Here is a 108808-nt window from a genome sequence, read left to right on the forward strand (position 1 = left end):
ACCCTGCTCGCCCTCTACGGCGAGGTGCCGTGGAGCGCCGTGCCGGTGATGCCGGTCGAAGTGATGCTGCTGCCGCGGTGGTTCCCGTTCCACCTCGACAAGGTGTCGTACTGGGCCCGCACCGTGATGGTGCCGCTCTTCGTGCTCCAGGTGAAGAAGCCCCGGGCGAAGAACCCGCGCGGGATCGGCGTGCGCGAGCTGTTCACCCAGGATCCGGAGCGGATCCGGCGCTGGCCCTCCGGCGCCCAGGAATCCTCGCCCTGGCGCCCGGTCTTCGCCGCCATCGACGACATCCTGCGGGTGGTCGAGCCGTACTTCCCGAAGAAGCCGCGGGCGCGGGCCATCGACAAGGCGGTGGCCTTCGTCAGCGAGCGCCTGAACGGCGAGGACGGCTTGGGCGCCATCTTCCCGGCGATCGCCAACTCGGTGCTGATGTACGAGGCGCTGGATTACCCCGAGGACCATCCCCTGGTGGTCACGGCGCGCTCGGCGGTGGAGAAGCTCGTCACCGTCAAGGAGCACGAGGCCTACGTCCAGCCCTGCCTGTCGCCGGTCTGGGATACCGCGCTCGCCGCCCACGCCCTGATGGAGGCCGGCGGGCCGGAGAACGAGCGCCAGGCCCGCGCCGCCCTCGAATGGCTGAAGCCCCTCCAGGTCCTCGACATCAAGGGCGACTGGGCGGCCCGCAAGCCGGACGTGCGCCCGGGCGGCTGGGCGTTCCAGTACAACAACCCGCACTATCCCGACCTCGACGACACCGCCGTGGTGGCGATGGCGATGGACCGGGCGCAGACCCGCCTCGGCCCCGGCGAGGGCGGCTCCGACTACACCCACTCGATCGCGCGTGCCCGCGAGTGGATCGAGGGCCTGCAGAGCCGCGACGGCGGCTTTGCGGCGTTCGACGCCGACAACACCTACCACTACCTGAACTACATCCCGTTCTCCGACCACGGCGCGCTGCTCGACCCGCCGACCGCCGACGTCACCGCCCGCTGCATCTCGATGCTGGCGCAGCTCGGCGAGACCAAGCAGACGAGCCCGGTCCTGGCGCGGGCCGTCGACTATCTCCTGGCTGACCAGGAGGAGGACGGCAGCTGGTACGGCCGCTGGGGCATGAACTACATCTACGGGACGTGGTCGGCCCTCTGCGCGCTCAACGCCGCCGGCCAGGACCCGGCCTCGGCGCCGATGCGCAAGGCTGTGGAATGGCTGGTCGCGATCCAGAACCCCGACGGCGGCTGGGGCGAGGACGCGGCGAGCTACAAGCTCGAGTATCGCGGCTACGAGCGCGCCGGCAGCACCGCCTCGCAGACCGCCTGGGCGCTGATCGCCCTGATGGCGGCCGGCGAGGCCGACCACCCGGCGGTGGCCCGCGGCATCAACTACCTTGCCCGCACGCAAGGCGCCGACGGGCTGTGGGGCGAGGAGTTCTACACCGGCACCGGTTTCCCGCGGGTGTTCTACCTGCGCTATCACGGCTACGCAAAGTTCTTCCCGCTCTGGGCGCTGGCGCGCTACCGCAACCTTCAGCGGGGCAACAGCCGCCGGGTCGCGGTGGGGATGTAGAGCGTTTTCGGGCGAAGCGGATGCCGGTTCGTCTGAAAATGCGGCACAATCGAAGACCTAGAGCAGCACCCAATCGCAGCGTGATCGAGTGCTGCTCTAGAGCGCTTCACGATCGCGCTGCAATCGCGAAGCTCTCTAGGTCATTGATTTTGCCGCATTTTCTGCGACGAACCGGTATCCACTTCGTCGGAAGATGCTCTAGCTGAGGAGCGGTCGGGCCCGCGGCGCAACCGCGCCGACCCGGAACGACCGCCCCAGCTCGGGCATTCCCCGTGGGCGGGAGCCGCGCGATGACCCTGTACAGCTACCACATCTCCCACGAGCAATGCCCGCCGAGGGCGCTGCTCGCGCTGGCCCAGCGGGCCGAGCAGGCCGGGTTCGACGGGGCCTTCTCCTCGGACCACCTCCAGCCCTGGTCGCCGAGCCAGGGGGAATCCGGCTTCGCCTGGGCCTGGCTCGGTGCCGCCCTACAGGCGACCGAGCGGCTGACCTTCGGGATCATCTCGGTGCCGGGGGGCTGGCGCTACCATCCGGTCGTGCTGGCCCAGGCCGTGGCGACCCTCGGGCAGATGTTTCCCGGCCGGGTGCCGTGGGTGGCGCTCGGCAGCGGCCAGGCGATGAACGAGCGCGCCACCGGTGGGCCCTGGCCCGACAAGGCCGAGCGCAACGCCCGCCTGCGCGAGGGCGCCGAAATCATGCGGGCGCTGCTCGCCGGCGAGACCGTGACGCAGCGCGGCCGGCTGACCGCGGTCGACGCCAAAGTGTGGTCGCTGCCCGAGACCCCGACCCGCCTCGTGGGGGCGGCCACCAGCGTCGAGACCGCCGCCTGGCTCGGCACCTGGGCCGACGGGCTCCTCACCGTCGGGACGAGCCCCGAGGCTCTGGGCCCGATCGTCGACGCGTTCCGCGAGAGCGGCGGCGCCGACAAGCCGGTCTTCCTCAAGATGGACCTGAGCTACGCCCCCGACCCGGCCGAGGCCCTGCGTCAGGCCCATGCCGAGTGGCGCTTCAATGCGCTCCCGGCCTCGGTCGCCTGGGAGCTGCCCCGCCCGGCCGATTTCGAAGCCGCGGCCCGCTACCTGCGGCCGGAGGACATGCACGAGGCGGTGCTGATCTCGCACGACCTGCCGGCGCTCACCGAGCGCATCGCGGCTTGCGCGGCGCTCGGCTTCGACTCGATCGACCTGCACCAGGTCGGCGGCAACCAGGCCGCCTTCATCGACGCCTTCGGCGAGCGGGTGCTGCCGACGCTCCACGGCCGCAAGGCCCCGGTGATCGAGTTCGACCCGTTCGGCCGCAAGCCGGCGGCGCGGGCGGGATAGATCCGTCGGGCCCGGAACGCGAAAAGGCGCCCGACCGGCCGGTCGGGCGCCTCGCTCACGTGTTGCGGATCAGTAGCCGTAGTAGAAGCGGCGCGGGCCGTAATACGGGCGCCGCCAGTACGGCCGCGGGCCATAATAATAGGGGCGCGGGCCGTAGAACGGCCTCGGCCCGTAGAACGGGCGGCAGATGCCGAAGCGGTTCGGGAAGAAGCCCGGGCCGCAGCCGCCGGCCACCCTCGTCACGCCGGTCTCCGGCGCGAGCGTGCCCGCCGCGCTCAGGCCGATCGGGGCGGCCTGGGCGGTCGACGCAAGACCCAGGCTGCCCGCGACGAGGGCGGCCATCCCGAGCACCTTGACGTGCATCATCGTGGGATCTCTCCTTCGGGAGTGAGGGGCGGCCGCGTGGACCGCCCTGCCCCCTCAAGAAAGGACTAACGACCTGAATGCACGATGAGCGCGCCGGGCTCTGCCCGCGCTCCCCGCGGTTGGCTCAGCGACGCTTTCCGGCGGCCTTGCCAGAAGTCTTGGGCTTCTCCGGCGCCGGCTCGGAGACCACCGGGTCGGAAGCGGCCCGCATGGCCGCGCCGCGCCCGCGGCCGCGGCGGCTCTGGCCGAGGCCGGAATTCTTGGCGAGTTCGGAGCGCTGGGCGGCGTAGTTGGCGGCGACCATCGGGTAGTCCGGCGGCAGGCCCCATTTCTGGCGGTAGGCCTCGGGGGTGAGCCCGCGCCCGGCCAGGTGACGCTTGAGCGTCTTGTAGGGCTTGCCGTCCTCCAGGGAGATGATGTGGTCGGGGGTGACCGTCTTACGGATCGGGACCGGAGGCGTCGCCCGCTCGGGCTCCGGCACCGGCGCGGCGCCGAGCTGGCTCAGGGATGTGTGGACCGCCGCGATCAGCCCCGGCACGTCCGCCGCCGGAACGGAGTTGTTCGCAACGTAAGCCGACACGACGTCGGCGGCGAGCTCGATCAGATCGAGCGACCGGGTGGAGTCATCGTTGGTCATGGCGCACCAGATCGAAGTGACCGGCTCAAGAGGGCACGTGTTGTCACGAGCGTCAACCACAAGTGATATGCGTAACAACAGATTTCGTCAGTCGCGATACGAAATAGAAAAAGTATCGCACACGACCGGTCGGACGACCCCGCCGAGCGCCGGTGGCCGTCGGGCCCGGGCGGCAGCGGTGCCACACCCGCCGGGATATCGTGCTAGCCCGTTGGTCCTGACGGTTTTTCCATGAACCGTGGTTTCCCCTCGGAGGGGAAATGCCCTAGCTGTTGCTGCATTGCGCCATCCGGCGTCCCGTTCCTGTCAGCACGATCCTCAAGACCTCCCATGACCGACAAGAACCGCCGCTTCCTGGTCGCCGGCACCGCCGCCGGCCTCGCCTCGACGCTGCTGGCGGGCGCGCGCCCCGCCCTCGCCTGGACGGACCAGGACATCGCCCCCGTCCGGCGCCGGCGCTCCCGCGATCCCGTCCCGGCGGAGGACGGCACGTTCTACGACACCCGGGGCCAGGCCACGGACCCGTATTACCGTACCGAGCCCGTCCCGGCCGAGGCGCCGGAGGAGGATTCGTTCTGGGGCGGCGGCCGGCGCACCGTAGCGCCCCAGCCGCAGCCGGGCACGGCCGATCCGAGCCCGACCGTCGTCGTCGATGACGGACCGATCGACTACGCCCGCGCCTACGCGGCGCTCGACACCGAGCCGTTCCCGGTCCAGGCCTTCCGCTGGCGCCGGGCCAACCCGTCCTTCCTGCGCCAGGAGGTCGCCTATGGCGGCCGCTACGCGCCCGGCACGATCGTGGTCGATCCGCGGGCGCACCACCTCTACCTGATCCAGGAGGGCGGCCGGGCCCGCCGCTACGGCGTCGGCGTCGGCCGCCAGGGCTTCGCCTGGAACGGGGCGGCCACCATCAACTCCAAGCAGGCTTGGCCGGACTGGTACCCGCCCAAGGAGATGATCGCCCGCCAGCCGGCCCTCGCCCGCAGCGTGTCCAAGCTGCAGAGCGGTCTCGGCGTGCCGGGCGGTCCCCGCAACCCGCTCGGCGCCCGCGCCCTCTACCTGTGGCAGAACAACAAGGACACGCTCTACCGCATCCACGGCACCACCGAGCCGGAGAGCATCGGCCGCAGCGTCTCCTCGGGCTGCATCCGGATGATCAACCAGGATGCGATCGACCTCTACGCCCGGGTGCCGGTGGGCGCGCAGGTGGTGGTGCTGGGCTGATATCACGGGCGAGTCGGGGATCACGGCCGCCGCAGGAGCGGGATTCCCCCTGGGACTCCCGGCGGCGGGCCGGCCCCTTCCTCGGCGCAGTCGATTGCCCGCAGCACCAGCCGGCGCAGGGCCTCGGCGTCGCGTGCGGATTCCGCGACGAGGGCCCGCACCTCCGGCTCGGGCGCCGACAGGATCTCGGCCTCGAGCGCCTCGGTCAGGCGGTCGAGCGCGAGATCGGGTCGCCACTGGGTCATCGCGGCCCTCCCTCGGAATCGCGCCGCAGCAGCGCGCGACGCAGGCGCTTGCGGGCGGTGTCGTAGTCGGTCTGGGACAGGCCGTGCCGGGCGCGGATCTCGGCGGCCGAGCGGCCCTGGCCCAGCCCCTCGATGATCCGCAAAACCGTCTCGTCGCCGGAGAACAGCGCCACGATCGCGCCGAGCGCCTGCGAGGCGGCGATCGCCCGCTCGGGATCGGTTCCGTCGCGATCCGCCGGGTCGTGCTCGCGAAAGGCCCGCTCCTGCGCCTGGCGGCGCCGGAGGTCGTGCTCGATCGAGCGCATGCAGCCGGCGAGGAAGACCAGGACCGGGAGCCCGGGCGGCCAGCGCCGCGTGCCGTCGAGCGCCCGCACGATCGCCTCGTGCAGGATGTCCGACCAGTCGGTGCCGGGAAGCCGGCGCGCCCGCAGCCGGGCGAGCGCCCGCAGGCGCGCGAGATCGACGGCCGACAGGCCGCCGATCGCTCCCGCGACGTCGCGCTGGTCCGCCTCGTCCGTCTCCATCGTCGCCCTGCCCGCAACGCCTCCCCCGCCATGCGCATGGCGGCGCCCGCGGCGGACGGACGGACACGAAAAATTTCGGCCGGTCCGCGCCCGGCCCGCTCGTGTGCCTCCTCTCCTGGCCGCGCATCGGCGGCCCGGGATCGGGAGCAAGCAACCATGACACGGGACGCGAGGACCGCCATCGCACGGCTCATCTACGCCCGCCACATCGCCCACGCGGCGGCGGCGGACGATGCAGGGCTGAGGAGCGCCCTGGAGGCGGCCCTGAAGACGATTCCCCGCGAGCGCTTCCTGCCGCCCGGTCCCTGGCATCTCGCCCGGCTGTCCGGCGGCTATGCGCGGACGCCCGACGACGATCCGGTCTACCTCTACCAGGACGTGCCGGTGGCGATCCGACCCGACCGGCACCTCAACAACGGGCAGCCCTCCTTCATCGCCGGCCTGATCGCCCGGGGGCGGCCGGAGCGCGGCATGAGGGTGGTCCATGTCGGCACGGGGACCGGGTACTACACCGCCCTGCTGGCCCGCCTCGCCGGCGAGCAGGGCGAGGTGCTCGGCATCGAGCACGACCCCGACCTCGCGACCTTCGCGGCCGATGCCCTGGACGGGCTGGCGCAGGTCCGCATCGTCGAGGGCGACGGTGCCGCCATGAGGCTGCCCCCGTCCGACCTCGTCCTCGTCAATGCCGGTGCGGCGCGCCCGGCTGAATCCTGGCTCGACGCGCTGGCGCCCGGCGGACGGTTGATCCTGCCCCTCACGGCCGGAATGCGGCTCGGCACGCCGATCACCCGGGGAGCCGTTTTCCTGATCGAGCGTCGCGAGGAGAGATCCTATGCGGCGCGCTGCCTCTCGCCGACCCTGATCTACCCTTGCGCCGGCGCCCGCGATCCGGAGGCCGAGCAGGCGCTGGCGCGCGCGCTGGCGACCGGCGGCCAGCAGGCCGTCCGGATGCTCCACCGTGCGGCCGACGTCCCGGACGACAGGTGCTGGCTGCGAGGTCCGGGCTGGTGCCTCGCCTACGGGTGAGGACGGGCGTGCGAGGCGTCGGAGCGCCGCCGGTCACGGTGTCCCGACGACGCTCCGGGGGGCCGGGCGCCGCGCTACGCCGGCGGCCGGACCTTGGGGCTGGGGACCGCGTCGGCGGTCGCCGGATCGGCCAGGATCGCCCTGACGCTCGGCACCGCCGCCGCGGAGGCGACGAGGCCGGCATTGCGCCGTGCGTAGAGCCCCCAGATGGTGACGAGGAGCGTGACGAGCGCCCCGGTCAAGGTCGTCGCGGTGTCGGCGTCGATCCAGCCGAGCCCGACGGCGATCCCGCCGCCGAACTGCAACAGGGTGCGCAGCAGCGTGGTGATCTGGTCCTGGTTCATGGCGTTCTCCTGCTGAGAGCTTCGTCGCCTGGGTGAGTCAGGCCGCGATGGTCCAGCCGCAGGCGGGACAGCGGGATGGCGCTGCGGGTCGATCCGGCGCTGCGTGGAGCGCGAGCGCGGCCGCCCGCACCTCCTCGACCCGCCGGCCCCAGCCGCGGCCGAAGCGCGGCCAGGTCGACAGCGCCCGCAGGAACGTCAGCCGCCCGTCGCACAGGGCGTTCACCAGCCCCGGCACGTCCCGGCCGGCGAGCGCCGCCAGCGTCACCGGCCCGAGCCGCCCGTCATCGGCGAGGCTCAAGCCCCGTTGCAGCCCGATCACCGCCCGCTTCGTCCCGCTGTTCACCGCGAAGTCGAACAGCGCGTAATCGAGCCCGGCCGGCAGCGCGTCGCCCTCGATCGCGTCCCAAAAGCGACGCCGGTAGATCGGCGCCACGCTCGCGACGGTGAGGGCCCGCACCTCCGCCTTTGTCGCCGGCCGGCCGAGCCACAGGCTCAAGGTGCCGATCGTCACCCCGAGGTTGGTCGCCCCGCCCGGGTCGGCCGGATCGTCCGACCACCCGCCCTCGTGTGTCAGGACGCGCGAAAGCGCCCGCTCGAACGTCGTCGCGCTCATCTTATTTGTTTCTCCGATGTTTCTATTCGCTTGCGATCGGCGCGCATTTGCCCCAATGATCGCTCATGGGCTGGTGGGGGAATGGCTACCCGGTCGCGCCGCAAGCGCTTCACAGGCACGGTTCAAGTCCGCGCCCAGCCCTCCAAACACTCGCCGCTGGATCTCAGCGACGGTCATTGCGATCTCCGGATCGTCGGGGTCGCGTGGCTCGGGCCGGGTGGCGCTAGGGTCGGGTCAGGATCACAGGGCCGCGTCGTAGCCGATACGTCATGCGCCCCGGCCGGCGATCAGGCGCCGGGCGCGGCGAGCGGCGGCAGGCGTGCCTCGAGCGCCGCGAGCCGCTGCTCCTGGCCCGCGGTGACGAACAGCGCGAGCTGGTCGGTCCGGAAGCTGTAGCGGTCCCCGGCCTCGCGCCCCGCCTGCGCCGGGGTCACCGTCCGAACCTCGCCGGTCGGCGCGCCGTCGGGGTCCAGAACCGTCTCCGTCACCGCATCCACCGCCGGCGTCGCGTCCCAGGCATCGTGGCAGATGAAGGCGTACCGGAACGGGTCGAGGCCGTGCGCCCGCCCCATCGCAATCGCGCCCTGCACGGTGAGCCCAACGTGGTGGCGCGCCGCCTCGGCTCCCTTCTCGGCGATCGAGGCCAGGAACTGGAACGTGCCGAGGCCCGCCGCGAGATCCTTCGCCCAGGCGAGTTCGGCCGCCGTCAGCACGGCAAGGCCGGTCTTCTCGCGCGCATCCGAGGTGTTGATCGTGCCCGACGCCGCGTAGACGACGCTCCAGCGGTTGCTCCCCAGGCCGCACGAATACGCGTTGTCGGCCGTCGGATAGCAGTTCGCCCCGATCAAGACGGTGCCGTTGAAGGTTCCGCCGCCCCAGGTCGGCGCGAGACTGGCGCTGACACCCTCGTGGAAAATCTTGTAGGCGTTGGATCCGGCAGACCAGCCGCCGACCTTCCATTGACTGTCGGCATCGAGGCCGAAGTAACTTGCAAATATCCCCGGCCGGTGAAACGTCATGTAGGCCGCATCACTGACAGCCTGGCCGCCTTTGACCTCAAGACGGGCCAGGCCGCCCGATGAGGTCCCCAAGCCGCCGGTCGTGCCCTCGATGACGGCCCTGCCGCCGCCCGTGAAGGTCACCCAGCCCGCGACCGTGCCGCCGCCCAAGCGGTTCAAGTAGTCGCCCGGATTGAGGTTGCCGCTGTCCCACGGGGTATTCCCGGCGAAAACCGGGCGCTGGCCGGTGGACAGGGTCGTGACGCTCAAGCCGGCGAACGTGACAGAGCTGCCCGTGCCGAGCCCCAGCGCCGTCGCGCCCGAGGCCGCCGTGCCGGTGAGGACGGAACGGCCGGAGGCGCTGGCGTCGGTGATGTCGGCCGAGCCCGGGCCGGTGACCGGCTTGCCGGAGGCGCGCGCGACATCGAGCACCCGCCAGTTGCCCGAGGCGTCCGACACCGCCAGCGCCGTATCGCCGGCGGCGGTGACGAGGTTGGCCCCGCCCGGCAGCACCAGGCTCGCGGCGTTGTGGGTCAGCGTCGCGGCGCCGGTGAAGCGCAGGAACCGCACCCGGTTCGGGCCGGTGCCGAACCCCGTCACCGTGCCGGTGCCGGTGAGCGCCACCCGCAGGCATCCGAGCGCGCCGAGGTCGACGGTCGCGGCGACCGGAACGGAGGCCTCCGCCGCCGCGAGGTCGAGCCCGCCGGTCGCGCGGTCGACCCGCAGGGCCTCGCGCCAGGTGCCGCCATCGGCCGAGACCTTGAGCCGGAGGTCGTCGTCGCCGGTGAGCCCGAGTTCCGCCCGGCCGGAGAACCCGGACTGGAACAGCAGCGACAGCACGTTGCCGGCGGCTTGCTTGTTGAGGGTGTAGCGCAGGTCCCCGGTCCCGCCCTCGGCCGTGGCGAGAGCGGTCCACAGCGCCTTGTTCAGCTTGGCGGCAAAGGGGTTGGTCGCGTCCGCGCTCGTGCCGATCCCGAGCCGGGTGAGGTTCTGGAACGCCGTGAGGGTGGAGCGGAACGAGGCCCAGGCCGCACCTGTATAGGTGTAGAGGTCTGCCTCGTCCGCCACGAAGGCGAGCCAGCCGGAGCGCGGCACGAAGCTGCGCCACGCCCCGTCCTGGTAGCGCACCACCCGGCCGGCCCAGCCCGTCCACGCCCCCGTGGGCGAGGCGCCGGCGATCAGGTAGCGGTCGCCCTCGGCCGGGCTCGCGGGCGGCGCGGTCAGATCCTTGTCGAGGACCGCGAGTTGCACCAGCGTATCGAGGGCGACCAGCGCCTCGTTGTGGGTGACATGCTTTTGCGCCTGCGCCGCTTGCAGCAGCGGCAGGGCGAGGTTTGCGGTGGTGGCGTCAGGCATACAGGGTCGCCCTCAAGGCCGCGCCGCGGCCGTAGGTTGCCGAGACTTGGTGGATAGCGACGGACAAGCTCGTGACCGGCCCGCCGAAATCGGCCGCCTGGTGGGCGGCCTTGTAGGTGACGGTGGGCGCCGTCACCTCGAACGTGCGGACCACGGTGGCGCCCGCAGAGGACCCGGAGAGCACGTCGAGGCTGTAGGCCTCGGCTTCCTCGGCGAGCGGCACCTCGACCTGTTCCCACGGGTCGCCGTCGATCCGGGTGCGCCGGATCCACGACAGCACCAGGTCGCCGGACTCCGCCCGCAGCAGCCGGCCTTGCGCCGGCGCGTAGGGCCGCAGGCCCACGCCCCGGCACGACAGGGTGGCGCCGGTGAAGCTCGGATCGTCCTGCGGTCGGCCGAGCGGGCCCCAGCGCCAGGCGAGCGGCAGGGTGCGCAGGGACAGCGGCATCCCGGATTGCATCAGCGCGTCCGTCAGCACCACGAACGGGGCGCCTGCCGGCGTCGGGCTCCCCAGCGCGAACTCCGTCCCGAGCTGGCCGCGCAGCAGCGTGCGGAGCTGGTAGCGGCCGGGCGCGAGCAACGTCGCCTGCGCCCATTGCAGCACCTCCCACTCGCCCGACGGCGTCAGCAGGGCCGCGACGTTGGCCCCGTTCAGCACGTCGATCTCGGGGGCGGAGGTCAGCTCCACCCCGCGCGGCACCTCGACGTAGAGGCTGTTCACCCGGTCCCACCGGGCGACCGGGCCCGGGTAGAGCTCCGCCGTCAGCCGCCCGATGATCGACCGGGCGCCCACCGTGGCATCGTCCACGAACGCCCCGCCGGCGGTCGAGCGCAGCACCGCCACCGGCGACCACGGCGCCGTGTAGGCGGCGAGGTAGGGCGCATGGGGCACCGCGTCCGAGCGCAGGAGCGGCAGGTCGAGGAACTGGAACAACGCCACGCCCGCCGTCGCCGGCGGCTCGGCCGGCCGCGGCGTCGCGGTGCCGTCCCGGTAGGCGAAGACGGACAGGTCGGTGCGGATGCCGCTCGCCGGCCGGCCCGCTTCCAGGCCGAGGCGGGTGAGCCGGTAGTCGGTGCTGCTCCCGGCGAGGGAGAGGGTGACGACGTCGCCGGCGTCCAAGGCCAGGCACGACGGCGGCAGGGTCGCCCCGACCTGCTCGCGCTCGACCACGCCCTGATAGAGCAAGGCCTGCGCGATGCCCCGCGCCGCCCCCTCGTCCAGGCAGAGCGGCACAGACACCCGCTGCACCGCGTTGGCCCGGCCGTTGGTGCGCCGCGCCTCGACCGAAGCCGACTGGTAGCCGCGCTGCGGATCGATGTAGGTCAGCGCCACCACCCCGGGCAGCGCCGTCTCCTCGCCCCGGGTGCGCCGGTAATCCCCGCCGGTGCCCTCCCGCGCCACCAGGTCGTCGGCGGTGAGGGCCGCCGCCGGCGCCCGGGCGAGCGGCGCGAAGACCAGCCGCCCGGCCGACTCCGCCGCGTCGAAGAAGAAGCACGTGCGCAGCGGTTCGAGCGAGGCCCGCGGCGTCTGGACTTCGGTGACGGCGTAGCCCTCCACCAGGCCGTAGAGCTGGCCGACATCGATCGGAACCCCGAGCCCCCCGCACAGCTCGGCCACCACGTCGGCGATCGGCGACAGGCCGAGCCGCCCGTTGATCCAGTGCCCGAGCCGGTAGTTGGGCCCGTCGCTCCACACGGCCGCCTGGCGCGGGAAGTCCGGATAGGGCCGTGCGTCCCACGTCCAGACGAACAGCCGCTCCGGATCGACCATCCGGCCGCCGTAGACGGTCGAGACCGGGTTGCCGGCCGTCCCCTGCCAGTAGGCGAGCGTCGCTTCGAGGTAGGCGCGCTGCGCCGCCGGATCGCGCCGGCCGTTCGAGTAGTACGGCAGGAACGACTCCGACGACTTCGGGTCCACGAAGACGTTCGGTTGGTTCATGCCCTTGTCGACGGCCGGGCAGCCCACTTCGATGAAGCGGACCGGCTTGCCCTGTGCAACCCATCCGGTCGCCTGCGCCTGGCGCACCCCGCCCGGCCGGTCGCGATGCGCGTTGGCCCACCAGCTCCGCAGGTCCTTGAGGCGAAAGACCCAGTGCTCGCCATACGCCGTGTCGGCGATCGGCGCCCGGGCCTGCGCGTCGCGATCGGCCGGCGTCGGATAGTACCAGTCGAACAGCTCGCCGGCCGCGACGTTGCCGGCGAGGTATCCGGGATCGTACGGCGAGGGCGCGCCGGACGTGAAGGTGCCCGCCCTGGCGTCGAGGTGGTCGAAGCCGTCGCGCCAGTCGGCGAGCGGCATGTAATTGTCGATCCCGACGAAGTCGACATTGGCGTTCGACCACAGCGGGTCGAGGTGGAAGTACACGTCGCCCGACCCATCGGCCGGGCGATGACTGGCGTATTCCGTCCAGTCGGCCGAGTAGCCGAGTTTCGTGGCGCTCCCGAGGATCGCCCGCGCATCCGCCGCGAGGCTCACGAGCTGCGCCACCGCCGGATACGTCGAGGCGCTGGAGCGCACGGTGGTGAGGCCGATCATCTCCGAGCCGATCAGGAAGGTATCCACCCCGCCGGCGGCCTCGGCCAGGCGCGCGCAGTGCAGGATGAAGCGGCGGAAGGAGAACTCCGCCTTTGCACAGGTCACCGTGCGGCCGTTCCACGCGAGATCCGCCGGCGCCACGGTGCCGAAGAACGCCGCGACCTGACTGCCTGCGGCCGAGGTCTTGTCGACCGTGCCGGGCCGGCCGGGGGCCGGATGGCAGGTCACGCGCCCGCGCCAGGGGAACGCCGCCTGCTCCGCCCCGCCATAGGGATCGGGCAGGCCGTTGCCGGGGGCGATGTCCATCATCACGAACGGGTAGAGCGTGACGGCGTAGCCCCGGCCCTTCAGCGCCTGGATGAGCTGCACCACCGACAGGTCGGACGGCGCGCCGCCGAGGAGCGGCGCCCCGGTCGCGTCCAGGCTGACGATCCCCGCCGAGGCCCGGTCGACCCCGCCGGCGATCCATTCCGGCGACGTGGTCTTGGTCGGCGTCTCGGCCTTCGGGACGATGCGGCAGGACCCGAGCCGCAGGTCCGTGCCGTGCCAGGCGACCACCAGCGAGACGTGCCGGCAGCGCGGCGCCTCGACGGCGAGCTGATCGAGCGCCTTCAGCGCGTCGACCCCGCCCGAGACCGTGTTCTGTCCGGCGATCCCGCCGAAGGTCGAGGCGTTGACCGGCGCGGTGGCGTAGGTGAACTCGCCCATGCTCGGGATCATCGTGACCGCGGTCACCAGGTCCTCGAGAGCCGGCCGGCCCGACGCGTTGGGCGCGCGCCGGATCACCTCGGCGGTGATGACCGGCACGCGGTTGCCGAAGCCCGCGAGCGGCAGATCCTCGAACACGATGTAGGCGAGGCCGCGATAGGCCGGGGCGCTGTCGGCGCCTTCGATCGCGGCAATCTTCGGGTCGGGCCCCTGCGCCTCGTCGCCGAGATAGACCCGGGCGCCATAGGCCGCGAGGTTGATCGGCTTGCCGTCCGCGTAGACCTGCCCCACGGCGACGATCGGGCCCTCGCACAGGGCAATCGCGACGCTGACGCTGTAGGCATACGTCACGTTGAATTGCTTCTGCGTAGCCCCGCCCTTGCCGCCGGATGACTTCACCTTCTCGACCTTCTGGACTTCCTTGATCTTGGTCGCCCAGATGATCTGCCCGCCGATCCGGACGCGGCCGAATGCGCGCGCGACGGCCGCGCCTTCGGTCGAGGCGGTGACGTGGAGGTCGGACAGGCGCGGGCCGATGTTGATCTGCGGCTTGGGCCGGGACCCGAACATGGCGCGGTCGAGGGCGCTGCCGCCGGCGGCGCCGAGCATCTGGCCGATGGCCCCGCCGATCGGGCCGCCGAGCGCGCTGCCGACCGCCTGGCCGGCATAGGACAGGACGAGCGTGCTCACGTCGAGATCTCCGGCGAGGGGGCTGGCGATGGGGCGGGAAACCGGAAGGCGTAGGCGATGCGCCGGGACCAGGCCGGCGGGATCCAGGTTTCCATGACGGCGTGGCCGTCATAGGCGTGGATCATGCGCGAGGGGCCGACCACGATCCCGCAATGCTTGGCCGGCAGGCCGTCGCGCCAGCGAAACAGCAGCACGTCGCCGGGCTCGGCCGCTTCGGGCGCGAGCGCAACCAGGTGGCGGGCGGCGGCGTCCCGCAACGTCTCCTGACCCAAGTCCTCGGCCCAGCTCGGGGTATAGGGCGGCGGCAGCTCCGGCTCAGCGCCGTACAGCTCGGCGTAGACGCCGCGCAGCAGGCCGAGGCAATCGGCGCCGGCGCCCCGGAGGCTGGCCTGGTGGTGGTAGGGCGTGCCGAGCCACGTGCGCGCCAGCGCGACGACGCGCGCGCGAGTGTCAGCCGAGGCGGCCTCCGTCATTGTCTGCCCCCTGAACAGCATAGGCCACGGCGTAGTCGTTGCCCGGAAGATCCGGGAAGCCGCGGAAGTTGACGACGTTGGCGAACTTGTCCCGGCAGCTCGCCAGGGACTTGTCGCAGCCGGCGGTGACCTGGAACGCGTCGCCGGGTGCGATCGGGGCCGGCATCGGCTCCCACAGGTCGAGGGCGGCGAGCGCCCCGGCGCGAGAGTGCGCCCGCACCTCGACCACCGCGCCGGCATTCGCCCCAGAGGTCCAGACCAGTCGGCCGGCCTCGAACCACCGGGAGGCGTACCCGGCGAGGCCGGAGGCGGTGAGCGTGCGGGCGCTCCCCACCGTCGCGACCGTGCCGGCGCCCCGGATCGCGGCGGCGGTGGCGTCGACCCGGCAGCGGGCATCCCCCAGCAGCGCGTCGCAGGTGCGCTGGTAGACCCGGCCGCGGGGTTGGTTGAGGCGATCGGCGAGGCCGCGCACCTCGGCGGTAAAGGCGGAGGGCCCGCGCGAGACTTCGCCCACGGTGCCGGAGAGGACGAGGACGCGATCGGCCGGGCTCGACCAGTCGACCCGCCAGACCGCGACCGTGGCACCGTCGAACAGGCCGCGCGCCAGCTCGGCCTCTGCCAGGCGCCCGGAGGTGAGGGCGCCAACGATCTCCAGGGAGTCGGCCGAGAGGCCGGTGCCCTGTTCGAGCGCCGTGCCGGTGGCGCCGCTCTCGGCCGAGCACGCGACGCCGTCGACCACGAGGTCGTTGTCGTGATCGGTGAAGCCGAGGCGCAGTCCGTCGGTGCGGTTGACGATCCAGCAGTGGCACAGGGTGGTGACCCCGCTCGCGAGGCTGGCAGTGAGGGTGGGCGGCAGGGGCTTCATCTGCGGATCTCGAGGATCGGGATGCCGGCGACCAGCCCGGCGCGCAGGGCCTGGTGGTCGATCTCGATGCGGTCGGTGGCAAAGCGCACCGGCACGTCGAAGGTGAAGCCCGCGGTCACGGCGGCCCCGGCCGCCGGGGCGCGGGCCAGGGTGAGGCGGCCGGTCGTGGCATCGAGGGCGAACCCTGCGGCCGGCAGCTCGACGCCCGCCACCGCGACCCGGACCGAGGCCGCGACCGGCTTGGTGATCGGGCGGGCGTAGGGCGCGAAGGCGGCGCCGTAGGTCTTCGCGAGCTGGAACACCCGCGCCGCGCCGTCGCCGGTGCCGAGGGGCTGGTCGGTCGGCGCGGGGGTCTGCCCGGGCGCGGCGGAGGAATGGTCGAAGGTGTCGCGCCAGCGAAAGCCGTAGAGCGGCCCGCGCCGCTCCTCGAAGAAGGCGACCAGCACGGCCACGTCCTCGGCCGAGCGCAGGGCCGGACCGGCATCGTAGTGGCGGCGGGAGTGGCGCCAGAGGCCGTTGCGCTCCTCGTCGCCGGAGCCGAGCGTGACGATCTCGGTGCGCCGCTCCGGCCCGCCGCGGGAGCCGTAGGACAGGGCGAGGGGGAAGCGCACCTCGTGGAAAGGGCTCGGCATGGTTCTTCGGGCTCCTGGTGCTCGATAGGCCCGGTTCTCACATGCCCCTGAGACCGCGCTGCACCGCCCGGGCCAGGGCGGCGCTGACCTGCGACTCCGCGCGGTGGAAGCTCGGGGCGTCCGCGGTGGCGATCGAGACCGAGACCTGGACGGTCGGGGCGGGGGCCGGGGTCGCGACGCCGTGCGTCGCCGGCAGGATGCGGCCGGGCTGGAGCGGCACGAAGGTCTCGCGGCCGCTCTCGCCCACCGTGTAGGCGACGCCCGGGGTGACGGGGCCCCCGGCGGCGCGGCCGGTCGGGTTCCGGGTCAGGCCGAGCGAACCGAGGGCGTCGCCGACGAGGTCGGAGCCGGGGCTGCCGCGGCCGAACAGGCCGTCGAAGGCCCGGTCGATGCCCCGGCTCGCCAGCGTGGTGGCGAGCCGCGCGACGATGGTCGTCAGGCGCTCGCCATGCAGGATCGCGCCCTTGAAGCTGTCGGCGAGCGCCGAGCCGAGTTCGCGCGAGGCGGATTGGGCGGCGCGCTGCGCGGCCTCGGCCCGCTCCACCTGCGCGGTCGCCGCGCCGTAGGCCTCCGCCACCCGGTCGACCTCCTCGCGCAAAGCCGGCGTCACCGCGAGGTCGGCCTTCTTCGCCGCCTCGAGCAGTCGGAACGCCGCCTCGGCCTTCGCGGCGGCGCCCTCCTCCCGACCGACCGCGTCGGCCTCGATCTTGAGAAGGCCGGTGCGCCGGGTCAGGCGGGCGACCTCGTCGCGGAAGCCGTCGTCCTCCCGCTCCGTGGCCTTCGCTGCCCTTGCGGGCCTTGCCGCCGCGCGGGCGGGCGCCGGCGCGGGCTCGGGCGCGCCCGGGGCGGCGGTCGCGGTGCCGGCGAGGCTGCCGCGGGGCGCGGCGTCGCTGATCGCGAAGGCGTCGGCGATGCGGGCGCGGATCGCCGCCCCCTCCGTGGAGGCCGCCTTTACCCGCCGGCCGAGATCCGCCACGAGATCGGCGGCGGCCGGGATCCTGTCGGCGATCCCCCCGACCGCGCCCGCCACCGCCTCGAACCCCGCCACCGCCTCGCGGGAGGCGGACCCCGCCTCGGCGAGGCGGGCGGTCAGGCCGCCGACCGCGTCGTCGACCCGCCGGAAGGCGACGCCGTCGCCAGCCGGGACGGCGGTCGCCTGCTCCATCGCCCGCTGGAGCCTCCCCAAGGCCTCCGGCGCGGCCATGCGGGCGAGCTCGTCGCGCACCTCGGCGCCGGCCCGCGCCATCGCGGCACCGAGGCGCGAAGCTCCGGCCTCGACCGCGCGCTCGGCCTGCCCCATCGCTCGCTCGGCGAGCGGTCCGGCCCGGGCGAGCTCGCGCTCGTAGGTGGCGACATCGGCCTCGAGCGAGACCACCAGGCGCTCGATCTCGGTCGTCATGCGGGCGCTCCGTCGTCGGGCAAGCCTTCCGGCGCGCCCTGGAGCCAGGCCCAGAGCGCGTCCTCCTCTTCCGGCGTCGGGGCGTCGGCGGCCTCCGGATCGCGGGCGCGGTTGAAGCCGTCGATGTAGGCGGCGAGCTGCCACAGGCTCATCGCCCGCAGGTCGGCGGCGGACAGGCCCATGGCCGCGGCGGCGCCGTAGAAGGCTGCGAAGGCGATCCGCCCCTCGGGGCCGGTAGCCCCGGCCGGGCGGCCGACCCGCTCGTCCTCCGCGCCCTCCAGCGCGGCGGCGAGCACCAGGGCGGCCTTGGCGATCAGCGGGATGCAGGGCAGCCCGTCGAGGCGGCGGGCGAGCGCGTGGGCCTGCGGCACCGGAGTGCCGCCGCCGATCAGGCCGAGGCGCAGGACGTCGCGCACGTCCCGGAACCGGTACGTCCGGCCGGCATGGAACCGGTGCAGCAGGGCGGCGGGGCCGGCGCCGGTGGCCTCCTGCAGCGCCTCCAGGTCGCCGATGGCGAGGCGGAAGCGGTGGGTGACGTCCTCGAGGGCGAGGTCGATGTGGCCGTCGCGGCTCATGAATGCCTCACGGAATTCCCGGGGTGCCTCACGCGGCGGCGGTGAAGGCCACCGCCCCGCTCGATTGCAGCGCCACCGAGACGGTGCAGCGCTCGCCGCGCACGGCGCCGACCTCGAAGCTCGTGAGGTGGAACGATCCCTCCCAGGCGCCGCCGCCCTCGGCCCCGGTGCCGCTCACCTCGACCCGGGCCTTGACCGGCGCGTCGGATTCGAAGGCGGCGCGCCAGCGGGCGATGCTCTGGCGCGCCATCACGCCCTTGCCGGAGACCGCGACCGACTTCGAGACCGCGAATCGGTCGACAAAGGGCGCGGCGTCCTCGTTGGCGCAGTCGGGCACGACCGCGCTGTTGGTCTCCTTGGTGAACTGCGCCGCGCGCTCGGTCAGGCCGCAGGGCGCCTCGAAGGTGCCGGCCTTCGACAGGCTCTCGAGCTTCACGGCAATCGCCGAGAACGGCAGGGTGGTGGGCTGGGCCATGGGGTGACTCCCTGGGAAATCAGATGGATTCGGCGGCGACGGCGCCGAAGCGGGCGACGCCGTGCCAGGAGCCGGGCCCGAGGGGCTCCGGCAGCACCAGGCTGCGCTCGTGGGACAGCCACAGCAGCTCGCCGCGGGCGAGCGTCAGGTCGGCCTCGTCGAGGGCGGCGGCGACCGCGGCGAGCAGGTCCTGCACCGGCCCGAGGCCCCGGGCCCCGCGCAGGAAGGCGTGGACGGTCAGTCGGCAGGCGCAGCCGCGCCAGCCCTGCGCCTCGTAGGAGCTGACCTCCGGCGGATCGACGCGCAGGAACGGCCATTCCTCGCGGGCGCTCACCGCCTCGCGCACCCGGTCGCCGACGAGCAGATGCAGGGAGGAATCGGCCAGCAGGCGGGCGCGCACCGCCCGCAGGAGCTGGGGCGAGAGGTCGAGGCCGGCCATCACCCCCTCCCCGCCAGGCGCGCGACTGCCGGCCCGATCACCGGCCGGGCCGGCCGGGTCGCGGTGCCGAACTCCCGTGCGATGAGGCCCGGCGCCTCGACCGTCACGGCGGCACCGATGGGTGTCTCCGCCGTCTCGGCGCGGCCGTCGGGCATCGCCTGCTGGATGTCGGCCGCGAGCGCGTGCGCGGCCTCCCGCGCCCGGGCCCGGGCGGCGTCGCTGCCGGCACGGGCGAGGCGCGCGAGCCGCGCCTGGAGCAGGCCGGTCTCGGCTCTCTGGGTCACAACGGTCGTCCCTGGATGATGGCGTGGCTGCCGGCGGGGTCGGTCTCCACCGCGACGATGCGGTGGCGGATCCCCGCCAGGGTGATCTCGTCGTCGGGGTTCGGGGGCGGGCCCGGCGTCAGCACGATCAGGCGCACCAGGCGGCCGGGGAGGCCCGGCTCGTCGGAGGCCTCCCGGGCGCCGTCGAACCGGGCCCGGGCGGGCTCGTCCGCGACGCCGCCCCGGTGCAGGGTCGCAGGCTCGAAGAGGGGGGCGAAGGCCCCCCCGAGATGGCGGCCGATTCCCTCGAGGAGGCCCATCACACCACCGCCACGCCGACGCTGTTGCGGCGCATCACCTCGTGGAAGCGCCGCCCGTAGGAGGTGAGCCCGAGCGTGCCCGGCAGGGCCTCGGCGGGCGGGTCGCGGCGCTCCAGGTGGAGCGCGCCGCTGCGCAGCGCCTTGAGGTCGAGGGCGCCCGCCCGGGCGAGCTCGGCTTCCGCGCCGCCCTGCCCGTCGAGGGTGAGGGTGTGGGCGGCATGCAGCATCCGCCCGAGCGCCGCGTCCGCCGCCGGCCAGGCCGCCCCGACCCGGGGGCCGGCTTCCGCCAGCGCCCCCGCGATGGCCCCGTCGGGGACGCCTGCGAAGTCCGGGAAGCGCGCCCGGAAGCCGTCCGGGGTGATCGCGTCGGCCATTCTCACGCCTCCCCGCCGGAGGGCGGCCGCTCGCGGCCGCGGCGGCGCTCGGGGCGCGGATCGGGGAGCCCTGGCTCCGGCTCGACCCGCACCTCGCCCGAGGCCTCCCAGGCGGACAGGCACGGGTCCGGCCGCTCGGGCAGCACCAGCACCGCGCTCTCGCCGGGCAGGAGGAGCCGGGGCGCCCGCGCTCCCTTGGGCCAGACCAGCCGGGGGCCGGCCGCGTGGTTCGTCACCCGCATCATGGCGTGGACCTCCCCTAGATGCCGTCGAGGTAGCGGCAGGCGGCCGGGCGGCGGATGTCGAGGCCGCCGAGCCGGAAGGCGCCCGGCACCTCGAAGCGCCACGGGCCGGTCTGCCAGGCCGGGAAGAACCGGAACGGCATCGGCAGCCACAGCTTCAGCACCGAGGGATCGCGGCGGTAGGCGACCAAGCGGGCGCTGCCGCCGGTGCCGGCGGTCTCGAGCGCCCGCACGCCGTAGACCGTCAGCTCCTGGCCGGTCTCCAGGGTGTAGACGTTGTGGCGCCGGATCCAGTCGAGCAGGGTGAGCGGGCTCATCCCGTCGAGGCGACGCAGGCCGATGCCGAGCATCTGCTCGTAGGGCAGCAGCAGGGTGTCGGCCATCTCGACGGTGTTCGAGCCGGTGAAGATGCCGATGAGCTGGCCGTTGACGTCGGCGAGGATCTGCTCCGGGCTCTTCTGCGCCCAGGCGGTGCTGCCGTTGGCGCCGGTCGCCGCGGCGCTGCCGACCGTGACGCCCGGATGATTGAGGAGGCCGGAGAAGCCCTTGGCCGGATCGCCCGTCAGCGCGACCTGGTCGATGAACTCCTCGGAGGCGAGCCGCGCCGCGTCGGCCTTGTCGGCGTCGAGGTTCATGCCCAGCAGCTGGGCCTTGCCGAGCTCCTCCAGGTCGTAGCCGTAGCCGATCCCCGCCATCGCGACGGCGGTCTCGTGCTGGCGGCGCGTCAGCTCGACCTTCGGCACGTCGGCGGCGGCGCCGTGGACCCAGGTCGCCTGCCCGACCCGGTCGACCGAGAAGTAGGTCACGGTCGGGACCCATTCGGGCGCCGCGGTGTCGACCGGCACGAGCCGCGGGTAGCGGATCGCCGGGTACTGGGCGCGGTAGACGGTCGGCTCGATGAAGGCCTGCTGGCTGACCAGGAAGGCGAGCGCCCGGGGGGCGTCGGTGAGGAGGGTGCGGGTCATCGGGGGCCTCGTTCAGTTCAGGCGCAGGCGGACGAGGCCGCCGGCGGGTGCGGAGGTGTCGAACAGGGCGTTCGGGATCGGGGCGTTGCCGGAAGCCGTCGCGGTGATCGCGCCGGCGGGCGTGACGTAGGCCTGGGCGCCGGCGCTCGCGGCCGAGGCCGCGACGACCCAGACGGCGCCGCGCACCATGACCGGCGCGGTCTCGCCCCTGGCGAAGAGGTCGGCGCCGGTCGGGCTCGGCCGAGCGTTGCGGTCGGCGAGCACGATGCCGCGGAACACCGCGCCCGAGGCGGCGACGCCCTCGTCGCGGGCGCCCTGGAAGGCGGCGCGGCCGAAGCCGATCCCCTCCGGGGTCTCGACCGTCCGGCTGAGGATCGTCGCGGGGGTCTGGTCGGCGGCCATGCCCTCGTAGGCGGCGGCGGGCCGGGCGGGATAGCTGGTCTGGACGGGGGGCATCAGCGGGCTCCTGCGGGTTTCCAGGCGGTGCGGAGGGTCTCGACCATGGCGGCGTGGGCCGCCTCGGGCGTCGAGTGAGCGGGGCGGTGGTCGCGCAGGGCGTCGCGCAGCGGGTCGGCGGGCCGCGGCGCCGGCGAGTGGTGCGGAGAGTTCCGGTGCGGGGCTGCGGCGAGCACCCGGAAGGCGCCCTCGATCGCGGCGGGGCCCATCGCCGCCGCCTCCGCCTCGCCGAGGATCCGGGCCACCGCCTGCCGCCGGATCGCCCCGGGATCGAGGCCGGCGGGATCGAAGGCGTCGCCGAGGATGCGCCGGGCCTGCCCCACCAGGGCGCCGCGCTCGGCCGCGAGTGCGTCGAGGGCGGCCTCGTCCGGCACCCGGGCGCGGAGCGCCGCGACCTCGCCGTCGCGCGCGGCGAGCGCGGTCTCGGCGGCCTCGGCCCTCGCCTCGGCCTCGGCGAGGCGCCGGGTCAGGTCGGCGTCGCCGATGCGGCATTCCGGCCCGGCGCGCCCCTGGGCGACGATGGCGACGTGGTCGACGACGATGCGGGTCTGGCGGGCGTCGTAGGGCTCGCCGTCCGGGGCGGTGCCGGGGGTCCAGTCGAGGTCGCAGGTATAGCCGACCGAGACCTCGCGCCGCCCGGCCTGCACCGCCGCGATGGCCGAGGAATCGGCGAGCAGCATCGGGATGCGGACATACGCGCCGTCGCGCACCACCTCGTCGCCGACATGGCCGCGGGCGACGCCGCGCCAGGTCCGCGGCGTCACCGCCTCCGGCGGATGGTCGAGGGTGACGGGCTTGTGGCCGAAGCTGCGCAGGGAGTCTTCGCGAAAGATCTCGTCCGGGTCGCGGTAGATCCGGACCGTTGCGAGGTCGGGACGGGCGACCTCGTCGCCGCGATAGACCTGGACGTTGCCGGCGCGCGCGGCGCGCGCCTGCACCACCAGGGCGCCGTTGCCGAGCGGGCGCGCGCCCGCGATCTCGGCCGCGGGGCCGAGGCTGAACCGGTCGAAGAGGTGCATGGGTGGGGTCTCGCGTGGGGAGGGAAAACCTCGTTCCCGCTCGGGCTCGTCAGGTCGCAACGCCGGGTCGCGCGCACCCCTCCTCTCCCCGCCCGCGGGGAGAGGAGGGAACCCGTGCCTTGTCCGGCGGTGTGACCGTGTCGGCCCGCTCGGGAGCGGGGTGGAACGCGGCTCAGCCCGCCGGCCGGCCGAAGGCCGCGGCGATGCCGGGGAAGAGGTCGGCGGCCGATAGCCAGCCCTCGACGCCGCGGGCGAGGACGCCGTCGGGCACCACGCCCTCGCGGGCGAGCATCGCGGCGGTCTCGGCCTTGAGGCGTCCGATCTCCGCCTTCTCGCGCTCGCTCGCCTGGGCGAGCGGCCGCCAGGTGTAGCGCAAGGAGGGGTCGTCCCGGCCGAGCGCGTCGCGGATCAAGAGCCGGTCGAGGCGGGCGATGGCCGGCGTGAGCTCGACGGTCTGACGGGCCGCGACGTGGTCGTGGTAGTTGCGGATGTCGGATTCGCCGGTGGCGTTGAGGCCGGCCGGCGACTGGCCCAGCAGCCGCGTCACCGGGATGTCGGCGGCTCCCGCCGCGACCTGGAGGAAGAGGCGCGCCACCTCCGGCAGGCCCGAGAAGTCGAGCTGCTTCTGCTGGTAGCGCTCGCCCTCCGGCGAGCGGCCGTCGCCTTCGAGCAGCAGCATGCCGAACAGGCCCTTCATCCTGGCCGCATAGGCGAAGCGCTCGGTGAGAAGGCGGGTACCGTCCTCGGTCGATAGGGCCTGCGACAGACCCGGCACCGAGATCACGTCCTGCTTGGCCTCGGGCAGCATCGCGGCGATGTGGGCGGAGGCCGCCGTCGCCTGGTCGATCGCCTCCAGCAGCGCCTGGAGCACGCTGTCGCCCCAACCGTCGCCGACCTCGTCGTCGGGCAGGGCCGCCCCGAGGAGGCGGATGACCCGGGAGGGATGCACCGCCTGCCCGCCCGCCACGGCGTAGCCCTTCGGCTCCCCGAACCAGGGCGAGAGCGGATCGCGCTCGATGGCGCCGGCCTGGATCCGGCCGCGGGGCAGAACGTGGAGGTAGCGCAGGTCCCCCTGTCCGACCGTCTCGGGATCGAGCGGCAGGCTCGGATCGGGCGCCCCGTCGCCGATCAGGATCGCGGCGCCGCCGTGCAGGCGCGCCAGGCGCAAGCCCCGCAGCAGGCGGTCGCGCAGGGCGAGGCGCTCCTCGCTCGCGGCGAGCGCCGCTGCGACCTCGGGCGGAGCCTGCCAGGCGCGCCACTCGCGCAGCATGTCGAAGGGCACGATGTCGACGACCTTGCGGGCGAGCCAGTTGTCCCGGTAGGCGGCGTCGAGTTCCGCGCGGGCGCGGGGCACGTGGACGTGCAGGTTGCCGGTGCTCTTGTCCCGCGGGCCGCCGAGGCCGGAGACGAGGTTGGCGAGGCGGTCGGCGAGCCACATCACAGGACTCCGAGCAGGCCGTATCCCGGCCGGGCGAGCGCCGAGAAGGCGCGCGAGAGGGCGTCGACCTGGTCGAGGAAGGCGCCGTTGGGGAAGGTGCAGAGCTCGTCGAGGAAGGCCTCGTTCCAGGGACCGGCGACGAGGTGCAGGTTGCCGGCCTCGGCCTGGGCCGAGACCGGGGCGGCGCGGGTCGCCTTGTCGCCGCTCTCCGGCGACGCCCGCACGTCGTAGCCGGCGAGGCGCGAGACGAGGTACTGCGCCTGCGCCTTGCCGGCCTGGCCGGGATCCTGCGGCAGCGAGATCCGGCAGGACGGCCCGTCCTCGGCGGCCGTCGCCAGGATCAGCCGCTCGACGCCCCCGGCCGAGAGCCGGTCGCGGCGCACGTCCACGACGTAGAGGTGACCGTCGGGGGCTCGCGCGAGCTTGACCCCGGCGGTGTAGTCCGGCCCGCGCCCGCCCGTCCCCTGCCCACCCTTGGGCACGCTCGCCGCGAGGTCCCAGGCCCGGACGGTGGCGCAGCCGGCGGGCACCGCCCGCACGCGGGTGAACCAGCCGCGCTTGAACATCCCGCCGTCCCGGGGCGCGGGCCGCTGCTGGTACTGGCCGGCGGCCGCGTACTCGCCCATCGCGGCCTTGTCGCGCTCCACCGCCGCCCTCGGAAAGCGGGCGGGAAACAGCAGCTCGCCCGCCTCCCGGCGCGGATCGGTGAAGCCGATGCGGGTGGCGCAGGCGCGCTCCGGCTCGAACTCCATCGGCAGCATCAGGTGCTCGTAGCCGAGGTTCCGCGCCAGGATCACGCCCGACAGGTCGCGCTCGTGCAGCCTCTGCATGACGACGACGATCGCCGAGCGGACGGGGTCGTTGAGGCGGGTCGGCACCGCCTCCAGGAACCACTGCGCGATCCCCTCGCGCACCCGCTCCGAGTTGGCGCCGTCGACCGAGATCGGGTCGTCGAGGATCACCCGGTCGCCGCGCGAGCCGGTGATCGAACCGGCCGAGACCGCCTCGCGCAAACCCGTCGCCGTGGTCTCGAACCGGCCCTTGCGGTTCTGGTCGCGGGTGAGCCGCACCCGCCCGCCCCACAAGCCCCGGTACCAGGGCGAGGTGACGAGGCGCCGGGTGCGCAGGTTGTCCCGGAGCGCCAGCCGCTCGGTGTGCGAGACCGCGACGGTGCGTAACGCAGGGCGGTTCTTCGGCCCCCACTCCCAGGCCGGCCAGAACACCCCGGCGAGCAGGCTCTTCATCGTGCCGGGCGGCACGTTGATGAGGAGCCGGGTGATCTCGCCGGCGGTCACCGCCTCGAGATGGGCGCAGACCGCGTCGATGTGCCAGCCGTGGATGTAGGGTGCGCCCGGCTCGATCACCGGCCAGGCCCGGCGCACGAAGCCCGCCAGGCTCTCCTCGCTATCGAGCCGGTCGAGGGCCCGGATCAGGGCCGGCGGGTCCTTGAGCCAAATGCCCGGAATCGAAGTGCCCGGAATCGAGGTGCCGGGCACCAAGGTGTTAAGCTTGGGCGAGGCGCTCGGCGATGGCCCGGAGCTGGGCCCGCTGCCCCTCGTCGAGGAGGCGGAAGGCGGCGTCCGGGTCGGAGGTCGCGGTGTCGTCACGGTTCCTCGCATCCCCCTTGTCGAGATCCCAGGCCTGCCGCTCCAGGGCGATCCACAGCCGCGCCGCGGCGGCGAGGTCGCGCAACGCCGCGACGCGCTTCTGGAGGATGGCCGCGCGGGCGAGCCCGCCCTCCTCCGTGCCGTCGTCCGGCACGGCCTCGGCCGCGGCGGCCTGGAGGTCGTCGAGGAGACGCAGGGTGAGGGCGGCGCCCTGCGCCACCACGATGCGGTGGCCGCCGAGCACGCCGCCGGGACGGGCCTCATCGAGGCAGGCCGTGCCGGCGGCAGCGCCACGCGGCGGAGCGGGGTCCTGGGGGGCGTCGCGCTCCCACCCTTCCGCCCGCGCCCGGCGCCGCAGCGTCGCCGGGCTGATGCCGAAGCGGCGCGCGATCGCGGGCCCGGCCGCCGGCTCGGCCCGGAAGGCCGCCGCGATGCCCGCCCAGTCGATGACCCGCCGCGCCGGGAGTCCTTCGGTCGCGCGCGTCCGGGTCGGGAGCCTTGTGGCCATGTCGCCTCGTCGGGAGATGAGAGGCGCGAGGCCGGCCGGTGGCCGCCGGCAACCGGGGCCGGCGGGCACGAGCCGCCCTTCGCCTCGGTGATGCCGTGGGCCGGGTCCGGGGACACATCCCCGCATGGCGGGGCAGTCGAGCAGCCACCTCCCTCGTGGGGCAGGCCGCAGACCCGGATAACCTGAGACCTTTGTACCCGCCCCGCCGATGTTCGTCAAATGTTCTCTTCGGCGGGACGCGATTTTTTCGTGGGGTCAGTCGCGCGCGATCTGGTCCTCGTCGAGCACCGCCGGGGTCTCGCGCCCGAACAGCGACAGGGCGACCCGGTAGCGCCGGCGGGCCGGGTCGATCCCCTCGACCGTGCCGCGCAAGGCCGCGAGCGGTCCGGCCGTCACCCGCACGTCGTCGCCCAGCGCGAAGAGGAGCGCCGTCACCGCCTCCGCATCGTCGTCCTCCGTCCCGCTGCCGTGCCCGGTGACCGCGTCGGCGAAGGCCTGGAGCACGGACGGCGCGATGACGACGGCGCGGCCGTCGCGAAACAGCACGCGGGCGATGCCCGGATGGCCCTCGACCCGCGCGAGGTCGTCGTCGTCGCGCAAGCCGACGAACAGCGTCCGGTGCAGCAGCGGCACCCGGGCGGTGCGGCGGCGGCCCGAGGGGGAGGTCAGCTCGACCTCCTCGCGCGGCTCGAAGGTGGGGATGCCGGCGGCCTCGCAGTCGCGGGCCGCGCGGGCGGCCCAGCGCGGCCGCGTCTCGGCGACGAGCCAGACCCGATCGGCCGCGAGCACGATCCGGACGTGCCGGACCCGTCGCCTGCGCCGGCGCCGGATCTCGGCGGCGCGGTCGGCCGGCGGACGGTCATGCGCCAGGGCCTCGCGGCGGCGGCGGGCGATGCGGCGCTTCTTCCCGCTCACGCCGCCCTCCCCGGCTGCCGAAGACCGATCAGGCTCCGCCGGGGCGATCCGACGGCGCGTCGGGCGGGGCGATCCGCTCGCGGGCGGCCTCCCGCGTCAGCGTCTCGGTCGCGCGCACGATCCGGGCGCGCACCATCAGGAACAGGCCGACCCCCAGGGCGAGGGTCCAGAGCACGATCAGGGCAACCTTCATGCGCCTCTCCTGCACCGGCACGGCGCGCGGCGCGACGGCCCGTCGGGGTGATGCCAGGCCGTTGCGGCGATTCGCCGCCCGGGGAGCCGGTGCCGCATCGACCCGGATCGTCCGCCGTCACCCCGCCGTTGCGCCATCGGAGGGCAGCGCCGTCGGGTGGTCCGCTGCGGGCTGCGAGGAAACGGTGGACCATCGGCAAGACTCCCGCAACGAGGGATACGGCACCACGCTGCCGTTGAGGTAGGATGCAGGACGGGACGGAGGCGAACAGCGATGCTTGCACGATCCTGACCACGGTCCTTGCGGCCAAAGTAGCTACATGATGTAATGATTTTGCTCAATACCTCAAGTGACAAGGGTTTTCGCTGAGGTGATTCAATCGGGAGAGAACCGCGTCCGTGCCGCGCAGGGCGAGCGGCTGCGCCAAGCGCGCATCGCCGCCGGCTACCGTTCGGCGCGGGACGCCGCTTTGCAGAACGCCTGGCCGGAGAGCACCTATCGGGCGCACGAGGCCGGGACCCGGACCATCGGCCAGGACGACGCCGAGCGCTACGCCGCGCGCTTGCGCCGCGACGGCGTCGAGGTCACCGCCAAGGGTCTCCTGTTCGGCGACGACGACGCGCCGGAGCCGCTCGCCGAGGGCGGCCAGGATAGCGGCCAAGACGGCGGCCATGTGGTGGGGGTGAAGGGATTGATCAGCGCCGGCGGCTTGATCGACACCGGGAACGAGCAGCCCGGACCGGGGGGCGACCTCTTCCGGATCGCCGTGCCGTTCCCCGTGCCGCACGGCACGATCGCGTTCCGGGTCGCCGGCCTGTCGATGTATCCGAAATACGAGCCGGACGACGTGGTGCTCTGCGCCGAGGCGGGCGAGAGCCCGGAGCGCCTGCTCGACCTCTACGCCGCGGTGGCGACGGCGGAGGGAAACCGTTTCCTGAAGAAGATCCTGCGCGGCTCGCAGCGCGGCACCTACCACCTGGAGAGCCACAACGCCCCGCTGATGCCGGACCAGCGCCTGGTCTGGGCCTCGGGCATCATCAGCACCGTGCACGCGCAGCACTGGAGCCGGTTCTGCGCCGGCTCCAAATCGGCTGGCGTCAAGCCGCCCGGGTAGAGAGATCGCTGCGTCGTGCAGCGATCCGGTCAGTCCGCCTGCGCGACCCGGGCAGTGCGGCGCTGCGCGGTCCAGCGGCCGGAGCAGAGGGCCGACACGTTCCAGGTGCCGGAGCCGGAATTGGCCTGGAGCCGGCCCGAGGCCGCGCCGCTGGTCGAGCCGTGGCGGACGGTGAGGCCGACCTGGCCGTCCGACCCGATGCGCCCGCTCACCGTCGCGCCGCCCTCGCCCGCCGAGGCCACCCGCACGTCGCCGTCGGCGATGGCGAGCGAGACGGTGTAGCGGCTGTCGCACATCCCCGATTCTGTGACGAGCTGCACCGACCAGGTACCGTTGAATCCCCGCCCGTCCGCGGCCGCCGGCTTCAGGCCGGCCGGCAGGGCGGCGCACAGGACGAGGGCGGCGACGGACGACTTGAGCATGGGACCCCCTTCGGTCGAGCCTGGACGCGGCCGGCTCGCTTCTTGAAAGCTTGGCGGAAAGGATGCGCGTGGATCGCGATCGCCCGTTGCGCGATCACGAGCGGCCGCGCGCTGGACGAGAAGCGGTATGGATGACGCATCCTTAACACAGGCAGAACGGCAGCAATATGGCAGGGCGCGGCTGTCGACGGATCGACTGGGCTATGGCCGCGCTTGTTCGCAGGTGTGCTCCGCGAAGACTTGCGATTTCGAAGACTTGGCCGTTCCTTGCCGTCGCGGGTTCAGCCCGGCATCGCTGCGGCCATGCGGCGGCGCAGGGCCTCGTCCGGCAGCGGGCCGGTTCCGGCGCGCAGGTTCGCCGCCATGTGACCGGGATCGGCGGTACCCGGGATGGCGCAGGTCACGGCCGGATGGGAGATCACGAATTTCAGCAGGATCTCGGCCCAGGAAGCGCAGTCGATCTCCGCCGCGTAGTCCGGCAGCGGCGTGCGGGCGAGGCGGCGCAGGAGCCCGCCGCCGCCGAAGGGCCGGTTGACCAGCACCGCGACGCCGCGCTCGGCAGCGAGCGGCAGCAGGCGGTTCTCCGCCGCCCGGTCGTCGAGGGCGTAGTTGATCTGGAGGACGTCCAGCCGCTCGGCCCGCAGCACCGCCTCGACGGCGTCGTAGGCGCTCTCGGTGTAGTGCGAGATGCCGAGGTAGCGGATCCGTCCTTCCTCCTTCCAGGCGCGCAGGGTCGGCAGGTGGGTGCGCCAGTCGAGCAGATTGTGAATCTGCATCAGGTCGAGGCGCTCGGTGCGCAGGAGCTGGAACGAGCGCTGCATCTGCGCGATGCCCGCCTCGCGGCCGCTGGTCCAGACCTTGGTGGCGAGGAAGGTCCTGTCCCGGGCCTTGAGGTCCGCGACGAGGTCGCCGGTGACGCCCTCGGCGTGGCCGTACATCGGCGAGGAATCGATCACCCGGCCGCCCCGGCCGAGCAGGGTCGCCACCACCTCGCGCAACGGCGCTCGCTCGGCGGGCTTCGTCCCGACGTCGAAACCGCGCCAGGTTCCGAGCCCGACCACCGGCAGCGTCTCGCCGCTCGCCGGGATCGGCCGCCGGTGCAGCTCCACCGCTTGCGCGGCGGCTCCGCCGCCGGCCGCCGCCGCCAGCGCCGCGCCGAGGAACCCCTGCCGGGTCAGTCCGTGCCCGCTCGTCATCGCGTCTCTCCCCTGTCGGCGCCGCGCCTGTCGCGAAACGCCCGCGGGCACTCGCCGGTGCCCTTGGCGAAGAAGCGCGAGAAATAGGCCGGGTCGGTGAAGCCGAGGCCGTAGGCGATCTCGGCGATGCCGAGGTCGGAATAGAGCAGGCTGCGCTTGGCCTCGAGCAGGCGGCGCTCGCGGATGATCCGGCCCGGGCTCACCCCCGTCACCGCCCGGCAGGCGGCGCGCAGCCGCGCCTCGGTCACCCCGAGATCGTCGGCGTAAGCCGCGAGCGGCCGCTCGCGGCGGTGATGCGCCTCGACGAGTTCGCGGAAGCGCGCGGTGAGCAGCGCCTGCGGCCCCGGCGGCGCCGTCGGCTCGCGGGCGGCGGCGAGCCGGCGCAGGCCGGCGACGAGGAGCAGCATCAGGTGGGCCTCGATCGCGCCGCGCCGGCCCGGCGCCGCCCAGGCGAGCTCCCGGGCGAGCTCGGCCACCGCTTCCTCGACCGGGCCGGGCTCCGGCAGGGCGAGGGCCGCGGGGCCGGCAAACAGCGCCGACAATTCCGGCTCGCGCCCGCACAGGTCGCGCAGGTAGCGCGCCGAGAGCGTCAGCACGGCCCCCACCGTGCCGTCGGCGAAGCGGAAGCCGTGGGCGGTGCCGGCCGGCACCGCCAGGAGGCACGGTGCCGCGAAGGCGAGCCGCTCGGCCTCGGCCCGCATCTCCCCGCCGCCGTCGGCGATCAGCAGCAGCTGGTGCAGGCTCGAATGGACGTGCGGACGGATGGTCCAGCGGTTCGGGCGGCTGCGATCGTCCAAGGCTTCGAGATGCAGGAAGCGATCGTCCGCGTCCCGCGGCGCCTCTCCGTAGAGGAAGAAGTGCGGTACCGCAGGGGCTTGGACGGGATCGAGGCGCATCGCGGGCGGGTCCTGGCAGGACGACGGAGCTTGCGAAAAATCCAACTTTTCCCTCGCCCCGTCCATCGTCAACCGGGCCGCAGCGGTTCACCTTCGCGTCACGAAGAGCAGCCACCGAAGAATGGTGGCGCCACGGTTCCAGGAAACGCTCAGGGAAACGCCCATGCGCACGAAGGTCGCCATCATCGGCGCCGGCCCGGCCGGCCTCTTCCTCGCCCACCTCATGGCCCGTGCCGGGATCGACGCGGTGGTGCTGGAGCGGCGCACCCGCGACTACGTCGAGGGCCGGGTGCGGGCAGGCGTCCTGGAGCAGGGCACCGTCGCGCTGATGGAAGAGCTCGGCCTCGACGCGCGGCTCAAGGCCGAGGGCCTGCCGCATACCGGCACCAACCTCGCCTATGACGGCGAGATCTTCCGCATCGACATGGCGGCGCTGACCGGCGCGGCGGTGACGGTCTACGGCCAGCAGGAGGTGATGCGCGACCTGTTCGACGCCGCCGAGCCCCGCGGCGTGCAGATCGTGTTCGAGGCCGAGGACCTGCGGCTCGACGGCCTCACCGGACACAGCCCGAGCGTGTCCTACCGCAAGGCCGGTGTCGCCCACACCCTCGCCTGCGATTACGTTGCCGCCTGCGACGGCTTCCACGGCGTCGGGCGGGCGTCGATTCCCGACGACGTGCTCAAGGTCTACGAGCGGGTCTACCCCTTCGGCTGGCTCGGCATCCTGGCCGAGGTGCCGCCGGTCAACCACGAGCTGATCTACGCCAACCACGCCCGCGGCTTCGCCCTCGCCAGCATGCGTTCGCCGACCCGCAGCCGCTACTACGTCCAGGTCGGCCTCGACGAGCGGATCGAGGACTGGTCCGACGAGCGGTTCTGGGACGAGGTCGAGACCCGCCTCGGGCCGACGGCGTCGGCCGGGCTGGTGCGCGGCCCCTCCTTCGAGAAGAGCATCGCGCCCTTGCGCAGCTTCGTCGCCGAGCCGATGCGCTACGGCCGCCTGTTCCTCGCCGGCGACGCCGCCCACATCGTCCCGCCGACGGGGGCGAAGGGCATGAACCTCGCGGTCTCCGACGTCGCGATGCTCGCCGAGGCCCTGACCCTGCACTACGCCGAGCGCGATTCGTCGGGGCTCGATGGCTACTCCGCCCGGGCGCTCGCCCGGGTGTGGAAGGCCGAGCGCTTCAGCTGGTGGTTCACCGGCCTCACCCACCGCTTCCCCGACATGGACGCGTTCGCCCGTCGGATGCAGGTGGCGGAGCTCGCCTATATCCGCGGGTCGCGGGCGGCGCAGACGGCGATCGCGGAGAACTATGTCGGGCTGCCGATGGGGTTCGGGCGCGAGGCGCTGGCGGCGTGACCGTTGCGAAGCCGCTTCGATTGGTTCCGCCAGCCGCTTCGGCCCAGGGCGAGAACCCGGGATCCATACCCGCCGACGGCGCAGATCTGAGCGGATCGCGTCCCGACTGATCCTGTGCCGTCAGCGTTCATGGGTCCCGGGTTCCGCTGCGCGGCCCCGGGATGACGGCGAGGGTTTCAGCGTGGTCGGCTCACCCGGACAAGGTCTCACCGGGACGGCGCCGCCGCGACCTCGCCCCAGCTCTTCAGCGGGAAGGCCCGATCGTAGGCCAGATTGAAGACGAAAGCGTAAGCGACGTAGAACAGCGCGATCGCGATATCCATCACGAAGGCCTGCACGAGGCCGATCCCGAGATACCAGGCGATCGGCGGCAGCAGGATGACCAGCAAGCCCGCCTCGAACAGCACGGCGTGAGCCAGCCGAAGCGGTAGGCTCTTGCGCGTGTGTCCGACAAGCCGCTGCATCGCGCGATCGAAGCCCGAATTGTAGACGTAGTTCCACACCGTCGCGGCCACGGCGCTGCCCGCTCCGATCACGCCCATCGCGGAGGCGTGCAGCCCAAACAGGACGGTCCCGAGCGGGATGATGAGGGCGAGGCCGACGACCTCAAACAGGAGGGCGTGGCGGATGCGGTCGCGTGTGCTGCGCATGGGCTGAACTCTCGAAAGATCCAGTTGGTCCGCCGCCTTCTATCGGCGATACCCCGCGCAGCAAGTTGGGACGTATCGGGAAATCAGATCGATGGCCGTCTCGCTCGATCAGCTTCAGGCCTTCGTGGCGGCGGCCGAGGCCGGGTCGTTCTCCGGCGCGGCCCGTGCGCTCCGCAAGGCGCAGTCGGCCGTCAGCACCCAGGTGGCGAATCTCGAGGCGGATCTGGGGCTCGAGCTGTTCAGCCGGGCGGGCCGGAACCCGGTCCTGACCCCGGCCGGCGAGCGGCTGCTCCTGGAGGCGCGGGTCGTGCTCGACCGGCGCGAGCACCTGATCGGCGTGGCGCGCAGCCTGGAGCGGCGGGTCGAGAACCGGCTCGTCGTCGCCATCGACGAGCTCTACCCCGAGCACGCGCTCGGCGCCCTCTTCGCCGAGTTCGCCCGGGCCTTTCCTTACGTGGAGCTGGAACTGCTCTTTCCGCTGATGGAGGATGTCAGCCGCATGGTGCAGTCGGGTGCGGCCGATCTCGGCGTGATGTGGCGCCAGGAGGTCCTGCCGACGGAACTCGGCTTCCAGACCATCGGCTGGGTGCCGCTCAAGCTCGTCTGCGGGCGCGACCACCCGCTCGCCCAAACGTCGTCCGCCAAGCCGCGGGTGGAGTGGGAGGAGCTGAAGCGCCACCGCCAGATCCTCGTCGCCGCCCGCAGCGACGGTCCGGAGAAGCGGCGCCTGCGGGTGGCCGCCGAGGTGTGGTGGGTCGAGAGCCACTGGGTGATCCTCGAGATGGTGAAGCACGGGATCGGCTGGGCCTTCGTCACCGACCACGTCATCGCCGCCTCCCCGACCGCGCCGTTCCTCGTCACACCGGATTTGCAGTTCGACCAGGGCGACTGGCCGATCGCCCTGGAGCTGGTCTGGCACAAGCAGCGGCCCTGCGGGCCGGCGGCGGCCTGGCTGCGGGAGCGGTTCGCGGCGGAGCGGGTTGGCGGCTACTCGGATGGATGATTACTCTCCTATTTCATTTCGCCGATTGGGTTGGTAAGAATATATGAAGATCTGCTGCGGAGACTGAATTGCGCAGTTGCTACGAAATAAATAAAGATATTCATGCTTCAAATGGGATGAAATTTATAAATAGAGAGCATATAAGAAGTTTTTCTGTTAATATATTTCGCGCCAATGCAGACGAATTAATAGAGTTAGTTCGTCATTTGAGCGATCCTGAACATGGCATGCGCCTAATGGCTGTTGCCAACAAGGAGGCCGGGACACAAGCTCACAGAGAAGTGAGTCGTAGAATCCATAATTTTGTTGCAGCTGCAAAAACCCTTGTCGATCATACACGAGTTTTCATCGAAGCAAATTACGATCAAACAGATATTTCAAAAATATACAAAATGGAAGTTGACAGTAAATTTGCAAAAAATAAAAATGTTAAATTTGTTCATGATCTTCGTAATTATATGCTTCATCGCGGCTTGCCTAATTCAAGCATGTTCTCAAGTATTCTCAGGATCCCAGTTTGCCTGAGTCAGGCGGTGAAATCACAACAGGTGTGCGACTTGATGCTGATGAGTTGAGAAAGTGGTCAGGTTGGACTTCGCTAGCACGCGCATATCTTGATGCCGCTGGGGATGAAATAAATATTGAGAATTTCGTTGAGGAATATGTGTCAAAAGTTAACGAAATTCAGATTTTATTAAGTAAGTCGCTAATAAAATTTCATGCGAATGAGATATCTGAACTTGAGGCGCTTCGCGAAGAATATGCTTTGAGTGAGGGGCAGGCTGATATTTCTCGTGAAGACAATTTACCGGAAGGAAAAATTTTATATGAATCTCCTGAAAAGATTATTGACGATTTTTATATTCCCATATCAATCGTCGATGCAATAAATCAGTGCGGCGAACGTTTGCTAAGTAATATTCGTGCCTTAATTTTTGAAGCGCATGCCGAAATGCATTTTAGGAGTGAGCGCCCTGTAAACTTTACTATTACTCCTGCTGAACTTATCGAGCAGCCTGTTATATCCAGAAAAGACGCTGAAGGGAATGAGATTATCGCGTTTATTTCGCAAAACTCACAGCTATACGGCTTTGATGCCGTGGCTACAGATATTTTTTATAAAACAGTTGACGTAATTTGCAAAATCGATTGGGCGCAAAAAAAACTGGATGAAAAATTTATTAGGTCCCTAATAATAGACTGGTGTCGTTCATCATTTGCTTCCGATGACTCGATTGGCTTGGCTGCTTCAATTATATCTTCTGCTAAATCGAACATAAAATTATGGGATGTGTGGGCTCCTATTGCCTATCTTGAAGTGGAACGAGGATTCTCACTTGGTCCTGCTCAGATACTTCCGATCCGTGCACAGATGCTAACCGATCTAGAAGAGGAGGGTATTAAATTTGCTGCCGGTCAAGAAGATCAAGTGCATGCATTATTTAATAGTCTAAGATCTACGATGCAGGGCTATGCGGCAGTTGTGATTAAAATAGAGGCGGTGCGGGAGCGTGCAAAGCTGGATGGATTAGCAATAGCTCGCGAGGCTATAAATTTGCTACGCTTCTTTTCTCCTGCCGCTTCGGATATTTCACTTTATTGCCCAACTTCCCTACTCGGCAGTGAGATCATTCCTACAAGTCATGTCTTGGTTCTTGGCAGCGGTGATTTCTCATATTCTGAGAGCGGCCCTTCTGATCGTGTGGCATATTGGCAGATGTCGAATGGAGAAATAGAAAAAAAAGAACGGGCACTCGATGCCGTAGGTAAACTGTTCGATGCCGAATACTTAAGCGAATTTGAGCGCGCCGTACGGTCAGCAATTATAATTTTTGGCACTGCGGCCACATTCAGGAATCTGGATGATCGACTGATCTATACGCTCTCGGCGGTCGAAAATTTGCTGCTCAAGCATGAGTCGGAGGCTCGTGCATATAATGTTGAAAAACGACTGACTCAACTTATGGCGTACGGAGGAAATAAAACTGAGGAGGTTGCCCATGTCATTAGGGCAACATATAGGTTCCGAGCAAGGCATGGTATGTTGCAATGGTCAGATTTTGAAAGAAGTCTGTTGCAAGAATTTGTTCGCTACGCTCAAAGTTTGATCATCGTTGCTTTGCATAATACTTCAAATTTTTCAACCTGCTCAGAATTTATAGATGGAATTTAATTTAGATCGATATGGCATACAATTATTTATATATTAGTGCCATGTCTCTAAGCACATTGTTTCTCAAATATTTCATATCTTTTCAGAAGGGTGTATTCGCCCCTCCCCATCACCCCCGCCCCGCAATAATTCCCCCGCCACATCCCCCAGCCGCGGCGCCGCCTCCCGGGTGAACGGCAGCGGCCGGCACACGGCGAGCGCCGCCAGCCCGAACCGCGCCGTCATCAGCCCGTTGAGCACGCCCTCCCCGAGCTTCGCCGAGATGCGCGCCGCGACACCTAAGCCCAGCACCGACTGCACCAGGCTGTCGCCGACCGCGACGCTGCCGGTGACCGCGAGATGCGCGAGCGCCGCCCGGGCGAGGCGCAGGAAGCCGAACAGGCCGGGCCTCCCGCCATAGATGGTGGCGATGCGGCGCAGCAGCCGGACCGCCGCGAAGATCACGAAGCCGACATCGACGATCGCCCGCGGGCTCAGCGCCGTCACCGCCGAGACCTGCTTGGCGGCGTCCGCCACCGCCGCCTTGGCGGCGCGGTCGAGGGAGGCCAGCAGCTCGGCCTCGGCGATGCCGAGCCGGTCCTCGACGTCGAGGATCTGGTCGTCGAGGGCGGCGAGCCGCGCCCGCGCGGCGCTCAGGGCCGGGCGCTCGGCGTAGAGGCCGGAGAGGCTGCGCACGACGGCCTTGGCGGCGCTGTGGTCGCGGGAGCGGAGCGCGTCGAGGGCCTCCTCGCGCAGGGCCTCGATGCGGCGCTCGCGCAGGACGCCCGCCACCTCGCGCCAGACGATCGCCGCGAGCGCCACCGCGGCGACCGCCAGCAGCACCAGGGCCAGGATGCCGAGCCAGGGCGCGGCGGAGAAGAGGTCGGCGATCAGGCGCTCGATCGCGAGGCCGATGCCGAGGGAGGCCAGGCCCCCGAGCGCCGAGAGGAGCAAGGTGGCCCAGGGCGCGCGGGAGCGCGGCGCCACCGGCACGGCGACGCCGTCGGCGGCCTCGACGATCTCGAACGGCTCCTCCACCACGCGCACGCCGTCGGGCAGCGCCGTCTCGGTGCCGGGGGGCGGCGGGGCGGCGGTGGCGGTCTCAGGTCCGGCAGGCGGCAGGCGGAAGGCGCGGGGCTTCGCGGTCGGGGTGTTCGTCATCGAGAAGCCCTCAGGCCAGGCGGTCGCCGATCAGGAAGTTCAGGGCGCGGTCGAGGCGGATCTGCGGCAGGCGGCCCGGGCGGCCCAGCGCGTCGCGGGCGACCTGGGGCGGGCGAAAGCGCGGGAAGCGCAGCGAACCCGGCGGCACGGCGCCCTCCAGCACGGCTTCCGGCCGCTCGGGCAGCTCGCCCGGGAAGATCGCGGCCTCGGTCTCGCCGTCGAAGGTCTCGCCGTCGATGCTCTCGCCCGCCTCCGGCGTGCCGGCCACCGCCCGGAAGGCGCTCGGCCCGTCATGCACCACCGTCTCGCGGGTCGAGCGCACCGAGGCGAGCGCCTGGGTGCTGACATGGGCACCCGCGGCCTCCGTGCGCCGCAGCGAGCGGGCAACGAGGAGGCGCAGCAGCGCGTCGAGCCGGTCGTGGCTGGAATGATGCAGGTGGTCGGCCTTGGTGGCGGCGAACAGGATCCGGTCGGCCCGGGGCGCGAAGAAGCGCGACAGCAGGGTGTTGCGCCCGACCCTGAGGCTCATCAGCACCCGGTCGAGGGCCTCCTCCAGCTCGGCGAGCGCCGCCGCCCCGGCATCGACCGCCGCCAGCACGTCGACGAGCACGATCTGCCGGTCGATGCGCTGGAAATGGTCGCGGAAGAACGGCGTGACCACCCGATGCTTGTAGGCCTCGAAGCGGCGCTGCATCAGGCCCCCCAGGCTGTCGGGGTTCACCGGGCGATCGAGGATCAGGGGTGCGAAGGTGAGCGCCGGCGAGCCCGCGAGGTCGCCCGGCATCAGGAAGCGGCCCGGCGGCGTCGTCGCCACCGCCTCGGGGCCGGAGCGCACGGCGGCGAGGTAGGTCGTGAACGCCTCGCTCGCCCGCTCGGCCACGATCTCGTCGAGGGGCTGGTTCGGGTCGAGCGCCCGCAGGGATGCGAGCCAGGGCGCCGCCATCGCGGCCCGGCCGGGCCGCTCGGCAGCGGCGATCGTCTCGCGCGACCAGCCCTCGTAGGTCTGCTCGATGAGGGCGAGGTCGAGCAGCCACTCGCCCGGATAGTCGAAGATGTCGACCATCAGGCTCGCCGGGCCAGTGCGCCAGCCGCTCTTGCGCTCGTAATCGATCTCCAGGCGCAGCTGGCTGATCCGGTCGGTCGAGCGCGGCCAGCGGCGCGATTCGGTCAGCGCCGCGAGGTGGTCCTCGTAGGGGAAGCGCGGCACCGCGTCGTCGGGCTGCGGCACCAGGCGGGCCCGGCGCAGGCGGCCCTCTTGCGAGGCGCGGAGCGCCGGCAGCGGGTGGAGGCCGGTGAGCTGATGCACCAGCGCGGTGGTGAACACCGTCTTGCCCGACCGCGCGAGGCCGGTGACGCCGAGCCGCACTGTTGGCTGGACCAGGAGGTCGTTGGAGGCCTCCGCCAGGGAGCGCGTGGCCTCCGTGACGGACTTGGCGAGGGAGCCGGCACGCGCGGCGAGGTCGGTCAGGGGCGGCACGCGGTACGCTCTGGCTTCATGTCGCTCCCCGAGGTGGCGCGGGGCCGAAGGTTCCGCAAGGGCCTCGGCGTCATTCGCCGAAGCGGTCACCGGTTCGGCGGCAAAAATGATGCAAATACAGGAATCTAAGCAGAGTCGCCCTTGCGGACCCTGCTTAGGGCGCGGCTTGCGCCTGCCGGTTCGCCGCCCCGCGCTCGGCCTCGGCCCGGGCGATCGCCGCGGCGACGAGGGCCGGGCTCGCCCGCAGGGCCCCGAGCTCGACCGAGGACATCGCCAGGAGCACCGGGGCGAGGCGCGCGGTGGCGTGCCCGTCGGGGGTGAACAGGCCGAGATCGTCGCCGGGCTTGACGCCGACGCTGCCGGCGATGCGGGCGGCGTAGTTCTGGATCCGGATCTCGTCGGAGCCGCACAGGGGTGCCGGCGGGCGTAGCGACGGCGGCAGGGAAGAGGCCGGGGCGACGGCGAGGGTCGGCAGGGCGGCGGCCTCCGCGGCGAGCCGCGCGCCGTCGAGGGCCCGCATCGGCTCGATCGCGGCGGGGCGCGCCGCCTCGCCGATGCCGGTGGCGATGGTGGGCAAGGGCGGCGCCTTGACGGCGCGCACGGGCTGGCGCGTCCGGCCCTGCATCCGGGCGAGCGCCGACCAGGGCTGGACCCGCAGGGCGTTGCCGGCGGCCGGCCGGGCCGCCACGGTGGGGCGGGCCGGTGCCCGCGCGACCCGGCGCGGGGCGCCGCCGCGGCCGTGGCTGGCGAGGAAGCGCGCCCGCAGGGTGCGGCCGATGCCCTGCGGCGCGAGAGCCGCCAGCACCGGCGTGGCGGCCCGCATGGGCGCGGCTCCCCGCGCCGGGCTGACGGCGCGCACGGCGACCGGGCCGGCGCACTCGGCCGGCGCCCAGCGGCGGACGATCGCCAGGGCCGAGCGGCGCCCGTACTCGCCGTAGTAGCGCCTGAGCAGCGAGACCGCGGCATCGGCCCCCTGCCCGGCGGTGGCGAAGCCGGTATGGCCCTCCTGGTCGCCGCCGATCTCGCCGTCCCAGCGCGCCCGCTTGATGCACCAGTAATTGTTGAGCTTGACGCAACGCGCGACGAAGGCGGGATCGTTCTGTGCCGCCCAGGCGGTCCAGGCCAGCGAGAGCGGCAGCAGCCCGTCCTTTGTCTCGCTGCGCCAGTTCGACACCGCCCGCGCCTCGGGCCGGTAGACCGGCATCGCGCGTTCGGTCGTCGCGAGGGCGGAGGCGGTGGCGAGCCCGTCGCTGACCCGCGCGACGCCGTCCCGCACCAGGGCGGCGGCCGCGTCGGTCGCGGGGCCGGCCGCGAGGCTTAAGCTGAGGAAAGCGTTGAGGATCACGGGGGCTCGGGGTGCGTGGCTGCGGCTAAGGCTGTTTCAAGCGAATTCCTGGCCGCACCGTTCCACCGAAAGAGGCGCGGGTTCCTCCTCTCCCCGCGGGCGGGGAGAGGGCTGTGCTCCCGTTCAGGGAGCGCAGCGAGCCGCGAACCGCAGGTTCGCCGCGAGGGTGAGGGGGTTTCTCCGGAAGAGGCTCAATCGTCGAGACCCCCTCACCCTCGCTCCGGCTGCGCCTCCGCTTGCCGCGTCACCTGGACGGTGACACGGCCCTCTCCCCGCCCGCGGGGAGAGGAGAGACCCGCGCCTTTTCTTTTCCCAGACCGCTCAGCGGTCACCGACAGGAGAGACACGCATGACGTGACCGGACACTGCATCCCCGCTCAATCGGAGGATGAAGCCCCACTCTCACTCGTCCTCGCCGTGCCCGAGGCTCTTCGGCGTCACGAACCGCTCGACCGTGCCCTCCCCGGCCTCGACCTTGCTCCAAGAATCCACCGGCAGGTCGATCACCGCGACCGCGGCCGTCGGGTATTTCTTGGTCAGTGCCCGCCGCGCCTCGCTCGGCTGGCTCAGCAACCGGGCGAGGTCCTGGAAGCCCGGATTGTGGCCGATCATCAGCGCGGTCGCGACCGCGTCCGGGATCGCCCGCACCACGTCGAGCAGGCGCGAGACCGGCGCCTCGTAGATCTGCGGCACGGTCTCGTCCGGCACCGCCCCCAGCGCCGGCTTGACGAGATCCCAGGTCTCCTGCGTGCGCCGGGCCGGCGAGACCAGCACCCGCTCGGGAATCAGCCCCTCCGCCGCCAGGTAGGCGGCCATCTTCGGTGCCGCCTCCTGCCCGCGGGATGCCAGCGGCCGGTCGATGTCGGACGCGCCGTCGGGCCAGTCGGACTTGGCGTGGCGGAGCAGGATCAGGCGGCGCATCGGATTAGCGTCCCTCGCGGCGGCTCAGGAAGGCGAGTTTTTCGAAAAGCCCGACATCCTGCTCGTTCTTCAGGAGCGCCCCGTGCAGCGGCGGGATCAGCTTGCGGGGGTCGCGTTCGCGCAAGGTGTCGGGCCCGATATCCTCGGCCATCAGGAGCTTCAGCCAGTCGAGCAGTTCCGAGGTCGAGGGCTTCTTCTTCAGACCCGGCGCCTCGCGCACCTCGAAGAAGATCCGCAGGGCCTCCTCGACCAGGCGCTGCTTGATGCCCGGATAGTGCACGTCGACGATCGCCTTCAGCGTGTCGGCGTCCGGGAACTTGATGTAGTGGAAGAAGCAGCGGCGCAGGAAGGCGTCCGGCAGCTCCTTCTCGTTGTTCGAGGTGATGATGACGATCGGCCGGCGCGCGGCGCGGACGGTCTCGCCGGTTTCGTAGACGTGGAACTCCATCCGGTCGAGTTCGAGCAGGAGATCGTTCGGGAACTCGATGTCGGCCTTGTCGATCTCGTCGATCAAGAGCACCGGCCGCTCGGGGGCGGTGAAGGCCTCCCACAGCTTGCCGCGGCGGATGTAGTTGGCGATGTCCGACACCCGGGGGTCGCCGAGTTGCGAGTCGCGCAGGCGCGAGACCGCGTCGTACTCGTAGAGGCCCTGCTGCGCCTTGGTGGTCGACTTGATGTGCCAGGTCAGCAGCGGAGCGTTCAGGCCCCGGGCGATCTCCTCGGCCAGCACGGTCTTGCCGGTGCCCGGCTCGCCCTTGACGAGGAGCGGCCGCTCCAGGGTGATGGCGGCGTTGACCGCGATGGTGAGGTCGCCGGTGGCGACGTAGCTCTCGGTTCCGGTGAATCGCATCGGGCTCGCGTCACGTCCGTGGGAGGAGTTGCCTCGAACCTATGCCGAGGCGGCGGCGCTGGCGAGCCCCGCCCGCCTCACAGCTTCGACGGATCAAACCATACGCAGCTGCGGGCGATCACCGTGAAGTTGATCTCCGAGCGCGCCGGCTGCGGCAGCAGCTCGCCGTCGATCGCCACCGTGGTCTGGTTCGAGGTGGCACCGTCGCCGAAGCTCTGGGGCCGGGTCACATAGCAATATTGCTTCTCGGGCTTCTGCTCGTCGCCCTTGAAGTTCCAGCCGGTGACGATCGAGCCGTCGAGATAGGGCACGGTCTTGAACACCGTGAAGCTCGTGCGCACGGCCGCCGCCGCGGAGGCCGGCGCCTCGGTCTTGCCCTGGTTGCCGGTGAGCGAGGACACGTCCGGGCGCCCCTTTGCCGCCGGCACCCCGCCCTCGATCTTGAGGGTGGTGTCGGTGAGCTTCACCTCGCCGCTCGTCTTGAGCGTCGTGGTCTCGAGGGCCTGGGTGAGAGCCTTGGCGAGCTTGTCGGAGGCGTTGCCGACCTCGTTCATCGTCGCGTAGCCGTAGAAGGCGGCGCCGAGGCCGGCGCCGGCCAGACCGACGAACACGCCGAGCCCGATCGCCCGGAACAGGAAGGCGCGGGCATTGGAGATCCGGGCCTCGGCCCGCAGGCGCCCGTTGACGTGCTGGGCGAGCGCGACGTTCTCCGGCGTGCCCGGTGCGAGGTAGCTCACGGTCTCGGCCTCTCGATACGGTCGTCGTCGCGCGCCGGGGGCGCCGGGGGTGTGCCGGCCTGCGGCACAGTCGGCGAGCGGCGCTGGTCGAGGGGGATCGCGGCGCCCGAGGCCACCGCGGCCTCGCGCATCGCCCGCTGCGCGTCCTGGATCTGGGTCGCGCTCTCGGCCATCTGGTTGAGGAGCAGCGGCACGCCTTCCGGCTGCATCATCGCGTCGAGGTCGTCCTCGTCGCGATAGGTCTTGCGCACCTGCACGGCGCAGAGCGCGAGCAGCGTCGAGGCGAAGGCGGCGCAGAGCGCGGGCGCGAACACGAAGATCCGCAGGAAGGCGTGGACCTGCTGGTCGGTGACGTCGACCGGGTCGGCGCCGTAGACCATCGCGGTGAAGGAGTGCAGCTGCGAGCGCCGCACCGCGTCGCGGTAGGCGCCTTCCGCTTCCGTCACCCGGCGATCGGCGGCGGCGCGGTCGAGCTGGGCCCGGGCGGCGCGGGCCTCCGTGAGGTTCTTGGCCACCACCGCCCGCTCGTCGCCGGCGCTCTTCAGGCTGCCGGCGATGGTGGCGGTGCGCGGATCGGTGACGCAGCGCAGATAATTGTAGCGCTTGCCGCGGCTGTTGGTGCCCGACAGGCGCTCGCAGCGCTGGCCCGGCAGGCCGGCGAGCTGGGCCGAGGCTTCCGTCGTGCGCTTCTCGAGCGCCGCGGCCTCTGCCGCGTACTGCGCCACCCTCGCGTCGGCCTGGGCGATGCGGTTGTCGATCGTGCCGCGGTCGGCCTCGGCTTCCTTCAGGGTGGTCCGCGCCTTCGAGGCCTCGGCGAGGCGGGGATGGAACATCATCTCGCCGAGCTGCGACACCGACTTGGTGGTCACGCCCGCCGCCATCACGATGCCGACGATCGCCAGGCCCTTGATCAGCCAGTCGCGCTGCACCCGGATCAGGATGCCGAGCGGCACCCGGCACAGCTCGATCGCCGCGTAGACGATCGGCGCCAGCAGCATGAACCAGAAGCTCTGGTCGTGCTTGTCGGCGTAGGTCTCGGCGAAGAACCACGCCCCGGCGAGCGAGGTGCAGATCACAAGCGCCTCGACCAGGTAGGCGATGGCGACGTAGCCCCAGCGGATGCGGTAGCCCTTGCGGATCGCCCGGTCCTGCTTCCAGGCATCGGTCTCGTCGGTCCAGGCGCGCTTCTCGCGCACCACCACCCGATCGGGAGGCTGTCTGCCCATCACGGCTCCTCGCGCCGACCGCCCGGGGGCGGCCGCGTACACGGATTCTCAATCCTTCGTCCTATGCGGGTTTTGCGCCGAAAATGCGCCGCGGGCGAGCCGGCCTTGCCGCGGCGCAGCGTCCGGGCTGCGCTTTACGCACCGCAAAACGTCGTGAACGGCGTTAGAACTGGCTTGCGGCGCGCTTCGTCGCGCCGAGAACCGACGCCGCCAGGACGGCGTCGCCAGCCTGGAGCGAGGCCCCGCATGTCGGACGACCGCTACCACAAGGACCGGCTCGGCAACCGCCGGCTGAGCCCTGAGACCCTGATGCTCGGCTACGGCTACGATCCCGCCCTCTCGGAGGGGGCGGTGAAGCCGCCGGTCTTCCTGACCTCGACCTTCGTGTTCACCTCCGCCGAGCACGGCAAGGCGTTCTTCGACTACGTCTCGGGACGGCGCGAGCCGCCGGCCGGCGAGGCGGCGGGGCTGGTCTATTCCCGCTTCAACCACCCCAACAGCGAGATCGTCGAGGACCGGCTCGCGGTGTTCGAGGAGGCGGAGGCCGCGCTCCTGTTCTCGTCGGGCATGTCGGCGATCGCCACCGTGATCCTCGCGCATGCCCGCCCCGGCGACGTGGTGCTGCACTCCCAGCCGCTCTACGGCGGCACCGAGACGCTGATCGCCAAGACGCTGGCCGGCTTCACCATCGGGGCGGTCGGCTTCCAGGACGGCACCGACGAGGAAAGCGTGACGGCGGCCGCGGACGCCGCGCAGGAGCTCGCGGCGAAGACCGGCGGGCGCGTCAGCGTCGTGATGGTCGAGACGCCGTCGAACCCCCTCAACACCCTGGTCGATCTCGCCCTCGTGCGCCGGGCGGCCGACCGGATCGGCGCCCGCCAGGGCGGCCAGGCGCCGGTGGTGGTCTGCGACAACACGCTGCTCGGCCCCCTCTTCCAGCACCCGCTGCGCTTTGGTGCCGACATCTCGGTCTACTCGCTGACGAAGTACGTCGGCGGCCATTCCGACCTCATCGCCGGGGCGGCCCTCGGCTCCGCCGCCCGGATGAAGCCGGTGCGGCTGCTGCGCTCGGCGATCGGCACCCAGCTCGATCCGCATTCGTGCTGGATGCTCGGGCGCTCGCTCGAGACCCTGACGCTCAGGATGGAGAAGGCTAACCGCAACGGCGAGCTCATCGCCGAACGCTTGCGCGCCCACCCGAAGGTGACGCGGCTGCACCATCTCGGCCACCTCGAGCCCGGCTCCGGCGCGGCCAAAGTCTATGCGGCGCAGTGCGCGGCGCCGGGCTCGACCTTCTCGTTCGACGTCGCGGGGGCCGAGCCGGAGGCGTTCCGGGTGCTGAACGCGCTCCAGCTGTTCAAGCTGGCGGTGAGCTTAGGCGGCACCGAATCGCTGGCGAGCCACCCGGCCTCGACCACCCATTCGGGGGTGCCGAAGGCGGTGCGCGACCGGCTGGGCGTCACCGACGCGACGATCCGGGTCTCGATCGGCATCGAGCATCCGGAGGATCTGGCGGCGGACCTGGAGGCGGCGCTGGCGGTCCTCGGGTGAAAAGCGCGGCTTGCGGCCCCTTTTGGCTTGCCCCGGAGGGGCCCCTCCGCATGATGGCCGCGCCCCGAGTCCCGGCCGCGCCTCGCGGCGGGGCGGTCCCTCGCAATCTGACAAGGCCCCGCCGCTCCCGATGACCGAGCACGCCGTGTCCGGCTCCTACAAGGAAGTCATCCTGTTCCTGGTCACCGCCGGGATCGTGGTGCCGTTGTTCCATCGCCTGCGCGTCAGCCCGGTCCTCGGCTTCATCGGCGCCGGCGCCCTCCTTGGCCCGTCGGGTCTCGGGCGGCTCACGGAATCCGTGCCGTGGCTCGGCGCGGTGACGATCTCGAACCGCACCGAGATTGCGCATCTGGCCGAGCTCGGCGTCGTGTTCCTGATGTTCATGATCGGGGTCGAGCTGTCCTGGGAGCGCCTGCGCATCCTGCGCCGCCTCGTCTTCGGCCTCGGCTCGCTCCAGGTGGTGGTATCGAGCCTGCTCGTCGGGATGGTGCTGATGGCGCTGGACGTCTCGCCCATCGCCGCGATCCTGGTCGGGCTGGCGCTGGCTCTGTCCTCCACCGCCATCGTGCTGCCGGTGCTGGCCGAGCAGAAGCGGCTCAACACGCCGGCCGGCCGGGCGAGCTTCGCGGTGCTGCTGTTCCAGGACCTCGCGGTGGCGCCCGTCCTGTTCGCCATCGCGGTGCTCGGCCGCAAGGACAGCGACGCGGTGACCGGGCTCGCCCTCGCCCTCGGCCAGGCGGCGGTGGCGCTGGCGCTCCTCGTCGGCGCCGGGCGGCTGGGCTTGCGCCCGCTGTTCCAGCTCGTCGCCCGCACCCGCAGCCCCGAGCTGTTCATGGCCGCCTGCCTCCTCGTGATCGCGGCGACGGCGCTCGTCGCCGCGGCGAGCGGCCTGTCGATGACGCTCGGCGCCTTCGTGGCAGGCTTGCTCCTCGCCGAGACCGAGTACCGTCGGGCGATCGAGGCGACGATCGACCCGTTCAAGGGGCTCTTGCTCGGCGTGTTCTTCGTCTCGGTCGGGATGGGGATCGACCCGGCGGTGCTGATGAAGACCCCGCTGACCATCCTCGGCCTCGCCCTCGGCCTCCTCATCCTCAAGGGCGGGGTGATCCTGGGGCTCGGCACGGCGTTGCGCCTGCCCCGCGCGGTGGCGCTCGAATCCGCGCTCCTGCTCGGGCCGGGCGGCGAGTTCGCCTTCGTGCTCGTCGGCAGCGCGCTCGCCGCCGGCCTCGTGCCCGACGATCTCGGCCAGGCGGCGCTCGTCGTCACCACCGCCACGATGGTGATGATCCCGGGGCTCGCGGCGCTCGCCCGCCGCCTCGGCCGGCGGATCGACCGCACCGATCTCGGCCGCGCCCGGGCCGAGCCGCCCCCGCCCGAGCGCCAGCCCGGCCGGGTGATCGTCGCCGGCTACGGCCGGGTCGGCCGGCTCGTCGCCGAGATGCTGGCCCGCCACAAGGTGCCCTACATCGCCCTCGACATGGACGCCGCCCGGGTCGCCGACCAGCGCCGCCTCGGCAACCCGGTCTATTTCGGCGATTCGGCCAACCCCGACCTCTTGCGCCGCTGCGGCATCGACACCGCCCGCGCCCTCGTCGTCACCCTCGACCAGCCCCGCGCGGTCGAGGCGGTGGTGGCCGCCGCCCGCGCCGAGCGGCCGGACCTGACCATCGTGGCACGCGCCCGCGATGCCCGCCACGCCACCGCCCTCTACGAGATGGGCGTCGACGACGCCGTGCCGGAGACGATCGAGGCCTCGCTCCAGCTCTCGGAAGCCGTGCTCGTCGATGTCGGGGTGCCGATGGGGCTGGTGATCGCCTCGATCCACGAGCGCCGCGACGAGTTCCGGGCGCTCCTGCGCCGCAAGGAGGAGGCGCCGCCGGCCCCGTTCCAGGCCCGCCGCACCGTGGGGAAGGCGCCGTGAGCTTGGGGCCGCAGCAGGAGGCGGCGCTCAAGGCGGTGTCGGACTGGCTGAAGCGCGGCAGCCCGCAGGTCTTCCGCCTGTTCGGCTTTGCCGGCACCGGCAAGACCACGCTCGCCCGGCGGCTGGCCGAGGACGTCGAGGGCGGGGTGCTGTTCTGCGCCTATACGGGCAAGGCGGCCTCCGTCATGCGCGCCCGCGGCTGCCCGGACGCGTCGACCATCCACAGCCTGATCTACCGCACCCGCGAGGACACCGAGGGCGGGCCGGCCTTCACCCTCAACCGCACCGGGCCGGTGAGCAAGGCGGCCCTCGTCGTCATCGACGAGTGCTCGATGGTCGACGGCGACCTCGGCAACGACCTCCTGTCCTTCGGCACGCCGGTGCTGGTGCTCGGCGATCCGGCGCAGCTGCCGCCGGTGAAGGGCGGCGGCTTCTTCACCGAGGCCGAGCCCGACGTGATGCTCACGGACGTCCACCGCCAGGCCGCCGACAACCCGATCGTGCGCCTCGCCATGACGGTGCGCGAGGGCGGGAGGCTGGCGCTCGGCGAGTACGGCGAGAGCCGGGTGATCCCGCGTCGCGACATCGACCCGCAGACGGTGCTCGCCGCCGACCAGGTGCTGGTGGGCCTCAACCGCACGCGGCGGCTCTACAACGGCCGCATCCGCGAGCTGATCGGCCACGCCGACCCGATGCCGGCGGTGGGCGAGAAGCTGGTCTGCCTGCGCAACGACCGCACCAAGGGCCTGCTCAACGGCTCGACCTGGACCGTCCAGGCCCTGCGCGCCGCCCCCCGCCCCGACCTCGTGCGCCTCGACGTGGTGCCGGAGGACGACCCGGCGCTGCGCCGTAAGCCGCAGGACATCCGGGTTCTGCGCTCGATCATCGCCGGCAGCGAGGAGGAGGTGCCGGCGATCCTGCGCCGCGAGACCGAGGAATTCACCTACGGCTACGCGCTCACCGTGCACAAGGCGCAGGGCTCGCAGTGGGACAGGGTCGTGCTGTTCGACGAATCCTACGCCTTCCGCGAGCACCGGGCGCGCTGGCTCTACACCGCGCTGACCCGGGCGGCGGAGGTGATCACGGTGGTGGTGTAGGCGGCGGGGCACCTTGCGCAGCCGCTCCTTTGCGTTAGCCTGCCTTCATGTCGATCGAAGTGTCCTACACCTTGTGGAAGGCCGAGCCGGGCGCCCTGCTCCGGGAGCTCGACGACGTGCGCGTCACGACCGAGGTGACGACCGACGACGGGGACACGATCGCCGCGGGTACGGAGGGCACTGTCGTCGCCGTATGGAACGGGGGCGAGGCCTACGACGTCGAGTTTCCGCAGCCGATGGGGGCGCTGGCGACCGTGAAGGCCGTCGATCTCGTGCGCACCGGGCGCTCGGTGCCTTGAGCGAGGACGGGTGGCAGCCGGCGCTCGAGGTGCCGGGCAGCAAGCTCGTTCATTACCTGCTGAATGTCGATCATCCCAAAGGCGGTCCAAAGGCGCGGTTCTTCCTGGCCTTCGGCTTTGATCCCGCCCGTCCGGAAGTCATGGCGGAGGCCCTCATCCTGCACGCGACCGACGCATGATCGGTCGCGCGACTCGCAGAAGACGGACTCTATCGCAGGATGATCGTCGAGGGACCGATGGAGACGCCGGACGGCCGGCGGCCGCAGGTCCGCAGCGTGTGGCAGTGGCAGGCCGGAGCGATGTGGCGTCTCGTTACCGCCGTGCCGCTCACCTAACGCGATGCGTGACGTCAGGCAGCGTCAGTAGCGAGGTGAGCCGGATGGGAGGTGAATCTTGGTCGAAGCTCCGCACGACAACGCGACCGAAGAGTTGCGGAGGCTGATCCGCGAAGGCCTTGAGAGCGGGCCGAGCCCATGGGAGACCATGGCCGAGGTGAAGGCCGAGGCGCGCCGGCGTCTGCACGCATCCGTCACGAAGGCCGGTCCGGATGGTCCGGCGCGCCGACCTCACGCCGGCCCGTCTTGCGACACGTGCGCCAGCACGGCGGCGACGGCCTCCGAGGGCGACAGGACCGCGCTGTCGATGACGAGGCGCGGCCGGTCCCACGGCTCGTAGCCGCTGCGCAGGATCGCCTCCCACGAGGGCGGGACGAGGCCGGGAATGTCCGACACCCGCTCCTCGACGCGGCGGCGGTGCTCTTGCGGATCCGAGCACACGACCTCGACCTCGATCGACTCCACCCCGGCGCGGGCGGCCACGGCCCGCCATCCCTTGCGGCTGGCGGCGACCGGATTGACGCAATCGGCCACGACGGTCCGCCCGTCGCCGAGATTCGCGACCGCGAGCGCCTGCGCCACCGCGTAGCCGGAGGCGCCGGCCGGCACGCCCGCATCCCGGATCGCCTGCTCGATGACGTCGATGCGCAGATGGGTCGCCGCGAGGGTTTTGGCGACGGCGCGGGAGATGGTGGTCTTACCGGTGCCGGGCAGGCCGGCAAACACGATTAGCATGGCGCGGCCTCACGGCGACGGCCTGAGGTGAACGACGACGGGTGACGGCCGGAAGCCGGAGACATGACAGCGTCGAGCCGGGCCTGCAGGGCGTCGGCTCTTCGTCGCCCTCATTCACCGGCAGCGCGCCGCTCCTCGATCTCCCGCGTCTTCCGGTCGTAGACATCCGACGCGATCTTGAGGGCGATCAGGCCGCCGGCGATCAGGGCGGCACTCACGCCGAGGATCTGCCATGCGTAGGTGACGGTCATCGATGTCAGTCCTCGGCTCTGAGGAAGCGAAGTGCGGCCTGACCGGCGAGATGGAAGCATAGCCCTGCGACGAGGAGAAGTCCCCCACCATTGGCAAACACGTCGTAGCGGCCCTGGGTGATCGGGATCACGAAGGCAGCCCCGAACACGGCGATGGCCAACGAATTAAACAGCGAGGCGAGCAGTTTGGCTCCCTCGTTGAAACGTTTCGCGCGGTGCTTCTGGTCGCCCTTCGGCATCGGGTCTCCGGCGAGCACGCAGGCGGTGAGTCGATCCACCCCATTATATGACCTTACGTTACCGCGATGGTGCAGAGCCGGCATGAGGCACTCCGCCCACGCCGCTGGACGAACGCCCCGCGAACCCCCACCTACGCCGCAGAACGACGAAGACAGCCTGCCCGGAGAGACATCCTTGGCCAACGACGACGCGGGGGACGCCCCCCGCATGCATGCGACGACGATCCTGATGGTGCGCAAGGGCGGCCGGGTGGTGATCGGGGGCGACGGGCAGGTCAGCCTCGGCCAGACCATCGTCAAGGGCAACGCCCGCAAGGTCCGGCGGCTCGCCAAGGGCGCGGTGATCGGGGGCTTTGCCGGCGCGACCGCCGACGCCTTCACGCTGTTCGAGCGGCTGGAGGCCAAGCTCGAGCAGTATCCGGGCCAGCTCACCCGCGCCTGCGTCGAGCTGACCAAGGACTGGCGCACCGATCGCTACCTGCGCCGCCTCGAGGCGATGATGCTGGTCGCCGACAAGGACGTGAGCCTGCTCCTGTCGGGCGCCGGCGACGTGCTGGAGCCCGAGGGCGGCGTGATGGCGATCGGCTCGGGCGGCAACTACGCCCTCGCCGCCGCCCGCGCCCTGGAGGAGCAGGACCTCGACGCCGAGGCGATCGTGCGCCGCGCCATGCGGATCGCCGCCGAGATCTGCGTCTACACCAACGGAAGCCTGGTGATCGAGAGCCTGGACGCGGCCTGAGCGCCCTCTCCGATCCATCCCTCACCTTCGGCCGAAAGCCCCGGCAAGACATCCCATGACCACCTTCTCCCCCCGCGAAATCGTCTCCGAGCTCGACCGCTACATCGTCGGCCAGGGCGATGCGAAGCGCGCGGTCGCGATCGCTTTGCGCAACCGCTGGCGCCGCCAGCAGCTCCAGGGCCCGCTCCGCGAGGAGGTGGCGCCGAAGAACATCCTGATGATCGGCCCGACCGGCTGCGGCAAGACCGAGATCTCGCGCCGCCTGGCGCGGCTCGCCGGCGCGCCGTTCCTAAAGGTCGAGGCGACGAAGTTCACGGAGGTCGGCTATGTCGGGCGCGACGTCGAGCAGATCGTGCGCGACCTCGTCGAGGTCGGCATCGGCTTGAAGCGCGACGAGAAACGCCGCGGCGTCCAGGCCAAGGCCGAGGCCGCGGCCGAGAACCGCGTGCTCGACGCCCTCGTCGGCCCGACCGCGAGCCAGCCCACCCGCGACGCCTTCCGCAAGCGCCTGCGCGCCGGCGAGCTCGACGACAAGGAGGTCGAGCTGGAACTCGCGGCCGGCGCGCCGCAGGGCCTGCCGATGTTCGAGATCCCGGGCATGCCGGGGGCCGCCATGGGGGCGATCAACCTCGGCGACATGCTCGGCAAGGCGCTCGGCAACCAGAAGGGCAAGCCCCGCCGCATGACCGTGCGCGACGCCTACGCGCCGCTCATCAGCGAGGAATCCGACAAGCTCCTCGACCAGGACAGCGTGGTGCAGGAGGCGCTGCGCGACGTGCAGGACAACGGCATCGTCTTCCTCGACGAGATCGACAAGATCTGCGCCCGGGAAGGCCGCTCCGGTGCCGACGTCTCGCGCGAGGGCGTGCAGCGCGACCTGCTGCCGCTCATCGAGGGCACCACCGTCGCGACGAAGCACGGGCCGGTGAAGACCGACCACATCCTGTTCATCGCCAGCGGCGCCTTCCACGTCTCAAAGCCCTCCGACCTCCTGCCGGAGCTGCAGGGCCGCCTGCCGATCCGGGTCGAGCTGAGCCCGCTCACCGTCGACGATTTCCGCCGCATCCTGACCGAGACCGAGGCGAGCCTGACCAAGCAGGCGGTGGCGCTGATGGCCACGGAAGGCGTGACGATCGACTTCACCGACGACGCCATCGACGCGCTCGCCCGCGTCGCCGTCGACGTGAATTCCTCGGTCGAGAACATCGGCGCGCGCCGGCTCCAAACCGTGCTGGAACGGGTGCTCGACGACGTGTCGTTCACCGCGCCCGACCGCTCGGGCGAGACGGTGACGATCGACGCCGCTTACGTCCGCGACCGGGTCGAGAGCCTGGCGCAGAACGCGGACCTGAGCCGGTTCATTCTCTGATGACGCGCCGGCGGGGACGCGCGACGTCCCCGCCACGCAGGGTCATTCCGGGCTCCGCTTTCGCGGCCCCGGAATCACGGGGCGGGTTTCAGGTCCGTTGCGACGGCTGCCCGAGCCGGGAATGCGGCCTCACCCCTCCCACACCTGCCCCGGCCTGAGCGCCAGGAACCGCTCCGCCGGCACCTCGGCGGCCGCCAGCGCCCGCCCCAAAGCCTCGGCCGGCTCGCCCGCGCCCTCGTTGGTGAGCCGGAACGTGCCCCAATGGTGGCCGAGGGCCTGCTCGGCGCCGACCTCGCGAAAGATCCGCACCGCCTCCTCCGGGTTCACGTGCTGGGCCTGCATGAACCAGCGCGGCTCGTAGGCGCCGATCGGCAGGGTGGCGAGGCGCGGCGCGCCGAAGCGCTCGCGCACAGCCGGGAAGATCGCGCCGTCGCCGTAGCCGGTATCGCCGACATGGTAGAGCACGCCCGAGGGCGTGGTGAGCACGAAGGCGCACCACAGCGCCATGCGCCGGTCGTTCACGCCCCGCGCCGACCAGTGATAGGCCGGCACCAGGTGCACGGCGATCCCGTCGCCGAGATCGACCGAGCCGCCCCAGTCCCGGGTCTGGACCGGGATCGTGGCGTCGTAGGTGCGGATGATCGCGTCGTTGCCGAGCGGCGCCACGAAGGTCGGCGCGTGCTCGGCCCAGAGCCGGGCGAGGATCGGCCCGTCGAGATGGTCGTAGTGGTTGTGGGTGATCAGCACCGCGTCGATCGGCGGCAGCGCCGCGAAGGCGACGCCCGGCGGGTTGGCGCGCTTCGGCCCGGCAAAGCCCACCGGGCTCGCGCGGCGGGCATAGACCGGGTCGATCAGGATGTTGCGGCCCGCGACCTGGATCAGCAGGCTCGCATGTCCGATATGGACCACCCGCAGGCCATCCACCCGCTCCGGCGGCACGTCCTGCGGAAACGGGCTCGAGACACGGGCCGGCCAGGCCTCGCGGCCGCCGCCGAGCTGCCAGCGCGCCAGTTCGGCCGCGGCCTTGTCCTGCGGCTGGCCCGGCGAGAAGAACCGCACGCCGTCGAAATGGTCGCTGACCGGGCCCCGGTAATATGGGTTGCGGCTGCGCCGGTGGGCGGCGTAGCCGACGCCGCCGAGCGTCATCACCGTCATGGCGCTGGCGAGCTTGAGGAAGCCACGGTTCTTCATGCGGGGGAGATGACCGGCGGAAGGCCGAGGTCAAGGTGCGCTGCCGCGGACCCTTCGCCGCGCCCCGAAAGGATTGCGTCAGGCCGAAGGATCGCTACATTGCGTTCATCGGCAACAACAGGAAGGAGGTGATCCAGTGTCTCATTGTCATCAGCCGCGGTCGTCTGCGCGCCGGACCTGGATCGTCGCCTCCGGCTTCACGGCCTGAGCGTACGACGAGCAGTCCAGGATCGGTGAGATCCTGACAGATCGATCAGTCGGACCGCGGTTCGGCAATGGAAGGGCTGCCCTGGCGACGGGGCGGCCCTTCGTCCGTTCCGGGGGCTCGCGAGCCTAGAGGCTGCGATCCACCATCATCAACTCCGCCTCCTTGAGCTGGCGGCGTAAGGAAGCATTCTCGGCCTCGAGTTCGCGGATGCGGGCGAGCAGGGTCGCCGCGGACGCGTCCGGTGCGCTCGGCGCCGCCGGCTGGACGACCTCCTCCGCGAAGGTGACGCCGACGCTGTCCGCCCTGCGCCAGCGCAGGGTCGCCTTGTGGGTGCGGTCCTTGGCCGGGATGATGAGATCGAAGCCGTCCGGCAGCGTCGCGGTCTGGCTGAGCATCAGCCGCGCCCCGGAGGCGGAGATGTCTCGGATCAGGCAATCCATGCTGGAATTGCCGTTGTTGAAGACGATGCGCCCCTTCAGGAACGTCCGCAGGCGGGTCTCCCTGCGCAACTCGGACATGTCGGACATGGCGGGCAGCCCCGTTCGGCCTCGCGGGTTTCGGATCGGGCGATCATGCCTCACCGACCTTTAAGGAATGCTCGCCGCGATCCGAGACTCGGGCGCCCGGCCGGCGGTCAGCCCTGCGCCGGGGCCATGCTCTGGAAGAGGTAGAAGCCGTTGAAGCGCACCGCGGTCGCGGCCGCCGCACCGTCGAAGCCGGTGGGCTCGGGCGTCGAGCCGTCGAGCTTGCCGCCGAAGGCCCAGCGCGCCTCGGTGACGAAGGCCGGCACCGCGTAATCCTCCGGCACCGCGCAGACCAGGCCGTCGAGACCCTTCAGGCAGAACAGGTTGTAGCTTCGCATCGGATCGCCTCCGCTCGCAGGTGCTGCCATGGCGTCCATCGTTAACGGCCGATTGAGCCGAGACTATGTCAGCCGGGATCTCGGTACGCCACCGCAATCTCGGCCATGACGCTGCGTCCCGGCCTGCTGAAACGGCCGTAATCACGAAATCGTGCGAGACGGGAACCGCGGAATGACACGCGACATGATGCCGATACCGCCTGGACACCGGGTGATGCGCGGCATCATCGTGCCGGCGACTGCGAAACATTCCAATTGTGCAGGATCTGATCGGTCGTGGCCACTTCGAGCTGCTGGCCGAAGCGTTGCCGGTAGAGCGTCATCATGGCGTCGTGGGTCTCGTCGGAGGAGGAGCACACCGCGTCGGTGGCGAGCACGATGCGGTAGCCGCGGTCGACCGCGCCGAGCACGGTGGCGAGCACGCAGACGTCGGTCTCGCCGCCGGTGATCACCAGGGTCTCGGCCCGGCGCGCCCGCAACGCCGCCTCCAGGCCCGGCTCCATCCACGGCGAGTACACGGTCTTGTCGACGGTCTCGGCCGGCGGCGTGAGGGCGGCCAGCTCCGGCACCAGCTCGACCATCTCCGGCCCGAGCCGATCGACCGTCATCTCGGCCCAGCGCTCCCAGTACCGCTTCCAGCAGCCCCGCCCCTCGCCGGGGTGTTGCGCCGGGACGAAGCGGGTGAACAGCGTGCGCTCCGGCACGGCGCCGGCGAGCCGCACGATCCGCGGCAGCACCCGGCCCATCCAGGGCGTGTGCCAGGCGGTCTCTCGGGCGAACAGGTTCTGCATGTCGACGCAGACGTGGATTGCGGTCTCGTCGAGCGGGCCGTTCGGCAGGGCGTCGGTGTCTGAGGGCGTGGCGGCCATGGGGCGGGCTCCCGTGCGCGGGGCTCGTCCCGGCCCCGGGGCCCGACCAACGCTTATACCCCCATGGGGTTTCTAGCCCTGCGGGACGTTGCGCTCCAGTTCGTCGAGCCAGGCGCGGGCATTGCCGTCGGAGGGCGCGCGCCAGTCGCCCCGGGGCGAGAGGGCGCCGCCCGCCGCCACCTTCGGGCCGTTCGGCAGGGCCGAGCGCTTGAACTGGCTGAAGCCGAAGAAGCGGCGCAGGAACACCGCGAGCCAGGCCCGGATCTCCGGCAGGGCGTAAGCCCCCCGTTTCGCCTCCGGAAAGCCGGGGGGCCAGGGCCCGCGGCCGGCATCCTCCCAGGCCATCAGCGACAGGAAGGCGATCTTCGACGGGCGGTAGCCGTAGCGCAGCGTGTAGAACAGGTTGAAGTCCTGCAGCGCGTAGGGGCCGATCTTCGATTCGGTGCTCTGGATCGTCTCGCCCTCCCGCGCCGGCACCAGCTCGGGCGAGATTTCCGTGTCGAGGATCGCCTCCAGGGTGCGGCCGACCTCCGGGCTGAACTGGCCCGACGCGATCACCCAGCGGATCAGGTGCTGGATCAGGGTCTTGGGCACCCCGGCATTGACCGCGTAGTGGGACATCTGGTCCCCGACGCCGTAGGTGCACCAGCCGAGCGCCAGCTCCGACAGGTCGCCGGTGCCGATGACGATCGCGTCGTGCTGGTTGGCGAGCCGGAACAGGTAGTCGGTGCGCAAGCCCGCCTGCACGTTCTCGAAGGTGACGTCGTAGACCTCCTCGCCGCGCCCGAACGGGTGGCCCATGTCGGCGAGCATCTGCCGGGCGGCGGGCCGGATGTCGAGCTCGGCCGCGCGGGTGCCGAGCGAGGCCATCAGCCGGTGGGCATTGGCCTTGGTCTCGCCCGAGGTGGCAAAGCCCGGCATGGTGTAGGTGAGGATGTCCGAGCGCGGCAGGCCGAGCTGGTCGAAGGCGCGGGCCGCCACGATCAGCGCGTGGGTCGAATCGAGCCCGCCCGAGATGCCGATCACCACCCGCTTGGTGCCGATCGCCTGCAGGCGCTGAGCGAGGCCGGCAACCTGGATGTTGTAGCCCTCGTAGCAATCCTGGGCGAGGCGGGCGGGGTCGGCCGGCACGAACGGGAAGCGCTCGACGGTGCGGTGGAAGCCGAGATCGGTGTCGGGCGGCGCCACCCGGAACGGGATCCGGCGGTAGGCCGGGGCGCCAGGCGTCAGCGCGGTCCGGTTGTCGTCGAAGCTGCCCATCTGGGCTCGCTCCTGGCGCAGGCGGTCGAGGTCGATGTCGGCGAGCGTCACCTGGGGCTCAGCGGGAAAGCGCGCGCCCTCCGTGACCACCTCGCCGTCCTCGTAGATCGCGGTCTGGCCGTCCCAGGCGAGGTCGGTGGTCGATTCGCCGGGGCCCGCCGCGGCGTAGATATAGGCGGCAAGGCAGCGTGAAGAGGCCGAGCGGCAGAGCAGCGTCCGGCTCTCGGCGCGCCCGATGGTGATCGGGCTGCCCGAGAGGTTGGCGAGCACCGTGGCGCCGGCGAGCGCGGCGAGCGCCGAGGGCGGCACCGGGATCCACATGTCCTCGCAGATCTCGACCCCGAGGACGAGGCCGGGCAGGTCGTCGGCCGGAAACAGCAGGTCGGTGCCGAACGGCGCCTCGATGTCGCCGATCCGGATCGCCTCGCCGGTCACCCCGGCACCGGGGGCGAAGTGGCGCTTCTCGTAGAACTCGCGGTAGTTCGGCAGGTAGCTCTTCGGCACCACGCCGATGAGCCGGCCGCGATGGATCACGGCGGCGGTGTTGTAGAGCCGGTTGCGGTGGCGCAAGGGCGCACCGACCACCAGGACCGGCATCAGCCCGCGGCTCGCCTCGACGACGGCGAGGAGCGCCGATTCGACCCGCTCCAGCAGCGTCTCCTGCAGGAGCAGGTCCTCCAGGGCGTAGCCCGACAGGCAGAGCTCCGGAAACACCGCCACCGCGACGCCGTCCCGGTCGCACCGTTCGGCCAAGCTCAGGATCTCGGCCGCGTTGGCGTCCGGATCGGCGATGTGGCTGCGGCCGACGCAGGCCGCGACGCGGGCGAAACCGTGCCGGTAGAGGGATCGAAACATCGCGCGGGCTGCCCCTTCTCGCCGGAAATGCTCCCGCTCCTTAACGCGCCGGCGCGCCGGCCGGTACCGGGGGCCCGTGCCTAATCGGGCGTTAACGATGCCGTGCCTAACTGGGGGCCACGGACGCGGCCGGGGGCCGCCCACACATCAATTCGGCATCATGAGACAATCGGGACGGCCACCCTTCTCCGACTCCTCGCCGCGTGCGCCCCAGCGGGTTCGCGACCATCTCCGCACGCCCGAGCGCCGGGAGCGCCCCCTCGGCGTCCTCGCCCAGACGGTGATGAACCTGCGGGCGCTCCTGGCCCGCCGCTTCGCGCCGCCCGCGCCCCCGCCCGCCCAGCGGGACTACACCCTGAGCCGGCGCGCCACCCCGAGCTGGATGGCCGATGCCCTGGTGCGTCCCGACGCAGGCGCGCCCGCCCCCGCGCGGGCGGCCCCGCCCGAGCCGTGGAGCCAGAGCCCGTTCGCCCCGGCGTCGGATCCGGCGCTAACGTCCGCGTCCCATGCTGGCCCGTATGCCGCGCCCCATGCCGTCCCGGCAGAGGGCTGGGCGCCGGATCCGGCGCTCGGGCCGGCGCCGATCCCTCCGTCCAGGGCCGTCCCGCCTGCTCCCCGCCCCGCCCCGGCGGTGGCGCCAGCGGCCTATGGCGACGGGGAGTTCGCCGGCCAGGCCTGGCCTCGCGACCGTCGTCCGCAGGATCCCGCACGCCAGGCTTCCCACTACCAGGTTGCCCGGCCACCCGTGCCCGAGACCGTCGTGGCGCCGCCGGCCGCGCCCTCCCGGGCGCCCGCCTCCGTCCTGCCCGCCGAGCCCGACATCCCCGCGGTCCCCGCCGTGATGGTCGCCCCGGAGGTGCCGGAGCCGCGGCGCGCTGCGCCGTCGACCTGGGCGCCGGACCCGGCCCTCGTGCCCGACGGCGGCTGGACCATGCCGATTCCGCCCGCCGGCCCGGCCCGCGCCGTGCTGACCCGCGCCCGCCGCCGCGACGCGGAGCCCGCCGCCGCGATCCCGGAGGCACGGTCGCGGCCGTCGCCGCAGGAGCCGTCGCCCGAGCGCGCGCCCGAGACCGGCGTGCGCTTCACCCGCACGCCCGACCACGTGCTCCAGGCGCGCCATCGCCGGCGCGAGCAGGCCCTGCGAGAGAAGGAGGAGGCCCTGCGCGCCGCCGAGGCCGAGGCGGTGGCTCGCGCCGAAGCCGAGCTCGCCGCTGCCGAGGCGGCCCGGGCGGAGGCTGAGGCGGCCCGCATCGAGGCCGAGGCCGCTGCGGCCGCCGCCGCGGTGCCGATCTGGCGCCAGCCCTTCGTGCTGCCGCCGGGCGTGCGCTTCACCCGCACGCCCGACCACCTCCTGCGCCATCCGCAGGAGGAGACCGCCCGCGCCGAGGCCGGCGAGGCGGCGCCCGAGGCGTCGCTTGCGGAGGTGCCTGTCACCGAGGCGCCCGCCGCCGAGGCCGCCGAGACGCTCGATGGTGGCGCCGTTGCCGCGGAGCCGGCCGTGGCGGTCCTCGTCCCGGAGGGCGCTCAGGCGCTCACCGAGACGATTCCGCCGGTCGTCGACGACAGCGCCGCACCCGCCTCCGTCCCCGCCGAGGAGGCTCCGATTGCGGCGGCCTGCGCCGACACGTCGGTCTCCGAGCCCGCGATGATCGCTCCCGATCCCGCCATTCCGGCCCCCGAGGTCGCGGCGTCTCCCGCGCTCGACATGCCGGCTGCGGAGCCGGTCGCCGTCGCGGTGGTGCCGGTCGCGCCGGCGCAGGTCTTCGACGTGCCGAACAGCGCCATCCTGGTGCCGGTCGATGTCTCGCACCTGCGCTCCCTGCCGCCGGGCCCGGTCTACACCCTCGACCGCCTGCTCCAGCACGACTGGACCCGCCCGCTGTCGACCGCCGCGGAGCAGGACAACCGGCCCGTTCCGGAACTTGTCGCCGAGGAGGCCGTCGAGGCCGTTGCGGAAGCCGCGCAGCCGGCCGCGATGCCGCTCGATGCGGCGAACCTGCCCTTCGCCGCTCTGCCGTTCAGCCTGCCGCCCGACGTGCCGCTCGTGGGCCTGCCTCCGGTGGATTTCTATCCCCTGGACCTGTCGCCCGTTGACCTGTCGCCCGTTGACCTGTCGCCCGTTGACCTGTCGCCCCCGGACCTGTCGCCCGTCGCCGAGACGGCCGTCGCGGCGGCGATGGAGATCGCCCCGGCGGTAAGCGCGCCCGTGGACGAGGCGCACGTTGCGTCCGTCGCCGTGGAGCGGGACATCGTCGTCGACCTGCCGCCGGCCACGATCCTGCTGCCGGCGCCCGCCGCGATGCTGGCCCTCACCTACGCCCCCCTCCCGGAGCCGGCCTGCCTGCCCGTGCTCGTGGAGCCCGAGCCCCCGGCCATCACCGCTCCGCTCGCCGCTCTTCCGCTCCCCGTCGCTCCCGAGGCGGTGGAGGCCGCGGTCGAGATCGTGCCGGTCGTCGCCGCCGAGCCCGCTGCACCTCTGGCCTTCGCGCCGGTGCCGTGGTCGTTCATCGCCGCGGACGCGCTGCCGGTGGCGCAGCCTGAGGCCGCGCAGGTCCTGCCGGCCGCGACGCCTGCGGAAACGCTTGAGGAGACGTTTGCCGAGCACCGGCCCGTGGCCGAGACGGGCGTCGAGCCCGCCTCCCCCGCCCCGCGGACGGCGCAGCCCTTCGTCTACGTGCCGACCGGCCGCCTCGCCGCGCAGCCGCCCGTCCCGACCCTGCCGGCCCCGCCGCGCCCGCCGCGCATCATCCTGCCGATCGCGACGCAATCGGTGCCAGTTGCGGCTCAACCGGTGCCGGCGGCATCGGAGCCGGTCGCCGTGCCGCCCGCCTCCCCGGCTCCCGAGCCGGAGCCCGTCGCGACGGCGCCGTCCTGGTCGCCCGTTGCGGCGGAAATGCCGGCCGCGGAGCCGCACGGCCTCGTCATCGGTACCGCCGGGCTCGATTGCGACCTCGGCCTCGACGCGGACGAGGACGGGGACGACGAGGACGACATCCTGGCGCCGGTCGCCACCATCCCCCTGCGCCAGTCCGCGCGCCTGCTCGAGGTGCCCTACGAGCTGCCCTCGGTCGACCTCCTGGCCGAGCCGCGGGAATCGGACGGCAGCAACCTCGATCCCGAGATGCTGGAGGACAACGCCCTCCAGCTCCAGCAGGTGATCCAGGATTTCGGCGTGCGCGGCGAGATCCTGGCGGTTCGCCCCGGCCCGGTGGTGACGCTCTACGAGATGGAGCCGGCGCCGGGCACCAAGTCGAGCCGCGTCATCTCGCTTGCCGACGACATCGCCCGCTCGATGTCCGCCATCTCCGCCCGCGTCGCCGTCGTGCAGGGCCGCAACGCCATCGGCATCGAGCTGCCGAACCTCACGCGCGAGACGGTGTACCTGCGCGAGCTCCTGACCTCGCCGGTCTTCACCGAGACCAAGCAGAAGCTCGCGCTGTGCTTAGGGAAAAACATCGGCGGCGAGGCGATCATCGCCGATCTCGCCCGCATGCCCCACCTGCTCGTCGCCGGCACCACCGGCTCGGGCAAGTCGGTCGCCATCAACACCATGATCCTGTCGCTGCTCTACCGGCTGAAGCCGGAGGAGTGCCGCCTCATCATGGTCGACCCGAAGATGCTGGAGCTCTCCGTCTACGACGGCATCCCGCACCTGCTCTCGCCGGTCGTCACCGATCCGAAGAAGGCGGTCATCGCCCTCAAATGGGCGGTGCGCGAGATGGAGGAGCGCTACAAGAAGATGGCGCGCCTCGGCGTGCGCAACATCGACGGCTTCAACGCCCGGGTGGCGGAGGCGCGCGCCCGCGGCGAGGTGATCACCCGCACGGTCCAGACCGGCTTCGACCGCGAGACCGGCGAGGCGATCTACGAGGACGAGGTGATGGACCTCTCCGCCCTGCCCTACATCGTGATCGTGGTCGACGAGATGGCCGACCTGATGATGGTGGCGGGCAAGGACATCGAGGGGGCGATCCAGCGCCTCGCCCAGATGGCGCGGGCCGCCGGCCTGCACCTGATCATGGCGACGCAGCGCCCGTCGGTGGACGTGATCACCGGCACGATCAAGGCGAATTTCCCGACCCGGATCTCGTTCCAGGTGACGAGCAAGATCGACTCGCGCACGATCCTCGGCGAGATGGGCGCCGAGCAGTTGCTGGGCCAGGGCGACATGCTGTTCATGGCGGGGGGCGGGCGCACGACCCGGGTGCATGGCCCGTTCTGCTCGGACGACGAGGTCGAGCAGGTGGTGGCCCACCTCAAGCGCCAGGGCCGTCCGTCCTACCTCGACGCCGTCACGGCGGACGAGGAGGCCGAGGAGGCGGCCGCCGGCGCCCCGGATACGCCGGTGATGGACCAGGGCAGCTTCGGCGACCCTTCCGCCGACCTCTACGACCAGGCGGTGGCGGTGGTGCTGCGCGACAAGAAGGCCTCCACCAGCTACATCCAGCGTCGCCTGCAGATCGGCTACAACCGGGCGGCCTCGCTGATGGAGCGGATGGAGCGCGAGGGCATCGTCGGTCCCGCCAACCACGCCGGCAAGCGCGAGATCCTGATCGAGCCGGCGCCCCAGCCCGGGGCCGAGGAGGCGTGATCCGCCCCGCCGTCGCATATTCGCCACAGGGGGCGGCTCTATGGCCGGACCGGCCCCCTGCGGCACGCCAGCATTCCGGGCAGGTGCGGCGTCGGCATGCCGGCGCGGCCCCGTCCCTCCCCGTTCGCCCATACGGAGAACCCTGCCGATGAACGGCCGTCCCCGCTCCGGCCCGCTCCGCGCGGTGTCCCTCGGCGCCGCGCTCTCGGTCGCCGCCCTGTTGAGCGCGGCGCCCGCCGAGGCGCAGGTCTCGTCGTTTCTCGACGGCCTGTTCGGCCGCAAGGACCCTGCGCCCGAGGCCGCGCAGCCGGACATGGCCCCCGTCCCGGGCCAGGGGGCGGCGGGCGGCCAAGCCCCCGGCCCGTCCGCCAAGGCACCCCTGCCACCGCGCCGGCCGGCCTCCCTCGGCGGCGCCAAGGCCGTCGCGCCCGAGCCCGTCGAGACCGCCGCCGTCCCGTCCGCCGCCGAATCGACGCGACTGGCCCCGCAGGTCGCCGCCGTCACTACGCCGTCGGCCGTCGATGCCGCCAACCCGGCGGCGGTGATCGAGCGCGCCAACGCCTACTTCAACGGCGTCACGACACTGACCGGCAACTTCGTCCAGATCGGCGCCGACGGGCGCAAGATCGGCGGCAAGCTCACCCTCGCCAAGCCCGGCCGCCTGCGCTTCGACTACGACCAGCCCTCCTCCCTGGAGGTGATCGCCGACGGCACCTCGGTGGCGGTGCGCGACCGCAAGCTGGCGACGCAGGATCTCTACTTCATCTCGCAGACGCCGCTGAAATTCCTCTTGCGCGACAAGATCGATCTTGCCCGCGATCTCACCGTCACCGACGTCGCGGCCGAGCCCGGCGGCATCCGCATCGTGCTCGACGATCGCTCGACGCTTGGCGGCACCTCGCGCATCGCCCTCTACTTCGACGATTCGATGAAGACTCTGAGCCAGTGGCGGATCACCGACCCGCAGGGCTACCAGACCACCGTGCTGCTTTCCAACCTCCAGCGCGGCCGCGCCGTCGACGGCATGCTGTTCGTCATCAATTACGGCCGGGCCGTCGACAAGGAGCTCGAGGCCAAGATGCAGCAGGCCCGCCCGAACTGATTCGACCCTGCCCTCACGAGTACCCGACCGTTGCGCCTCACCGTCAGCACCTGGAACATCAACTCGGTCCGCCTGCGCATCGACCTCGTGCGCCGCTTCCTGGACGAGGCGAAGCCCGACGTGCTCTGCCTCCAGGAGACCAAGTGCCCGGACGACCGCTTCCCCCTCAAGGAGTTGCAGGGTTTCGGCTATCCCCACGTCGTCTTCGCCGGGCAGAAGGGCTATAACGGCGTCGCGATCCTCTCCCGCCTGCCGCTGGTCACCCGCGAGGTGATGAGCTTCTGCGAGCGCCAGGACGCCCGCCACATCTCGGCGGTGATCGGCCCCGAGGCGGGGGCCGCCGCCGGCATCGCCATCCACGACTTCTACGTCCCGGCTGGCGGCGACGTGCCGGACGCCAAGCTCAACGACAAGTTCGCCCACAAGCTCTCCTTTATGGACGAACTGCGCGCCTGGGGCGGCCGGCGCCCCTCGGGTCCCGCGATCCTCGTCGGCGACCTCAACGTGGCGCCGCTCGAGCACGACGTCTGGTCGCACAAGCAGCTCCTCGACGTGGTCAGCCACACCCCGATCGAGACCGAGCGCCTGGAGACGCTGCGCGGCGAGGCCGGCTGGATCGACACGATGCGCCACCTGCGCCCGCCGCCCGAGAAGATCTATACCTGGTGGAGCTACCGCTCCCCCGACTGGGCGGCGGCCGACAAGGGCCGGCGCCTGGACCACATCTGGGTCACCCCGGACCTCGCCGACACCGTGAAGTCGGTGACGGTGGCGCGGCACACCCGGGCCTGGGAGAAGCCGTCGGACCATGTGCCGGTGACGGTGGAACTGGAGCTGTAGGGTAGGTCACGATCGGATGGGGATGGTGAAGGGACCGTCTCCCATCTCGCCCTAAGCTGTGGTTCTCGCGACGCAGCGGTGGAGGCTCTTGAAAGTCCGGCATTGCCATGGGCTTCGACGGAGCATTCACTCGGTCCGCTCACCGGCCAAGGACGTGGCTGAGTGATCGAAGCCGAGTGATCGAACCGCCTTGCGACAGGCTAGTCAGGTGCGCTTGCTCATGTTGCTGCTGCTCATGCCCTCGCAGCAGCAGCCGCCCTTCTTGCCCTTCCCGGCATGATTCATCGCCATGCCGGCCTTGCCGCACATCATCGCTCCCTTGCCCTTGCCGCCGCAGCAGCTCATCGCCAGCGCAGGAGCGACACTCAGCATCAGAAAGGCAGCGGTCGTCGCGGCGAGCGTCTTCATGGTCGGTTCCCTAGTGGGTCGTGGTGGGTATGCCGCCCGTGGTCGCACGCGACGAGCGCGCGTTGCAACTCATCATGCACAGACCTGGAACGGACAAGGCCCCGCCTGGGTAGCAGGATGTCGGACTGCAACTGCACGGCCAGGGCGGATGGATTCCAAGAGGCGGCCGATCCGGCCCATTCTCGCGACCGGGGAGATTTTCTCCCGTTCGCCCAAGGTGCGGATCGATGCCCTTGCACCTGCCATTGCGATATCGGTCGCGGAAGGCCGAGTGCAATCGCCACCACGACCGACTTGATCATCAAACGAACGAAGGATCGATGCGGCGCGAGAAGCGCTGTCAGCGGTCCGCCTTCTCGCCCCGCACCTCCCGGGCGACGTAGCCCTTCGTCACCGGCACGATCTGCCCGAACACCGCCTCGGCCATCCGCTCCTCTTCCCGAAGCGAGAGGCGCAGGGTCTCGACATCTCGGGCCTGTCCCGCCTCCTCCGCGAGCGCGATCAGCGAGGTGTAGGCGGCAATCTCGTAGGTCTCGACCGAGTAGTCGGTGTAGAGGTTCTTCAGCACCTCGTCGCCCGTCACGCTGTGCACCAGCGCCGCGACGTTGCCGACCGTCTGGGTCACCACGTCCTTCAGGAGCGAGCGGTCCTCGCCGTGGCCGTGCAGCAGGTCGGCGAGGCGGGCGACCTGCTGGTCGGTCTCGCTCTTGTGCAGCCGCAGGGCCTGGGTCAGCTCGGGGTAGTTCTCATAGCGCTCGATCTGGCGCTGGATCATCTGCGCTGCCTGCTTTTCCAGGGCGTGGGTGTTGCGCAGGGCGGTGACGTAGATCGATTGCACGGCCTCGTTGGTGGCCGTGCTGGTCCGGTCCGCGGTCGTGGTCATGGAGATACCTCGTGGGATGAAGAATGGCGGGCAAACTTCTCGGGGGTATTCCGGGTTCGACCTCGGCCGTTCGCCGCCGGCCGCTCCGGGGCGTGACGAAACCGCGCGCGGGACGGCTCCCCGATGGGGAGTGGCGGGGGCGGACGGTTTCGTGTAGAGGTGCGCCACCCTCGCCCTCACACGGCGAGGTTTTTCGCCTTGGCAGACCGCGCTGGACGACATCCCGGCCCGGCCGAGCCCCGTGCGAAAGGCGGTCCACAAGAGGCCGCGCAGTCATGAACCCGTACACCTGAAAGGACACGCGATGTCGATCACGGCGGAGCGCAAGACCGCGCTCATCAAGGAACACGCCCGCGGCGGGACCGACACCGGCTCTCCGGAGGTCCAGGTCGCGATCCTCACCGAGCGGATCCAGAACCTGACCGGGCATTTCAAGACCCACACCAAGGACAACCACTCGCGCCGCGGCCTGCTCAAGCTGGTCTCGCAGCGCCGGTCGCTCCTCGACTACCTGAAGCGCAAGGACGAGGCCCGCTACCGCGCCCTCATCGAGCGCCTCGGCATCCGCCGCTAAGGCGGGATCTCACGCGGTTCGGGCACCGGCCCGGGCCGCGTTTTGCGATGGAGCCACCTTCGACAGAAGGGCCGCTCCGTCGCCCCGGGAGGGCCGGAATGGGTCCGGCCGCCCACTCACCGGGACCCGCGAGCAACGCGGGCCGCGACCGCCAGGGCAGGATCGCCGGTGGCTCACATAGAAGAGCCCCTCGCCGTCTTGCGCTGGCGCCGCCCTCCCGGACCGCAGGAAGGCATGACGAACATGTTCGACGTTCAACGCGAAGAGCTGCTGTGGGGCGGGCGCAAGCTCGTGCTCGAGACCGGCAAGGTCGCCCGCCAGGCCGACGGCGCCGTGGTCGCCACCTACGGCGAGACCTCGGTGCTCGCCACCGTGGTGTCGATGAAGGAGCCGAAGCCCGGCATCGACTTCCTCCCGCTCACGGTGAACTACCAGGAGCGGACCTACGCCGCCGGCCGCATCCCGGGCGGCTACTTCAAGCGCGAGGGCCGTCCCTCCGAGAAGGAGACCCTGGTCTCCCGCCTGATCGACCGGCCGATCCGCCCCCTCTTCGTCGAGGGCTGGCGCAACGACACCCAGGTCGTCGTCACGGTGCTCTCGCACGACCTCGAGACCGATCCCGATATCCTCGCCATGGTGGCGGCCTCGGCCGCGCTCACCCTGTCGGGCGTGCCGTTCATGGGCCCGATCGGCGCGGCCCGCGTCGGCTATGTCGGCGGCCAGTACAAGCTCAACCCGCCCATCCAGGAGATGGAGGGCTCGACCCTCGACCTCGTCGTCGCCGGCACCCAGGACGCCGTGCTGATGGTCGAGTCCGAGGCCAAGGAACTGTCCGAGGACGTGATGCTCGGGGCCGTGATGTTCGGCCACAAGCACTTCCAGCCGGTCATCGAGGCGATCATCCGGCTCGCCGAGAAGGCCGCCAAGGAGCCGCGCAACTTCCAGCCCGCGGACAATTCCGAGGTCGAGAAGGCCGTGCTCGAGGTCGGCGAGAGCGACCTGCGCGAGGCCTACAAGAACACCGTCAAGCAGGAGCGCTACGCCGCCGTCGACGCCGTGAAGGCGAAGGTGATGGCCGCGCTCGCGCCCGCCGAAGGCGAGGCCCGCTTCGAGGCCGAGAAGGTCAAGGCCGCCTTCAAGGAGGCCCAGTCGAAGGTGGTCCGCTGGAACATCCTCGACACCGGCTCGCGCATCGACGGCCGCGACGTGAAGACCGTGCGTCCGATCGTGTCCGAGGTCGGCGTGCTGCCCCGTACCCACGGCTCGGCCCTGTTCACCCGCGGCGAGACCCAGGCGCTGGTGGTGGCGACGCTGGGCACCGGCGACGACGAGCAGTTCATCGACGCGCTCTCGGGCACCTACAAGGAGACGTTCCTCCTCCACTACAACTTCCCGCCCTATTCGGTGGGCGAGACCGGCCGCATGGGCTCGCCCGGCCGCCGCGAGATCGGCCACGGCAAGCTCGCCTGGCGCGCCGTGCACCCGGTCCTGCCGGCCGCCCACGAGTTCCCCTACACGATCCGCGTCGTGTCGGAGATCACCGAGTCGAACGGCTCGTCCTCAATGGCCTCGGTCTGCGGCGCCTCGCTGTCGCTGATGGATGCCGGCGTGCCCCTGCGCCGTCCGGTGGCCGGCATCGCCATGGGCCTCATCCTCGAGGGTGAGCGCTACGCGGTGCTGTCGGACATCCTCGGCGACGAGGATCACCTCGGCGACATGGACTTCAAGGTGGCCGGCACGGAGGAGGGCATCACCTCGCTCCAGATGGACATCAAGATCGCCGGCATCACCGAGGAGATCATGCGGGTGGCGCTCGCCCAGGCCAAGGACGGCCGCGCGACGATCCTCGGCGAGATGTCCAAGGCGCTGACCGCCGCCCGTCCCGAGCTCGGCGAGCACGCGCCGCGCATCGAGACGATGCAGATCCCGACCGACAAGATCCGTGAAGTGATCGGCACCGGCGGCAAGGTGATCCGCGAGATCGTCGAGAAGACCGGCGCCAAGATCGACATCCAGGACACCGGCATCATCAAGATCGCCTCGGCCGACGGCAAGGCGATCAAGGCGGCCTACAACTGGATCCGCTCGATCGTGGCCGAGGCCGAGGTCGGGATGATCTACGAGGGCACGGTCGTGAAGACGATGGAGTTCGGCGCCTTCGTCAACTTCTTCGGCGCCAAGGACGGCCTCGTCCACATCTCCGAGCTCGCCGCCCAGCGCGTCGCCAAGGTCACCGACGTGGTGAAGGAGGGCGACAAGGTGAAGGTGAAGTTCCTCGGCCAAGACGATCGCGGCAAGATCCGCCTGTCGATGAAGGTCGTCGACCAGGCGACCGGCGAGGACCTGACCGAGAAGCTGAAGGCCCAGCGCGACGCCGACCGTTCGCGCGAGCGCCAGCCCCGCGCCGGCGAGTGATCGGCTGAAATGAATCGGGCGGGGGCCGGACGGGCCTCCGCCCGGTGAGAGATCCAAGAGCGCGGTCCTTCGGGGCCGCGCTTTTTTCGTGTCCGCAGCGGAAGCCCGCATCACGAGTGCGGCTCGGCCGATGGCCTTGCGTCGCAGCCGGCAGGCAGCTAGAGCCTTCGATATAGCAAATTGCGATAGTCTGCTCCATGCACGTCATCACCCAAGCGCGCATCTGGGAGGCGAAGCAGAGGTGGCCGCACACGGCGAACGCTCTCGACGCTTGGTACAGGCTGATCAAGGCCTCGGCTCCTACCGATTTCGCCGGCATGAAGGCGCTTTTCCCCGCTAACGACAAGGTTGGTCGGTTCCACGTATTCGATATAGGCGGCAACAAGCTTCGCTTGATCGCGATCGTGAATTATCAATTCAGCAAGATATATATCCAGGGCATCATGGATCATTCCCAGTATGACAAGGGAAAATGGCGATGACCGTCGTTGTGAAGCAGGCTGTCGAGCACTGGTCCTACGTCGCGCCGCTGCTCACCAGACCGACCACGGACGAGGCGTACTGGCGGCTCGTCGAGCAGCTGGACGAGGTGCTGGCCCTCGCCGGTGAGGACGAGGGCCATCCCCTCGCCCTTCTGGCCTCCCGCATGGGCGAGCTGATCGAAGCCTACGACGAAGAGCGTCGTCCCCTTCCGATGGCGTCGGGAGCGGAGGTGTTGCGCGCTGTCATGCAGGAGCGCGGCCTGGGACAATCCGATCTGCCCGAGGTCGGAGCGCAGTCGGTCGTGTCCGAGATCCTGAGCGGGAAGCGGCGGATCAATCTCCGTCAGGCGCGAGCGCTCGCTGATCGGTTCGGCTTTCCCGCTGGGGTGTTTCTGGAACTGTGACGCAACGCCGATCGGCCCCCCGCGTTCCCGCCCCGTCCCGCCTCTGCTTCAAGGATCGTCGCGGGCGGCGCTGATTCGCCCGCCGGGGAGGCAGCGCATGAGCGACGATCTCGTCTTCTACACCCATCCGATGTCCCGCGGCCGCATCGTCCGCTGGATGCTGGAGGAGGTCGGGGCGACCTACCGCACCGAGATCATCGGCTACGGCCAGACGATGAAGGAGGCGGGCTACCGGGCGATCAACCCGCTCGCCAAGGTGCCGGCGCTCACCCATCGCGGCGTCACCGTCACCGAGACGGCGGCGATCTGCGCCTACCTGGCCGACGCCTTTCCCGAAGCGGGCCTCGCCCCCGCGCCCGGCGATCCGGAGCGCGGCGCCTATTACCGCTGGCTGTTCTTCGCCGCCGGGCCGGTCGAGGCGGCGGTGACCAACAAGGCGCTCGGCGTCGAGGTGTCGGAGGAGCACCGGCGCATGGTCGGCTACGGCAGCATGGCAGAGGTACTCGACGCGCTCGAGGGCGCGGTCACAGGGAGCGACTACCTCGCCGGCGGGCGGTTCTCGGCCGCCGACCTCTATCTCGGCTCGCACCTGATGTGGGGGATGCAGTTCGGCGGCATCGAGCGGTGCCCCGCCTACGAGGCCTACACCGCCCGCCTCGCCGACCGCCCGGCGGCGATCCGCGCCCGGGAGATCGACGACCGGCTGATCGCCGAGGCACAGCAAGCCTGACCACGCCTTCCCCAGGGAACGTCCGGCCTCCGGCCGCGTTCGCACCGCGACGCAGCGGAATTCTTCCGCGACAGACCCTGACGGAGCCACCATGGCCAACGACCTGCTCAACGACGTGTTCGGCGGCGAGCGCAACCTGACCACCAAGGAGCGCGCCATCTCGGTCGTGCTCGGCCTCGGCCTTGCCGCCGCGGCGGCGCAGCCGCGCCCGAACAAGTTCCTGAGCCTCGCGGCGCTCGTCGCCGGCTCGCTCCTGGCGATCCGCGGCGCCACCGGCCACTGCGCCGCCAAGTCGCTGATGAACGGCGGTTCGCACGCCCCGGCGCGGATCTGATCCGCCGGCGGGGCGCCCCGGCGCCCCGCCTCTCGCACGATAGGCCCGGACACGAGAAAGGCCCGCACCGGTCTCCCGGTGCGGGCCTTTCTCATCGGGATCGGGGAAGAGCCGGCGGTATCCTGCCGGCTCGTTGCGCCTCAGAGGACGGTGGTGCGGCGGCGGCCCTGGATGAGGCCGAAGATCGCCAGCACGACCACGGCGCCGACGACCGAGGCGATCAGGCCCGCGCCCTCGTTCGGCGGGTACCAACCGGTGACCTGGCCCAGGAACGTCGCCACGAAGGCGCCGACGATGCCGAGCAAGGTGGTCATGATGAAGCCGCTCGGCTCGTTGGCCGAGCCGGGCATGATGAACTTGGCGATGACACCGGCGACGAAGCCGATGATGATGGTCCACAGGATCGCAAGCATGGGGGCTGCCCTTCGGCTCCGCTTAGGTGAAGATCAAACGCGCTGACCGCGCCGTGGTTGCGCTAAAACCCGCACGCCGTGCCGCTTCGATCCCCGAGACGCGCCGCCGGGCCCTTTACGGCGGCCCGGGTTCGGCGGCACAAGGCGCCGGGGCGCCCCTCGGGGGCCCATCCGTTCAGATTCCCCCAGGAGTTCGCGATGACCATCACGCGTTTCGAGACCGGTGCCCGGATGAGCCAGGCGGTGGTGCATAACGGCACCGCCTACCTGGCCGGCCAGGTCGCGGACCAGGTCTCGAACAACGAGGGCGTCGAGGCGCAGACCAAGGACATCCTGGCCCAGATCGACGCGCTGCTGGCGAGTGTCGGCAGCGACAAGACGAAGCTGCTCTCGGCCACGATCTACCTTACCGACATGTCGACCTTCGCCGAGATGAACCGGGCCTGGGACGGCTGGGTCGCTCAGGGCCACGCCCCGGCCCGCGCCACCGTCGAGGCCAAGCTCGCCGGCCCGCAATACCGGGTCGAGATCTCGGTCATCGCCGCGACCGGAGCCTGACGGATGGACCCGCTCCGGCGCCGTTTCCTCAAGGCCGCGGCCTGCCTCCTCGCCCTCGCGGCGGGGCCTGCCGGCCCCGCGGCCGCCGCGCCGGAGCGGGTCGTCAACATCTACAACTGGTCGGACTACATCGACCCGAAGATGCTCGACGCCTTCACGCGCGAGACCGGCATCAAGGTCGTGTACGACACCTACGACACCAACGAGATCCTCGAGACCAAGCTGCTCGCCGGGCGCTCGGGCTACGACATCGTGGTGCCGACCGGGCCCTTCCTCCAGCGCCTGATCAAGGCCGGCGCGTTCCAGCCCCTCGACAAGGCCAAGCTGCCGAACCTCAAGCATGCCTGGCCCGAGGTGACGGCCCGGCTCGCGGCCTACGACCCGGGCAACGCCTACGCGGTCGACTACATGTGGGGCACCACCGGCATCGGGGTGAACACCGCGCTGGTGCGCGAGCGCTTGGGGCCTAACCAGCCGCTCAACACCTGGGACATCGTCCTGCGTCCCGAGCTGATCGCCAAGCTCAAGGATTGCGGCGTGACGATGCTCGATTCGCCCGACGACATCTTTCCGAGCGTGCTCCAGGCGCTCGGCCTGAAGCCGGATTCGCGCCGGGTCGACGACCTCGACAAAGCCGGCGAGGCACTGTTCCGCATCCGCGGCGCGGTGCAGAAGTTCCATTCGTCGGAATACATCAACCAGCTCGCAAACGGCGACGTCTGCCTCTCGGTGGGCTATTCCGGCGACGTGCTCCAGGCCCGCCGGCGGGCCCGCGAGGCCAAGAACGACGTCGACATCGCCTACTACATCCCGCAGCAGGGCGCGCTGATGTGGTTCGACGCCTTCGCGATCCCCAAGGACGCGGCCCACGCGGCGGAGGCCCACGCCTTCATCGACTTCATGATGCGGCCCGAGGTGGCGGCGGCCAACACCAACTTCGTCTCCTACGCCAGCGGCAACCTCGCGGCGAAGGCCCTGGTCAAGCCCGAGATCCTGTCCGATCCCGGCATCTACCCGGACGAGGCCACCTTTCGCCGGCTGTTCACCAACACCGCCTACGACGACCGCACCCAGCGGGTGGTGACCCGGCTCTGGACGCGCGTGCGCACCGGGCGCTGAGGCCTGCGCTCGGCCCGCCTCGATCGAAGGCGGGCCGGCACTGATTAATTCTTAGTCCTTGAGATCGTCCGGCACCTTGCCGCCGTTCTCCTCGAGCTTCTTGATGACCTGCTTGTGCAGCCAGACGTTCATCGTGGCCGAATCGTTGGTGTCGCCGCTGTAGTGCAGCTCCTGGGCGAGCTCCTTGCGGGCCGACAGGCTGCTGTCGAGGTTGAGCAGCTTCATCAGGTCGACGATCGAGGTGCGCCAGTTCAGCTGCTGGCCGGCCTTCGAGGCCAGGTCGTTGAGCACCGCCTCGACGTCGACCTTGCCGTCGACCTTCGGCACGTCGCCGCTGGTGGTGCCGGTGGTGCCGCCCGCGCCGCCGGCCGGGGCGCTGGTGGTGGAGGAGGTGGCGTCCGGCGTCTCCGCCTTGGCCTCGCCGCCGCCGAAGGGGTGCAGGATCTTGCTGACGATCGTCCCGAGCAGGCTCATCGTGTCATCCTCCGTCAGGGGCATTCGGTAGAGTGGGGACCGCCCGCGCGTGCGGCCGGGGAGCCATGTAGGGCGTGCTTGCCCTGCGGCATCCCGGCACGGTAACGAACGGCCCCGCTCGCCGTTCCGCTCGCCCGTCGGCACGCGGGGGAGGTGCGCGCATCCCGACGCTTCACGGGCCCGCAGGATGGGTTAAGGACATCCGCGGCAGGAATGCCGCGCGAGGGGCATGGGAAGCCGGGACCGAAGGCAGCATGACAGGGGATCCGATCCGCCGGGCGCTCGACGACGTCTGGTACTGCGTCGGCGAGAGCCGCAGCCTGCGGCCCGGGGAGATGCGGTCGGTCAGCCTCGGCGAGGAGGCCGTGGTGGTCGGGCGCGAGGAATCGGGCGCGCTGTTCGCGCTGCGCGACCGCTGCCCCCATCGCGGCATGGCGCTCTCGGCCGGCCGGATCGTCGAGGGCAACCTCGTCTGCCCGTTCCACGGCTGGCAGTTCCGGCCCGACGGCGCCTGCGCGGCGATTCCGGCGCTCGCCCGCCGGGACGACGCCAACTTCGCCTCGGTCCGCCTCGCCCGCTTCGCGGTGGCGGAGAAATCCGGCCTGATCTGGGTCCATGCCAATGCGAACTTGGCCAGCGCGAATTCCGCGGGCGCGAACCCGGACGCGGCGCCGCCGATCCCGGAGGTCGACTTCGAGTATTGCGGCCAGCTCGTCGAGATCCTGGAGGTCGAGGCCTCGTTCGACCTCGTGGCGCTGAGCTTCGTCGACCCGGCCCACGTCGCCTACGTGCACGATTCCTGGTGGTGGCGCCCGTCGAAGACCATGAAGGAAAAGGTGAAGCACTTCGCCCCCTCGCCCTTCGGCTTCACCATGACGAGCCACACCGCGAAGACCGCCTCGCTGGCCTACCGCCTGCTCGGCTCGATCCCCGAGGTCGAGATCGAGTTCCGCCTGCCGGGGGTGCGGCTGGAGCGGATCACCGCCGGCGAGAAGCGCTTGGCCAACTACACCTTCGCCTCGCCGCTGGCGAACGGGCGCACCGCGCTCATCAACGCGATGTACTGGAACATCCGAGGGCTCAACCTGCTCAAGCCCGTCGCCCGGCCGCTGATGCGCCAGTTCCTCGGCCAGGACCGGGACGTGCTCCAGATCGCCCAGCGCGGCCTCGACCGGAAGCCCGCGATGGTGCTGATGGGCGAGAGCGACGTGCAGTCGCAATGGTACTTCAGCCTCAAGCGCGAGTTCCTGCGCGCCCGCGAGGCCGGCGCCGCCTTCGTCAACCCGCTCGAGCCGCGGGAGCTGCGCTGGCGCAGCTGAGGCCGGGTGTGGGAATTCTATCCCAGGTGGCAAATCTGACGCAGATTTCTTCCGGTTGTACGTCCGGACTCTATCGCGATCCGCCCGGTTCGGATTATCCAGGGCGGATCGCTGCCCGGAGATTCGGATGTCCGAGGACATCTTCCGCATCATCTACAAGAGTACCGCCGCGCATCCCGCGGATGTGATGCTGGGTCAGGGCCACGTCGCGAATCTTCTCGCGACCGCCCGGCTGCGCAACCAGGCGGCGGCGGTCTCGGGCGTGCTGGTCTATACCGGCCTCGGCTTCTTCCAGGTGCTGGAGGGGCCGCGGGCGGGCGTGCAGCCGATCTTCGAATCGATCCTGGTCGACCGTCGCCACCACACCCTGGCGGTGATCGAGATGGACATGGTGCCCGAGCGCCGCTTCTCCGGCTGGAGCATGGGCTTCCTCGGCACCGACCGGGATCTCGACGACCGGCTCAACGGTGCCGGCCTCGGTGCGAGCGGCGGCCCCGAATCCCTGGATCAGCTCCTGCGCCGGACCCTGCTGCTGCTCATCGACACGCCGATCAGCCTGCCGTGGCTCGGGTCGGCGCTCGCCTGCCGGCTCTGATCGCCCGCGAGGCGTTTCTCCTGACGCTCCCCCTTTCCTGGACGACTGAAGCGGTAGCGGAAGGAAATCCGGGATCCAGCAGAGAAGGTGCCGCGGAGCGGCTCTGTATGCTGCATCGTCGGAGACAAGCAGACGCTTCGCGACTTTTCGCGCGGGATCCCGGATCTCCGTCCATTTCTTTGCAACCGTCCGTGAGAAGGCGTGGCTCGCGAGAGGACGCCCGTCCCTCGTGGCCAGCACCTCACCCCGCCGCCAGCAACCCCACCGCCACCGCCGGGCCGCAGGTTGACGCGAAGGCGGCCGCCTCCGGGGCGAGGCGGGCGCTCAGAAGGTCGGCCAGGTCCTCGGACTGCCGTTCGAGGCGGCCAGCGAGCCTCGCGGCAACGAAGCGGCCGGCGCCGCAGATCACGACGGGCGCCGCGTCGGGCAGCTCGCCCCGGGACAGGATCAGCCCGGCGGCGTCGTGCAGCAGGCGCAGCTGCGCCTCGGCGAAGAAGCCGGCGAGCCGCACCCAGTCCTCCCCCGAGCCCTCGTGACGGTCGCGGCCGATCATCCGGGCGAGGCGGATCTCGGTCTCTCCCGCCGACTTGCCCTTGAGGTCGGCCGCGTCCTGCTGGTCCTCCGCCGCCGGTAGCTGCCCGAGCAGGCGGTAGGCGTCGGCGGTGGTGGCGAAGCACTCGGCCATCAGCGCGGTGCGCCGGCCGCGGAACGGCGCGGTCCGCGACAGGGCGAGGAGCGGCGTGCGCACCACGCCCGTGTAGACCAGCTCCCCGGTCTCGAGCCGCTCGGCGTCACTGTAGCCGACGGCGCGGGGCCGCCCGTCCCGGATCGGGATCAGGTCGGCGGTGGTCGAGCCGAGATCGACGAGGAGCGCGTCCGGCCGCCGGGTGCCGACCAGGGCGGCGGTGGCGTGCCAGTTGGCGCTGGCGACGTCGGCAGGGCGGGACGAGGCCGCCTCGGGCGCGACGAAGCCGGAGCGCCCGGCATAGATCGCGACCTCGCCCTCCAGGGTGCTCGCGGCCCAGGCGGCGAGCTGCGCCACGCCGTCGGCGCGGTCGGAGAAGCAATCGGTCAGCTCGCCCGTCATCGTCACGGCGTGGCGGGCCGGTGCGCGGGCCCAGCCCGGCAGGGCGGCAAAGGTGGCGTCGAGGGCGGAGAGGCCGTTCCAGAGCGGGCACGGCGCCTGCACCGCCGCCCGCACCCGGCCGCCCTCGACCAGCGCCGCCTTGACATGGACCCCGCCGAGGTCCCAGCCGATGACGCGGGACGGCGACGCGGAGGGATGGGGATGGGTCACGGGCGGATCTCGTGCGGGATCGGTCGGGGCGGGGTCGCATGAGCGGGCCGGGCGTTTCAACCCGGACCGAGGTGGTGCCGGTCCTCGACCTGCGCGGCGGCGTGGTGGTGCGGGCCCGGGCCGGCGACCGCGCGCGCTACGCGCCGATCGTGACCCCGCTCAGCCCCGGCCCCGCCCCGGCCGACGTCGCGCGCGGCCTCCTCGGCGCGTGGCCGGCGCGCCGGCTCTACGTCGCCGATCTCGACGCGATCGTCGACGGGACGCCGCCCGACCTCGGCGCCTTGCGGGCGATCGCGGCGGCCTGCCCGGGGGTGGAGCTGTGGGTCGATGCGGGCTTTGCCACCGAGGAAGGCGTGGCGGCGTTCCTCGCTGCGGGTCTCGGCCGGCCGGTGCTCGGCAGCGAGAGCCAGGACGACGCGGGCCTGGTGCGCCGGCTCGGCGCTGCCGCATTGCTCTCCCTCGACAGCCGCGACGGCGCGCCGCTCGGCGCTCCGGAACTGCACGAGGATCCGTCGGCATGGCCGCCGGAGGTGATCGTGATGACCCTGTCGCGGGTCGGCAGCGGCGCCGGGCCGGACCTCGCGGCCCTCGCCGCCCTCAAACGCCGCGCGCCGCGGACGGCCTTCTACGCCGCCGGGGGCCTGCGCGGGCCCGACGACCTGCCGGCCCTGGCGGCGGCGGGCGCCGCCGGGGTGCTGGTCGCGAGCGCGATCCATGACGGGCGGCTGCGGGCCTGAGGGCGCAAGACGGAGGGAGGGGCGGGCCCCTCCCGCTCGTGCGATCAACGTCCGAGGAAGATGGAGGCCAGTCGCTGGAACAGCCCCTGCGGCGGAGGCGGCGGGGGCGGCGGAGGTGCCGCTGACTGTTCCGGACGGTTTCCTGTCTAGGCCACGTTCGCCGCGAAGGGGTGCCGGGCGGTCCTGTACTGCTGCGTGACCTCGGCGGCGGTCGGCGAGCCCTTGATGGCGCGCTGGATCGACAGCTTCGTGGCCTCGTAGTTGTACTGCTCGATCTTGGCGTCGTCGGCGGCTTCCCAGTGGATGAACACGCCGACCAGGATGTAGAGGTCGTCGGCCTCGTCGGCCGGGATGATGCCCTCGGCGACGCAATCCTGCACCGCCTTGGCGACGGCGTGCTGGGCGGGGCCGAACATCTGGATCGCCTGGCGGGCGTCGTTGATGGTGACCTTGTTGAACAGCAGGGTGTTGGGCTTGCACGGCAGGTTCGGCGCCACCACCGCGAGCAGGCTGGTGAAGCCGTGCTTGTTGTTGGTCAGGCTGTTGCAGAACGCCTGCTCGGCGGCGCTGCCGCGCGGGCCGATGATGAGATCGATATGCGCCACCTCGTTGCCGTCGCCGACGAGGGCTTCGCCCACCATCACCTTGTTGATCGTCGCCATGAGGGGACCCTCCCAGGTGTCGATAAGGTTAACCGGCCGCTTCGAACGATGCGGCCCGGCCCCGCCATCCTTGCTGTCGGCGTTCGGCCCGCGGCCGAACCGGTTCTCCAGATGGCGGCGCGACGTTACAGCGCCGCTGAATCGTGAACAAGGCAGCCGGACCGGTACAATGGTCCAGTCCAGCCGAGGTATCCGCAGACGAGACGGCCCCGCGACTACGACTTATGGGCGGGTTGCATTGATCGGGTCAGCAGCTCGCGCCTACGGATGCCCGAGCCCGTCGAGGAACAGGGTCGCCACGGTGAGGTCGGCGCTGGTGCCGGGATTGAGGCCCGCCGCCTTGAGGCCCGCGTCGTGGGCGAGCAGGGCCGCCCGCGCGCCCTCCCCGAGGGTGAGCCCGCGGAACGCCGCCTCAGCCTCCGCCCGCACCCGCTCGGCGGTGCCGGGGCCGAACTTGCGGGCGATGTGGCTGTCGGGGAACCCGGTCAGGAAGGCGAGGTGGACCGCCGTGGTGGTCCAGGGCTCGCACAGGCCCGAGGCGCGCGCCGCTGCCAGCGCCGGGAGCCCGGTGGCGAACAGGTCCTCGAACCCGGTGACGTAGGCCCGCGCGATGCGGTCGCGCCTCGCCGCCTCGCCCATGGCGACGAGAACGGGCGGGGCCGCGTCCGTCGTCACGTCGTGGCGCTCGGCCCGGCCGAGCCCGCCGGGATTGGCGAGCCGGATCGCCGCGTAGAGGCCGGCCGCGTCCGCCCGGTCGAGATCCGCCAGCACCCCGGCCAACGCCGCGCGCAGCGGGCCCGGCCGCTCGGCCGCGGCGGCGAGCGGCGCGCAGAGCAGCACGATGCCGAGATTGGTGTTCTGGCCGATTCCCGCCCGGGTCGCGGCGACCGCGGCCTCGATCCGCGCCCCGACCCGGGCGCCCGCCGCCGAGAGGTGGGGGGCGGAGAGGATCGCGCTCGCCTCGAAATCCGCCACGCTCATCCGGTGCCCGGCGGCGTGGACGTGGACGTTGCCGGGCTTGATCGCCGCGAGCTCCGCCCGGCAGGCGGCGAGATAGGCCTGCCCGATCGCCGTCGCGTCGCGCATCACGCCCCCTCGGCGACGAGGCGCGGCGGCCGGCCGGCCCGCAAGGCCGCCAGGAAGCCGGCGGCGACCTCCCGGGCGATGTCGACGTCGGTCACCTGCTGGAGGCCCGACCAGGCCGGCATGCTGTTGACCTCCAGCACCTGGAACCCGCCCTCCCCGTCCTCCACGAGGTCGACCCCCGTGTAGCCGCAGCCGACCGCCGCCGCGGCTCGCTCCGCCAGCTCCGCGGCCCGGGCCGGCGGGCGCCAGGGCCGCGGCCGGCCGCCGCGATGGACGTTGGTGATCCAGCCGTCGCCCTCCCGGATCATCCCGGCCACCGCACGGCCGGCGCAGACGAAGACCCGGTAATCCTGCCAGGCCCCGTCGCGCCGGGCGACGTAGCGCTGGAGGTAGTAGACCCGGCCGACCAGCTCTTCCGGCGGCAGCTCCTCGGGCCGCGAGACCAGCTGCAGGCCCTCGCCCTGCGAGCCGAACAGGGGCTTGAGCACCAGCGGCCGTCCCGGTCCGGCCTCCCGGGCCACGACCGCGGCGGCGGCCTCGCGGCGCGAGAGCACGAAGGTCTCGGGCGTCGGGATGCGGTGGCGGGCGAGCAGCAGGCTCGTCATCGCCTTGTCGACCGAGCGCTCGATGGCAACGGGCCCGTTCCACACCACGGTGCCGGCGGCCACGAGCGCGTGCAGCACGCCGAGCCGCATCGTCGTCGCCTCGAAGGTGCCGCCCGCGATGGTGCGAAGCAGCACCCCGTCCGGCAGCTCGCCGCCGAAGCCCGGCATCCGCAGGGGCTCGGGATGCCCGGTCTCGACCGTGACGTCGGCGAGCGAGAACAGCACCGGCGCGGCGCCGAGTTCCGTCAGCGCCGCGAGGAGCTTTGCCCGGTGCCAGGCGCCGTTCTCGGCCGCGAGCCCGATCCGCATCGGACTGCCCTCACGCGAAGGAGCGCGCCACCAGCTCCGGCATCAGCCGGCCGGCCCGGTGGCTGTGGCCGGAGCGGAGCGAGGTCACCACCACCTCGGCCGGGCTGAACAGGTGCTTGTCGATGGCGTAGAAATCGCCGTTGACGCGGGAGAAGGTCTCGGCGAAGGGCGCGCCGTGGTCGCGCGAGGTGGTGCTCGGCAGGGCCTCGGCCAGTCCCCTGGCGTCGGCATCGTCCGCCTCGACGAAGAGCTGCACCCGCCCGCCATAGATGATCGCGTCGTTGGTGCGGCCCATCGCCTGGACGAAGTCCGGATGCGGCGGGCTCAAGGGCGCGGCGCCGATCCCGTCGACGATCGCGTTCAGGTCGAACCCGACCGCGTGCGCCTTGTGCAGGGCGACCTCCAGCACCCGGGCGACCACCTGGGTCGCGCCGGCGAGGCTCTGGGTCGGGGCGTAGACGATCGTGACGTCGGCGGGCCGGACGCCCGCGGCGCGGGCCACCGCGGCGATGACCGGCGCCGGCGGCGGGCTGCCCGATTCGAGCACGAGCGCGATGCGGTCGGACGCGTCGTGGTAGGCCAGCTCCTCGAACAGGGGCTCGACCGCCGCCGCCGCCCGGCCCGGCCCGGAGCCGAGGGCGAAGAAGCCCGAACCCCCCTCCTCGTCGGCGAGGTTCCAGCCGGCATACTGGCTGCCGAGGCAGGCGAGCACCGGATCGGTGCCGTGCACCGTCAGGGTGAAGGGCCAGGCGTCGAGGGGACCGGCGGGCCCCACCGTCACGGTGCCGAGGCCGCCGAGGCAGATCTCGGCGATGCGCCGCCCGGCCTCGATCGAGCCCCGCGCTCCCGCCCCGGCATCGATCAGCCGCGCCCCGTCCGGCGTCCGCGTCACGGCGAGCCGCAAGGACGCCGCGTCGGCGGCCAGGGCCTCGACCAGGGGGGCGGCGAGCGCGTTCACGCTCGGGCGGGAGGGGGTGGCGGATGCACGCATCGGGTGACTCCCTTGCGGCCGCGCGGGGTGGTGCCCCGCTGCGGCCGGTCAGATCGCGGGGGTCTTCGGAGCCCCGTTGGACAAACCGTTGGAGCGCAGGTCTTCCCCTCTCACCGCCCGCGGGGAGAGGAGATTTCCCGCGATACTCCGTCGAGCATGGAGCGGTGGCCGGCGAAAGCCAATGCGGCGCCGGTTGTACCTTTTAGCTGCATCCGCAGCTCCGCCGCCCGCGCCGCGACGGCCCGCCGGGCCGCCGCCGCATCGCCCCCCTCGGCCACCACCGTGCAGATCGGTGCGCCCGCCTCGACGCGGCTGCCGGCCGGTGGGCGGTCCATCGCCCAGGCGGGCCAGTCCAGGGCCGGCACCGCGGAAATCTCGCGATCGGCGTAAAGGATCTCGGTCGCGGCGGAGCCCGGGAGGGGGAGCCACCGCTCCGGCAGCCGGCCGCGTGCCGCCGCGAGGTGCGCCGCGAAGAGCGGCACCGGCCCGCGGTCGAGAACGTCCAGGGTCGCGCCGGGCCGGGGATTGACCTCGAGCAGCCACCACGCCTCGCCCGCGACCAGGAGATCGGCGCTGAACAGGCCGTGGAGCCCTGTGGCCGCGACGAGCGCCGCGAGCGCCCGCTCGGCCGCCTCCCGCACCGTGGCCGGCAGCGGGGCCGGCCCGGCGGCGCCGGCGTAGCGGAACGGCCGGCCCGGCCCGGGCGCCGCCCATTGCTCGGTCACCGCCAGCACCGTGACGGCGCGGCCGTCCGCCAGCGCGTTGAGCGAGCGGGGCAGGCCCGGCACGCGGCGCTGGAGGTAGGCGCCCGCCGGGAGCCGCCCCGGCAGGGCCGGGCGGATATGGCCGCCGCCCGAGGCGCCGCGTCGCTTCACGAGCCAGGCTTCCGGGTCGGGCACCGGGGCGAGCGCGATCTCGGGGTGCGGGATGCCGAAGCGCCGGCAGAGGCGCGCGAACCCGGCCGGGTCCTTCAGCGCCGCCACCGCCTCGGGCTTAGCCCCCAGCAGCGGCCAGCGCCCGGCGAGCCGCCGCATCAGCCCCGGCGCGCCCTCGAAGCCCGAGCCGAGGACAAGGCCGGCGGGCGCGCCGGCTTCCGCCGCGAGGGCGGCCAGCGCCGCTTCCATGCCCCGCGGCCCCGGCCCGGCGCCGAGGCGGCCGGGCACGCGGCGATAGCCGGCGGCGAGCGCGCGGGTGTCGTCGTCGCCGAACAGGTCGGCGACGAAGGGGCGGTAGCCGGCGCGCCGCGCCGCGGCGGCGAGCGCCCGGCCCGATTGCGCGGCGATCAGGATCGATCCACCGGTCACGCCGCTTCCGCCCGGCTCGCGTCGAGCCGGTCGACGGGTCCGGGTGGCGTCGTCCCGTAAAGGCTCGCGCAGGTCATCCGACATCTCCTCGGGATCCGCGAATGCGGCGGCCCCCTTTCGCGCTCGACGCGCAAGTGTCCGCCACTTGCCCTGAAAGATATGGCCCTGACGCCTGCGCGCCCCGCCCGGACGTTCGTGGCGCTCCCTCAGTCGATCTCCGCACCGCGGTTGCGCCCGCGCGCGACGCGGAAGGCCAGGTCCGGGTGGCGGGCGCGCAACGCCGCGACCAGTGCTTCGGCCTCGTCCTCGTCGCGGGTGAGCGCGAAGCCGGTCGGCCCCCAGGAGCTCTGGCCGAAGCCGGCGAAGCCGGCCGCCTCGATCTCGGCGAGCGCCGCCGCCACCGCCGCGCTGGCGTAGCGCCCGCCCTGGTGGGGAGCGAAGTAGTCGCCGATCCGGCGCTGGATCGCGGTGATCCCGGCGCCGAACCGGTCGATGTCCTGCGCGACCGCGGCCGGCAGCACCTGCATCAGCACGGTGCGGCAGATCTCGGCGGCGTCCGGAGCGGGGAAGCGGGGGAGTTCCCGGAAGGCGCGGCGCTCCTCGGCCCCGTGCACGCCCGTGCGGCCGGCATCGAGGATCAGCACCACCCGCCAGGATTCGGGGAAGGGCAGCCGCGCGATCACCGGCGGCGGCGCGTCGCTGCCGTCGCGGCCGCCATCGACGATCAGGCCGCCGGTGACGAAGGCGGCGAGCCCGACGCCGGAGCGGTTGCCGCGGTCGAGGGCGTCCGCGAAGGCGGCCGGCGCGAAGGGGGCGCCGTGGAGCGCGGCGAGCGCCGCCGCGACCGAGAGGGCGAGCTGCGTGCCCGAGCCGAAGCCGGCATGGGCCGGGATCGCCTCCGCAAGGTGGAACGCTCCCGTCTCCGGCACGCCGAGATGGCGGGCGGCGAGCGCCGCGTAGGCGCGCACCCGCTCGCATTCGGGGGCAAGATCCGGGATCTCGGCCCCGGTGACCGTCAGGATGTCGGCGCGGGCGGCGGTGAGGTCGATGCCGGGGGCGTCGAGCCCGAGCCCGATGCTGCCGAAGCGCCGGCCGAGTCCGCCATGCAGGTCGAGGAAGCCGAAATGCAGCCGGGCCGGCGCGCGCACCCGCACCCTCGCCCGCGCTGATCCCACCTCGTGCGCCAATGTCTTGTCCCGGACAGGCCTGCGTCTCTGCGGGAACTGTCCCACACCGGCCGCCGGCCAAGCAACTCGCCCTCCGCGCATATCTGCCGGAGCGCCGGTCGCCGAGCCGGACTTTCGGGGGACTTGCCTGCCCGGGCGCCCGGATGCGACCGTCGGCGCTGCATCTTCGCGCAGCAGGGCTCGAGCGAGGGCGGATGACGGCCTGGATCGACGGGCGGGCGGTGGCGCGGGACGAGGCGGTCGCGGCCGCCGCGGCGCTCATGGCGGGCGCGCGAAGCCCGGTCGTCGCCGGGCTCTGCGCCGAGGCCGCCGCGGTGCAGGCGGCGTTCGACCTCGCCCGCGCCATCGGCGCTTCCCTCGATCCCGCCGCGGGCTCCGCGCTCTACGCCGATCTCGGGGCGCTCGCCGCCGCCGGCGCGATGACCACCACGCCTTCCGAGGCGCGCGGGCGGGCCGACGTCGTGCTGGCGCTCGGCGCCGCGCCCTGGACCTCGGAGATCTCGACCTCGGAGATCTTGGGCGATCTGGCAGCGGGGGGCCCGGTCCGCGGGCGCGCGGCCGGGCGGCCCCGCACGCTCCTCGCCCTCGGCGCGCCGGGGGACGGCGCCGTGCAGCCCCTCGCCTATCCGGCCGGGGATGCCGGCCTGCGGGCGGCGATCGGCCTGCTGCGCGGCCTCGTCGCCGGCCGCATCCCCGGTCCCCATCCTCTCGCCGACCTCGCGGCGCGCCTGCGCGCCGCGCTCTACGGGGTGATCCTCTACGACCCCGCCGAGACCGGCGCCCTCGGGGCCGAGATGCTGACCGGCCTCGTCAAGGACCTCAACGAGACCACACGCTGCTTCGCCCTGCCGCTGGGCGACCCGTATCAGGGCCGGGCCGTCGCCCAGGTCGCGGCCTGGAGCACCGGCCAGGGCCCGCGGGTCGGCTTCGGCCGCGGCGACCCGGAGCACGATCCCTGGCGCTTCGACGCCGCGCGCCAGGCCGCCGCCGGCGAGATCGATGCCGCGCTCTGGCTCGCCTCCCTGCCGGCCCCGCTCCCCGCCTGGATCCGTGACGTTCCGACCGTGGCGCTCCTCGGGTCGCCGCAGGGGGACGAGGCGCGAGTGGTGATCGGCGTCGGCGTGCCGGGCGAGGCCTTCGGCGCCGCCCTCTGGCACCCGCGCCGCGCCGTGATCGCCTGGCGCGATCCCGGCTCGCCGCGGACGGACCTCGACCCCGCCGCCGCGATCCTCACCGCGCTCCAGGCCCGGCTCGCCGCCTCCCCCGCCCCGCAGCCGGAGCGCGCCCCATGCTGACCCGCATCGCCGGCGGCCGGGTGGTCGATCCGACCGCCGGGCGCGACGCCGTCGGCGACGTCTGGATCGAGGACGGCCGCATCGTCGCTCCCTCCGACCGCGCCCCCGACCGCACCATCGACGCCGCGGGTTGCGTCGTCATGGCGGGCGGCGTCGAGGTGCACTCGCACATCGCCGGCGGCAACGTGGTGCTGGCGCGCCTGCTGCTGCCGGAACTCGGCCTGTCCGAGCCCGGTGCGCCGAACCCGCACGGGTCGGGCCGCGACGTCGGGATGCTCTACGCCCGGATGGGCTACACCACCGCGGTCGAGCCGGCGATGCCGCCGGCCAACGCGCTCGCGACCCAGCTCGAACTCGCCGAGATCCCGCTCCTCGATCGGGGCGGCCTGTGCGTGATGGGCAACGACGACCAGCTGCTCGCGCTGCTGCGCGACCGCGAGAGCGCGCAAGCCGTGCGCGACCTCGTTGCATTGAACGTCGCCACCTCGCGGGCGCTCGGCGTCAAGGTCATCAATGCCGGCGGCGCCGACGCCTTCAAGGACGGGGCGGTGCGCTTCTCCCTCGACGACGAGGTGCCGGCCTACGGGCTGACCTCGCGCACCATTCTCACCGGGCTCCTCGACGCGGTCGAGGCGCTGAAGGTCCCCCACCCGCTCCACGTCCATTGCAGCAATCTCGGCCTGCCGGGGGCCGACGACAGCCTGATCGAGACATTGGAGGCGGCGGAAGGCCGGCGCATCCATTTCGCCCACGCCCAGTTCTACGCCTACGCCGCCCTCGACCGGGACAACCCGCTCACCGGCGGCTTCGCCTCCGCCGCGCCGCGGATCGCCGAGGCGCTCGCCCGCCACCCGAACGCCACCCTCGACATCGGCCAGGTGGTGTTCGGCCAGACCGCGACGATCTCGCTCGACATCCTGCGCCAGTTCTCCGGCCGCAAGGCGGCGAGCCCGAGGAAGTGGATCGTCAACGCGGGCGACGCGGAGGGCGGCGGCATCGTGCCGTTCCGCTACCGCGACCGCGGCCCGACCTCGTCGCTGCAATTCGCCATCGGGCTCGAACTGATGCTGCTCTCGCCCGATCCGGAGCGCACCGTCCTGACCACCGACCACCCGAATGGCGGGCCCTTCACCGCCTATCCGCGCATCCTCCACCTGCTGATGGACAAGGAGGAGCGCGACCGGGAGGTCGCCGCCCACCCCAAGGTCGCGGCGGAGCGCTCCGGCCTCGCGGGGATTGCGCGCGAGTACACCTTTGCCGAGGTGGCGCAGCTCACCCGCTCAGGCCCGGCAAAGCTCCTCGGCCTCACCGACCGCGGCCACCTGCGCCCGGGGGCGCGGGCCGACGTCGCGATCTACCGCGACCGGAGGGACCGGACCGCGATGTTCGCCTACGCCCACCGAGTGCTCAAGGACGGCGCGGTGATCGTCGCCGACGGCGAGGTGGTGGCCTGGCCGCGCGGGCGCACCCTGTCCCTCTCCGTCGAGGCCGATGCCGGCATGGCGCGGCGGACCGAGGCCTACCTCCAGGACCGCTTCGGCGCCGGTCTGTCGAGCTTTTCCGTACCGGACGCGGCCTTTCCAGGCCGTGAGGTGTTCGAGGCGGTCCCATGCCGGACCTGACCCTCCACGGCATTCGCGTCGAGGACACCTTCGCGGAGGCCTTCGACATGGCCGCCACCGCCCTCGTGATCACCGCCGAGACGCCCGACTGGGCGATGATCGCCGCGACCACCATGACGGGCTTTGCCACCTCGGTGATCGGCTGCGGCGCCGAGGCCGGCATCGACGCCGTGCTCGCGGCGGAGGAAACCCCCGACGGGCGCCCGGGCGTGCGGGTGCTGCTGTTCGGCTTCGATGCCGGCGGCCTCAAGGACCAGCTCCTGCGCCGGGTCGGGCAATGCGTGCTGACCTCCCCAGGCAGCGCCGCCTATGCGGGCATCCCCTGGGACGACCCGAACGTGGGCAAGGCGCTCAAGCTCGGCGGCGCGATCCGCTACTTCGGCGACGGCTTTTCCACCGCCAAGCGCGTCGCGGGGCGGCGCTACTGGCGCACGCCGGTGATGGACGGCGAGTTCCTGTGCGAGCACTCCGTGCCGACGGTGAACGGCGCGGTCGGTGGCGGCAACCTGCTCTTCCTCGGCCGGCGCTTTCCCGACACCCTGCGGGTGGCCGAGATCGCGGTCGCGGCGGCCCGCGCCGTGCCGGACGTGATCCTGCCCTTCCCGGGCGGCGTGGTGCGCTCGGGCTCCAAGGTCGGGGCACGCACCAGGGGCATGATGGCCTCGACCAACGACGCCTACTGCCCGACGCTCAAGGGCCGCGCCGGCTCGGCCCTGCCGCCGGAGGTCGACGTGGTGCTGGAGATCGTCATCGACGGGCTCTCGGCCGGTGCCGTCTCGGCCGCGATGCGGGCGGCGCTCCACGCCTCCACCCGGGCGGGGGCCGATCTCGGCCTCGTCGCGGTCACGGCGGGCAATTATGGCGGCAATCTCGGCCGCCACCACTTCCATCTGCGCGACCTCGTCGGGGAGGCCGCATGAGCACCCTCACGTCGCGCGAGGCGCTGCCGGAGCGCCTCGACCTCGCCGGGATCACCCCCGCCGCCCTCGCCGGCCTGTCGGAGCGGGACGCCGCCCGCCTCTCCGTCGGCACCAGCCGCCGCGGCCTCGTCCTCGGCGACTGCTTCTCGCTTCACCTCGACGGATCGGAGGAGCTGCGGATCCTCGGCGCCACCGACCGCCTCGACCGGGTCGGAGCCGGCCTCAGCCTGGGGCGGATCGTGGTCGAGGGCGATGTCGGCCAGCGCCTCGGCGCCGGCATGACGGGCGGGACGCTCACGGTGTCGGGCTCCGCCGGCCCCTTCGCCGGCACGGCGGCGACGGGCGGCACGATCCGCGTCGCCGGCGACGCCGCCGAGGGCGCCGGCGGCGCGATCCACGGCGCGGCCTGCGGGCTCGACGGCGCGACGCTGGTGATCGGGGGAGCGGCGGGCGACCGCCTCGGCGACCGGATGCGCGCCGGGCTGATCGTCGTGAAAACGGCCGGCGCCCATGTGGGGTCCCGGATGATCGCCGGCACGATCGTGGCGGACGCAATCGGCGACCATCCGGGCTACGGCATGCGGCGCGGCACCCTGGTCACCGCCCATCACGGCGCGCTGCTGCCGACCTTCGTCGAGACCGGGCGGCAGGATCTCGTGGTGCTGCGGCTGCTCGCCAAATCGCTGGAGGCGATGGCGCCGGAGGCGGCGGCGCTGCTGCGGGCGCCCTTGCGGCGCTACGGCGGGGATCTCGCGACGCTCGGCAAGGGGGAGCTGTTCGTGCCGGCGAGGTGAGCGGGCGCGCCGTTAGCCTCTGGCCTCACAGGACACTCTTCCCACCCACCATCTCATCCTGAGGTGCGGAGCGATCGCAGATCGCGGAGCCTCGAAGGAGGCCTCCAGCGATCTCGGCGACTTCTGGAGCCTCTTTCGAGGCTCACTTCGTTCGCACCTCAGGATGAGGTTGTGGGTGGGACGAGAAAGTTGCTTCGTTGGGGGCGGTCGGAAGATCAATCGTTCACAGCCGCGCCTGGATCTTCTTCGCGATTGCCCCCAGCCGCTGCTCCAGCAGGGTCGGCACCTCGCAGACGTAGGTCAGCGACTGGCTGCGCTCCTGGAAGATGCGCTTGTCCCAGGCGAAGCGGGTCTCCAGCTCGGCGAGCTCCCTGGTCTCGGGCACGTCCGGCGCGGTCTTCACCTCGCTGATCTTCCCGGCCTCGTCGCGGATGCGCTCGGCCAGCACCCGCTGGCCGCGGGCGTAGCGGCCGATGCCGGAGACCACCTTGTCGCGCTCGCCGTTCAGCACCTCGAACACCCCGGCGAAGACCCGGGTCAGGCGGGTCTCCTTCTCGCCCTCGGCCAGCTTCGCCGCGAAGCCGTCGAGGAGCCCGTCGACCTCCTCCAGCGGCAGCCGGCGCGACGCGATCTTCTGCGCCAGCAGGGCCGCGTCGGTGTCGTTGCCCCACTCGGCCAGCGCCAGGGTCGGGTCGGGCCCGGTCCAGACCGCGCCGGGGCCGAGCGTCGAGACCTTGCGCTGGGCGCAGGGCCAGTCGGGATCGGGCCTCGGCTGGGCCAGCGCCGGCGCGGCCGAGAGGACGAGGAGCGTCATGAGGGCGGAGCGGAGCATCGCGGGCATCTCTCTCACGGGCGGTCAGCCCGCCTCCCCGGCCGGGCCGCCGCGCCGGGCGAGCAGCCCGCGGCCGGGATCGTAGGCGGCGACCGCCATGACGAAGAACGCCAGCCCGGTCCCGACCACGACCGCGCAGGCGACCGGGTTGAACGCGCCGTAGAGGGCGAAGCGCACCAGCTCGACGGCGTGGGTGAACGGGTTGAGCTGGCAGATCCAGTACAAAGTCGCGCTCGATTCGTTGATCCGCCACAGCGGGTAGAGCGCCGAGGAGGCGAAGAACATCGGGAAGATCACGAAGTTCATCACGCTGGCGAAATTCTCGAGCTGGCGCACGAGCGAGGACAGGAAAAGCCCGATCGCGCCGAGCATCAGCCCCGCGGCGAGGAAGGCCGGCAGGGCCCACAGGTAGCCGGCCCACGGGATGTCGGTCTCGAAGAAGCTCGCCACCGCGAGGAAGACGTAGGCCTGGACCAGCGAGACGATCACGCCGGCGATGAGCTTGGCGAAGAGCAGGCTCCAGCGCGGATAGGGGCTGGTGAGCAGCACCCGCATCGAGCCGACCTCGCGGTCGTAGACCATCGACAGCGACGACTGCATGCCGTTGAACAGCTGGATCATCACCGCGAGGCCCGGCACGACGTAGACCTCGTAGAGCACGTAGGTCTCGTAAGGAGGCGTGATCGACAGGCCGAGCGTGTTGCGAAAGCCGGCGGCGAAGATGAACAGCCAGACCAGCGGCCGCACCAGCGCCGAGAAGAACCGCTCCTTCTGGTTGAAGAAGCGCAGGAGCTCCCGCCGCACGATGCCGGCGAGCGCGATGAGGTAGCCGCCGGCATCGAGCCGGCCGCGCACGGGCGTGAGGGTCGTGCCGGCGCTCATGCGACCCTCCTCGGGGTGTCCCCGCGCTCGGCGGTCATCTGGCGGAAGGCGGTCTCCAGCGAGCCGGTCGGCTCGCTCAACGCGCCCGCGAGGCCGCGGGCGACGATGCGGCCGCGATGCAGCACCACCACCCGGTCCTCCGGCTCGATCTCGTCGAAGATGTGGGTGGCCCAGAGCACCGACAGCCCCTCCTCCCGTACCAGCGCCCGGACGATGGCGACGATGTCGGCGCGGGATTCGAGGTCGAGGCCGACGGTGGGCTCGTCGAGGAGCAGCAGGTCGGGCGCGTGGATCAGCGCCCGGGCGATCTCGATCCGCCGCGACTGGCCGCCCGACAGGGTGCGGATCTTGTCGTCCCGGCGCTCGGACAGGCCGATCCTGGCGAGCAGCGCCTCGATCCGCGCGAGCGCCGCCTTGCGGGGGATGCCGTGGAGGGCCGCGTGGTAGAGCAGGTTCTGGCGCACCGTCAGGTCGGTGTCGAGGGTGCGGGCCTGGAACACCACGCCGAGGCGCGCGAGCGCCCGCGACGGCTCTCGGGTCAGGTCGTGCCCGAGGAGCGCGACGCGCCCGGCCTGGCTGGCATAGAGCCGCGTCACCACCGAGAACAGGGTGGTCTTGCCGGCCCCATTCGGCCCGAGCAGGGCCGTGAACGCGGCGCGCGGCACCTCGAACGACACGTCGTCGAGCGCCGTGCGGGCGCCGAAGCGGTGGCTCACGCCCTCGACCGCGAGCGCCGCGCTCATCGGCTTATGCTCTTGCGGGCGTCGCGCACGGCGTCGAGGCACTCGTCGTATTCCCGCTCGCCGAGTTCGCGCTCGGCGACCCGCAGTTCCCGCCGGAGGGCTTTTGCCAAGGGCTCAGCGGGGGACTTCGCCAGCTCGGCCTTGATCGTCGCGATGCCGTCCCGGCACGCGGCCGCGTCGTCGGCGCGGGCAGGCAGGGCCGTCAGCAGCAGCAGGGCGGCGAGGCGCGCGCGCATCCGGGGTTTCCTCTCGTTCTTGCGGTCGATGTAGGCCGGGGCCTGCGGCCCGCAAACCCCTGTCACTTCACGATGAAGCGCCCGGTCATGCCCCGGCTCTCCAATCCTTGCACCGACCACGGGAACTCGCCGGCCCGCACCGTCACGAACTCCACCGCGATCGTGCCCTGGTCGTCGAATTCGAGGTGGTGCGGCGGCCCGGCCATGTGGACTTCGAGATGGTTGATGACGATCTGGTTCATCCACACGCCGCGGAAGAACTCGCTGGCGAAGAACTTGTACTCCTTCTGCCCCTTGGCGGTGATCCGCAGGCGGTAGGACTTGCCGGCCTCCATCTCGATGTCCTTCACCGGCACCGCGTAGTCGTTGTCCTCGGCGCCGAGCACGAGGTCGGGCAGGTCGGTGCGGCCCTTGGTGAGGTCTCCGGCGAAGGCGGGGGTGGTGAGGAGGCAAGCAGCCAGAGTGGCGGAGAGGAAGGCGCGCATGGGTGATCCAGGTGAGAAGAGGTGGCGCACGCTGGCGCGTCTCTCCTCCCCCTTGTGGGGAGGAGCCGGAGGTGGGGGTGGTGCCGCGTAGAGCGCGCGCTCAATCCGGCACCACCCCCACCCCTAACCCCTCCCCACAAGGGGGAGGGGAAGGTGCTTTACTGCGGCGAGACCGCGACGCCCCAGGGCAGCAGCCCGACCGGGATGCTCTTCGTCACCTTGAGCGCCTCGACGTCGATCACCGAGACGTCGTTCGAGGTGCCGTTGGTGGTGAACAAGAGCTTCTGGTCCGGCGTGAAGGCGAGCTGCCACACCCGCTGGCCGACCGGCAGGTACTTCTGCACCTCGTAGGTCCTCGCATCGACCACCGCGACCCGGTTGGCGGGGCCGAGCGCCACGAAGGCCTTGCTCCCGTCCTTCGTCATGCGCACGCCGACCGGCTGGATCTGCTCGTCGGTGACGCCCGGGATCTTGAACGTGATCTTACGCACCACCTTCCTGGTCTCGACGTCGATCACCGAGACGGTGCCGCCGACCTCGGCCGAGACCCACAGCCACTTGCCGTCCTGGCTGAACTCGGCGAAGCGGGGGCGGGCATCGACCAGCACGTTGTCGATCACCTGGAAGGTCCTGGTGTCGATGAAGTGGGCCATGTTGGTGGTCTCGGAGGTGTTGACCAGGATCGACCCGTCCGGGCTCAAGCCCAGCCCCTCCGGCTCGACGCCGACCGGCACCTCGGCCACCACCTTGTTCTTCTCGACGTCGAGCACCGTGACCTGGCTGTCGTCTTCGTTGGCGACGTAGACCGGGTTGCCGGATGGGTGCGCGATGAACTGCTCCGGATCCGGCCCCGAGCGCAGCGAGCGCACGACCTTGCCGGTCTTGGTGTCGAGCACGTCGATGCGGTCGTCGTCGCTGGCGCAGACGTAGAGCAGGCTCCCGTCCTTCCCCACCGTGATCCCGCGCGGGCGGCGCCCGACGGCCCAGGTCGCCGTGACCTTCATCGTCTCGACGTCGATGACGCTGACCGAGTTGCCCTTCTCGTTGCTGACGTAGACGGTGGTGGCGTGGGCGGGCGCGGCCAGGAGCACGGTCGCGACGAGTGCGCAGGACGCCGGTCCGATCCGGTGACGGCTCATCGATCCTCCCTTCCGGCCGCGCTCTTGATCCCGCGGTCCGTCTTCTCGCTCTTACCTCGCCCGCCGCGACGCCGCGGGCGAGATCGACTTATGGCCGGGTCACGACTTCGGGAGCTTGCACTGCGTCTCCGGCAGGTCGATCCCCAGCGTATCGAGCGGCGTGCGCTGGTGCAGGTAGCCCTGCTCCGGCGCCACCGCGACCAGCGCCTGGGGCTGCACCAGGAGCAGCGGCTGGCGCAGCTGGTGGTCCCAGGGACGGAAGCTCAGGGCGACGCCCTTGTAGCCCGGCAGGCTGAAGGCCGGATCGGCGATGGCCCCTGCCAGCGCCGCCGGGTCGGTGGTCTTCTTCTGGAAGGCGGCTTCGCCGACGGCCCGCACCGACGCCCAGACCTGGTAGTCGAGGGGGCGCATCAGCCGGCCGGCGAGGCGGCGGAAGCGGTTCTGGGCCTGGGCGGCGCCCCAGACCTCCAGCGTCGGGTGCCAGGTGGTGGGGGTCAGCCCCTGCGTGCCGACCACGGGCCGCGGATCGACGGTGTGGAACGGCACGTAGTCGCCGAAGTCGCCCGCCTCGTCCGCCACCACGGCGACGTCGTAGTCGAGGCCGCGGGTGAAGACGAGGGCTTCGGCGCGGGTCGGGGTGTCGCCGCGGGCGCGGGCCAGCGGCCCGAAGGTCCAGGGGCGCTCGGCGCCGATCTGGAGCCCGAATTTCTTCGCCGAGCGCTTCATCGCCTCGGCCCACAGCCTGTCGCCGTCCTGCGGGCCGGTGATGAGGAAGAGCTTGCGCCAGCGCATGAAGGCGAGGAACTGCGCCAGCGCGTCGGTCTGCATCGCCCGGCTCGGGGCGACGTGGAAGACGTCCGCCCGGCAGTCGGTGCCGCGCAGGCGGTCGTCGGGGGCGGCCGCGTTGAACAGGACGACGCCCGACCCTTGGAGCGCGTCGGCCACCGCCAGCACCTCGTCGGCGGGCAGCGCCAGCACGATGAAGCGCAGGCCCTTCTGGGCGAGGCCGCGGGCGGCCTCGACCGGGCCCTGCGGCGGCGCCTCGCCGGGACCGGCGGCCGTGAGCGCCACCGCGTCGAGGGCGTAGCTCTGGCGCACGAAGCGGCCGGTGGTGGCGTTGTCCTGGATCGCGAGCTTGGCGCCGGCCAGCCCCTCGTCCTCGGGCGCGGCCTGAGCGTCGTAGGAGGACGGGGCCGGGGCCGGCCGGTAGATCAGGCCGATGCGGATCTCGCTCGCCTGCGGTGCCGCGGCGGGTGCGGCAGGCGCCTGCGCGAGAGCGGCCGGCGATCCCGCCAGGGCGGTGACGAGAGCGAGGGCGACGGTGGCCGTGCGGAACTGTGCCATGCGGGGGGCACGCTACCAGGGTTCCTCCCGCGGCCTCAACGCCTCTTCGATGAGGAAACCTTAAGACCACCCTCCCCCGAAAGTCCGAACACGGCCGGGAGGGGAGCGCGTTGCGCCGGCCCGCGCCGCCATGCGAGGGTTCGGGCGATGCTGTCGTCCCGCGCCCTTCCGGCCCTCGCGGCCCTGCTCGCCGGCCTGCCGGCCGCCGCCGCGCCGAACGGTGCGGCGGTGTTCGAGGTCGAGCTGGCCGAGCCCGGCACGGTCGGGCCGCGGCCGGTAAAGCCGGAGGAGGCCCGTCGCCTGCGGCTCGCCAGCGACGCCCTGCGCCGGGAGGTCGTGGGCCGCGGGCTCGAACCCGTGGACCTCGGCGCCCAGGCCGCCGCGATCCGGCGCGACGCGCCGCTCTACAAGTGCGAGGGCTGCGCGGAAAAGATCGCCCGGGCAGCGGGGGCGGCCTACGCCGTCTACGGCTACGTCCAGCGCAGCGCCCCGCAGGTGCTCAACCTCACCATCACCATCACGGAGGCCGGGAGCGGCAAGGTGCTGCGCGGCGGCCAGGTGGTGATCCAGGGCGACACCGACGACACCTGGCTCCATGGCGTGCGCTCCCTGGTGAAGAACCGCCTCTTCGCCGAGCCGCTGCCGGACCGGTCGTGATCCCCGTGCCCGGCCCCTCCTCTCCCCGGACCCGCCTCCTCGTCAGCGTGCGCGACGCCGCGGAAGCCGCGCTCGCCCGCGATCACGGCGCCGACCTGATCGACGCCAAGGATCCCGATCGCGGCGCCCTCGGGGCCCTGCTCCCCGAGACCGTGCGGGCGATCGCGGCGGCCTCCGGCGATCGGCTGACCAGCGCCGTGGCGGGCGAGCCGCGCGACGCGCGGGAGGCCTCCGCCTGCCTCACGGCGCTCGCCGGAACGGGCGTGCGCTACCTCAAGATCGCCTGGGCGCCGGGGCGCGATGCTGCGGAGCTGACGCTGCCCGCCGACCTTCCGGTGATCGCGGTGCTGTTCGCCGAGGACGGGCCGGAGGGGGCCGACGTGCCGGCGCTGGCCGCCGCCGGCTTTGCCGGCGCGATGATCGATACGCGGGGCAAGGACGGGCGGCGGCTCACCGACCATCTCTCCCTGCCGCGGCTCTCGGGCTTCGCGGCGGCGTGCCGGGCGCACGGGCTGCTCTCGGGCCTCGCCGGCTCGCTGTCGCTCGACGACATCCCGCTCCTGGCGGCGCTCAGGCCGGGCTATCTCGGCTTTCGCGGCGGGCTGTGCGCGCAGGGAGACCGGAAGGGCGTCCTCGATCCGGAGCGGATCGCCGAGGCGGTGCGGCGGCTTGAGGCTGTTGCGCCTTGCGTCGAGGCGGCGTGATCGTGCGCCGTATGACTGTCCGCGCTGCCATCCGGAACATGATCGAGCGCGGGATCGTGTCCCTCTTGGAGAGGGACGGGGCCGCCTTGAGAATGAAGTGGCGCTGGAATTCTCCTCTCCCCGCGGGCGGGGAGAGGGCTCTGCCGACCTTGTCGTCGGCAGAGCGAGCTGCGAGCCGCAGGTTCGCCGCGAGGGTGAGGGGGTGTTTCCGGAGAAGCCTCACTCGTCGAGACCCCCTCACCCTCGCTCCGGCGTCGCCTCCGCTTGCTGCATCCCCTGAACGGGGACGCAGCCCTCTCCCCGCCAGCGGGGAGAGGGGAAGCCCGCGTCCTTCCTTCGACTTGGGCAGCCCTGAAGGCATAGGGCGCACAGCATGAGCCAGGCTCTCACCGTCGTGAAAGTCGGCGGCAGCCTCGTGGGCGACCGGGCCCGGCTGCGTCGGCTGCTCGGCGCCCTCGCGGACGGGGCCGAGGGGCCGGTGGCGATCGTGCCGGGCGGCGGCGCCCTGGCCGATGCGGTGCGGACGACGCAAGCCGCCCTCGGCTTTCCGGACCCCCTCGCCCACCGGCTGGCGCTCGACGCGATGGCCGGCATGGCCCGGATCTTTTCCGCCCTGGAGCCGCGCCTCGTGGTGACGGGGAAGCCCGGCGATACCCTCGCGGCGGGCCGCGCGCCGGTCTGGGATCCGTCGGCACTCAAGAACGGCCATCCGGAGATCCCGGAGAGCTGGGACGTCACCTCGGACAGCCTGGCGCTCTGGCTCGCCACCCGCCTCGGCGCCGCGGGCTGCCTGCTGGTGAAATCCGCCGATCCCCCGCCGAGAGCCGGGCCGGCGGATCTCGCCCGCGCCGGCCTCGTCGATGCCGCCTTCCCGGGCTTCGCGGCCCGTTTCCCCGGCCGGATCGTGCTGCGGGGCCCTGGCGGCGACCGGCTCTGCCGCGGGGCGCTCGCGGAGTGCGCGGCGTGAGGGAGCACCTCGTCTTCGTCACCGGGCGCCTCGCCAGGGCGCGGCTGGAGAGGATCGCCGCCGCCTTGCCGCCGGAGCGCTTCGCCTGGACCATCGCCGATGCCGGCGTGAAGGTCGCGGCGCTGATGACCGAGGAGATCATCCGCCGCCGGGTGACGGTGCCGGAGGGCGCGACGCGGATCGTCCTGCCCGGGCGTTGCCGGGCCGACCCGGCGGCGCTGGCCGCGCATTTCGGCCTGCCGGTCGAGCGCGGGCCGGACGAGATCGTCGACCTGCCGGTCTTCCTCGGGCTCGCCGGACGCAAGGTCGACCTGTCGCGCCACGAGGTGCGGATCTTCTCCGAGATCGTCGACGCCTCGCGGCTCACGCCCGACGAGATCCTGACCCGCGCCCGGGGCCTCGCCCGGCGCGGGGCCGACGTGATCGACCTCGGCGGGCTGCCCGACACGCCCTTCCCACACCTCGCCGACACCGTGCGGCTCCTGAAATCGGATGGGTTGCGGGTCAGCGTCGACTCGTTCTCGCCCGACGAGTTGCGCCAGGGCGCGACGGCCGGCGCCGATTTCCTGCTCAGCCTCAACGAGGACAGCCTCGACCTCGCCTTCGAGACCGACGCGGTGCCGGTGCTGGTGCCCGTGCGCCCCGACGACCTGCCCTCCCTCGACCGGGCGATCGAGCGGATGCAGCGGGCGGGCCGTCCCTTCATCGCCGACCCGATCCTCGAGCCGATCCATTTCGGCTTTGCCGCCTCGCTGGTGCGCTACCACGAGACCCGGCGCCGCCACCCCGACATCGCCATGATGATGGGCACCGGCAACCTGACCGAGCTCACCGAGGCCGACAGCCTCGGGGTGACGGCGCTGCTGATGGGGGTGTGCTCGGAACTGTCGATCGGCAACGTGCTGATCGTGCAGGTCTCGCACCACACCCGCCGCACGGTCGAGGAGCACGACGCCGCCCGCCGGGTGATGTACGCGGCCAAGGCCGACGCCGCCCTGCCCAAGGGCTACGGGCGCGCGCTCCTCAGCTTGCACGACAAGCGCCCCTACACCCAGACGCCCGAGGAGATCGCGGGCCTCGCCGCCGCGGTGCGCGACCCCAATTACCGGGTCGCGGTGGCCGAGGACGGGGTCCACGTCTACAACCGCGACATCCACAAGGTGGGACGCGACGCGATGGCGTTCTTCCCCGATCTCGGCGTCGAGGCGGACGGCGCCCACGCCTTCTATCTCGGCGGCGAATTGACCAAGGCCGAGCTGGCCTGGCGGCTCGGCAAGCGCTACGTCCAGGACGAGGCGCTGGACTGGGGCTGCGCGCTCGACGGCGAGGTGGAGGACACCACCCGCTTCAAGGCCCCGGGCCACACGCGCCACAGCGGGAAACGTTAAGCCCGTGCCGCTGATCCGCGAGACCATCGTCACCACCGCTGCCGCCGACGGGGCCCTGCACCTGGTGCCGTTCGGGCTGATCCAGGACGGCGAGGATTACTGGGTCGCGCCGTTCCGGCCCTCGCCGACCATCGCCAACCTGGAAGCCGTGCCGTTCTTCGCCGCGGCCGCGCCCGCCGACATCCGGGTGATCGCTGGCTGCGTCACCGGCCGGCGCGACTGGGCGACCGTGCCGTCCAGCGCCATCCCGGTGCCGCGGCTCGCCGAGGCCTACGGCCACATGGAATTGCAGGTGGTGGAGGTGCGCGACGACCCCGTCCGCCCGCGCTTTCGCGGCCGGGTGGTGCACGAGGCGGCGCACCGGCCGTTCCTCGGCCACAACCGGGCGGTGAACGCGGTGCTGGAGGCGGCGATCCTGTCGACGCGCCTGCACCTGCTGGCGCCCGAGACGGTGCTGGCCGAACTGCACCACCACCGCATCGCAGTCGCCAAGACGGCCGGGCCCGCCGAGCGCGAGGCCTGGAACTGGATCGCCGCGAAGGTCGCGGGCGCCCTGCCGCAGGCGGCCGCCGCGTCCCTCGCGGTCGACGACGCGTGAGACCTCACGCGGGTCTGAAAATCGGCGTCGAGAACGACGCCGCGTTGAGAGGAGACACCCGATGAAGCGCATCCTCGCGGCCGCCCTCGTCGCCGCCTTCGCGGCGGCGCCCGCCACGGCCCACGGTCCGACCCGCAAGAAGGTCGAGGAGAAGGTCACGATCAACGCGAGCCCTGACAAGGTGTGGGCCGTGGTCGGCAATTTCCAGGACATGAGCTGGCTGCCGCCGGTCGAGAAGACCGAGGGCAAGGGCGGCAACGAGATCAAGGCCACCCGCACCCTCACGCTCAAGGGCGGCGCCACCGTCGACGAGGAGCTGTACAAATACTCGGCCGAGCAGAAGAGCCTGTCGTACCGGATCAACAAGGTCGACGTGAAGGTGCTGCCGGTCAACAACTACTCCTCGACGATCAAGGTCGAGCCGGCCGAGGACGGCAAGGCGTCGGAGGTGGTGTGGGACGGCGCGTTCTACCGTGGCTACATGAACAACGATCCGCCGCCCGAACTGAACGACGAGGCGGCGATGAAGGCGGTCAAGGCGCTCTATCGCGCCGGCCTCGACAACCTGAAGGCGAAGATCGAGAAGGGCAACTCGTGAGACCAGAGGTCATTGAAAATGCCCTTTGGTGCCATTCTCGCATTGTCGCTAAGCTTCTTGCTTGGTGTCGACAATGCGAGATGGACCAACGGCCCGATGCGTCAGCATCCTGGGCCGTTGCCAGGAACAACGCCCGGCCTCTCGCCGGGCTCTGCCTGCTGGTCGGGATCGGCCTTTGGCCGCTCCCTTCCCGGGCGGCGGAGGCCTTCCTCACCGCGCAGAATTCCGACACGGTCGACGTGGTCGATCTCGGCCTCGCCAAGGTGGTGGCGACGATTCCCGTCCCGGGCGCGCCGGCCGGCATCGCCCTGTCGCCGGATCGCTCCCGGGTCTACGTCACCGCGCCGGAGGGCAAGGCGCTGGTGGTGATCGACGCGGCGTCGCGGCGGGTCGAGCGCACGGTGGCGCTCGGCGGCGGGCCGCTCGGGGTCGGGGTGAACCCGGTGAGCGGCGCGGTCTACGTCGCCGACTGGTACGCCAGGCGCCTGTGGGAGATTGACCCGGGGAGCTTCGCGGTGGTGGCCGAGATCCCGGTCGGAACCTCGCCGTCGGGCCTCGCGGCGACGCCGGACGGCAGGTTCCTGCTGGCGGCGGACCGGGACGACGACGCCCTCTCCCTCGTCGACACCGCGACGCGCCAGCGGGTCGCGGTGATCCCGGTCGGCACGCGGCCGTTCGGCGTCACGATCGACGCCGAGGGCCGGCGCGCCTATTGCGCCAATGTCGGCTCGAACGACGTCTCGGTCGTCGACATCGCGACGCGCCGGGAGATCGGCCGGGTCGCGGTCGGCGAGCGGCCCTACGCGGTGGCACTCGCGGGAGGGCGCGCCTTCGTCACCGACCAGTATGGCGGCACGGTCAGCACCTTCGACGCCGCCACCCTGGCGCCGGGACCCCGGCTCGCGGTCGGCGAGTATCCGGAGGGCATCCAGGCGAGCCCGGACGGGAGGAGCGTCTACGTGGCGAACTGGGAATCGAACACCCTCACGGTGATCGATGCCGCGTCCCTGACGGTGACCGGGACGGTGAAGACCTCGGACGGGCCGCGGGCCTTCGGGCAGTTCCTGCGCTGACGGATGGCGGAGAAACCCGCTCGCGGATCGGCACGGAGGGATAGTTCGACGCGAACGGGTTCGTCACCAGCCCGCCCTCGGCCCGCGCCGGGGCAGCCAGCAGCAGCAGGAGACCTGCGAGCCGCAGCCGCATCTAGAGGCCGGCCGCCTTGCGCAGGGCGGCGTTGATGCGCTCCTGCCAGCCCGGCCCGTCCTCCTGGAAGTGGTCGAGCACGTCGCGGTCGAGGCGCAGGGACACGGTCTCGCGGACGCCCGGCACGGTCGTCTTCACGGCGGTCTTCGTGGCGCTCGTCGTGGCACCCTTGGCCTCGGGGCCTGGGCCCTCCGGCACCTTGCGGGTCACGGCGCGGAACGCCGCCTCGGCGGCCTGCCGGGGATCGCTGCCGCGGCGGAAACGATCTGATGTCATCGAGGTCCTCCTGCGGAGGGCCCTACCACGGCGCAGGCCAACACGGAAACGAGGCCCCGCCCACGACAAAGGCCCGCCGGCGCACCGACGAGCCTTGAGGAGGCAGGGTCCACGTTTCAGGGTGCGGGTAGTTTGGCACGGTACGATTACGATGGCCGTCTCGGCCCCGTACCGTATTCAGCCCGCCCTGGAGCCACTATCCCTGTCGATAGAAGTCCGGTGGCGTGTCCTGGTCACCGGTATCGGTACTTGTCGCGCGAGGGCTGCAACCTTGAGATCTCATGGCGACCTCCTCGAGTTCGTCTCGACAGTGACTATGCTGCCCCCGCCGGGAGAGATGGTCAAGACGGATTCGTCGCCGGCGGCACCCGATCTTTGCGGCGGATCGAAAACTTAACGGCAGGTAAGAATTCCGCGCCGGCGCCGGGCGATCACGCCACCGCCGAAGGCGCGGCGGCTCTCATGACCAGCGCCGCCCCCCAAACGACGAAGGCCCGCCGGCGCACCGACGAGCCTTAAGAGGCAGGGTCCACGTTCCAGGGTGCGGGTGGTTTGGCACGGTACAATTACGATGGCCGTCTCGGCCCGGTACCGTATTCAGCCCGCCCTGGAGCCACTATCCCTGTCGATAGAAGTCCGGTGGAGTTTCCTGGTCACCGGCATCGGTATGTGTCGCGTGAGGGCTGCAACCTTGAGAATTCATGGCCACCTCCTCGAGTTCGACTCGACGAGGACTATGCTGCCCCTTGCCGGAGGGATGGTCAAGAGGGATGTGTAGCCGACTTTTTTGTGCTGCCGCGCTGGAACAAAACTTAAGGAAAGGTTGAGGGCGCGCGGCCGGGCCGTCGCGCCCTCCCCGTCCCGCCGGGGTTCAGACGACGTGCAGGATGGCGTCCTTCATCACCCGGGCGACCACGTCGCAGGTGAGCGCGCTGGCGGCGCAGTGGGTGACCTGCCGGTCGAAATGGTCGTGGTCGAGGCGCGGATCGCAGGCGCTGGCGAGGAAGTAGCCGGCATCCGTGATGCTCATCACGTAGACGTCCGAGGCCTGGCCGGTGTGGCGGTTGATCAGCATGAACTGGGTGTAGGCCTGCTCGAAGTCGGGCCGGCCGCGCAAGGAAGGCCCGCGCTCGATCAGCACCCCGTGAGGCTCGAGCTGGCTGCCGGCCGCCTCCAGCACTTCGGCGACGATGTCGCGCAGGAGCGCGACGCGCTGCGCGTCCTCCGCCGAGAGCGGCGTCTCGGCCGACGGTTCCGGCACGGCGGAAGCCTCGCGGCGGCGGCGCTGCTCCTCGAAGAAGCTGCCGAAATCCGACAGCACCACGTCCGGGCACCGGGGAACCGCCCTGGTCTCCGTCATCGCACCGCGCTCCTTGTCGTCGCTCGAATCGTTGTCTCTCGAGTCGGTCCAGCAGTTCGTCCGAAGCTCAACTCATAGGGGCGCCCGGTAGATCCTGCGCGATCCCGAGCGACGCACGGTCCTGGCGGCCGGTTTCCCTCGGATACGCTGCCCCGGACTTGCGCGGGGCCTGTCCGCACCACGTCAGGGACTGGAGCCGAGGGCCGCCGCGATCGGCGCGCAAGCCGGGTGGCCGATGCCGCCGCCGACCTCCGCCGCCACGGTCTGCTGCCAGATCAGGAAGCCGCCGCCGCCGAGGTTGAGCACCGCCGAGCGCCCGGCCCGGGCACGGCCCTCCTCGACCACGACAGAGAGGCGAAACACCTGCCGCGGCGACGGTACCGGCCCGGCGGAGCCCGGCAGCGCGCGGATCGCCGAGGGGTTTGCCCGCCGCACCAGGGCGGCGAGGTCGAAGCGGCCGGTCTCGTTGTAGGTCGTCAGCACCGGCCGCAGGCGCGCGGCGAGGGCCGGCGTCATCGCGGGCAGGCGGTCGACCTCGTCGATGCTGGCGAAGGGCGCGTTGCGTGGCCCCCAGGGCAGGCCGCGGGCGCGGTATTGCGGCAGCTCGGCGCCGCCGCCCGGCTCGGGCGTGTCGTCCGGGTCGCGGTAATCGACGATCTCGGCCGCGAGCGTCAGCGCATCCCGGTCCGGCACGCCGAGGAGCCGGAACGCCTCCTCCATCGCCGGGCGCGGCGTGGCGTTGAGGTCGATCAGGGTGCCCTGGTCCTGGAGCGACAGGTAGGCGGTGCGCCCCGGTCCGAGCGGGCAGGCGGTGACGGTGCCGTCCTGCGGCAGCTCGGTGCCGGAGCGGCGGTAGGTGCGCCCGAGGTCGAGCTCGTAGGCGATCAGGCGGGCGATGCCGTCCGCCGCGCCCTGGAGCCGCACCGCCTCGGCCCGGGCCTGGGCGAGGCCGGTGGCCGAGCGCACCTGCAGGACCGCCGCCGCCAGCACCGCGCCGACGACGATGAAGATCGCCAGCACGGAGAGCAGCACGAAGCCGGCCTCGTCGGCGTGCGGCCCGGCCGGGTCGCTCACGGGCCGGCGTCGAGGGCGATCAGGAGGGGGGGCCATCGGCGGCTGTCCGCGGGAGGAAAGGCGACCTGGATCTCGACGAGGAGGGGCGGCCGGTCCGGCCGCGACCAGGCCGGCAGCCAGAGCGGGGCGGCGCCGTCGGCGGGAGCGCCGTAGTAGCGAAGCGCGAGGCCGGCGATTCGCCCGAGGATCGCCTCGTGGCTCGCCGCCGCCTGGCCCGGGGGTGCCTCGGCCTCGCTGCGGCTTTCCAGGAGGTCGAAGGCGCCGCCGCCGGTAGGGACTTGCGCCAGCGTCAGGGCGATCTCGGTCGGGCGCTCCAGGGTCTGGTCGGGGGCAAGCGCCGCCACGAGCCCGTCGGGCCCGCCGCGCAGGGTCGGCCGGCGGCCGTCGGGGCGGCCATCGGGGCGGCGTTGGGCGAGGCTGCCGAGGGTGCGCCGCAGGTGGTCGCGGACCGACTGCACCTCCTCGGCCCCCGCCGCCCGCGCCGCCGCGGCCGAGGCGCCGCCGGCGATCCGCACCGCGTTGAGCAGCAGCACCCCGATCAGCCCGGCGAGCGCGAGGCAGACCAGGGTCTCGACCAGGGTGAACCCGGCCTGCCGCGCGGCCACCGCGCCGGACATCCGGCTCATACGAAATCCGATCGATCGCTTCGCGATGCGGATTTCGGCTTCGCTCAGGCGCCGCGCTGGCTTGCCGATACGAATTCCGAACGGATCGTCCGGAACTCGTATCATTCCTGCTTCCCCGGGATCAGCGTGGCGTAGATCGTCGCCCCCGAGGCGCCCGTCACTCGCAGCTGCCAGAGCGGCGGCACGCGGCCGAGGCGCAGGGCCGGGCGCAGGTCGGCGATCGCGAGGATCCACGGCGTGCCGTCCGAGAACGCGCCCTGGATCAGGCCCGGTTGCAGCGGCCCCGCGGCGAGCCGGCGCAGGACGACGCCCTCGGCCTCGTCGGCGGCGACGCGGCTCGCCTCGATGCGCCGGACCGCCGCCGCCGCCGTGCCGGCGATCTGGAACGCCATGATGGTCGCGGCGGCGGCGATGCCGAAGGCCACCAGCACCTCGACGGTGGTGAAGCCGTCCTCGCCGCGCGGCCTCCTCCGCCGACGCCGCGCGGGGATGGTCGCGCTCATGGCCCGTCCTCCCGCCGCACCCGGCCGGTGAGCGCGCTGACCGCGAGCGCCCGCCGCGTCCCGCCCCCGGCGAGCAGGATCCGCCCGCCGGTCGAGCTGCCGTCGGGCAGGAGCCGCACCTCCCCCGGCACCGGCCGGCCGACCGGGCCGGGCTCGACGGCGACCGCAAGGCCGCCGACCGGGATCGGCGCCGCGCCGGGGCGGGAGCTGACGAAGAGGCGGCCTTGCGGCTCGAAGGCGAGGCGCCCGGCCCGGCCGGAGCGGATCGCCTCGGCCCGCAGCCGGCCGATCTCGGCCGCGACGGTCTCGGAGACGAGCAGGGTGCGCCGGTCGAGGGCGCCGGGGCCGAGGGACTGGAACGCGACGCCCGCGGCGAGGCCCAGGATCGCCATCGTGACCAGCATCTCGACGAGCGTGAAGCCCGCCTGTCCCCCGTTCGCGCCCATCAGCCGGCCGGCCCGATCAGCAGGGCGGCGTGGAGGCCGAGCGCCAGGAACGGCCCGAACGGCAGGGCGGTCTCGCGCCCGACGGCCCGGCCGGCGAGCGCCAGCATCCCGACCGCCGCCAGCGCCGAGAGGCTCGCCGCCAGGACTACGACCGGCAGGCCGGCGAGCCCGGTCCAGGCGGTGGCGGCGGCGAGAAACTTGACGTCGCCGAGGCCGAGCCCGATCCGGCCGCTCGCCCAGGCGTGCAGGGCGCGTAGCGCCCAGAACAGCCCGTAGGCGAAGCCGGCCTGCGCGAGGCCGAATCCGATCCCCTCCGCCCCGTCCCGCCAGCCGGCGAGGCCGAGGCCGAGGAGGAGGAGCCCGAGGTTGAGCGCGTCCGGGATGATGCGGCGGCGCAGGTCGATCAGGCTCGCCGGCAGCGTCAGCGGCAGCGGCAGCAGGGCCGGCAGCACCGTGCCGGCGAGCAGGGCGGCCGACATCACGCCCGTCCGGCCGCGCGGGCCCGGGCCGGTGCCGGCGCGAGGATCCGGTCGGCGGGGATCCGGGCCCGGCCGGGACGCGCCGGCGCCGCGACGGGTGCCGGGGGGGGCGGGGCGGGGCTCGCCTCGGCAGGGCGCGCCGCGGGCGCGGCGAGCATGGCCGCGGGCCCGGCCAGGGCTGCCGCAGGCGAACGATGGACCGGCGCCGGCAGAGCGAGAGCCGCCGCGGTCTCGGCGAGGGTGGCCCCGGGCTTGCCGACGCGGATCGCGGACTCGGCCAGGAGGTCCGCGGGTGCCGGCATCGGCGCGGGCTCGGGGGCTTGCTCCCGCGAGATCTTGGCCTGCCGCACGCTCCACTCGCGCAGGTGCAGCCAGTAAAAGTAGGCCGCCAGCGACGCCACCATGACCCCGGTCACCCATAGGGCCAGCAGCAGGCTGGCGGGCACCCGGCCGTTCAGCTCGCGCATCAGCCCGAGGGCGAAGGCGGTGTACCAGGACACGCCGGACACCGCGCCCGAGACCAGGAAGATGCCGGTGCGCATGCCCGACACCCCGTCGAGCATCGGCCGGCCGATGTCGCGCAGCACGCCAGGCAGCACCACGGCGTGGATGACGAGGCCGTTGATGGTGAGCGCCAGCACCACCACGAGCTTGGCCCAGAGCTTCGGGTTGTCGAATTTCTCCGGCGATTCCAGCGCGTAGACGGCGAGGAAGCCGAGGCCCGAGAGCCAGAGCAGGCCGAGGCCGACTGACACGACCTTGCTGACGAACAGGAAGATGCGGGCGATCTCGCCCGGCAGGCTGCCCCAGCGCATCCAGCGCAGGATCCAGAAGTCGAGCATCGTGGCGCCGCCGAGGCCGAAGGACAGGCCGATGAGGTGCAGGGCGACGAGCAGCGTCAGCACGCGGACCGGCGGGAACGGTGCCGGCAGCGGCACGACCAGCGGCTCGGCGGCGAGCGCGCCGCCGCTGAGGAGGCCCGCGAGCACGAGCCCCGCGACCGCCAGCCCGGCGATCCTTCGGCCGCGTCGGCGGCGCTCCCCCGCGCGGGCCGCGTGTCCGGCTGAGCGGTCCATGCCTCTCCCCTGCCCTGCCTTGGAAAAAAGTCCTCGCCCGAACGCCCCTGCCGCAAGGCCTCGCGGTCGCGAGCCCCGATCCTCGCCGGAATTGGATAACAAATCCCGACCGCGGGATGCGTCGCCGCCCGGTCAGGACCGGCAGTGAGGGCTTCTTTACGAAGAGACGGCACCCTGGCGCGCGGATCGTCCACTCGCCCCGAGGCCGCATGATGCTCACCACAACGCAACCGGATCGCGGCGAGCCGCGAGAGATCCGGCCCGACGACCGGCGGAACCGTCAGGCGGGGTTCTCCCTGGTCGAGTTGCTCGTCGTCCTGGCGATCATCGGCATGATCGCCACCATGGTGACGCCGCAGGTGCTGGGCTATCTCGGCCGCGCCAAGGGCGAGACGGCGCGCATCCAGGTCAAGAACATCGCCCAGGCGGTCGAGCTGTACTACCTCGACCTCGGCGCCTACCCGACCTCGCAGCAGGGCCTCCAGGCGCTGGTGCAGCCGACCGGCCCGGGCTGGCGCGGCCCCTACGTCCGCGACGCCCGCGGCCTCACCGACCCGTGGGGCCACGCCTACCTCTACCGCTCCCCGGGGACCGCCGGCGTCCCGTTCGAGGTCTACAGCCTCGGCGCCGACGGCAAGGCCGGCGGCAACGGCGACCAGGCCGACGTCGCCAGCAACTGACGCGATGCTCGGCAGGGACCGTGAGACGACACGGCTCACCCTGCCGTCCCACGGTCGTACACCTCATCGCGGCCAGTGTTCCTGTCGTTCCTGCCAGTCTATCCCGCGGGACATGCAGTGCGCTGCCGGCTCGGCCCGCTAACGCGCCGCGGTTGCCTCGTCCGGGCATGCCGGTCGTGCTGGCCGTTCATTGCTGACGCAGTGCCGATAGCCGTCCGGACCGGTGAAGCGCTCCGGCAGGCCGTGCGCGCAGGCGGCGGAGGGAGCCTGCGACCATTGCCGAAGACCGGCGGACGCCCCCCTCTCAACCCCGCATTAACCATAACTCCCCTAGCGTTCGCCTGGTGAGCTAGCAGGCGACGGGGACGGCGGGGTGATGATCAGAGGTGCGCCTGTCCTCGCCCTGGCGCTCGCCTGCAGCTGGTCCGCCCCCGCCCGTGCCGCCGAACCGATCGGGCCCGGATATGCCGGCGCCCGCGATACCGGGGCCCTGGTCCTGCGCGGCGACGACCGGTTGATCGGCGGCGAGGCCCCGGCCCGGGAGCCGATCGCCGGCGGGCCGGTGAGCCTCAACCTCGTCGAGGTGCCGCTGCCGGTGGCCGCCAAGGCGGTCTTCGCCGACACGCTCGGCTGGGGCTACAGCCTGGACGAGCGCGCCTCCGGCACCATCACGCTCCAGACCGGCGGGCCGGTGAGCCGCGAGGCGCTGCTGCGGATGTTCGAGACGGCGCTCGCGAGCCGCGGCCTGTCGCTGCGCCGCTCCGGTCGCAGCGTGCAGATCGTGCCGGCGGGGGCCGCCCCCGACATCCGCCCGGTCCAGGGCGTGGGCGCCGAGGCGGGTGCGGTCGCGGTGCCGCTGCGCTGGATCTCGGCCGCCGAGATGCAGGCGATCCTCGGCTCGGTGGCGCCGCGCGAGGTGGTGCTGCGGGCCGACCGGGCGCGCAACCTGCTGATCCTCTCGGGCGATGCCAACCAGATCCGGATCTTGCGCCAGACCATCGCGGTGTTCGACGTCGACTGGATGCGCGGCATGTCGACCGCGATGGTGCCGGTGCGCAGCACCAACCCGGTGGCGCTCGCCCGCGACCTGACCCAGATCTTCGGCGGCGAGACCGCCGGCACCGGCGACGTGATCCGATTCATCCCCAACGAGGCGCTGAACGCGATCCTGGTGGTGAGCTCGCGCGCCGCCTATCTCGACCGCGCCCGGGCAATCCTGGAGCAGCTCGAGACCCTCGCGGCCGACCGCGAGCGCCAGCTCTTCGTCTACCGGATCCAGAACCGCTCGGCGAAGGAGCTCGCCGGCGTGCTCCAGGGCGTGGTGATGGCCGAGATGGGCGGCGCCTACGGCATGGCGGGGATGGGCGGCGGCCTCGGGGGGGGCCTGGGTGGCGGCTATGGCGGTACGTCCGGGGCCTACGCCGCGATGGGCGGCGGGTATGGCGGCGGTTTGGGGAACGGCTCGGGCGGGGGCCCCGGTGGTGCGGCGGGCTTCGGCGGCGGCTCGGGTAGCGGCCTCGGCGGGGGCTCGGGCTCCCTGGCGGGCGCTGCCCCGGGGAGCGGATCGCAGGGAGGTGCTGCGGGCGGCGCCTCCCCGTCGGGCTCGGGCTGGGCCGCGGCCGGCGATCCCGCTGCCGGCGGGGCGGGCCTCGGCGCCTCGGGCGGGCTCGGGATGTTCGGCGGGGGCGGGTATGGCGGCGGCTACGGCGGCGGGCTCGATCCGGGCTTCTCGGGCGCCGGCGCCGGGATGCGGCGGGACGCCATCGGCATTGTCGCGGACGACGCCAACAACAGCCTGGTGATCTCGGCCACCCGCAACCAGTACGACAAGATCCTGCGCATCCTCGGCCGCCTCGACGCGATGCCGACCCAGGTGCTGCTCGAGACGGTCATCGCCGAGGTGACGCTCAACGACAGCCTCGCCTTCGGCGTACAGTGGTTCCTCAAGGAGCGCGGCAGCCGCTTCAACCTCGCCAGCACCGACACCGACAAGAGTGCCGTGACGAGCGGTACGGCGGGGCTCATCACCTCGGCGATCCGCGGCGTGCCGGGCTTCAACTACCTGCTCGCCGGGACCGACTTCAACGTGGTGCTGAACGCGCTCCAGGGCGTGACCCGCGTCAACGTCATCTCCTCGCCCAACATCACGGTGCTCGACAACCGCACCGCCAAGCTCCAGGTCGGCGACCAGGTGCCGATCATCAAGCAGACCGGCCAGAGCGCGCTCACCGCCGGCGCGCCGATCCTCAACCAGATCGAGATGAAGGATACCGGCGTGATCCTCTCGGTCACCCCGCGGGTGAACAAGAACGGCCTCGTCGTGCTCGACATCAATCAGGAGGTCAGCGACGTCGTGCCCACCACGACCTCGGCGATCGACTCGCCCACCATCCGCCAGCGCCGGGTCGCCACCAGCGTCGCGGTGAGGGACGGGCACAGCCTCGCCATCGGCGGCATGGTGCAGGAGAAGGCGCAGATCACCAACGAGAACCTGCCGGTGCTGAGCGACCTGCCGGTGATCGGCTCGGCCTTCCGCAACCGGGTCGACCAGCGGGTCCGGACCGAGCTCCTGGTGTTCATCCGCCCGCGGGTGATCCGCGGCACCGCCGAGGCCGACCGCATCGCCGAGGATTTCCGCCAGCAGTTCCGCGCGATGATGCCGGTGCGCCCGGTGCTGCCGCCCCCGCCGCTGCCGGCCGCGCACGAGGGCTCGCAGGGGATCCTGCGGCGGATGCTGGATTGATACGAGGGCGGGCCGTCCTTGTCGCACCGACCGCGAGGGACGGGATCGAAGACCCCACCCCGCCGCCACCGCGATCACCCGCACCGGCCCCGAACCCGGCCCGGGAGAACGG

The 108808-nt window shown here is 71.9% G+C and carries 114 protein-coding genes and 1 pseudogene (1 of these 115 running past the window's edge); 43 read left to right on the forward strand and 72 right to left on the reverse strand.

The window, feature by feature from the left end:
* Positions 1–1566, forward strand: the 3' portion of a protein-coding gene (gene shc, locus ACS5PV_RS00220; protein WP_455393377.1) for a squalene--hopene cyclase. 474 nt of this gene lie to the left of the window's left edge; 1566 of the gene's 2040 nt are visible here — the last part of the coding sequence; the start codon falls outside the window, past its left edge; the stop codon is at positions 1564–1566.
* 290 nt (positions 1567–1856) lie between these two features.
* Positions 1857–2888 carry a TIGR03885 family FMN-dependent LLM class oxidoreductase gene (locus ACS5PV_RS00225; protein WP_455393378.1) on the forward strand — a complete coding sequence of 344 codons (1032 nt, stop codon included), beginning with the start codon at positions 1857–1859 and terminating at the stop codon, positions 2886–2888.
* A gap of 69 nt (positions 2889–2957) precedes the next feature.
* Here ACS5PV_RS00225 and ACS5PV_RS00230 read toward each other — a convergent pair whose 3' ends face one another.
* On the reverse strand, positions 2958–3254 hold the full coding sequence (locus tag ACS5PV_RS00230) for a GCG_CRPN prefix-to-repeats domain-containing protein (RefSeq protein ID WP_455393379.1): 297 nt from the start codon (positions 3252–3254) through the stop codon (positions 2958–2960).
* Between the two features lie 124 nt (positions 3255–3378).
* Positions 3379–3891, reverse strand: a complete 513-nt coding sequence (locus tag ACS5PV_RS00235; RefSeq protein ID WP_455393380.1) for a MucR family transcriptional regulator — start codon at positions 3889–3891, stop codon at positions 3379–3381.
* Positions 3892–4221: 330 nt separating this feature from the next.
* Here ACS5PV_RS00235 and ACS5PV_RS00240 point away from each other — a divergent pair, with 330 nt between their 5' ends.
* Positions 4222–5115 carry a L,D-transpeptidase gene (locus ACS5PV_RS00240; protein ID WP_455393381.1) on the forward strand — a complete coding sequence of 298 codons (894 nt, stop codon included), beginning with the start codon at positions 4222–4224 and terminating at the stop codon, positions 5113–5115.
* Positions 5116–5135: 20 nt separating this feature from the next.
* Here the strand turns inward: ACS5PV_RS00240 and ACS5PV_RS00245 are convergent, their stop codons facing one another.
* Complete coding sequence (locus ACS5PV_RS00245; RefSeq protein WP_455393382.1) at positions 5136–5360, reverse strand: hypothetical protein; 225 nt, start codon at positions 5358–5360, stop codon at positions 5136–5138.
* Positions 5357–5884 (reverse strand): sigma-70 family RNA polymerase sigma factor, encoded by a 528-nt coding sequence (locus tag ACS5PV_RS00250; RefSeq protein ID WP_455393383.1) that lies wholly within the window; start codon positions 5882–5884, stop codon positions 5357–5359. The genes ACS5PV_RS00245 and ACS5PV_RS00250 overlap by 4 nt, the downstream gene beginning before the upstream one ends.
* Positions 5885–6040: 156 nt before the next feature.
* Between ACS5PV_RS00250 and ACS5PV_RS00255 the strand changes: the two genes are divergently transcribed.
* Entirely contained in the window at positions 6041–6910 is an 870-nt protein-coding gene (locus ACS5PV_RS00255; RefSeq protein ID WP_455393384.1) for a protein-L-isoaspartate O-methyltransferase family protein, read from the forward strand.
* A gap of 74 nt (positions 6911–6984) precedes the next feature.
* Here the strand turns inward: ACS5PV_RS00255 and ACS5PV_RS00260 are convergent, their stop codons facing one another.
* The 23 genes from ACS5PV_RS00260 to ACS5PV_RS00370 form a co-directional block, all read right to left on the reverse strand.
* Positions 6985–7254 (reverse strand): Pam3-gp28 family putative phage holin, encoded by a 270-nt coding sequence (locus tag ACS5PV_RS00260; RefSeq protein WP_455393385.1) that lies wholly within the window; start codon positions 7252–7254, stop codon positions 6985–6987.
* Positions 7255–7291: 37 nt separating this feature from the next.
* The gene (locus ACS5PV_RS00265) at positions 7292–7867 is read right to left on the reverse strand and encodes a glycoside hydrolase family 108 protein (RefSeq protein ID WP_455393386.1); all 576 of its coding nucleotides are present in this window, start codon (positions 7865–7867) and stop codon (positions 7292–7294) included.
* A 287-nt stretch (positions 7868–8154) separates the two neighbouring features.
* Positions 8155–10221 (reverse strand): DUF2793 domain-containing protein, encoded by a 2067-nt coding sequence (locus ACS5PV_RS00270; protein WP_455393387.1) that lies wholly within the window; start codon positions 10219–10221, stop codon positions 8155–8157.
* Positions 10214–14155: a baseplate multidomain protein megatron gene (locus ACS5PV_RS00275; protein ID WP_455393388.1), complete on the reverse strand. Its 3942-nt coding sequence runs from the start codon at positions 14153–14155 to the stop codon at positions 10214–10216. The genes ACS5PV_RS00270 and ACS5PV_RS00275 overlap by 8 nt, the downstream gene beginning before the upstream one ends.
* Entirely contained in the window at positions 14152–14628 is a 477-nt protein-coding gene (locus ACS5PV_RS00280; RefSeq protein WP_455393389.1) for a DUF6950 family protein, read from the reverse strand. Before ACS5PV_RS00280 ends, ACS5PV_RS00275 begins: the two co-directional genes overlap by 4 nt.
* Positions 14606–15493 (reverse strand): DUF2163 domain-containing protein, encoded by an 888-nt coding sequence (locus ACS5PV_RS00285; RefSeq protein ID WP_455393390.1) that lies wholly within the window; start codon positions 15491–15493, stop codon positions 14606–14608. Before ACS5PV_RS00285 ends, ACS5PV_RS00280 begins: the two co-directional genes overlap by 23 nt.
* Positions 15490–16125 (reverse strand): phage distal tail protein, Rcc01695 family, encoded by a 636-nt coding sequence (locus ACS5PV_RS00290; RefSeq protein ID WP_455393391.1) that lies wholly within the window; start codon positions 16123–16125, stop codon positions 15490–15492. Before ACS5PV_RS00290 ends, ACS5PV_RS00285 begins: the two co-directional genes overlap by 4 nt.
* Positions 16126–16162: 37 nt before the next feature.
* Positions 16163–17524: a hypothetical protein gene (locus tag ACS5PV_RS00295; RefSeq protein ID WP_455393392.1), complete on the reverse strand. Its 1362-nt coding sequence runs from the start codon at positions 17522–17524 to the stop codon at positions 16163–16165.
* Entirely contained in the window at positions 17521–18099 is a 579-nt protein-coding gene (locus ACS5PV_RS00300; RefSeq protein ID WP_455393393.1) for a gene transfer agent family protein, read from the reverse strand. The genes ACS5PV_RS00295 and ACS5PV_RS00300 overlap by 4 nt, the downstream gene beginning before the upstream one ends.
* A 28-nt stretch (positions 18100–18127) precedes the next feature.
* Entirely contained in the window at positions 18128–18574 is a 447-nt protein-coding gene (locus ACS5PV_RS00305) for a phage tail tube protein (protein ID WP_455393394.1), read from the reverse strand.
* A gap of 19 nt (positions 18575–18593) precedes the next feature.
* Positions 18594–19013 carry a DUF3168 domain-containing protein gene (locus ACS5PV_RS00310; protein ID WP_455393395.1) on the reverse strand — a complete coding sequence of 140 codons (420 nt, stop codon included), beginning with the start codon at positions 19011–19013 and terminating at the stop codon, positions 18594–18596.
* On the reverse strand, positions 19013–19297 hold the full coding sequence (locus ACS5PV_RS00315; protein ID WP_455393396.1) for a hypothetical protein: 285 nt from the start codon (positions 19295–19297) through the stop codon (positions 19013–19015). The genes ACS5PV_RS00310 and ACS5PV_RS00315 overlap by 1 nt, the downstream gene beginning before the upstream one ends.
* Positions 19294–19596 (reverse strand): hypothetical protein, encoded by a 303-nt coding sequence (locus ACS5PV_RS00320; protein WP_455393397.1) that lies wholly within the window; start codon positions 19594–19596, stop codon positions 19294–19296. Before ACS5PV_RS00320 ends, ACS5PV_RS00315 begins: the two co-directional genes overlap by 4 nt.
* Positions 19596–19970: a DUF4054 domain-containing protein gene (locus ACS5PV_RS00325; RefSeq protein ID WP_455393398.1), complete on the reverse strand. Its 375-nt coding sequence runs from the start codon at positions 19968–19970 to the stop codon at positions 19596–19598. Before ACS5PV_RS00325 ends, ACS5PV_RS00320 begins: the two co-directional genes overlap by 1 nt.
* Before the next feature lie 2 nt (positions 19971–19972).
* Positions 19973–20215 (reverse strand): hypothetical protein, encoded by a 243-nt coding sequence (locus ACS5PV_RS00330; RefSeq protein ID WP_455393399.1) that lies wholly within the window; start codon positions 20213–20215, stop codon positions 19973–19975.
* 14 nt (positions 20216–20229) lie between these two features.
* The gene (locus tag ACS5PV_RS00335) at positions 20230–21177 is read right to left on the reverse strand and encodes a DUF2184 domain-containing protein (protein WP_455393400.1); all 948 of its coding nucleotides are present in this window, start codon (positions 21175–21177) and stop codon (positions 20230–20232) included.
* Between the two features lie 12 nt (positions 21178–21189).
* On the reverse strand, positions 21190–21633 hold the full coding sequence (locus ACS5PV_RS00340; RefSeq protein WP_455393401.1) for a structural cement protein Gp24: 444 nt from the start codon (positions 21631–21633) through the stop codon (positions 21190–21192).
* A complete protein-coding gene (locus ACS5PV_RS00345) occupies positions 21633–22652 on the reverse strand; it encodes a DUF2213 domain-containing protein (protein WP_455393402.1) in 1020 nt (339 codons plus the stop codon). Before ACS5PV_RS00345 ends, ACS5PV_RS00340 begins: the two co-directional genes overlap by 1 nt.
* A 172-nt stretch (positions 22653–22824) precedes the next feature.
* On the reverse strand, positions 22825–24090 hold the full coding sequence (locus ACS5PV_RS00350) for a DUF1073 domain-containing protein (protein ID WP_455393403.1): 1266 nt from the start codon (positions 24088–24090) through the stop codon (positions 22825–22827).
* Positions 24090–25586 (reverse strand): phage terminase large subunit, encoded by a 1497-nt coding sequence (terL, locus tag ACS5PV_RS00355; protein WP_455393404.1) that lies wholly within the window; start codon positions 25584–25586, stop codon positions 24090–24092. Before terL ends, ACS5PV_RS00350 begins: the two co-directional genes overlap by 1 nt.
* Before the next feature lie 7 nt (positions 25587–25593).
* A complete protein-coding gene (locus ACS5PV_RS00360) occupies positions 25594–26205 on the reverse strand; it encodes a hypothetical protein (RefSeq protein WP_455393405.1) in 612 nt (203 codons plus the stop codon).
* Positions 26206–26460: 255 nt separating this feature from the next.
* Positions 26461–27120, reverse strand: coding sequence for a transcription termination/antitermination protein NusG (nusG, locus tag ACS5PV_RS00365; protein ID WP_455393406.1), 660 nt, complete (start codon positions 27118–27120; stop codon positions 26461–26463).
* Positions 27121–27148: 28 nt separating this feature from the next.
* Positions 27149–27313: a hypothetical protein gene (locus ACS5PV_RS00370; protein WP_455393407.1), complete on the reverse strand. Its 165-nt coding sequence runs from the start codon at positions 27311–27313 to the stop codon at positions 27149–27151.
* 370 nt (positions 27314–27683) lie between these two features.
* Between ACS5PV_RS00370 and ACS5PV_RS00375 the strand changes: the two genes are divergently transcribed.
* The gene (locus ACS5PV_RS00375) at positions 27684–28427 is read left to right on the forward strand and encodes a LexA family transcriptional regulator (RefSeq protein WP_455393408.1); all 744 of its coding nucleotides are present in this window, start codon (positions 27684–27686) and stop codon (positions 28425–28427) included.
* 29 nt (positions 28428–28456) lie between these two features.
* Here the strand turns inward: ACS5PV_RS00375 and ACS5PV_RS00380 are convergent, their stop codons facing one another.
* From ACS5PV_RS00380 to ACS5PV_RS00390, 3 genes are all read right to left on the reverse strand, one after another.
* Positions 28457–28849, reverse strand: a complete 393-nt coding sequence (locus tag ACS5PV_RS00380; RefSeq protein ID WP_455393409.1) for a hypothetical protein — start codon at positions 28847–28849, stop codon at positions 28457–28459.
* A gap of 281 nt (positions 28850–29130) precedes the next feature.
* Complete coding sequence (locus ACS5PV_RS00385; protein ID WP_455393410.1) at positions 29131–30045, reverse strand: aldo/keto reductase; 915 nt, start codon at positions 30043–30045, stop codon at positions 29131–29133.
* Entirely contained in the window at positions 30042–30941 is a 900-nt protein-coding gene (locus ACS5PV_RS00390; protein ID WP_455393411.1) for a helix-turn-helix domain-containing protein, read from the reverse strand. Before ACS5PV_RS00390 ends, ACS5PV_RS00385 begins: the two co-directional genes overlap by 4 nt.
* A 163-nt stretch (positions 30942–31104) precedes the next feature.
* Between ACS5PV_RS00390 and pobA the strand changes: the two genes are divergently transcribed.
* The gene (pobA, locus tag ACS5PV_RS00395) at positions 31105–32301 is read left to right on the forward strand and encodes a 4-hydroxybenzoate 3-monooxygenase (RefSeq protein ID WP_455393412.1); all 1197 of its coding nucleotides are present in this window, start codon (positions 31105–31107) and stop codon (positions 32299–32301) included.
* A 206-nt stretch (positions 32302–32507) separates the two neighbouring features.
* Here the strand turns inward: pobA and ACS5PV_RS00400 are convergent, their stop codons facing one another.
* Entirely contained in the window at positions 32508–32951 is a 444-nt protein-coding gene (locus ACS5PV_RS00400) for a PACE efflux transporter (RefSeq protein WP_455393413.1), read from the reverse strand.
* Between the two features lie 91 nt (positions 32952–33042).
* On the opposite strand from ACS5PV_RS00400, the gene ACS5PV_RS00405 reads away from it, so the two are divergent.
* The 3 genes from ACS5PV_RS00405 to ACS5PV_RS00415 all read left to right on the forward strand — a co-directional run bounded on the left by ACS5PV_RS00405 (position 33043) and on the right by ACS5PV_RS00415 (position 36127).
* Positions 33043–33954, forward strand: coding sequence for a LysR family transcriptional regulator (locus ACS5PV_RS00405; RefSeq protein WP_455393414.1), 912 nt, complete (start codon positions 33043–33045; stop codon positions 33952–33954).
* Between the two features lie 68 nt (positions 33955–34022).
* On the forward strand, positions 34023–34529 hold the full coding sequence (locus ACS5PV_RS00410; RefSeq protein ID WP_455393415.1) for a hypothetical protein: 507 nt from the start codon (positions 34023–34025) through the stop codon (positions 34527–34529).
* Entirely contained in the window at positions 34472–36127 is a 1656-nt protein-coding gene (locus tag ACS5PV_RS00415) for a hypothetical protein (protein ID WP_455393416.1), read from the forward strand. Before ACS5PV_RS00410 ends, ACS5PV_RS00415 begins: the two co-directional genes overlap by 58 nt.
* A 72-nt stretch (positions 36128–36199) precedes the next feature.
* Here ACS5PV_RS00415 and ACS5PV_RS00420 read toward each other — a convergent pair whose 3' ends face one another.
* The 7 genes from ACS5PV_RS00420 to ACS5PV_RS00450 all read right to left on the reverse strand — a co-directional run bounded on the left by ACS5PV_RS00420 (position 36200) and on the right by ACS5PV_RS00450 (position 43823).
* Positions 36200–37267, reverse strand: coding sequence for a YcjF family protein (locus tag ACS5PV_RS00420; protein ID WP_455393417.1), 1068 nt, complete (start codon positions 37265–37267; stop codon positions 36200–36202).
* 10 nt (positions 37268–37277) lie between these two features.
* Positions 37278–38744, reverse strand: a complete 1467-nt coding sequence (locus ACS5PV_RS00425; protein ID WP_455393418.1) for a YcjX family protein — start codon at positions 38742–38744, stop codon at positions 37278–37280.
* Positions 38745–38898: 154 nt separating this feature from the next.
* Complete coding sequence (locus ACS5PV_RS00430; protein ID WP_455393419.1) at positions 38899–40089, reverse strand: hypothetical protein; 1191 nt, start codon at positions 40087–40089, stop codon at positions 38899–38901.
* A gap of 402 nt (positions 40090–40491) precedes the next feature.
* Positions 40492–41010 carry a SixA phosphatase family protein gene (locus ACS5PV_RS00435; RefSeq protein WP_455393420.1) on the reverse strand — a complete coding sequence of 173 codons (519 nt, stop codon included), beginning with the start codon at positions 41008–41010 and terminating at the stop codon, positions 40492–40494.
* 4 nt (positions 41011–41014) lie between these two features.
* Positions 41015–41860 (reverse strand): AAA family ATPase, encoded by an 846-nt coding sequence (locus ACS5PV_RS00440; protein WP_455393421.1) that lies wholly within the window; start codon positions 41858–41860, stop codon positions 41015–41017.
* A gap of 77 nt (positions 41861–41937) precedes the next feature.
* The gene (locus tag ACS5PV_RS00445) at positions 41938–42597 is read right to left on the reverse strand and encodes a hypothetical protein (protein ID WP_455393422.1); all 660 of its coding nucleotides are present in this window, start codon (positions 42595–42597) and stop codon (positions 41938–41940) included.
* A complete protein-coding gene (locus ACS5PV_RS00450) occupies positions 42594–43823 on the reverse strand; it encodes an ATPase (protein ID WP_455393423.1) in 1230 nt (409 codons plus the stop codon). The genes ACS5PV_RS00445 and ACS5PV_RS00450 overlap by 4 nt, the downstream gene beginning before the upstream one ends.
* A gap of 246 nt (positions 43824–44069) precedes the next feature.
* Here ACS5PV_RS00450 and ACS5PV_RS00455 point away from each other — a divergent pair, with 246 nt between their 5' ends.
* From ACS5PV_RS00455 to ACS5PV_RS00475, 5 genes are all read left to right on the forward strand, one after another.
* A complete protein-coding gene (locus ACS5PV_RS00455; protein WP_455393424.1) occupies positions 44070–45374 on the forward strand; it encodes a cystathionine gamma-synthase family protein in 1305 nt (434 codons plus the stop codon).
* Between the two features lie 130 nt (positions 45375–45504).
* Positions 45505–47295 (forward strand): cation:proton antiporter domain-containing protein, encoded by a 1791-nt coding sequence (locus ACS5PV_RS00460; protein ID WP_455393425.1) that lies wholly within the window; start codon positions 45505–45507, stop codon positions 47293–47295.
* Positions 47292–48392 (forward strand): ATP-dependent DNA helicase, encoded by a 1101-nt coding sequence (locus tag ACS5PV_RS00465; RefSeq protein ID WP_455393426.1) that lies wholly within the window; start codon positions 47292–47294, stop codon positions 48390–48392. Before ACS5PV_RS00460 ends, ACS5PV_RS00465 begins: the two co-directional genes overlap by 4 nt.
* Before the next feature lie 47 nt (positions 48393–48439).
* Complete coding sequence (locus tag ACS5PV_RS00470; RefSeq protein ID WP_455393427.1) at positions 48440–48691, forward strand: DUF4926 domain-containing protein; 252 nt, start codon at positions 48440–48442, stop codon at positions 48689–48691.
* Positions 48688–48870, forward strand: a complete 183-nt coding sequence (locus ACS5PV_RS00475) for a DUF6883 domain-containing protein (protein ID WP_455393428.1) — start codon at positions 48688–48690, stop codon at positions 48868–48870. The genes ACS5PV_RS00470 and ACS5PV_RS00475 overlap by 4 nt, the downstream gene beginning before the upstream one ends.
* 387 nt (positions 48871–49257) lie before the next feature.
* Here ACS5PV_RS00475 and ACS5PV_RS00480 read toward each other — a convergent pair whose 3' ends face one another.
* The 3 genes from ACS5PV_RS00480 to ACS5PV_RS00490 all read right to left on the reverse strand — a co-directional run bounded on the left by ACS5PV_RS00480 (position 49258) and on the right by ACS5PV_RS00490 (position 50251).
* Positions 49258–49761 carry an AAA family ATPase gene (locus tag ACS5PV_RS00480; protein ID WP_455393429.1) on the reverse strand — a complete coding sequence of 168 codons (504 nt, stop codon included), beginning with the start codon at positions 49759–49761 and terminating at the stop codon, positions 49258–49260.
* 110 nt (positions 49762–49871) lie between these two features.
* Positions 49872–50012 (reverse strand): hypothetical protein, encoded by a 141-nt coding sequence (locus tag ACS5PV_RS00485; protein WP_455393430.1) that lies wholly within the window; start codon positions 50010–50012, stop codon positions 49872–49874.
* Between the two features lie 5 nt (positions 50013–50017).
* Entirely contained in the window at positions 50018–50251 is a 234-nt protein-coding gene (locus ACS5PV_RS00490) for a hypothetical protein (RefSeq protein WP_455393431.1), read from the reverse strand.
* A 208-nt stretch (positions 50252–50459) separates the two neighbouring features.
* Between ACS5PV_RS00490 and hslV the strand changes: the two genes are divergently transcribed.
* Together hslV and hslU are read left to right on the forward strand one after the other, a co-directional pair.
* Positions 50460–50990, forward strand: a complete 531-nt coding sequence (hslV, locus tag ACS5PV_RS00495) for an ATP-dependent protease subunit HslV (protein WP_109975512.1) — start codon at positions 50460–50462, stop codon at positions 50988–50990.
* Between the two features lie 55 nt (positions 50991–51045).
* A complete protein-coding gene (gene hslU / locus ACS5PV_RS00500; RefSeq protein WP_455393432.1) occupies positions 51046–52359 on the forward strand; it encodes an ATP-dependent protease ATPase subunit HslU in 1314 nt (437 codons plus the stop codon).
* 129 nt (positions 52360–52488) lie between these two features.
* On the opposite strand, the gene ACS5PV_RS00505 is transcribed toward hslU, so the two are convergent.
* The 5 genes from ACS5PV_RS00505 to ACS5PV_RS00525 form a co-directional block, all read right to left on the reverse strand.
* Complete coding sequence (locus tag ACS5PV_RS00505) at positions 52489–53550, reverse strand: MBL fold metallo-hydrolase (protein WP_455393433.1); 1062 nt, start codon at positions 53548–53550, stop codon at positions 52489–52491.
* 333 nt (positions 53551–53883) lie between these two features.
* Positions 53884–54276 carry a PilZ domain-containing protein gene (locus ACS5PV_RS00510; protein WP_455393873.1) on the reverse strand — a complete coding sequence of 131 codons (393 nt, stop codon included), beginning with the start codon at positions 54274–54276 and terminating at the stop codon, positions 53884–53886.
* Between the two features lie 116 nt (positions 54277–54392).
* Positions 54393–54620, reverse strand: coding sequence for a hypothetical protein (locus ACS5PV_RS00515; RefSeq protein ID WP_455393434.1), 228 nt, complete (start codon positions 54618–54620; stop codon positions 54393–54395).
* A 224-nt stretch (positions 54621–54844) separates the two neighbouring features.
* Positions 54845–55489 (reverse strand): cysteine hydrolase family protein, encoded by a 645-nt coding sequence (locus ACS5PV_RS00520; protein ID WP_455393435.1) that lies wholly within the window; start codon positions 55487–55489, stop codon positions 54845–54847.
* Between the two features lie 72 nt (positions 55490–55561).
* The gene (locus ACS5PV_RS00525; protein ID WP_455393436.1) at positions 55562–57604 is read right to left on the reverse strand and encodes an NAD(+) synthase; all 2043 of its coding nucleotides are present in this window, start codon (positions 57602–57604) and stop codon (positions 55562–55564) included.
* Between the two features lie 2614 nt (positions 57605–60218).
* Between ACS5PV_RS00525 and ACS5PV_RS00530 the strand changes: the two are divergent.
* The 3 genes and pseudogenes from ACS5PV_RS00530 to xth form a co-directional block, all read left to right on the forward strand.
* Positions 60219–62195: pseudogene (locus ACS5PV_RS00530) on the forward strand (DNA translocase FtsK); the annotation flags it as partial.
* A 148-nt stretch (positions 62196–62343) separates the two neighbouring features.
* Positions 62344–63297 (forward strand): outer-membrane lipoprotein carrier protein LolA, encoded by a 954-nt coding sequence (locus ACS5PV_RS00535; RefSeq protein ID WP_455393437.1) that lies wholly within the window; start codon positions 62344–62346, stop codon positions 63295–63297.
* A gap of 30 nt (positions 63298–63327) precedes the next feature.
* The gene (gene xth, locus ACS5PV_RS00540; RefSeq protein ID WP_455393438.1) at positions 63328–64137 is read left to right on the forward strand and encodes an exodeoxyribonuclease III; all 810 of its coding nucleotides are present in this window, start codon (positions 63328–63330) and stop codon (positions 64135–64137) included.
* 204 nt (positions 64138–64341) lie between these two features.
* On the opposite strand, the gene ACS5PV_RS00545 is transcribed toward xth, so the two are convergent.
* Together ACS5PV_RS00545 and ACS5PV_RS00550 are read right to left on the reverse strand one after the other, a co-directional pair.
* A complete protein-coding gene (locus tag ACS5PV_RS00545; RefSeq protein WP_455393439.1) occupies positions 64342–64545 on the reverse strand; it encodes a hypothetical protein in 204 nt (67 codons plus the stop codon).
* 340 nt (positions 64546–64885) lie between these two features.
* Positions 64886–65428 carry a DUF892 family protein gene (locus ACS5PV_RS00550; RefSeq protein ID WP_455393440.1) on the reverse strand — a complete coding sequence of 181 codons (543 nt, stop codon included), beginning with the start codon at positions 65426–65428 and terminating at the stop codon, positions 64886–64888.
* Positions 65429–65732: 304 nt separating this feature from the next.
* Here ACS5PV_RS00550 and rpsO point away from each other — a divergent pair, with 304 nt between their 5' ends.
* The 6 genes from rpsO (at position 65733) to ACS5PV_RS00580 (ending at position 70367) form a co-directional block, all read left to right on the forward strand.
* The gene (gene rpsO, locus ACS5PV_RS00555; protein ID WP_048427462.1) at positions 65733–66002 is read left to right on the forward strand and encodes a 30S ribosomal protein S15; all 270 of its coding nucleotides are present in this window, start codon (positions 65733–65735) and stop codon (positions 66000–66002) included.
* 243 nt (positions 66003–66245) lie between these two features.
* The gene (pnp, locus tag ACS5PV_RS00560; RefSeq protein ID WP_455393441.1) at positions 66246–68417 is read left to right on the forward strand and encodes a polyribonucleotide nucleotidyltransferase; all 2172 of its coding nucleotides are present in this window, start codon (positions 66246–66248) and stop codon (positions 68415–68417) included.
* A 197-nt stretch (positions 68418–68614) separates the two neighbouring features.
* Positions 68615–68899 carry a type II toxin-antitoxin system HigB family toxin gene (locus ACS5PV_RS00565; RefSeq protein ID WP_455393442.1) on the forward strand — a complete coding sequence of 95 codons (285 nt, stop codon included), beginning with the start codon at positions 68615–68617 and terminating at the stop codon, positions 68897–68899.
* Positions 68890–69303 carry a helix-turn-helix domain-containing protein gene (locus ACS5PV_RS00570; RefSeq protein WP_455393443.1) on the forward strand — a complete coding sequence of 138 codons (414 nt, stop codon included), beginning with the start codon at positions 68890–68892 and terminating at the stop codon, positions 69301–69303. The genes ACS5PV_RS00565 and ACS5PV_RS00570 overlap by 10 nt, the downstream gene beginning before the upstream one ends.
* 97 nt (positions 69304–69400) lie before the next feature.
* Positions 69401–70033: a glutathione S-transferase family protein gene (locus ACS5PV_RS00575; RefSeq protein WP_455393444.1), complete on the forward strand. Its 633-nt coding sequence runs from the start codon at positions 69401–69403 to the stop codon at positions 70031–70033.
* Positions 70034–70124: 91 nt separating this feature from the next.
* Positions 70125–70367: a YgaP-like transmembrane domain gene (locus ACS5PV_RS00580; RefSeq protein ID WP_455393445.1), complete on the forward strand. Its 243-nt coding sequence runs from the start codon at positions 70125–70127 to the stop codon at positions 70365–70367.
* 140 nt (positions 70368–70507) lie between these two features.
* Here the strand turns inward: ACS5PV_RS00580 and ACS5PV_RS00585 are convergent, their stop codons facing one another.
* On the reverse strand, positions 70508–70780 hold the full coding sequence (locus ACS5PV_RS00585) for a GlsB/YeaQ/YmgE family stress response membrane protein (protein WP_093570197.1): 273 nt from the start codon (positions 70778–70780) through the stop codon (positions 70508–70510).
* A gap of 198 nt (positions 70781–70978) precedes the next feature.
* On the opposite strand from ACS5PV_RS00585, the gene ACS5PV_RS00590 reads away from it, so the two are divergent.
* A complete protein-coding gene (locus ACS5PV_RS00590; RefSeq protein ID WP_455393446.1) occupies positions 70979–71338 on the forward strand; it encodes a RidA family protein in 360 nt (119 codons plus the stop codon).
* Positions 71339–71341: 3 nt separating this feature from the next.
* A complete protein-coding gene (locus ACS5PV_RS00595; protein ID WP_455393447.1) occupies positions 71342–72457 on the forward strand; it encodes a polyamine ABC transporter substrate-binding protein in 1116 nt (371 codons plus the stop codon).
* 51 nt (positions 72458–72508) lie between these two features.
* Here ACS5PV_RS00595 and ACS5PV_RS00600 read toward each other — a convergent pair whose 3' ends face one another.
* Complete coding sequence (locus ACS5PV_RS00600; protein ID WP_455393448.1) at positions 72509–72931, reverse strand: DUF3597 domain-containing protein; 423 nt, start codon at positions 72929–72931, stop codon at positions 72509–72511.
* A 254-nt stretch (positions 72932–73185) separates the two neighbouring features.
* On the opposite strand from ACS5PV_RS00600, the gene ACS5PV_RS00605 reads away from it, so the two are divergent.
* On the forward strand, positions 73186–74250 hold the full coding sequence (locus tag ACS5PV_RS00605; RefSeq protein WP_455393449.1) for a Rieske 2Fe-2S domain-containing protein: 1065 nt from the start codon (positions 73186–73188) through the stop codon (positions 74248–74250).
* Between the two features lie 127 nt (positions 74251–74377).
* Positions 74378–74845, forward strand: coding sequence for a BLUF domain-containing protein (locus tag ACS5PV_RS00610; RefSeq protein ID WP_455393450.1), 468 nt, complete (start codon positions 74378–74380; stop codon positions 74843–74845).
* Positions 74846–75086: 241 nt separating this feature from the next.
* Here the strand turns inward: ACS5PV_RS00610 and ACS5PV_RS00615 are convergent, their stop codons facing one another.
* A complete protein-coding gene (locus ACS5PV_RS00615) occupies positions 75087–76142 on the reverse strand; it encodes a hydantoinase/oxoprolinase family protein (RefSeq protein WP_455393451.1) in 1056 nt (351 codons plus the stop codon).
* A gap of 38 nt (positions 76143–76180) precedes the next feature.
* Here ACS5PV_RS00615 and ACS5PV_RS00620 point away from each other — a divergent pair, with 38 nt between their 5' ends.
* Positions 76181–76879, forward strand: coding sequence for a HisA/HisF-related TIM barrel protein (locus ACS5PV_RS00620; RefSeq protein WP_455393452.1), 699 nt, complete (start codon positions 76181–76183; stop codon positions 76877–76879).
* 146 nt (positions 76880–77025) lie between these two features.
* On the opposite strand, the gene fae is transcribed toward ACS5PV_RS00620, so the two are convergent.
* From fae to ACS5PV_RS00650, 6 genes are all read right to left on the reverse strand, one after another.
* Entirely contained in the window at positions 77026–77541 is a 516-nt protein-coding gene (gene fae / locus ACS5PV_RS00625) for a formaldehyde-activating enzyme (RefSeq protein WP_455393453.1), read from the reverse strand.
* A gap of 261 nt (positions 77542–77802) precedes the next feature.
* Positions 77803–78627 (reverse strand): triphosphoribosyl-dephospho-CoA synthase, encoded by an 825-nt coding sequence (locus ACS5PV_RS00630; RefSeq protein ID WP_455393454.1) that lies wholly within the window; start codon positions 78625–78627, stop codon positions 77803–77805.
* Positions 78627–79541 carry an ATP-grasp domain-containing protein gene (locus ACS5PV_RS00635; protein ID WP_455393455.1) on the reverse strand — a complete coding sequence of 305 codons (915 nt, stop codon included), beginning with the start codon at positions 79539–79541 and terminating at the stop codon, positions 78627–78629. The genes ACS5PV_RS00630 and ACS5PV_RS00635 overlap by 1 nt, the downstream gene beginning before the upstream one ends.
* A 10-nt stretch (positions 79542–79551) precedes the next feature.
* Positions 79552–80532 (reverse strand): methenyltetrahydromethanopterin cyclohydrolase, encoded by a 981-nt coding sequence (gene mch / locus ACS5PV_RS00640; RefSeq protein ID WP_455393456.1) that lies wholly within the window; start codon positions 80530–80532, stop codon positions 79552–79554.
* Between the two features lie 110 nt (positions 80533–80642).
* Positions 80643–81836, reverse strand: coding sequence for an ATP-grasp domain-containing protein (locus tag ACS5PV_RS00645; protein WP_455393457.1), 1194 nt, complete (start codon positions 81834–81836; stop codon positions 80643–80645).
* 206 nt (positions 81837–82042) lie between these two features.
* Positions 82043–83068, reverse strand: coding sequence for a beta-ribofuranosylaminobenzene 5'-phosphate synthase family protein (locus ACS5PV_RS00650; RefSeq protein WP_455393458.1), 1026 nt, complete (start codon positions 83066–83068; stop codon positions 82043–82045).
* A gap of 149 nt (positions 83069–83217) precedes the next feature.
* Here ACS5PV_RS00650 and ACS5PV_RS00655 point away from each other — a divergent pair, with 149 nt between their 5' ends.
* From ACS5PV_RS00655 to ACS5PV_RS00670, 4 genes are read left to right on the forward strand one after another with little or no spacing between them, the layout of a single operon-like run.
* Positions 83218–84318 carry a formyltransferase gene (locus tag ACS5PV_RS00655; RefSeq protein ID WP_455393459.1) on the forward strand — a complete coding sequence of 367 codons (1101 nt, stop codon included), beginning with the start codon at positions 83218–83220 and terminating at the stop codon, positions 84316–84318.
* Positions 84312–85940, forward strand: coding sequence for a formylmethanofuran dehydrogenase subunit A (locus tag ACS5PV_RS00660; protein WP_455393460.1), 1629 nt, complete (start codon positions 84312–84314; stop codon positions 85938–85940). The genes ACS5PV_RS00655 and ACS5PV_RS00660 overlap by 7 nt, the downstream gene beginning before the upstream one ends.
* Positions 85928–86860: a formylmethanofuran--tetrahydromethanopterin N-formyltransferase gene (fhcD, locus tag ACS5PV_RS00665; protein ID WP_455393461.1), complete on the forward strand. Its 933-nt coding sequence runs from the start codon at positions 85928–85930 to the stop codon at positions 86858–86860. The genes ACS5PV_RS00660 and fhcD overlap by 13 nt, the downstream gene beginning before the upstream one ends.
* Entirely contained in the window at positions 86857–87654 is a 798-nt protein-coding gene (locus ACS5PV_RS00670; protein ID WP_455393462.1) for a formylmethanofuran dehydrogenase subunit C, read from the forward strand. The genes fhcD and ACS5PV_RS00670 overlap by 4 nt, the downstream gene beginning before the upstream one ends.
* Positions 87655–87877: 223 nt before the next feature.
* On the opposite strand, the gene ACS5PV_RS00675 is transcribed toward ACS5PV_RS00670, so the two are convergent.
* The 7 genes from ACS5PV_RS00675 to ACS5PV_RS00705 form a co-directional block, all read right to left on the reverse strand.
* Positions 87878–88486, reverse strand: a complete 609-nt coding sequence (locus ACS5PV_RS00675) for a hypothetical protein (protein WP_455393463.1) — start codon at positions 88484–88486, stop codon at positions 87878–87880.
* A gap of 24 nt (positions 88487–88510) precedes the next feature.
* Positions 88511–89368 carry an ABC transporter permease gene (locus ACS5PV_RS00680; protein ID WP_455393464.1) on the reverse strand — a complete coding sequence of 286 codons (858 nt, stop codon included), beginning with the start codon at positions 89366–89368 and terminating at the stop codon, positions 88511–88513.
* On the reverse strand, positions 89365–90111 hold the full coding sequence (locus tag ACS5PV_RS00685; protein WP_455393465.1) for an ABC transporter ATP-binding protein: 747 nt from the start codon (positions 90109–90111) through the stop codon (positions 89365–89367). The genes ACS5PV_RS00680 and ACS5PV_RS00685 overlap by 4 nt, the downstream gene beginning before the upstream one ends.
* Entirely contained in the window at positions 90108–90347 is a 240-nt protein-coding gene (locus ACS5PV_RS00690; RefSeq protein WP_455393466.1) for a hypothetical protein, read from the reverse strand. The genes ACS5PV_RS00685 and ACS5PV_RS00690 overlap by 4 nt, the downstream gene beginning before the upstream one ends.
* 62 nt (positions 90348–90409) lie before the next feature.
* Positions 90410–90832: a hypothetical protein gene (locus ACS5PV_RS00695; protein WP_455393467.1), complete on the reverse strand. Its 423-nt coding sequence runs from the start codon at positions 90830–90832 to the stop codon at positions 90410–90412.
* Positions 90833–90990: 158 nt separating this feature from the next.
* On the reverse strand, positions 90991–91971 hold the full coding sequence (locus ACS5PV_RS00700) for a YVTN family beta-propeller repeat protein (RefSeq protein WP_455393468.1): 981 nt from the start codon (positions 91969–91971) through the stop codon (positions 90991–90993).
* A gap of 99 nt (positions 91972–92070) precedes the next feature.
* Entirely contained in the window at positions 92071–93315 is a 1245-nt protein-coding gene (locus ACS5PV_RS00705; protein ID WP_455393469.1) for an ABC transporter substrate-binding protein, read from the reverse strand.
* Between the two features lie 147 nt (positions 93316–93462).
* On the opposite strand from ACS5PV_RS00705, the gene ACS5PV_RS00710 reads away from it, so the two are divergent.
* From ACS5PV_RS00710 to ACS5PV_RS00740, 7 genes are all read left to right on the forward strand, one after another.
* Positions 93463–93972 carry a DUF3280 domain-containing protein gene (locus tag ACS5PV_RS00710; RefSeq protein WP_455393470.1) on the forward strand — a complete coding sequence of 170 codons (510 nt, stop codon included), beginning with the start codon at positions 93463–93465 and terminating at the stop codon, positions 93970–93972.
* Complete coding sequence (locus ACS5PV_RS00715) at positions 93969–94676, forward strand: (5-formylfuran-3-yl)methyl phosphate synthase (RefSeq protein ID WP_455393471.1); 708 nt, start codon at positions 93969–93971, stop codon at positions 94674–94676. The genes ACS5PV_RS00710 and ACS5PV_RS00715 overlap by 4 nt, the downstream gene beginning before the upstream one ends.
* Positions 94677–95049: 373 nt before the next feature.
* The gene (locus ACS5PV_RS00720; RefSeq protein WP_455393472.1) at positions 95050–95643 is read left to right on the forward strand and encodes an amino acid kinase family protein; all 594 of its coding nucleotides are present in this window, start codon (positions 95050–95052) and stop codon (positions 95641–95643) included.
* Positions 95640–97031, forward strand: a complete 1392-nt coding sequence (locus ACS5PV_RS00725; protein ID WP_455393473.1) for a DUF6513 domain-containing protein — start codon at positions 95640–95642, stop codon at positions 97029–97031. Before ACS5PV_RS00720 ends, ACS5PV_RS00725 begins: the two co-directional genes overlap by 4 nt.
* 4 nt (positions 97032–97035) lie before the next feature.
* Positions 97036–97629 carry a DUF447 domain-containing protein gene (locus ACS5PV_RS00730; RefSeq protein ID WP_455393474.1) on the forward strand — a complete coding sequence of 198 codons (594 nt, stop codon included), beginning with the start codon at positions 97036–97038 and terminating at the stop codon, positions 97627–97629.
* Positions 97630–97690: 61 nt separating this feature from the next.
* On the forward strand, positions 97691–98227 hold the full coding sequence (locus ACS5PV_RS00735) for an SRPBCC family protein (RefSeq protein WP_455393475.1): 537 nt from the start codon (positions 97691–97693) through the stop codon (positions 98225–98227).
* 80 nt (positions 98228–98307) lie between these two features.
* Positions 98308–99300: a YVTN family beta-propeller repeat protein gene (locus ACS5PV_RS00740; protein WP_455393476.1), complete on the forward strand. Its 993-nt coding sequence runs from the start codon at positions 98308–98310 to the stop codon at positions 99298–99300.
* Positions 99301–99433: 133 nt separating this feature from the next.
* On the opposite strand, the gene ACS5PV_RS00745 is transcribed toward ACS5PV_RS00740, so the two are convergent.
* The 8 genes from ACS5PV_RS00745 to ACS5PV_RS00780 all read right to left on the reverse strand — a co-directional run bounded on the left by ACS5PV_RS00745 (position 99434) and on the right by ACS5PV_RS00780 (position 105273).
* Positions 99434–99709 carry a BrnA antitoxin family protein gene (locus ACS5PV_RS00745; RefSeq protein ID WP_455393477.1) on the reverse strand — a complete coding sequence of 92 codons (276 nt, stop codon included), beginning with the start codon at positions 99707–99709 and terminating at the stop codon, positions 99434–99436.
* A gap of 871 nt (positions 99710–100580) precedes the next feature.
* Positions 100581–101069 (reverse strand): hypothetical protein, encoded by a 489-nt coding sequence (locus tag ACS5PV_RS00750; RefSeq protein WP_455393478.1) that lies wholly within the window; start codon positions 101067–101069, stop codon positions 100581–100583.
* A 183-nt stretch (positions 101070–101252) separates the two neighbouring features.
* The gene (locus ACS5PV_RS00755) at positions 101253–102143 is read right to left on the reverse strand and encodes a general secretion pathway protein GspK (RefSeq protein ID WP_455393479.1); all 891 of its coding nucleotides are present in this window, start codon (positions 102141–102143) and stop codon (positions 101253–101255) included.
* Positions 102140–102769: a prepilin-type N-terminal cleavage/methylation domain-containing protein gene (locus tag ACS5PV_RS00760; RefSeq protein ID WP_455393480.1), complete on the reverse strand. Its 630-nt coding sequence runs from the start codon at positions 102767–102769 to the stop codon at positions 102140–102142. The genes ACS5PV_RS00755 and ACS5PV_RS00760 overlap by 4 nt, the downstream gene beginning before the upstream one ends.
* A gap of 101 nt (positions 102770–102870) precedes the next feature.
* Positions 102871–103272: a type II secretion system protein gene (locus tag ACS5PV_RS00765; protein WP_455393481.1), complete on the reverse strand. Its 402-nt coding sequence runs from the start codon at positions 103270–103272 to the stop codon at positions 102871–102873.
* The gene (locus tag ACS5PV_RS00770; RefSeq protein ID WP_455393482.1) at positions 103269–103718 is read right to left on the reverse strand and encodes a pilus assembly FimT family protein; all 450 of its coding nucleotides are present in this window, start codon (positions 103716–103718) and stop codon (positions 103269–103271) included. The genes ACS5PV_RS00765 and ACS5PV_RS00770 overlap by 4 nt, the downstream gene beginning before the upstream one ends.
* Entirely contained in the window at positions 103718–104197 is a 480-nt protein-coding gene (locus ACS5PV_RS00775) for a prepilin peptidase (protein ID WP_455393483.1), read from the reverse strand. The genes ACS5PV_RS00770 and ACS5PV_RS00775 overlap by 1 nt, the downstream gene beginning before the upstream one ends.
* Positions 104197–105273, reverse strand: coding sequence for a hypothetical protein (locus ACS5PV_RS00780; protein WP_455393484.1), 1077 nt, complete (start codon positions 105271–105273; stop codon positions 104197–104199). The genes ACS5PV_RS00775 and ACS5PV_RS00780 overlap by 1 nt, the downstream gene beginning before the upstream one ends.
* Before the next feature lie 212 nt (positions 105274–105485).
* Between ACS5PV_RS00780 and gspG the strand changes: the two genes are divergently transcribed.
* Positions 105486–105953 (forward strand): type II secretion system major pseudopilin GspG, encoded by a 468-nt coding sequence (gene gspG, locus ACS5PV_RS00785; RefSeq protein ID WP_455393874.1) that lies wholly within the window; start codon positions 105486–105488, stop codon positions 105951–105953.
* A 376-nt stretch (positions 105954–106329) separates the two neighbouring features.
* Positions 106330–108696 (forward strand): type II secretion system secretin GspD, encoded by a 2367-nt coding sequence (gene gspD, locus ACS5PV_RS00790; protein WP_455393485.1) that lies wholly within the window; start codon positions 106330–106332, stop codon positions 108694–108696.
* Positions 108697–108808: the final 112 nt, after the last annotated feature.

Source organism: Methylobacterium sp. Gmos1, assembly GCF_053764715.1.

Excerpts from the sequence above, each read along its gene's own strand:
- ACS5PV_RS00550 (WP_455393440.1), bottom strand. The coding sequence starts at position 65,428 with ATGACCACGACCGCGGACCGGACCAGCACGGCCACCAACGAGGCCGTG.
- ACS5PV_RS00255 (WP_455393384.1), top strand. The coding sequence starts at position 6,041 with ATGACACGGGACGCGAGGACCGCCATCGCACGGCTCATCTACGCCCGC.
- gspD (WP_455393485.1), top strand. The coding sequence starts at position 106,330 with ATGATCAGAGGTGCGCCTGTCCTCGCCCTGGCGCTCGCCTGCAGCTGG.
- ACS5PV_RS00745 (WP_455393477.1), bottom strand. The coding sequence starts at position 99,709 with ATGACATCAGATCGTTTCCGCCGCGGCAGCGATCCCCGGCAGGCCGCC.
- ACS5PV_RS00565 (WP_455393442.1), top strand. The coding sequence starts at position 68,615 with ATGCACGTCATCACCCAAGCGCGCATCTGGGAGGCGAAGCAGAGGTGG.
- ACS5PV_RS00595 (WP_455393447.1), top strand. The coding sequence starts at position 71,342 with ATGGACCCGCTCCGGCGCCGTTTCCTCAAGGCCGCGGCCTGCCTCCTC.
- ACS5PV_RS00470 (WP_455393427.1), top strand. The coding sequence starts at position 48,440 with ATGTCGATCGAAGTGTCCTACACCTTGTGGAAGGCCGAGCCGGGCGCC.
- ACS5PV_RS00265 (WP_455393386.1), bottom strand. The coding sequence starts at position 7,867 with ATGAGCGCGACGACGTTCGAGCGGGCGCTTTCGCGCGTCCTGACACAC.
- pnp (WP_455393441.1), top strand. The coding sequence starts at position 66,246 with ATGTTCGACGTTCAACGCGAAGAGCTGCTGTGGGGCGGGCGCAAGCTC.
- ACS5PV_RS00700 (WP_455393468.1), bottom strand. The coding sequence starts at position 91,971 with ATGAGCCGTCACCGGATCGGACCGGCGTCCTGCGCACTCGTCGCGACC.
- ACS5PV_RS00250 (WP_455393383.1), bottom strand. The coding sequence starts at position 5,884 with ATGGAGACGGACGAGGCGGACCAGCGCGACGTCGCGGGAGCGATCGGC.
- ACS5PV_RS00525 (WP_455393436.1), bottom strand. The coding sequence starts at position 57,604 with ATGTTTCGATCCCTCTACCGGCACGGTTTCGCCCGCGTCGCGGCCTGC.
- ACS5PV_RS00240 (WP_455393381.1), top strand. The coding sequence starts at position 4,222 with ATGACCGACAAGAACCGCCGCTTCCTGGTCGCCGGCACCGCCGCCGGC.
- ACS5PV_RS00655 (WP_455393459.1), top strand. The coding sequence starts at position 83,218 with ATGACGGCCTGGATCGACGGGCGGGCGGTGGCGCGGGACGAGGCGGTC.
- ACS5PV_RS00760 (WP_455393480.1), bottom strand. The coding sequence starts at position 102,769 with ATGAGCCGGATGTCCGGCGCGGTGGCCGCGCGGCAGGCCGGGTTCACC.
- fae (WP_455393453.1), bottom strand. The coding sequence starts at position 77,541 with ATGGCGACGATCAACAAGGTGATGGTGGGCGAAGCCCTCGTCGGCGAC.
- ACS5PV_RS00370 (WP_455393407.1), bottom strand. The coding sequence starts at position 27,313 with ATGAAGGTTGCCCTGATCGTGCTCTGGACCCTCGCCCTGGGGGTCGGC.
- ACS5PV_RS00575 (WP_455393444.1), top strand. The coding sequence starts at position 69,401 with ATGAGCGACGATCTCGTCTTCTACACCCATCCGATGTCCCGCGGCCGC.
- ACS5PV_RS00635 (WP_455393455.1), bottom strand. The coding sequence starts at position 79,541 with ATGCGGATCGGGCTCGCGGCCGAGAACGGCGCCTGGCACCGGGCAAAG.
- rpsO (WP_048427462.1), top strand. The coding sequence starts at position 65,733 with ATGTCGATCACGGCGGAGCGCAAGACCGCGCTCATCAAGGAACACGCC.
- ACS5PV_RS00455 (WP_455393424.1), top strand. The coding sequence starts at position 44,070 with ATGTCGGACGACCGCTACCACAAGGACCGGCTCGGCAACCGCCGGCTG.
- ACS5PV_RS00345 (WP_455393402.1), bottom strand. The coding sequence starts at position 22,652 with ATGCACCTCTTCGACCGGTTCAGCCTCGGCCCCGCGGCCGAGATCGCG.
- ACS5PV_RS00330 (WP_455393399.1), bottom strand. The coding sequence starts at position 20,215 with ATGATGCGGGTGACGAACCACGCGGCCGGCCCCCGGCTGGTCTGGCCC.
- ACS5PV_RS00405 (WP_455393414.1), top strand. The coding sequence starts at position 33,043 with ATGGCCGTCTCGCTCGATCAGCTTCAGGCCTTCGTGGCGGCGGCCGAG.
- ACS5PV_RS00520 (WP_455393435.1), bottom strand. The coding sequence starts at position 55,489 with ATGGCCGCCACGCCCTCAGACACCGACGCCCTGCCGAACGGCCCGCTC.
- ACS5PV_RS00710 (WP_455393470.1), top strand. The coding sequence starts at position 93,463 with ATGCTGTCGTCCCGCGCCCTTCCGGCCCTCGCGGCCCTGCTCGCCGGC.
- ACS5PV_RS00580 (WP_455393445.1), top strand. The coding sequence starts at position 70,125 with ATGGCCAACGACCTGCTCAACGACGTGTTCGGCGGCGAGCGCAACCTG.
- ACS5PV_RS00290 (WP_455393391.1), bottom strand. The coding sequence starts at position 16,125 with ATGCCGAGCCCTTTCCACGAGGTGCGCTTCCCCCTCGCCCTGTCCTAC.
- ACS5PV_RS00740 (WP_455393476.1), top strand. The coding sequence starts at position 98,308 with ATGGACCAACGGCCCGATGCGTCAGCATCCTGGGCCGTTGCCAGGAAC.
- ACS5PV_RS00695 (WP_455393467.1), bottom strand. The coding sequence starts at position 90,832 with ATGCGCGCCTTCCTCTCCGCCACTCTGGCTGCTTGCCTCCTCACCACC.
- ACS5PV_RS00670 (WP_455393462.1), top strand. The coding sequence starts at position 86,857 with ATGAGCACCCTCACGTCGCGCGAGGCGCTGCCGGAGCGCCTCGACCTC.
- ACS5PV_RS00260 (WP_455393385.1), bottom strand. The coding sequence starts at position 7,254 with ATGAACCAGGACCAGATCACCACGCTGCTGCGCACCCTGTTGCAGTTC.
- ACS5PV_RS00620 (WP_455393452.1), top strand. The coding sequence starts at position 76,181 with ATGAGCGGGCCGGGCGTTTCAACCCGGACCGAGGTGGTGCCGGTCCTC.
- ACS5PV_RS00660 (WP_455393460.1), top strand. The coding sequence starts at position 84,312 with ATGCTGACCCGCATCGCCGGCGGCCGGGTGGTCGATCCGACCGCCGGG.
- ACS5PV_RS00300 (WP_455393393.1), bottom strand. The coding sequence starts at position 18,099 with ATGAGCCGCGACGGCCACATCGACCTCGCCCTCGAGGACGTCACCCAC.
- ACS5PV_RS00765 (WP_455393481.1), bottom strand. The coding sequence starts at position 103,272 with ATGAGCGCGACCATCCCCGCGCGGCGTCGGCGGAGGAGGCCGCGCGGC.
- ACS5PV_RS00335 (WP_455393400.1), bottom strand. The coding sequence starts at position 21,177 with ATGACCCGCACCCTCCTCACCGACGCCCCCCGGGCGCTCGCCTTCCTG.
- ACS5PV_RS00735 (WP_455393475.1), top strand. The coding sequence starts at position 97,691 with ATGAAGCGCATCCTCGCGGCCGCCCTCGTCGCCGCCTTCGCGGCGGCG.
- ACS5PV_RS00600 (WP_455393448.1), bottom strand. The coding sequence starts at position 72,931 with ATGAGCCTGCTCGGGACGATCGTCAGCAAGATCCTGCACCCCTTCGGC.
- ACS5PV_RS00380 (WP_455393409.1), bottom strand. The coding sequence starts at position 28,849 with ATGCTCAAGTCGTCCGTCGCCGCCCTCGTCCTGTGCGCCGCCCTGCCG.
- ACS5PV_RS00285 (WP_455393390.1), bottom strand. The coding sequence starts at position 15,493 with ATGAAGCCCCTGCCGCCCACCCTCACTGCCAGCCTCGCGAGCGGGGTC.
- ACS5PV_RS00320 (WP_455393397.1), bottom strand. The coding sequence starts at position 19,596 with ATGGGCCTCCTCGAGGGAATCGGCCGCCATCTCGGGGGGGCCTTCGCC.
- ACS5PV_RS00630 (WP_455393454.1), bottom strand. The coding sequence starts at position 78,627 with ATGCGCGACGCGACGGCGATCGGGCAGGCCTATCTCGCCGCCTGCCGG.
- ACS5PV_RS00230 (WP_455393379.1), bottom strand. The coding sequence starts at position 3,254 with ATGATGCACGTCAAGGTGCTCGGGATGGCCGCCCTCGTCGCGGGCAGC.
- ACS5PV_RS00310 (WP_455393395.1), bottom strand. The coding sequence starts at position 19,013 with ATGGCCGGCCTCGACCTCTCGCCCCAGCTCCTGCGGGCGGTGCGCGCC.
- ACS5PV_RS00435 (WP_455393420.1), bottom strand. The coding sequence starts at position 41,010 with ATGCGCCGCCTGATCCTGCTCCGCCACGCCAAGTCCGACTGGCCCGAC.
- gspG (WP_455393874.1), top strand. The coding sequence starts at position 105,486 with ATGCTCACCACAACGCAACCGGATCGCGGCGAGCCGCGAGAGATCCGG.
- ACS5PV_RS00420 (WP_455393417.1), bottom strand. The coding sequence starts at position 37,267 with ATGACGAACACCCCGACCGCGAAGCCCCGCGCCTTCCGCCTGCCGCCT.
- ACS5PV_RS00690 (WP_455393466.1), bottom strand. The coding sequence starts at position 90,347 with ATGCGCGCGCGCCTCGCCGCCCTGCTGCTGCTGACGGCCCTGCCTGCC.
- ACS5PV_RS00440 (WP_455393421.1), bottom strand. The coding sequence starts at position 41,860 with ATGCGATTCACCGGAACCGAGAGCTACGTCGCCACCGGCGACCTCACC.
- ACS5PV_RS00610 (WP_455393450.1), top strand. The coding sequence starts at position 74,378 with ATGTCCGAGGACATCTTCCGCATCATCTACAAGAGTACCGCCGCGCAT.
- ACS5PV_RS00350 (WP_455393403.1), bottom strand. The coding sequence starts at position 24,090 with ATGTGGCTCGCCGACCGCCTCGCCAACCTCGTCTCCGGCCTCGGCGGC.
- ACS5PV_RS00780 (WP_455393484.1), bottom strand. The coding sequence starts at position 105,273 with ATGGACCGCTCAGCCGGACACGCGGCCCGCGCGGGGGAGCGCCGCCGA.
- ACS5PV_RS00385 (WP_455393410.1), bottom strand. The coding sequence starts at position 30,045 with ATGACGAGCGGGCACGGACTGACCCGGCAGGGGTTCCTCGGCGCGGCG.
- mch (WP_455393456.1), bottom strand. The coding sequence starts at position 80,532 with ATGCGTGCATCCGCCACCCCCTCCCGCCCGAGCGTGAACGCGCTCGCC.
- ACS5PV_RS00535 (WP_455393437.1), top strand. The coding sequence starts at position 62,344 with ATGAACGGCCGTCCCCGCTCCGGCCCGCTCCGCGCGGTGTCCCTCGGC.
- ACS5PV_RS00585 (WP_093570197.1), bottom strand. The coding sequence starts at position 70,780 with ATGCTTGCGATCCTGTGGACCATCATCATCGGCTTCGTCGCCGGTGTC.
- ACS5PV_RS00295 (WP_455393392.1), bottom strand. The coding sequence starts at position 17,524 with ATGACGACCGAGATCGAGCGCCTGGTGGTCTCGCTCGAGGCCGATGTC.
- ACS5PV_RS00360 (WP_455393405.1), bottom strand. The coding sequence starts at position 26,205 with ATGGCCACAAGGCTCCCGACCCGGACGCGCGCGACCGAAGGACTCCCG.
- ACS5PV_RS00775 (WP_455393483.1), bottom strand. The coding sequence starts at position 104,197 with ATGTCGGCCGCCCTGCTCGCCGGCACGGTGCTGCCGGCCCTGCTGCCG.
- ACS5PV_RS00510 (WP_455393873.1), bottom strand. The coding sequence starts at position 54,276 with ATGTCCGAGTTGCGCAGGGAGACCCGCCTGCGGACGTTCCTGAAGGGG.
- ACS5PV_RS00325 (WP_455393398.1), bottom strand. The coding sequence starts at position 19,970 with ATGGCCGACGCGATCACCCCGGACGGCTTCCGGGCGCGCTTCCCGGAC.
- ACS5PV_RS00390 (WP_455393411.1), bottom strand. The coding sequence starts at position 30,941 with ATGCGCCTCGATCCCGTCCAAGCCCCTGCGGTACCGCACTTCTTCCTC.
- hslV (WP_109975512.1), top strand. The coding sequence starts at position 50,460 with ATGCATGCGACGACGATCCTGATGGTGCGCAAGGGCGGCCGGGTGGTG.
- ACS5PV_RS00235 (WP_455393380.1), bottom strand. The coding sequence starts at position 3,891 with ATGACCAACGATGACTCCACCCGGTCGCTCGATCTGATCGAGCTCGCC.
- pobA (WP_455393412.1), top strand. The coding sequence starts at position 31,105 with ATGCGCACGAAGGTCGCCATCATCGGCGCCGGCCCGGCCGGCCTCTTC.
- ACS5PV_RS00460 (WP_455393425.1), top strand. The coding sequence starts at position 45,505 with ATGACCGAGCACGCCGTGTCCGGCTCCTACAAGGAAGTCATCCTGTTC.
- ACS5PV_RS00680 (WP_455393464.1), bottom strand. The coding sequence starts at position 89,368 with ATGAGCGCCGGCACGACCCTCACGCCCGTGCGCGGCCGGCTCGATGCC.
- ACS5PV_RS00605 (WP_455393449.1), top strand. The coding sequence starts at position 73,186 with ATGACAGGGGATCCGATCCGCCGGGCGCTCGACGACGTCTGGTACTGC.
- ACS5PV_RS00590 (WP_455393446.1), top strand. The coding sequence starts at position 70,979 with ATGACCATCACGCGTTTCGAGACCGGTGCCCGGATGAGCCAGGCGGTG.
- ACS5PV_RS00340 (WP_455393401.1), bottom strand. The coding sequence starts at position 21,633 with ATGCCCCCCGTCCAGACCAGCTATCCCGCCCGGCCCGCCGCCGCCTAC.
- ACS5PV_RS00545 (WP_455393439.1), bottom strand. The coding sequence starts at position 64,545 with ATGAAGACGCTCGCCGCGACGACCGCTGCCTTTCTGATGCTGAGTGTC.
- ACS5PV_RS00400 (WP_455393413.1), bottom strand. The coding sequence starts at position 32,951 with ATGCGCAGCACACGCGACCGCATCCGCCACGCCCTCCTGTTTGAGGTC.
- ACS5PV_RS00515 (WP_455393434.1), bottom strand. The coding sequence starts at position 54,620 with ATGCGAAGCTACAACCTGTTCTGCCTGAAGGGTCTCGACGGCCTGGTC.
- ACS5PV_RS00505 (WP_455393433.1), bottom strand. The coding sequence starts at position 53,550 with ATGAAGAACCGTGGCTTCCTCAAGCTCGCCAGCGCCATGACGGTGATG.
- fhcD (WP_455393461.1), top strand. The coding sequence starts at position 85,928 with ATGCCGGACCTGACCCTCCACGGCATTCGCGTCGAGGACACCTTCGCG.
- ACS5PV_RS00305 (WP_455393394.1), bottom strand. The coding sequence starts at position 18,574 with ATGGCCCAGCCCACCACCCTGCCGTTCTCGGCGATTGCCGTGAAGCTC.
- ACS5PV_RS00570 (WP_455393443.1), top strand. The coding sequence starts at position 68,890 with ATGGCGATGACCGTCGTTGTGAAGCAGGCTGTCGAGCACTGGTCCTAC.
- ACS5PV_RS00280 (WP_455393389.1), bottom strand. The coding sequence starts at position 14,628 with ATGACGGAGGCCGCCTCGGCTGACACTCGCGCGCGCGTCGTCGCGCTG.
- ACS5PV_RS00490 (WP_455393431.1), bottom strand. The coding sequence starts at position 50,251 with ATGCCGAAGGGCGACCAGAAGCACCGCGCGAAACGTTTCAACGAGGGA.
- ACS5PV_RS00675 (WP_455393463.1), bottom strand. The coding sequence starts at position 88,486 with ATGCTCCGCTCCGCCCTCATGACGCTCCTCGTCCTCTCGGCCGCGCCG.
- hslU (WP_455393432.1), top strand. The coding sequence starts at position 51,046 with ATGACCACCTTCTCCCCCCGCGAAATCGTCTCCGAGCTCGACCGCTAC.
- ACS5PV_RS00245 (WP_455393382.1), bottom strand. The coding sequence starts at position 5,360 with ATGACCCAGTGGCGACCCGATCTCGCGCTCGACCGCCTGACCGAGGCG.
- ACS5PV_RS00480 (WP_455393429.1), bottom strand. The coding sequence starts at position 49,761 with ATGCTAATCGTGTTTGCCGGCCTGCCCGGCACCGGTAAGACCACCATC.
- ACS5PV_RS00720 (WP_455393472.1), top strand. The coding sequence starts at position 95,050 with ATGAGCCAGGCTCTCACCGTCGTGAAAGTCGGCGGCAGCCTCGTGGGC.
- ACS5PV_RS00270 (WP_455393387.1), bottom strand. The coding sequence starts at position 10,221 with ATGCCTGACGCCACCACCGCAAACCTCGCCCTGCCGCTGCTGCAAGCG.
- ACS5PV_RS00225 (WP_455393378.1), top strand. The coding sequence starts at position 1,857 with ATGACCCTGTACAGCTACCACATCTCCCACGAGCAATGCCCGCCGAGG.
- ACS5PV_RS00685 (WP_455393465.1), bottom strand. The coding sequence starts at position 90,111 with ATGAGCGCGGCGCTCGCGGTCGAGGGCGTGAGCCACCGCTTCGGCGCC.
- ACS5PV_RS00750 (WP_455393478.1), bottom strand. The coding sequence starts at position 101,069 with ATGACGGAGACCAGGGCGGTTCCCCGGTGCCCGGACGTGGTGCTGTCG.
- ACS5PV_RS00450 (WP_455393423.1), bottom strand. The coding sequence starts at position 43,823 with ATGGGCAGACAGCCTCCCGATCGGGTGGTGGTGCGCGAGAAGCGCGCC.
- ACS5PV_RS00770 (WP_455393482.1), bottom strand. The coding sequence starts at position 103,718 with ATGGGCGCGAACGGGGGACAGGCGGGCTTCACGCTCGTCGAGATGCTG.
- ACS5PV_RS00485 (WP_455393430.1), bottom strand. The coding sequence starts at position 50,012 with ATGACCGTCACCTACGCATGGCAGATCCTCGGCGTGAGTGCCGCCCTG.
- ACS5PV_RS00705 (WP_455393469.1), bottom strand. The coding sequence starts at position 93,315 with ATGGCACAGTTCCGCACGGCCACCGTCGCCCTCGCTCTCGTCACCGCC.